Genomic DNA, 112,870 nt, shown 5'->3' with positions numbered 1-112,870 from the left:
TGCAGGGCGACGGCTTTTCGCCCGCGCAGCTGCATGACTACGCCGACCGGCTGCGCACCGTGCTGCTGCGCGTGCCGGGCGTGGCCAAGGTGGACTACTTCGGCGATCAGCCTGAGCACATCTACGTCGAGATCTCCAACACCCAGCTCACGCGGCTGGGCGTGTCGCCGCAGCAGATCGCCCAGGCCATCAACAGCCAGAACGCCGTGACGAGCGCGGGCACGCTGACCACCGCCGACGACCGCATCTTCGTGCGGCCCAGCGGCCAGTACGCCAACAGCCGCGTCCTGGCCGACACGCTGATCCGGGTCAACGGCAAATCGATCCGGCTGGGCGACATCGCCACCATCCGCCGCGGCTACCAGGATCCGGCCATCGAGCAGATGCGGCTGGGCGGCAACGCCGTACTGGGCATAGGCATCACCATGCAGCCGGGGCGCGACGTGGTCCATCTGGGCAAGGCTTTGAGCGCCAAGTTCGAAGAACTCCAGGCCCAGTTGCCCGCCGGGCTGACGCTGAAGGAAGTCTCCAGCATGCCCAAGGCGGTATCGCATTCGGTCGACGACTTCCTGCGCTCCGTGGCCGAAGCCGTGGCCATCGTGCTGGCGGTGAGCCTGGTGTCCCTGGGCCTGCGCACCGGCATGGTGGTGGTCATCTCGATCCCGGTGGTGCTGGCGGTCACGGCGCTGTTCATGGACATGTTCGGCATCGGCCTGCACAAGGTATCGCTGGGCACGCTGGTGCTGGCGCTGGGCCTGCTGGTGGACGACGCCATCATCGCGGTCGAGATGATGGCGGTAAAGCTTGAACAGGGCTGGAGCCGCGCGCGCGCCGCTGCATTCGCCTACACCAGCACTGCCTTTCCCATGCTGACCGGCACGCTGGTCACGGTGGCGGGCTTCCTGCCGATCGCGCTGGCCAAGTCCAGCACGGGCGAATACACCCGTTCCATCTTCCAGGTGTCCGCCATCGCGCTGATCACCTCGTGGTTCGCCGCCGTGGTGCTGATCCCTTTGCTGGGCTACCGCATGCTGCCGGAACGCAAGCGCGAAGCCCATCTGCCCGACGACCACGAACACGACATCTACAACACCCGCTTCTATCAGCGCCTGCGCGGCTGGGTGGGCTGGTGCGTGGACCGCCGCTACCTGGTGCTGGGCGCCACGGCGCTGATCTTCGTCGTGTCCATGGCCTGCTTCCGCTTCGTGCCACAACAGTTCTTCCCCAGTTCCGACCGCAGCGAACTGCTGGTGGACGTGCGCCTGCAGGAAGGCGCCTCGTTCGCGGCCACGCTGCGCCAGGTCGAGCGGCTGGAAAAGGCGCTGGAGGGCCGTCCGGAAATCGATCACTCGGTCAGCTTCGTTGGCACCGGCGCACCGCGCTTCTACCTGCCGCTGGACCAGCAGCTCGCCACCCCGAACTTTGCCCAGCTGGTCATCACCACGCATTCGGTGGAGGACCGCGAGAAGCTCGCGCAATGGTTGCAGCCCGTGCTGCGCGAGCAGTTCCCGGCCATACGCAGCCGCCTGTCGCGCCTGGAGAACGGCCCGCCCGTGGGCTTCCAGGTGCAGTTCCGCGTGAGCGGCGACAGGATCGCCGACGTGCGCGCCGTGGCCGAGCAAGTGGCCGCCGAGGTCCGCGCCGACCCGCGCTCGACCAATGTGCAGTTCGACTGGGACGAACCGTCCGAACGTTCGGTGCGCTTCGAGATCGACCAGCAAAAAGCGCGCGAGCTGGGCGTCAGTTCCAGCGATATCTCGGACTTCCTGGCCATGACCCTGTCGGGCTACGCGGTCACGCAATACCGCGAACGCGACAAGCTGATCACCGTGAGCCTGCGCGCGCCGCAAGAGGAGCGGATCGATCCCGCGCGCCTGGCCACCCTGGCCATGCCCACGCCCAACGGCGCGGTGCCGCTGGGCAGCCTGGGCCACGTGCGCTATGACCTGGAGTATGGCGTCATCTGGGAACGCGACCGCCAGCCCACCATCACGGTGCAGGCGGACGTCGCGGCGGGCGCGCAAGGCATAGACGTCACCCGCGCCATCGATGCCAGGCTCAACACCCTGCGCGCCGGGTTGCCCGTCGGCTACCGCATCGAGGTGGGCGGCCCGGTGGAGGAAAGCGCAAAAGGCCAGTCCTCGATCAATGCCCAGATGCCGCTGATGGCGGTGGCCGTGCTGACCCTGCTGATGCTGCAGCTGCAAAGCTTCGCCCGCGTGCTGATGGTGGTGCTGACCGCGCCGCTGGGGCTGATAGGCGTGGTCGCGGCGTTGCTGCTGTTCGGCAAGCCCTTCGGCTTCGTGGCCATGCTGGGCGTGATCGCCATGTTCGGCATCATCATGCGCAATTCGGTCATCCTGGTGGATCAGATCGAACAGGACATCGGCGCCGGCCACAAGCGCGTGGACGCCATCGTCGGCGCCACGGTGCGGCGTTTCCGCCCGATCACGCTGACGGCCGCGGCCGCCGTGCTGGCGCTGATTCCGCTGTTGCGCAGCAACTTCTTCGGCCCCATGGCCACCGCCCTGATGGGCGGCATCACCATCGCCACCGTGCTGACGCTGTTCTTCCTGCCGGCCCTGTATGCCGCGTGGTTCCGCGTCCGCCATGACGAGCGCGACGAACCCGAAGGCGTGCCGCCGGGCGCCAACGCCGGCGACACGGTGGAACGGGGAGCATGACGATGACCCAGCTATCCTTGCGCATGGCCGCCCTGCCCTTGATGCTGGCGCTGGGCGCCTGCGCCTTCGCGCCCAGCAGCAAGCCGCCCGCGGTCGCACAACCGGCGCAGTACGGCGTCGAAGCCACGCCCCCCGCGAGCGCCGCCGCCCAGGGCGTTGCGCAGCGCTTCGAGCAAGGCGCGCGGCCCGTGCCCGAATGGTGGAAGCGCTATGAATCAGAGGCGCTGAACGCGCTGGTGGCCGAAGGTCTCGCCAACAGCCCGGACCTTGCCGCCGCCGAACGCAACCTGGCCGGCGCGCGCGAACAGCTGCGCGGCCAGGTGAATTCATCGTTACTGCCTTCGGTGGACGCGGGCGCCGATGCCTCCCGCCGGCGCGCGCTGACCATGCCGAACCTGCCCGAACCGACGGCGCAGTACAACGTCTTCACCGGCCAGGTCCACGCCAAGTACGACCTGGACCTGTTCGGCGCGGCGCGTTTTGCCAACGCCTCGCTCGCGGCCCAGGTCGAGCAGCAGGCCTTTCAGCTGGAGTCGGCCCGCCGTTCGCTCGCCAGCAACATCGTCACAGGCGCCATCACTGCTGCGGCGCTGGCCGAACGCGTGGCGTTGACGGAGAAGCAGGTGGTGCTGGCGCGGCAGGTCGCGCGCGACACGCAGCGCCGCTACGAACTGGGCTCAGCCTCGCAGAACGACGCGCTGGACGCGGACCAGGACGCCGCCACGCTGGAAGCGTCGCTACCCGGCCTGCGCGCGCGCTGGCATGCGACGCGCCATGCGCTGGCGGTGCTGCTGGGCCGCAATCCGGACCAGGCTCCGCCCGATCTCGCCTTCAGCATGCTGGCCGTGCCGCAACAAGTGCCGGTGGTGGTGCCGTCCGAACTGCTGGCCGCGCGCCCGGACATCCTGTTCGCCGATGCGGTGGTGCAGGCCGCGGCGGCCGACGTGGGCTTGGCCACCGCGCAGCTGTTCCCCAGCCTGTCCTTGTCCGCGTCCATGGGCAAGAGCGGCTTCAATTGGCCCGCTGCGATGTCGGGCGCCGGCGCCGTCTGGGCCATCGGCGCTTCGCTCACGCAGCCTATCTTCCATGGCGGGGCGCTACTGGCCGAGCGCAGCGCGGCCAAGGAACGTTACGAAGCCGCGTTGCTGCAATACAAGCAGACCGTGCTGACCGCCTTCCGCGACGTGGCCGACACACTGTCGCGGCTGGACGCCGACGGGCAGGCGCTGGCCTCCGCCGAAGCGTCGCGCCGCGCCGCGGAGCAGTCCTACCGCAACACCGCCAGCCGCGTGCGGCTGGGCGCGCTGGCGCCATATACCGAGTACGCCGCCGAGCAGCACTACGTGGCGGCCCGCCTGCGCGAGATCGAATACGCCAATGCGCGCCTGACCGAAACGGCGGCGCTGTTCCAGGCCATGGGGTCGCCGGCCCGCGCCGCGCAGCAATAGGCGCATCCGGCCACATCCGGCCATGGCCGACGCGGACCAGCACGCAAGCCCTCGCGCTCACGGCGCGGGGGCTTGTTCCTTCATGCGCGTGGCCAGCGCCAGCGATTCGATGCGGCGGGCGGCCGACTGCAGCAAGGCCGTGGTCTTGTCCTGCGCGATAGTGTTGAGCCGAGCCGCAAGAAAGGTGACGGTCAGCGCGCCGAACACGCGCCGGTCTTCCTGGAACACCGGCACCGCGATGCCCGCCCGTTCTGGCGAGATCTCGCCCACTCCCAGATAAAAACCCTGCACCCGGATCCGGTCCAGCTTGCCGGTGAATTCGGCCTGAGTCGCCCCCAGGCCCAGGTCGCGGATCTCGTCCGCATGGGCCTCGTACAGGCGGCGCTGATCCTTGCGCGGCAGGAAAGCCACGATGGTCTTGGCCGTGGCGCCGCGGAACAGCGGATGGGCGCGGCCGCGGCCGTGCGGAATACCCAGTTCGTCGGGTCCGCGCTCGTGGTGGATGTTCAGGATGCGCAGGCCGTGGATCACGCTGAGCAATACGTCGCCGCCCACCTGATCCACCACCTCGCGCATGATCGGACGCGCCACGCCCAGCACCGGATCGCCGTCGATGATGAGGTGGTCCAGTTCGATAATGCGCGGCCCCAGCTTGTAGCCTTCGCCGGTCACGCGCAGCAGATAGCCCAGGTCCGTCAGGTCGCGGATGTAGCGGTAGCCCGTGGGCGCCGAATACGACAGGCGCGAAATGATCTCTTCCGCCGACAGCACCGGGGTTTCCAGGCTGAAGAGGTCAAGTATCGCTAGGGCTCGCTTCAGGGTGGACATGGCGGTCGTGGGACGGGGAACAACGCGGGATCGGGCGCAGCGTATCACAGGGATGCCCGCGGCGCGCCTGGGCCATAGGCGCTGACTACCAGACCCTGATTTCCCTCCAGGCGCAAACTATCGTTTTTCTATTTTTTATCATTTATAGATAAAAACTAATTGGATTAGATAATTTTTTATCGAATAATGATATTCAAGCAATGGGCAGATTGACGTCCAACACGCCACTGCACCTGCGGAAAACATCAGGGGAAAATCCATGAAGCAGTCTTGCGGCACCAAGGGCGGCATCAGCCGCCGGCATTTCCTGGGGGCTTCGGCCGCCACCTTGGCCAGCGCGGCGCTGGCGCGGCCCGGCCGCGCCTGGGCGGCCGGCTATCCGGCCGAACGCGCCATCCAGTTCATCGTGCCCTTCCCCGCTGGCGGCGGCACCGACCTGGTGGCGCGTCCGCTGGCCCAGGGCATCGGCGAAGCGCTCAAACAAAGCGTGGTCGTCATCAACAAGGGTGGCGCCGCAGGCAACATCGGTACCCAGCAGGCCGCGCGTTCGGCGCCGGACGGCTACACCATCGCGCTGGGCTCCACCGGTACGCACACGGTGAACCAGAGCCTGTACGAGAACATCGGCTATGACCCGGTCAAGGACTTCGAACCGGTGTCCATGGTCTGCTACTACAACAACGTGCTGGTGGTGCATCCGTCGTTTCCGGCGCGCACGCTGCAGGAGCTGGTCGCCATCATCAAGGCCAATCCGGGCAAGTACTTCTATGGCATCACGCAGAACGGCAGCTCTGCGCACCTGGCCATGGAACTGCTCAAGGCCACGGCCGGCCTGGACCTGCCCGGCGTGCCGTACAAGGGCGCGGCAGCCGCGGTCAACGACTTCCTGGGCGGACAGTTCCCGATCCTGATGGATGTGGTGATCAACCAGCAGCAGTTCATCCGCAGCGGCAAGTCGCGCCCGCTGGCCGTGACCTCGGCGCAGCGCGCGCAGGCGCTGCCCGACGTGCCGACCGTGGCGGAATCGGGCTTTCCCGGCTATCAGGCCATAGGCTGGAACGGCGTGTTCGCGCCCGCGGGCACGTCCGCCGCCATCATCCAGACGCTCAATGGCGCCGTGCAAAGCGCGCTCAAGCAGCCCGCCCTGGAGCAATTGACGCAGAACGGGCTGGAGCTGCACGGCAGCACCCCGCAAGAACTAAGCCGATTCGTCGCCACCGAAAGCGAAAAGTGGCGCACGCTGATCAAGAGCGCCAACATCAAGGCCACCTGATGCAACGCATACCCTATGGCGTCCCCGTGGACGCCCACTCCAATCCCTGGCTGGCGCTGGACCGCGAGCTGCGCGCGCAGGGCCTGCGCGCCGCGAGCGCCGCACCGGTGCGCGCGGTGGTCTGCGTCACCGTCCACGTCGACGGCCCCGCCGTCGAGGTCGGCCGCAAGCAGTTCCCGGCCGGTCCCCACACCGCGGGCCGCTATGCCATCCGCCGCGGCGTGGCGCGGCATCTGGAGATCCTGGCGCGCCACGGCATGCCGGCCACGTTCTTTGCCTGCGGCTATGACGTCGAGCACTATCCGGCGACCTTCCACGACATCCTGGACGCGGGCCACGAGATCGCCGCCCACGGCTATCTGCACGAAGCCTGGGACCTGGGCGATGACGAGCCCGCGCTGCTGGAAAAGACCCACCGCATCATCCAGCGCGAGCTGGGCGTAACGCCCGCGGGCTGGTGCTCGCCCTCGGGCCGCAAGAGCCATCGCACCCTGCCCGCGCTGCGGCGGCTGGGTTACTGCTACGACGCCAGCGAAAAGGACCAGGACCGTCCCTACCTGCCGGCGGACACGACGGACTTCATCATGCTGCCGAACAACACGGTCTCGCTGGACGACTATCCGTTCTACTTCTCGGGCCACAGCCTCGCCGCGGAAGCCTATGACAACTGGGTGCAGGAATTCGAGGCGCTGCGCGCAGCCGAAGGCTATGTGCACCTGACCGTACACCCCAAGGCCGCCGGCGGCTCCGGCACGCCGGCCCGCGCCGCGGCGCTGGACCGCTTCCTGGCCTATCTGGCCGCACAACCCGATGTGCACGTCATGACGCTGGAAGCGCTGGCGCGGCACTGCCTGGCCCGCCCCGACGCCTGGAGAAGCGCATGAGCGCCGACAAAACCGTACTGGTCACCATCAATGTGCAGGGCATCGGCCCCGAAGCCGCGACCCAGCCCGAAACCTCGCTGCACGGGCGCGACGCGCATGGCCGCTACACCTACGGCGGCGGCCTGGCGCGCGTGCTGGACATGCTGCGCCGCCAGGACATCCGCGCCACGCTGTTCTGGCCGGTATTCGAAGCCGAACGCTGCCGCGGCCTGCTGGAGCAGAGCCTGCGCGACGGCCACGAGGCCGCCTCGCACGGCAATGCCTACGAAGACCTGCCCGCGCTGGGCGAGCGCGAAGGCGAAGTGCTGGAACGGGCCCGCGACCGGCTGGCCGAACTGACCGGCTCCGCCCCGCAAGGCTTTCGCTATGCCAGCGCGTTTACCGCCAATACCGTGCCGCTGCTCCACCAGCTCGGCTATCGCTACGACAGCAGCGCCATCGACGACGACGCCCCCTACGCGCTGGACGCGGACGGCGGCCCCGGCATGGTGGAGCTGCCCTGGAGCGAAGGCCTGTGCGACGCCACCCATTTCAGCCGCCGCGTGACGCAGGACCGTGCCTATGCGCACTGGGTGGAGCAAGGCGATGCGCTGCTGGCGACCGATGGTTATGCCTGCCTGACCCTGCATCCGCGCGCCGACAACGGCGTCGGCCGCGCGGCCAGGTTGGTGAAAGTCGAGCAATTGCTGGAGCGCTTCCGCGCCGCAGGCGCCAGCTTCAAGACCTGCTCCGAGCTGGCCGCCTCCCCCCATACGCGCTGAACGCAAGACGCCCATGGCGTGCTTGCACTGGTAAACCCTGAGCAATATTGGCGCCAAAATAAGCTAACATTTTTTCGCCATCCAATTCCCACCCCCAGATTGCGGCGCGGCGCGCCGCCCAAGTCCATGACCCAGATCACCCAATTTCCCTTCGTATCGGTTTCGGGCGCGCCCGAGGCCCGCGGCCGCTCGTATGGCCAGCAAGCCGCCGACCGCGTGCGCAAGAGCGCCAAGATGTACGGCCAGACCCTGGTCGACCTGGGCTATGACGCCATGGCGCGCACCCAGCTGATCAATGGCTTCGCCCGCGAGATCGAGAACTTCGCGCCGCACTACCTGGAAGAAATGCGCGGCATCGCCGCGGGCGCCGACGTGCCTTTCGAAGACATCGTGATGGTGAACGCGCGCACCGAAGTCATCGCCAAGGCCCGCGCCGAGAAGAAGAAGGCCGCCGAATTGGAGCCGGGCGACGGCTGCACCGGCGCGCTGATCCTGCCGACCCGCTCGGCCAACGGCCGCCTGATCCATGGGCAGAACTGGGACTGGCGCGCGGAATGCGCCGAGACCGCCATCGTGCTGCGCGTGCGCAACGACAACGGCCCCGACATGCTGACCTTCGTCGAAGCGGGCGGACTGGCGCGCAGCGGCCTGAACAGCGCCGGCGTCTCGATCACCGCCAACTACCTGGAGTCCGACCGCGACTTCCGCCAGCTGGGCGTGCCGCTGTCGTTGATCCGCCGCAAGGTGCTGGAACAGGAACACTTCGCGCTGGCGATCAAGGCGGTGGCGACCACGCCCAAGTCCTGCTCGAACAACATCATGATCGGCATGGCGGCGGGCTTCGGCGTCGACTACGAATGCACCACCGATGAAGCCTTCCCCATCTACCCGGGCAGCGACGATCTCATCGTCCACGCCAACCACTGGGTCAGCGAAGTGGCCCTGAGCAAGCTGCGCGACACGGGCCGCGCCAGCACGCCGGAAAGCGCTTACCGCGACTGGCGCGTGCGCCGCCTGCTGAACGAGGAATCCAAGCTGACGCGCGAAGACTTGAAGCGCGCGCTGTTCGATGACTTCGGCGCGCCCTATTCCGTGTGCCGTCCGCCGCGCCCCGGCAGCCACGACAATCTGTCGGCCACGGTGGCGATGGTGATCATGGAGCCCGAGGCCGGCCTGATGGAAGTGGCGCCGCTGCCGGCGCTGAACCGCAGTTTCACCCGCTACAGCCTGACCGCCGAACCCGAACTGCTGGCTGCCGCCTGAAGCGGCGCGCCCGCGCAACCCCAGGAAAACGTATCGATGAAAAACCATTTGTTGAGAGCCGCGGTTGCGCTGGCGCTGGGCTCCATGGCCGGCGCGGCCTGGGCGCAATCCGCCCCGCCGCTGCGCATTTCGTTCACGGCCGATATCCGCTCCACCGAACCCGGCGTGAACCGCGACAGCAACAGCGATGCGGTGGTGCTGCACATCGTCGAGGGCCTGGTGGCCTACGGCGAGGACGCCGAGGTGCGGCCGCTGCTGGCCAAGTCGGTGGATATCAGCCCGGACGGCAAGACCTATACCTTCAAGCTGCGCGAAGGCATCAAGTTCCACAACGGCAAGCCGATGACGTCGGCCGACGTGCTGTGGACCTGGCAGCATTACACCGCGGCCAATTCGGGCTGGCGTTGCGCCAGCGAGTTCGACGGGCGCGGCACGGTCAAGGTGACGGGCGTGGAAGCGCCGGACGCGCAGACCGTGGTCTACCACATCGAAAAGCCCAGCAGCCTGTTCCTGGCGACGCTGGCGCGCGCCGACTGCGGCGGCACTGGCATCCTGTCCAAGGATTCGGTGCGGGCGGACGGTTCCTGGGACAAGCCCATCGGCACCGGGCCGTTCGAATTGGCGGAATGGAAGCGCGGCGAGTACGTGCGGCTGACGAAGTTCGCGGGCTATTCGAACCTGGACGGCAAGCGTGACGGTTATACGGGATCGAAACGGCCGCTGGTGGACGAGGTGCGCTTCCTGATCGTGCCGGACGATTCCACCGCCAAGGCGGCCCTGCAGCGCGGCAACATCGACATCATCGAGGACGTGTCCAATAGCGACGTGCCGGTGCTGCAAGGCACGCCGAACGTCAAGGTGGCGCATGCGCCGGTGATGAGCATGACGGCATTGCTGATGCAGACCAAGGATCCGGTGCTGGCCAATCCGAAGATGCGGCAGGCGCTGGCGCACGCGATCGATTACCAGCAACTGGCGGCGGCGGTGACGGAAGGCCTGGCTCAGCCCAACAATTCGATCGTGCCGCTGGTGTCGCCCTACTATGACGCGGCGCAGAAGCAGGGCTGGAACTACGATCCGGCGCTGGCGCAGAAGCTGCTGGGCGAAGCGGGCTACAAGGGGCAGGATCTGACGATCCTGACGACCAAGCGCTATCCGCAGTCGTACAACTCGGCGGTGATCATCCAGGCGATGCTGCAGGCGGTGGGGATCAAGGCGCAGTTGTCGGTGGTGGAATGGGCGACGCAGCTGGACCGCTATAACGCGGGCACTTACCAGATGATGACGTTCCCCTATTCGGCGCGGCTGGATGCGGCGCTGAACTACGAGATGGTGACGGGGGACAAGGCGAAGCAGCCGCGCAAGGTCTGGGACAATCCGCAGGCGCTGAAGCTGATCGAGGCGGCGTCGTCGGATACGGATCATGCGAAGCGGCAGGCTTCGTTTGATCAGCTGCATAGGCTGTTCCTGGCGGATGTGCCTAGTATTCCTTTGTATAACGGGTTGGATATTGGGGCTTATCGGGCGGATATCAGGGGGTATCAGCCTTGGGCGGTCAAGAAGCCGCGGGCTTGGGAGGTGGAGCGGGTTTCGGCGCCTTGATGTTGGTTTTGTTGTCTTTGTTGGTGCCTTCGTTGTCTTCGTAGGTCGCCCGGCGGCGCGGGCCCTGAGGCTGCTCGCGCCCACGATTGCGGTCCGGAGCGTTCGCTCCGGACTGCCCCGTCGTCATCGTCGTCACCGCCTGCGGCGGCTCCTTCCGATTCCCTCGGGCGCATCGAGGTTGCTCGCAGCCTCAGGGCCCGCGCCGCCGGGCTACGAGTTTCTTGGTTCGCTGCGCGGTTAGACCCGTGGGTAGTGGCGAGGTTTGCGGGGCCCGCCGCTTGCGGCCGCGCAGGCGGCCGCAAGCAGCTTACGTGGTGGTGGGGCGTCGGGGCGGTGTGCGCTGGCGCGCTGGCGCGCTGGCGTGGGTCTTGTTTTTTCTCTACTCGCAGTTTCCTCTCCCCGCAGTTTTCCCTCCGCTTTTTTCTTCTTCTCCCCGTCTCACTCCTCTCAGATTGGCTGGCAGCATCAGTCCGGCCTATTAGGGATACTACTGGTATCTCTTTGGGATACCAGTGGGGTACCTTCTCGTCCATTGCGCCGGACGGCAACTCGGAGTCTCTGCCGTCCGCGCCTTTTTCTTACGCTGCAATACACATGAACGCTACGCAACGCACCTATCAAACCCTGCTGGACCAGATCGTTTCGCGCCGGATTCCGGCGGGGGAAGTGTTGGAGGAACGCCGACTGGCGGATGAGCTGGAGGTGTCGCGCACGCCTTTGCGCGCGGCCATGAACCGGTTGTTGGGTGAAGGGATGCTGGAGCGGCTGTCCAACGGGTCCATCGTGGTGCGCTCGTTTGGCGTGACGGACCTGCTGGAGCTGCTGCAGATCCGCAGCCTGCTGGAGAGCGAAGCCGCGGCGATGGCGACCGGGCGGATTCCGGCGGAGCCGTTGGAAGGGCTGCGGGCGCGGCTGCAGGCTTTGCTGGATGCGAAGACGCCGGACGAGAAGTCGGATTGGGAGGTCGACAACGCGCTGCACGATCTGGTGGCGGCGTATTGCGGCAACCGGAATCTGGCGACGATGATCACGGCGACGCGGCGGCAGGTGCGGATGTGCGATGTGGAGCGGCTGCCGCAGCGGCAGGTGCAGGCGCGGGAAGAACATCTGGCGATTGTGGAAGCGCTGCTGTCGGGGGAATCGACCCGGGCGCGTCAGGCGATGGCGGCGCATCTGGAGAACGTGCGGCGCAGCTACGTGAATTCGCTGGGGTATCTGAGCCATGGCGCGTGACATGGATGTCTCCCCGCTCGTGATCCGCCCGCGGCCGCTCACGCCGGAGGCCTTCGCGCCTTATGGCGAAGTGATCGCGCACCAGGGCGCGGAGCGCCGTCACCATCTGACCGAGCCCATGCGGCACAGCCCCGAAGTTGTGCGGCACGCCAGCTGGGTCAGCCGGGTGCAGGCGGCGCCGCCCGGGCCGGTGGAGATCCGGCTGATGGAGCGCCACCGCTATGCGGCGCAGAGTTTCGTGCCGCTGACGGACTCGCCCTATCTGGTGGTGGTGGCGCCTACCGGGGCCGACGACCTGCCCGACATGGCGCGGCTGGAAGCGTTTCTCGCAACCGGCAGCCAGGGCGTGTGCTACCGCGTGGGCGCCTGGCATCACGGCCTGACCGTGCTGCGGGGGCCGGCGGAGTTCCTGGTCCTGATGGGCCAGACCGGCCGCGGCGATGACGACGAGTTCTGGCAGGCGCCGGCTCCGCACGCCCTGGTTTCGATTTCCGATTGACTCTATCCCGATGGCTAGCCCGCTATGACTACCGATCATCCCCACTTGCGCCGCGATTTCGTCGGCTACGGCGCCAACCCGCCCGATCCCCGTTGGCCGGGCGGCGCGCGCCTGGCGTTGAATCTCTGCATCAACTACGAGGAAGGCGGCGAGCCTTCGGTGCCGGACGGCGACGCTGAATCCGAAACCGGACTGACCGAGGGCGGCGCGGGCGGCTTCGCCGGGCGCGACCTGGCGGCCGAGTCGATGTTCGAGTATGGCAGCCGGATCGGCTTCTGGCGCGTGCACCGGCTGCTGCAGGAGCGCGGCATGGCGGCCACGATACTGGGCTGCGGCCTGGCGCTGGAACGCAATCCGGAAGTCTGCGAGGCCATCAAGGCGGCGGGCTATGACGTGTGCGCGCACGGCTGGCGCTGGGAACGGCACCAGAACCTGACGCTGGAAGAGGAACGCGAGCGCATCCGCCGCACCGTGGAATCGATCACCCGCACGGTGGGCTCGCGGCCGCTGGGCTGGTATTGCCGCTACGGCCCCAGCCTGAACACCCGCGCCCTGCTGGCCGAGGAAGGCGGTTTTCTCTACGACTCCGACACCTACAACGACGAGCTGCCCTACTGGACCGAAGTTGCCGGCAAGCCTCATCTGCTGGTGCCCTACGGCCTGGCCAACAACGACGCCAAGTTCATCCGCGGCGGCATGGCCACGGGGCAGGACCTGTTCGAGTACCTGCGCGACGCGTTCGACATGCTGTACGAGGAAGGCGCCACGGCTCCCAAGATGATGTCCGTGGGGCTGCATCTGCGCCTGGTCGGCCAGCCGGGCCGCGCGGCGGGCCTGGCGCGCTTCCTGGACCACGTGGCGGCGCACGGCGACGTCTGGGTCTGCCGGCGCGCCGACATCGCGCGCCACTGGCATGCGCACCATCCGGCCGCCCAGGGCGCCGCGCGCTGATTCATTTTCTGCATCGCCCACGTTTTCTCATCAGGAGAGCAGCATGTCGAAGTACCAGAAAATCAATCGCCGCGGCCTGCTGGCCACGGCCCTGGCCGGGTTGCTGGCGCTGGGCCTGAGCCCGGCGGCGCAAGCCAAGGCCTATCCCAGCAAACCGATCCGCATCGTCGTGCCCTTCCCGCCCGGCGGCGCGGCCGACACCCTGGCGCGTGCTCTGTCGCAGCAGTTGAACGACACGCTGGGCAAGCAGGTCATCGTGGAAAACCGCGCCGGCGCGGGCGGCACCATCGGCACCAATGCGGTGGCGCGAGCGGAGCCCGACGGCTACACGCTGCTGCTGGGCAACGTGTCCACGCTGGCCATCGCGCCCAGCCTGTATCCGAACCTGAACTACGACCCGGTCAAGGACTTCACGCCGATCACGCTGGTGGGCAAGAGCCCGCTGGTATTCGCGGTCAATCCGGGCCTGCAGGCGAAGAACCTGCCCGAGCTGATCGCCCTGGCGAACAAGGATCCGGGCAAGCTGACCTTCGGCTCTTCCGGCGCGGGCAGCATCACCCACCTGACCGGTGAAGTGCTGAACCTGGCCACGGGCGGGAAACTGGTGCACGTGCCCTACAAGGGCAGCGCGCCCGTGCTGCTGGCGGTGGCCTCGGGCGAGTTGAGCATGGGCGTGACGCAGGTGGTGGAAATGCTGCCGCAGTACAAGGGCGGCCGGGTCGGCGCCGCGGCGGTGACGGGTATCGAGAAGTCGCCCGCCCTGCCCGAAGTCACGACCGCCGCATCGCAAGGCGTGAAGGGACTGGAAGCCACCACTTGGTACAGCCTGATGGCGCCCGCAGGCGTGCCGGCGGAAGTGGTGCAGCGCCTGCAGCCGGCGCTGGAGAAGGTGCTGACCAACGCCGAGCTGCGCAAGCGTTTTGCCGACGAGGGCCTGATCCTGGCGCCGTCCACGCAGGCCGAGCTGAGTGCGTTCCTGGGCAATGAAGTGCGCGATTGGGCCGCGGTGATCAAGCAGGCGGGCGTGAAGCTCGACTAGCGATTCAGGCCGGGCCGCACTCGCGGCCCGGCGCCGTCAAGCGTCTTACTTGCCGTCGCGGACCTTGGTTTCCCAGGCCCGCGGCTTGCCTTCCCAGACCGAGAATCCTTCCACGCGCTTGCTGGATGCCCATGCATCCGCGCCGTTGTACAGCATCAGCATGGGGGTCTGTTCCAGCATCAGGGCGTGCAGCTGGTCGAACAGCGCCTGGCGCCTGGCCGGATCGGATTCGAGAAAGCTCTCATCGATCAGCTTCTGCGCCGCCGGATCATCCCAGACCTTGCGCGGCTGCTTGGCCTTGTCGCCCGAAAATTGCTCGAAGCTCAGCGACGGATCCAGGCGCGAAGAGAACGAGAACGAGCTGATCTGGTACTTGCCGGTGTTGTAGCGGTCCAACTGCGTGGCCCATTCCAGCACCTCGATCTTGGCGTTGATGCCCACCGCCTGCATCATGGCCTGGGCGATCACCGCGACTTGATAGCTCGGTACGTGGGCGCGCTTGTTGGCGTAGATGACCACGGGTTCGCCCTTGTAGCCGGCTTCCTTCAGCAATTGCTGCGCCCGGGCCGGATCGTATTTGTAGCCGCGCTTTTCCGCGTCCTTGTAATAAGCCGACCCCGCGTAGACGGCGGAATTGTTCAGCTGGCCCAGGCCTTCGGAGGCGGCGGCCACGACCTGCGGAATATCCAGCGAGGCGGCGATGGCCTGGCGGATCTTCACATTCTTCAGGACCGGATCCTCGGTCTGGAACAGCAGCACGTGCTTGACCGCGTCATGCGGGCTGAACACCGTCAGGTTCTTGGCGTTCTTCAGTTCGCCCACGTCGGTGTTGGTGATCTGCGCGGCGTCGATCGCGCCCGACAGCAGGCCTGCCTTCGAAGTGGAAGGATCCGGCACCACCAGAAACTTGACCTCGTCGGCCAGCGGACGCTTGGACCCCACGTAGCCGTCCGGTTTGTCGCCGGCGGGCGAGACGTAGTCCTTGTAGGCCGTCAGCAAGGTGTATTCGCCGCGCTTCCAGTCCTTGAACATGTAGGGGCCGGTGCCCACCGGCTTGATCCAGGAACCGTCGGCCGCGACCGAATCCTTGGAGATGATGGCGGTCATGCCGCAATCGGTGCGGGCCAGCGAATCCAGGAACACGGCCGACTTGCGGTCCACCTTCATCACCACGGTCTGCGCGTCGGGCGCGGACACGTCCGTCACTTTCAGGCCGTTGCGGCCGTCGAAGTCGCTGCGGCAGCGCCAGTCCGTCTTGGGATCCATGTAGCGCTGCCAGCTCCAGATCACGTCGGCCGAGGTCAGCGCGGCGCCGTTGTGAAACTTGACGCCGTCGCGCAGCTTGAAGGTGTAGGTCAGGCCGTCTTCCGACAGGTCCACCGACTTCGCCAGCAGAGGACCCACAGTGCCGTTCTCGCGGTAGCCGACCAGACCTTCCACGATGTTGAGCACCACGCCGTCGGTGGTGTTGTCGCGGTTGACGCCGGGGTTGGTCGAGCGGATGTCGGCGGGCTGGGCGATGGTCAGCAGCGCGGCCTGGGCCGAACCGGCGGCGGCCAGCGCCAGGCTGAGCGCGAGCGCTCTAGGTACGAAAACGTGGTGCATGCAAAAACTCCCCGGCGTGCGGCGCAAAATTCACGCATATATTGGCGCCAAAATTAGCTGCCCATTATGAGCGGAATGCGCCGCTCCGCTATCGGGGGTATCCCTGAAGACGCCGCCGGAATGAAAAACGGCGGCCTTCTTTCCGAAGGCCGCCGCATGCGTGCAGCGCGGGACACGCTGGCAGCGTCAGGAGATGTCCTGCCCCACGTGCTGGGCAATGATTTTTTGCAGACGCTTGACGTCGCGGGCTTCCAGCGCGTCCACCATGTCGAAATGCTCGCGCGCGGAGATCTCGATGCGCGAACGCGTCACCCATTCCTTGGCTGGCGCCGCCGGGCCGCGGGCGCGCGTTTCGTGGATCAGCGCGACCAGTTCGCGATTGCGGCACATGTCGTACATGCCCGCGTGGAAAGCCAGGTTGACCTCGTACTGTTCCAGCAGCGTGCCGTCCTGCAACAGCTTGGCGAAGCGTTCGGCCAGGGTGCGCAGTGCCTTGACTTTGCCCGCGGTGACGTTGGGCATCAGGTCCGCCGCCGCGCCCGTTTCCAGCAGGATGCGGATGTCGCGGATCTGCAGATGCTGGTCCGGATCCATGGCATAGACGTGATAGCCCCGGTTCGGGATGTGCGCGATCAGCCGCTTGGCGGCCAATTGGTCTAGCGCCCGCCGGACGTCCAGACGCTTGGCGTCGTAGCGTTCCTGCAGGTCGATCTGTTTCAGCCAGGCGCCGGGACCGTAAACGCCCGCCTGTATATCGTGGGCGATGCGATCAACCAGGCCGGGTTGCGCCGTTGCCGCTTTCGGCATGGACCACTCCCGTCTATCAAATCCGAAGCGCGTATTTTATGCGTAAGTATCCCTGGGGGACGGCGCCGACGCCCCCTGGGATACCCGGCCCTCAGGCGCTGGCCCGCAACGGCTCCTGTTGGTCCAGCCGCCAGCGCAGGCGCACGCCGCCGGTATCGGTGGATTCCAGCGCCGGAATCGCCGACAGCAGGCTGCGGGTGTATTCCTCTTGCGGCTGGTCGAACACGGCGTCGCGCGAGCCCTGCTCGACGATGCCGCCGTCACGCATCACCACCACGCGGTCGGCCACCTGCTCCACCACGCCCAGGTCGTGGCTGATGAACAGGCAGGAAAAGCCGTGGCGTTCCTGCAGGTCGGCAAACAGGTCCAGCACCTGCGCGCGCACGGTCACGTCCAGCGCGGACACCGGCTCATCGGCGATGACGAAGGCCGGACGGCGCACGATGGCGCGGGCGATCGCCACGCGCTGACGCTGCCCGCCCGACATCTCGTGCGGATAGCGCTTGGCGTACTCGGAGCCCAGGCCCACTTCGGCCAGCACTTCGTCCACCCGGCGTCGCTTTTCCGCCGCGGGCATGTCGTCCAGCATGCGCAGGCCCTCGCCCACCAGTTGGCCGATGGTCATGCGCGGGTCCAGCGAGGAATACGGATCCTGGAACACCATCTGGCAGTTCAGCCGGTAGTCGCGCCAGGACGCCGACCGGCGGTTCACCGGTTGGCCACGGAACAGGATCTGGCCCGAAGTGGGCGCCAGCAGTCCGGCAATGGCCCGGCCCAGCGTGGTCTTGCCTGAACCCGAGCCGCCCACCACCGCCACCACTTCGCGCGGCTTGACATGCAGGTCGATGCCGTTGAGCGCGCGCTTGGCGCCGGTGCGCGAGAACAGCCGCTGGTGGCCGGCGTAATCGACCACCAGATTCTTGACCTCGACAATGGGCGGCTCCTTGCCCAGTTGGCGCGCCGGCAGCCGGCGCGGCATGGCGTCCAGCAGCTTGCGCGTGTAGGGATGCTGCGGCCGCTCCAGGATGCTGGCGGTGGCGCCGGTCTCCAGCACCTTGCCATGCTGCATCACCACCATGCGCTCGGTGTAGCGCGCGACCATTGGCAGGTCGTGGCTGATCATCAGCACCGCCGTATGGTGTTCGCGGGTCAGGTCCACCATCAGTTCCAGCACGTCGCGCTGCACCACCGCGTCCAGCGCGGTGGTGGGCTCGTCGGCGATCAGCAGCGCTGGCTCCAGCAGCATCACCGATGCCAGCATCATGCGCTGGCGCATGCCGCCGGAGAACTCGTGCGGCCAGGCTTCCATCGCTCCCTTGGGATCGCGGATGCCGACCCGTCGCAGCATTTCCAGGATGCGTTCGCGGCGCGCGGCGGCGGACAGGTCCTTGCGATGCAGGCGCAGGCCCTCATCCAGCTGGCGGCCAATTGGCATGGACGGATTCAGCGAGGTCATCGGCTCCTGGAACACCATGCCGATGCGCGCGCCGCGCAGCTTGCGCAGCGCAGCCGGCGACGCCTGCGTCACGTCCACGCCTTCGAACTTGATGGAGCCGCCAGCCACCACCAACGGCGACGGCGTCAGGCCCATGATGGCGCGCGCGGCCTGCGTCTTGCCGCTGCCGGATTCGCCGACGATGCCGACCATCTCGCCGGGCGCCACCTCGAAGGACACTCCGCTGACGATCTCGCGCCCGCCGGGGCCGACGGTCAGCGACAGATTCGATACCGATACCAATGCGCTCATTACACGCCCCTCATGCGGGGATCGAGGCGGTCACGCACCGCGTCGCCCAGCAGATTGATTCCCAGCAGCGCGAGCGCGATGGCCAGGCCGGGAAGTATGGATAGATAGGAAGCCTGCGCCATGAACGGTCGGGCAGCGGCCAGCATGTTGCCCCAGGTGGGCGCGGGAGGCGGTACGCCCAGGCCCAGGAAGGACAGCGCGCTTTCCGCCAGGATCACCCAGCCGAACATGGAGGTCGCCAGCACCGTCAGCGGCGCCACGCAATTGGGCAGCACATGGCGGAACATGGTGTAGAGCTCGGAGTTGCCCAGCACGCGCGAGGATTCGATGAACTCCTTCTCGCGCAGCGACAGCACCGTGCCGCGCACGATGCGCGTCACCGAGGGCGTGTAGGCCAGGCCCAGCGCCAGGATGATGCCGTATTTGTTGGCGCCCACCACGGCCAGCAGGCCCAGCGCCAGCAGCAGGCCGGGAAAGGCCAGCAAGGCATTGTTGAAGGCCATGATGATGCGGTCGGTCCAGCCCCGCACAAAGCCGGTCAGGGTGCCGATGATCGTGCCCGCGACGATGGCGAAGCTTACCGTCAGCAGGCTGATCCAGACGCTGCTGGAAGCCCCCGCCAGCAGGCGCGACAGCTCGTCGCGGCCGAATTCGTCCGTGCCCAGCAGGAACTCGCCGCCAGGCGGCTTCAGGCGCGCCACGAAGTTGATCTTGAGCGGGTCATGCGGCGTCCAGAAGGCGCCCATGACGGCCGCCACCAGCATCAGCGCCACGATGACGCCGCCCAGTAGCGCGTTGGCTGCAATTCGCTTTTTCATTCGGCGGTCACTCTCGGGTCAAAGAGGGGATAGCAAAGGTCGATGAACAGGTTCACGATCACGTAGACCACGCCCACGAACAGCAGACAGCCCTGGATCACGGGGTAGTCGCGGGCGAAGATGGAGTCCACCAGCAGGCGCCCCAGGCCGGGGATGGTGAATACCGTTTCCACCACCGCGATGCCGCCCAGCAGGTTGCCCAGCACCAGGCCGATCAGCGTCCAGGTGGGTCCGAAGGCATTGCGGAACGCGTGGCGCATCAGCACCGCGGATTCCGACAGCCCCTTGGCGCGCGCATGGGTGATGTAGTCCAGCCGCAGCACTTCCAGCGTGCTGGCCCGCGCCATGCGCATCAGCACGCCGATCTCATGCAGGAACAGCGTCAGGATGGGCATGGCCAGGTACAGCAGGCCGGCCTTCCAGTCCTCGCCGATGGACACGTAGCCCACCACTGGCAGCCACTGCAGCTTGAGGCCGAAGAAGATCAGCAGCAGCAAACCCAGCCAGAAGGTCGGAATCGACACCAGCAACGTCGCCGTGCCGACCAGGAACAGGTCAGGCGCCTTGTTCTGCTTCCAGGCGGCGATCATGCCGGCCGGCACCGCCACCAGCGCGGCAAACAGCACCGCCACCACCACCACGCGGCCGCTGATCAGGAAGCGGTCCCACACCAGCGGCAGCACCGGCTGGCCGGTATTGATGGACGACCCCAGGTCCCCGTGCAGCATGTTGCCGAACCAGATGCCGAACTGGGTAAGCCAGGTCTGGTCCAGCCCCAGCCGCTCCCGCAGGTCGGCCAGCGCGGCTGGCGTCGCCAGGTCGCCCAGCAGCAGTTGGGCGGGGTCGCCCGGGATGAGCCGGATCATCACGAATACCGCCACCGCCACGATCAGCAGCGTCGGTATGGCCATGACGATCCGGGATAGCGCAAAACGCAGCATGCCCCTCTCCTATTCCTGGTCACGGACCCGCGGATGCCCGCAAGCGCCGCGTCCGCCGGTCTCAGTTGTCTTCATGTCGCAGCTTGCGCAGGGCGGAGGCCAGGAAGTCCTGCACCTGGCCCACACACTTCAAGCCGTCGTGCGGCACGTTTTCCACCACGTCCAGCACCGCGTTCACGCCTTGCGCTTCGAACGAACGGCGCAGCGACTCCAGGCGCTCCGGGCGGGTATTGCCGGCCGAGTTGGCGCCGGGCATGAAGAACTTTCCGCCTTCGCGGTGAGTGATTTCCCAGGTTTCCAGGTCGGCCTTGCCCACGATCATGTGGACCGCCACCTGCTTGAGCGCTTCGATGTCGATGCGCTTGCCGAAACGGGTCTCGGCATCGCGCACGCCCACCCACCAATCCTGGCTGGGATCCAGCAGCGTGACCGAGCCCGGCGCGCCGATCGACACTGCCCACAGGCTTTCCGGGTGCAGGTAGGCGAATCGATTCACGAACTGGCCGCCGCCCGAATAGCCGAACAGGCCGAACTTCTTGAAGTCGCAGCCGAACTTCTCGCCCACTTCCGCCACCATGTCCAGCAGGATCTCGTCGTAGCGGATGTTGCCTTCGCGCAATTGCTTGAAGCCGTCGCGATTGCCGTCGCCCAGCGGGCTCACGGGGAACAGCGGGCACAGCACGATGCAGTCGTTCCAGCGGGCGAACTCGGCGAACGCGTCGCGGTATTCCACGAAGGCGCGGCCGGTGCCGTGCATGATCACCACCAGTTGCATCGGATGCCTGGCGCTGTCGATGTGCGGCGGGACATAGGTGCAATAGGAAAAGCGCGGATCGGAGCGGGCGGCGAAGACGGTGCTGTGGCCCAGGTCGTACATGGCCCGCGCGCGGGCGGCGTCGGGCTGGATGGCAAGTGCTGCGTTGGACTGCATGATTTCCTCGTTTCCATGGCCGCAGAGGCCGATGGTCTGTGCCGGTGGTCAAAATAATGATCACATAAATTGGCGCCAATTTTAGGCGCACGTATTCCGGCCCAACAAGGCAGGGGATTCCCTAGGAACGTAAAAAGGGAGCGCCGCGGCGCTCCCCTGGATGGCTCGGGGCGCGTCCCGCCGGGCGGGACGACGCCTGCCCGCTTCAACCTTTCTTGAACAACCGCTTGGCGAGGCTGACCGCCCCCAGCACCACGGCTCCGGCCACGATGCCGAACAAGGCGTTGAGCAAGGTGGCCGTAAGCGCCTGCACCACCCCGCCCCCGCCGACCGCGGCGGCGGCCTGATCGACCGCGGCCTGCACCGGCGGGATGCCGTGAGTCAGGATGGCGCCGCCCACCATGAACATGGCGGCGGTGCCAACCACCGACAGCGTCTTCATCAGATAGGGCGCCGCGCCCACGATGCGCCGGCCCAGCCAGGCCATGGCCTGGGACGACTTCTGGCTGAGGTAGAGGCCCAGGTCGTCGAGCTTGACGATGCCGGCCACCAGGCCGTAGACCCCGACCGTCATCGCGATGGCGATGACCGACAGCACCAGCACCTGACGGGTGAAGTCCGCATCCGCCACCGCCCCCAGGCTGATGACGATGATTTCCGCCGACAGGATGAAGTCCGTGCGTATTGCGCCTTTGATCTTGTCGCGCTCGAACGCCACCATATCGACCGAGTCGTCCTGCAGGGCTTCGGCCCGCGCGGCGTGATTGCCTTCGTCCGAATCGCCGTGCGGCAGGAACTTGTGCGCCAGCTTTTCCACGCCTTCGTAGCAGAGAAAGGCCCCGCCCACCATCAGCAGGGGCGTCACGGCCCAGGGCGCGAAGGCGCTGATCAGCAGCGCCGCCGGCACCAGGATCAGCTTGTTGATGAAGGAGCCCTTGGCCACCGCCCAGACGACCGGCAGTTCCCGGTTGACCGGCACGCCCGTGACCTGCTGGGCGTTCAATGCCAGGTCGTCGCCCAGCACCCCGGCCGTCTTCTTGGCCGCGACCTTGGTCATCACGGACACGTCGTCCAGGATGGTCGCGATATCGTCGAACAGTGCAAAGAAGCTGCTTCCAGCCATCAAGAATCCCCTGTGCCTCGAAAGGATTTTCGAGTGTACAGGCGGCAGCCGCCCGCCAAGCGTAACCAGCCTGGCCGTTTTCACTTCTTTTCTGTCCGTAATGCCAATGGCGCCGCCGGCCATCCCGGCCTACCCTGGCGCCAGAACCCGACACTCGCCCCAGGAGGCCACATGCTTGCCTTGCGACCCAGCTGCGAACACTGCGATGCGGCGCTGCCGCCAGACTCCACCGCCGCCCGGATATGCAGCTTTGAATGCACCTTCTGCGCTGCCTGCGCCGAAGGATTGCTGGGCAATGTCTGCCCCAATTGCGGCGGCGGCTTCGCGTCCCGGCCCGTGCGCCCGGCCAGCGACCGCAAAGGCGGGAATTTCCTGGGCAAGTACCCAGCCAGCGCCGAGCGCAAGCACCGCCCGGTCGATCTGGCCGCGCACGAGGCCCTGCGGCGCAGCCTGGACGGCATTCCGCCGGAACGCCGCTAGCTGTTGCGGCGCCCGGACGCGGACACTAGCTGCGCGCGTGCGCCGCCGGACTGGCCGCGTTCTCGAACAGGATGTTGTTTTCCAGGTGGATGTGCGCCATCAGGTCTTCCTTGAAGGTGCGCAGCCCCAGGTACAGCGCCCGCCAGGTGTTGCAGGCGGCGCGCGGCAGCGTGATGTCGTGGGTCAGCGCCAGCAGCCGTTCCAGCGCCACGCCGTGGTCGTCGTGCTCGGCGCGCATGACCATGATGGGCATGCCGGCCATGGCGCCATGGCCGCGCGCCAGCATCGGGAACAGCACCTGTTCCTCCTTCTGCATATGGCTTTCCAGTTCCTGCTGCATCACGCGCAGGTGATCGGCCAGGCCGGTCGGGCAGTCCGGGCTGTCGGCATGCACCTGCTCCACCTTCAGCGCCAGCCGGATCAGCTCGGGCAGTTGCTGGCGATGCACCTCGTGGTAGCGCGCCAGGATGTGATCGACCAGTTCGGCCGGCGAGGCCAGCCCCCAATCCGTCTCGTGGGACGGGCTGCGCGCCAGCTCCATCAGGCGCGCCTCGATCTGTGCCGCGTCCAGCGAGCGCTGGGCCGCCGCCTCGGCCAGGCTCTTCTTGCCGCCACAGCAGAAGTCCAGCTGGTACTCATGAAACACCTGCGTGGCGCCAGGGATGCTGCGGGCCAACTGCCCCAGGGATTGCTCAACCATGCTCATCGCGTCTCTCCATAGTTCGTGACGGGTACAGAAAGCAATGCGAAATCCGTGCCAGGAAAAACTTGCTATTTATCAATGAACTGCAAATTAAAGGGTGAATATCACCCTGCAAACGTGAGGTTTAAACCACCCCGAACGGTAAAATTCACCCCATGCAAAACCTCCTGCTTGCCGATCTGGTCGCCGACCTGCCCCCCGCCGTCCGCCTGCAGCGGCTGGTGTCCAGCCTGCGCACGCATTTCCGTTGCGGCGCGGTGGCGCTGCTGCAACTGGAGGAAGACCATCTGCGCCCCATCGCGGTGGACGGCCTGACGCAAGATGCCCTGGGCCGCCGCTTCGCCGTGCAGCAGCACCCGCGGCTGGCGGCCATCCTGGCGCGGCGCGGCGTCACCTGTTTCCACCACGACAGCACCCTGCCCGATCCCTATGACGGCCTGATCAACGGCATGGCCGGGGAACCGCTGCCGGTGCACGACTGCATGGGCACCAGCCTGCACATCGAGGGCCGCCCCTGGGGTGTGCTGACGCTGGACGCGCTGGAAGTCGGCACTTTCGACGCCGAGGCCCAGTCGGACTTGCGCGACTACATCGTGCTGCTGGAAGCCGCCTTGCGCACCACGCGCCTGGAAGCGGAAATCCGCGCGCTGCGCGTGGCGCGCGGCGCCGAACCGGCCGACAGCGCCGTCGCCGACAACAACGAGATCCTGGGACAAAGCGAAGCCATCGGCCGACTGCTGCATGAGATCCAGGTGGTGGCGGACTCGGAGCTGCCCATCCTGCTTCTAGGCGAGACTGGCGTCGGCAAGGAACTGTTCGCGCATCGCGTGCACCGGCTCTCCCGCCGTCGCGACAAGCCGCTGGTGCACGTGAATTGCGCGGCCCTGCCCGAATCGCTGGCCGAGAGCGAACTGTTCGGCCACGCCAAGGGCGCCTTCTCGGGCGCCGTGGCCGACCGCCCCGGCCGCTTCGAGGCCGCCAACGGCGGCACGCTGTTCCTGGACGAAGTGGGCGAACTGCCGCTGCTGGTGCAAGCCAAGCTGCTGCGCACCTTGCAGAACGGCGAAATCCAGCGCCTGGGCGACGACCGGCCGCGCCGCGTCGACGTGCGCATCCTGGCTGCCACCAACCGCAGCCTGCGCGACCTGGTGCGCGCCGGTGATTTCCGCGCCGACCTCTATCACCGGCTGTCGGTCTATCCCATCCCCATTCCGCCGCTGCGCGACCGCGGCAATGACGTGCTGCTGCTGGCGGGCCGCTACCTGGAACTGAACCGCGCGCGGCTGGGCCTGCGCAGCCTGCGGCTGTCGCCCGAGGCCGAGGACATGCTGCGCCGCTACCGCTGGCCCGGCAATGTGCGCGAACTTGAGCACGTCATCAGCCGCGCCGCGATCAAGGCCGTCAGCCACGGCGCCACGCGCAATGAAATCGTGACGCTGGGCGCCAAGCTGCTGGACCTGTCCGACGGCGACATGCCGCTGGCCGCGCCGCAGGAGGATGCCGACGCGCCCGCCGGTCCAGACCAGACGCTGCGCGAGGCGGTGGACGCCTGCCAGCGCCAGGCCATCCGCCGGGCGCTGGAAACGCACCAGGGCAACTGGGCCCATGCGGCGCGCGCGCTGGGCGTGGACTCCAGCAATCTGCACAAGCTGGCGCGACGCATCGGGCTGAAGGGCTGAGGCGCGGCGTGGGGCGCCGGCAGCCCCCGCAGCCCTGCCCATGCCAGGCCGCTATTCGATCTTTATGCCGGTGTCCTGTATCAGCTTGCCCCAACGCTGCGATTCGGCCTGCACGCGCTGTTGAAATTCCTCCGGCGAGCTGGACACGATGTTGAAGCCGCCCTGCTCCATGCTGTCTTTGACCTGCGGGGTCGCCAGCGTGTCGCGCAGCGCCTGCTGCACACGCTTGCGCACCTCGGGCGGCAGGCCCGCCGGCGCCAGCATGCCAACCCAGGAATAGGCTTCGAAGCCGGGCACCAGCGTGGCGATGGGCGGCACGTCCGGCAGCGCGGGCGCGGGCTGGGCCGTGCCGATGGCCAGCGCGTTCAGGCGCCCGCCCTGCACGAAGCCAACGATGGTCGGCAGGCTGGCGATGACCACGTCCACCTCGCCGCCCAGCACCGCGTTGAACATCGGGCCGCCCCCGCGATAAGGCACGTGCGTCACCTTGATGCCCGTGCGCGCCGCCAGGGCGGCCAGGTTCAGGTGATTGGAGCCGCCCACGCCTGAAGAACCGTAGTTCACCTGCCCCGGATGCGCGCGCGCATAGTCCAGGAACTGCTGCAGGGTGGTGATGCCGGTCTTCTTGGCCGTCAGCAGCACTGCGGGCATGGTGCCGATCAGGCTGATGTAGTCGAAGGACTTGATCGTGTCGTACGACAGATTCTTGTACAGCGAACCGTTAACCGCGTGCGAGTCGAAAGCCAGCATCAGCGTGTAGCCGTCGGCCGGCGCGCGCGCCAGCTCGGCGGTGCCGATGGTGCCGGACGCGCCGCCCTTGTTGTCCACCACCACGGTCTGGCCCAGCTTCTGCGACAACACGGGCGCGATGTTGCGCGCCACGTAATCCACCGAACCGCCAGGCGGAAACGGCACGATCAGCCGCACCGGCCTGTCCGGATACCCCTGTCCCCATGCCGCGCCAGCGGTGGCGCAAAGCGCCGCCGCAGCGATGACGGAACGCCATCGTTGCTTCATCATGCCCAGTCTCCTTTGGTGGTATGCGGGTCGCTATGCTGCGGCCCTTATCGATTCACGTCGACGACGATGCGGCCGCGTATCCTGCCCTCCAGCAACGGCGCGGCGGCGGCCGCGATTTCCGACAGGCCCAGCTCCTGCGTATTGGCCTCCAGCATGCCGCGCGGCAATTCATCGGCCAGCCTGCGCCAAGCCTCCGCGCGCAGCGCCATGGGCGCATACACGCTGTCCACGCCGATCAGCGTCACCCCGCGCAGGATGAACGGCGCCACGGTGGCCGGCAGATCCATGCCCTGGGCGAGTCCGCAGGCCGCCACGGGCGCGCCGTACCGCATGCCGGCCAGCACGTTGGCCAGCGTGTGACTGCCGACGCAATCGACCGCCGCCGCCCAAGCCTCTTTCTGCAGCGGCTTGCCCGGCGCCGACAACGCGGCGCGGTCCAGGATGCCGCTGGCGCCCAGGCTCCGCAGGTAGTCCGCTTCCTGCGGACGTCCGGTGCTCGCCGTGACCGTGTATCCCTTGCCCGCCAGCAGCGCGATGGCGACGGTGCCGACGCCGCCGTTGGCGCCTGTCACCAGCACCGGCCCGCCTTCGGGCGTGGCGTTGTGGCGTTCCAGCGCCATCACGCACAACATGGCCGTGTAGCCCGCCGTGCCGATGGCCATGGCCTGGCGGGCATCCAGGCCCGCCGGCAAGGGCAGCAGCCAGTCGGCTGGCACGCGCGCGGCTTGCGCCAATCCGCCCCAGCGCGTCTCGCCCAGGCCCCAGCCATTGAGCAGCACCGCGTCGCCCGGCTTGAAGCGCGGATCGGCGCTGCGGCGCACGGTACCGGCGAAATCGATGCCAGGCACCATGGGAAAACTGCGCACCACCGGCGACTTGCCGGTGATCGCCAGGGCGTCCTTGTAGTTCAGCGACGAGTACGCCACCTCCACCAGCACTTCGCCCTCAGGCAGCTCGTCTTGCGCGATCTGTGTCAGGCGCGCCTGCGTGCCGCCGTCCTCGCCTCGCGTCAGCTTCAAGGCCTGATACGACATTCCTTCCTCCCTGTGCATCGTTGCGCCAGCCACCGTGGCAGGCGCCGTCCCTGCGAATCGCAAGGCCAGGCCGGCCGCGATACGCTCGTTCATCATTTCGGTGGTGCCGTCGGCAAAACACAATGCCTTGGCCGCCAACAGCCGCCGTCCCATGCCCTGCGCCGGCAGCAAGCCCGTTGCGCCCAGGGCCTGGATGCAGGCGGAAACGCCGTCCAGGCATTCCTCGCCGGCGTATTTCTTGGCCATGGCCGCGGCCGGGACCGCCTCGTCCGAACCGGCATCGATCAGGCCCGCGGCGCGGTCCGTCAACATGCGCAGGATCTGCAGCCGCATCGACACGTCCGCCAGCGACCAGCGCAAACCCTGCTGTTCGATGATGGGGCGGCCGAAAGCCTGGCGCGCGGACGCGTGGCGCACCGCCAGCCTCAACGCGCTGTCCAGCAGGCCCGCCGCCATCGCCGCGATGTGCGTGCGCGCCTTGTTCACGCCGGCCAGCGCCATTTGGAAACCCTGGCCCGGCGCATACAGCATGTCGCTGTCCTCGGCCCGATAGCCTTCCAGGCGGATGCCGGCGATGCCGGCCGCCCCCAGGCCTTCCAGCGCCGCGCCCGTCAGACGCAGACATTGCGGCGCACGCAGGTCGACGATGAAGCAGGCGATGCCGGCCGGCCCGCGCGCCGGATCGGTCTGCGCGAACACCAGCGCCAGCTCGCCGCCCGCGGCATTGGCCACCCAGGCCTTTTCGCCGTCCAGGATCCACCCGCCGCCATCCTGCCGCCGCGCCCGCGTGGCGATGGCGGCGAAATCGCTGCCCGCGCGCGGCTCCGACATGGCGGTGCCCCCGATCAGGTCGCCCGCCAGCAGCCCCGGCAGGTAACGCTCGCGCGCCGCGGCGCTGCCATGTTCGGCAATGCGCAAGGCCACGTTGTGCTGATTGATGAACGCGAAGGCGAAGGCAAAATCCGTCGCCGCCAGCGTCTCCGCCGCCCGGGCCCGCATGCGGTAGGACAGTCCCAGCCCGCCGTCCCGCGCCGGGATCTCGATGCCGCCATATCCGCGCCGGCAGGCGTCGCGGATATGGACGCCGGCCCAATCCTGCGCGCCGCAGCCGGCCGCGGCCAGCGGCGCCACCGCCTCCTGCGCAAACGACGCCAGGCCGCGCAGCAGCGCGCGCTCGTCCTCGCGCAAGCCTGCGTCGCGCTCGTCCGCGGCGGCGTTCATTGCATTGCTCCCGCTGTCGCGGCGCCAGTCCGGATCACGCCCGCCGCCTGCAAGGCGGCCAGGCTGGCGTCGTCATAACCCGCCATGGCGCGCAGCAACGCCTCGGTGTCCTGCCCCAGGGCCGGCGGATAGTCCAGCCGCGGCTGGCCTGCGAACTTGAAGGGATTGCCGAGCATGCGAACGGGCTCGCCGCCTTGCGGCCTGGCCACCTCTTCCACCATGCCGCGCGACGCCGCCAACGGATGCGCCAGCGCCTCGTCCACGCCCAACACCAGCGCGGCGGGCACGCGCCGCGCCTCGAAGATATCCAGCCATTCCTGCGCGCTGCGCGCGCCGATGGCGCCTGACAAGGCCTCGGTCAGCGCATCCACGTTGGCCACGCGCGCCGCGGGCGTGGCGTAGCGGGCGTCCGTGGCCAGTTCCGGCAGCCCGATCGCGGCGCACAAGGCCTGCCAGAACGCATCGCCGGTGGGCGCCAAGGCGATCCAGCGCCCGTCCGACGTGCGGTAAATGTCGCTGGGCGCGATCATGCCGTGACGCGCCCCGCTGGCGCGCGGCACGGGACCGCCCTGCAGATAGCCCTGGGCCTGCCAGGTCAGCATGGCCATCTGCGCATCGAACAGCGACACCTGCACCTGCTCTCCCACGCCGCTGGCCTGCGCCTGCACCAGCGCAGCGGCGACACCCAGCGCCAGGTACAGCCCGCCCGCCAGATCCGCCACCTGATAACCGACGCGCACCGGCTTGCCGCCGGCCTCCCCCGTGATGCTCATCAAACCCGACATGGCCTGCAGCATCAGGTCGAACGCTGGCGCGCCTGCATAGGGACCTCGGTCGTCCAGCCCGATCAGCTGGCCGACCACGATGCGTGGATTGATTGCGGCCAGAGTGTCGTGATCCAGTCCCAGCCGTGCCGGCACGTCCGAGGCGAAGCCATAGATCACCGCGTCCGCCTCGCGCACCAGATCCTGGAACGCCTGGCGGCCCAAAGGATGCTTCAGGTCCAGCGCCACGCTGCGCTTGCCCCGGTTCACCGACAGGAAGAACGGCGAATCCTGCACGTCGGAAACGGGAGGCACCGAGCGCGCGTAATCGCCGCCCACCGGTTCGACCTTGATGACCTCGGCACCCAGTTGCGCCAGCAATTGGCCGGCAAACGGCCCGCCCAGCACCCACGTCAGATCCAGTATGACCTTGCCCTGCAGCATGCCTGCTCCCTTTCCGGTGAGTTAAATTCACAGCGTGTTCCGGGACGGCATCCGCCGCCCCGATTTCCCGGTATGCAACCTTGCGGCGTATTCCAGCACGGGGCGGACGCCGGGGCCAGGCATCATTTCTAGCGACTGTTGTGAGGTAAATTCACAATGAAACCCAGACTGCCGCCGCTGACGTCCATCCGCGCCTTCGAATCGGCGGGCCGCCAGTTGAGCTTCACCCAGGCCGCGGACGAGCTATCCGTCACGCATGGCGCCATCAGCCATCAGATCAAGGCGCTGGAAGACTGGTTGGGTGTGAAGCTGTTCCGCCGCCTGGGCAAGAAGATCGAACTGACGGATCAGGGCCGGCTCTATCTGGACACCATCAGCCCGGCGCTGGACGCCATCGCCTCGGCCTCGCGCAGCCTGCGTTCGCGCGAGGTGCTGCGGGTCAATGCCCTGCCCACCTTCACCATGCGCTGGCTGTTTCCCCGGCTGGCCCGGTTCCGTGAGCAGTATCCCGAGGTGGAGGTGGAGATATCCACCGGACTGGAGCCCTTCAGCCGCCTGCCCGCGAATCTGGACGTGGTGATCCGGCGCGAGGCCGAGCCCACCCCCGGCCTCTACAAGCGCCGTGTGCTGAACGAGAGCTTCTTTCCCGTATGCGCGCCCGGCCTCCTGCAGCGGCTGCCGCTGGAACGCATCACCGACCTGTCGCGCCACACCTTCCTGCACTGCCGCGCGCGGCGTAGCGCCTGGAACGACTGGCTGGCCAGCGTGCAGCACAGCCGGGTCGTGCCGGCCGAATCGCTGGAGCTCGAACACCTGTACTTCGCCCTCCAGGCCGCACTCGACGGCCTGGGCATGACCATAGGCTATTCATCGCTGGTGGCCAGCGACATCGAGGACGGCCGGCTGCTGGCGCCCTTCGGCCCGCTGACGGTGCAGTCGCCGGGCTATTTCCTCATCATCCGCGAAGAGCGCCGCCACGACCGCTTGCTGAAGACCTTCTGCGACTGGCTGATGGTGGAAGGCGAACGCTTCAACAAGCATATGGAGACGCTGGTGCCTGGCGGGTGAAAGCCTCCAACACGATATCCGCCACCAGCTTGCCGGCCTCCCATTGCGGCATGTGGCCGGCATCCGGCAGCAGGTGCAGCGCGGTCCTGGCCGGTGCGTTCAGCGCGTGGCGCCATGGGATGACGGCGTCGCGCCGGCCGTGGATCAGCGTGCAGCGGCATTGCAGGCTGGCCAGGTCGGCCGCGATGCTCAGTTGCTGCACGCCGTTCCAGCCTACTTCCCGGCATAGCTCGATCAGGGGCTCGCGCCGCGCCTGCGTGCTCTGGCGCAGGGCGTCGATGAAGTTTCCCGACGGCGTCATGCCGGAGACGGTGAGTTTCTGCAGCTCGCGCTGTGCCGCTTCGTTGGTGCCGGCATGCGTCATGCCCGTCAGAAAGCTCTGGTCGATTTCAGTGCCCAGGCCGACCGGCGCGATCAGCACCAGGCTGTCCACGGCCATGCCGGGGCGGGACGCCGCCCGGGCCGCCACCGCCGCGCCAAAAGAATGGCCGATCAGGTTCACGGGGCCGATGCACTGGGATGCGACCGTGTCGGCCACCGCATCGACGATATGCTCGAAGCGCGTGGCCTGCGAACGCGTGGCGCCATGGCAAGGAAGATCCATCGCCAGCACGCGCAGTCCGGCGCGGCTGAGCGCATGCGCCAGGCTGGCCCAGGCGTCGCGGTCGCCGAACATGCCGTGGATCAGCACCGCCGTCTGGCTGTCCGGACGGCTCCCCTCCCACACCGTGAACCGTATGTCGCCATGGCGGGTAGCCGCCCAGGCTTCGCGCTTTGCTCCTGGCGCGCCGCGGGCCAGCATGCCCTCCTGTCCGTTGCCGCTTGCCAGGCCGACATCCGCCACCGTCACGCGACCGTTGGGCCCGGTCCCCGCAACCGCGTCCAACGCGATACCGCGCTCGGCCGCGACGCGGCGGGCGGCAGGGGTGGCGAACTTGCGCTCTCCTGAAGGCTGCGCGAGTGGACGCGCCAACGACGGCGACGCCACCGGCGCCCGCGCGGCGGCCGGGGCGGCAGCGGCCGCCGCAGGCGTTGCCGCTGTGGATTGAGCCGGCACGCCGGCCGCACTCGCCGCCGGCGCAGCCTCGCCTTCCATCTGCACGCGTGCGATCACCGTATCCGCGTTGACGATGCCGTCCACCGCGACCAGATGCTCCACCATGATCCCGTCGTCGTGCGCGGGCACCTCGATGATGGACTTGTCGGTCTCGATTTCGACCAGCACGTCCCCCGTCTTGAAGGCCTGGCCAGGCGCCACGATCCAGGCGACCAGGCGGGCGGCGTCCAGGGACTCGCCCGTCGGCGGGACGACCATATCCAGCGTTCTCGTCATGCTTGTTCCTCAGAAGATCGATGCGCGCCCCGGCCGGCGGAGCGTGACGCAGCTCGGCGTCAGGCCGCCGGATTCATGAACTGGATGAACTCCGTGATGGCGCCTTCAGGCTCCATCAGATAGAACACCTTGGTGCGCCCTTGCCGCATGACGCGCGGCGAAGACACGCTTTCATAGCCGGCGCGCGTGGCCTGCTCGTATACGGCATCCACGTCCTCCACCTCGAACGCCATGTGGCTGTAGCCGAAATCGCATTGGCGGCGCGGCTGCCTGTCGCCGTCCGGCGTGTAGTACTTGAACAGTTCCACCCGGTGTCCGCCGTGGCGCAGCATGGCCCAGCGTATGGTCGCGCCCGGCAGGCCGACCACTTCGCCCAGCGCAGGCTCGCTGCGGTGGTCCATCTCGCCCTCCAGCTCGAAGCCAAGAAAGCCGGTGTAGAAATTGCGCGCGCGTTCGAAATCATTGACGCAGACAGCCGTGTGATGCGTGGCAAGCAGTTTGTCTTTGAGCATTTTTCTCTCCAATGGCGTCCGGTTCAGCGGGCGCCGCCGCGGCGGCTGTCCATGGATTTCAGGGCCGTCTCCACGGCCTGCGCGTCCGCCAGCGCGGCGCGCTCCAGCACCTTGGAGACCACGGGCGAGGAATTGGCGCCCGTGACGTGCACGATCTCGTGGTCCAGCCAGTCGAACAGCCTCGACTGCGCCTCGCTCGCGACCCGCGAGCCGATCGAGGTGCCGCGGGTAGTCTGCTCCACGATCATCAGCGCCTGCGTACGCTTGACGCCGGCCGCGATGGTGTCCCAATCGATGCCCAGCGGATCCAGCGTGCGCAGGTCTATCACCTGGGCATCGATGCCCGTGCGCTCCGCCGCCTGGCAGCAGACCTCGACCATGACGCCATAGGTCAGGATGGTGCAGCGCGTGCCCTCACGCGCCACCCGGGCCCGGCCGATGGGCACTATGTAGTCCCAGTCCTCGGCCGGCACCTTGCCCACCGTCTTGAACAGGTCGTTGTATTCCACCATCAGGACCGGATCGTCGCAGCGCAGCGCGGCATTGAGCAGGCCGATGTAATCGTAGGGACGCGACGGCGCCAGGATGCGCCACCCTGGATACTGGGCAAACAGGCCACTGGCGTCCATGGAATGCTGCGAACCGTAGCCGGTGCCCGCCGTGACCCGGCTGCGCACCAGCACCGGCACCGCGAACTTGCCGCCGAACATGTGGCGTACCTTGGCGATCTGGTTGAACAGCTGATCCGCCGCCACCAGCGCGAAGTCGGGGTACATGATCTCCACCACCGGCCGCATGCCGTTCAACGCCGCGCCCAGCGCCAGGCCGGTGAAGCCGTTCTCGCAGATGGGCGTGCCGATGAGGCGTTCCGGAAAATGGTCGCCGATGTCCTTGGTAGCGCCAGCCGTGCCGCCTTTCAGGCGATGCACATCCTCCCCCAGGATGAAGATGCCGTCGTCGCGCTGCATGTTCAGCAGCATGGCGCGCGAAATCACGTCCTGGAATTTGGCGTCCGCCAGACTCGCTGGCGTCTGCTCCTCCAGCTCGATGGCGCGCTGACCCGCGAGTTCGCCCAGGTTGCCGCGGATGCCGCTGTCCACGCTGGCCGGGTCCGGCCACAGTTCGGGCCGGATGCGTTGCGCCGCCTCGTCGCCGTAGTGCTCCAGCAGCCGCCCTAGCGCGCCGTCTATCAGTTCTTCCGCGCGGCGCTCCAGGCGGGCGATGCCGGCATCGTCGATCAGGCCCAGCGACTTCAGCTGCTCGGGAAACGTCGAAATGGGATCGCGCGCGCCCCAGGCTTCTTCCTCGTCCTTGTCGCGGTAGCGGAAGGCGCTGCCCTTCAGCGCGCCCGACTGGTGCAGGTAGCGGTAGGTCTGCGCCTCCAGCAGCACCGGCCCGCCGTCGCGGCGGATGATGGCCCGGGCTTCCTGCATGGCCAGGCGCGCAGCGACCACGTCCATGCCGTCGAACTCTATCGCCGGCACGCCCAGGGACAGGCCGCGCGCCGACAAGCGGGTTTCGCGGGTCTGTTCCGACACGTGGGTGGACACGGCGTACAGGTTGTTTTCCACGAAGAAAATGGTGGGCGTGTTGTAGAGCGCCGCAAGGTTCATGGCCTCGTAGGCCGCCCCGCTCTGCATGGCGCCGTCGCCGAAGAAGGCCACCGACACATGGTCGCGGCCGCGCAGCTTGTCGGCAAAGGCGTAACCCACCGCATGCGACGGATTGCCGCCCACGATGGCGTTGGAGCCATAGATGCCGGCCTCGGGATAGCGCAGATGCATGGAACCGCCACGGCCGCCGCAATAGCCAGGCGTCAGGCCCAGGATCTCGGCATAGGTCCGGTAGACCACCTCACGGTGCGAATCCAGCGTTTCCGAGTCCAACGGCGAATAGTCCGCCGGTGTGGCGTGGTTCAGCGCCTTGGCAAGAAACTGGTGGTGCATGCGGTGGGTGCCGTTGATCTTGTCGGCCGACTCCAGCGCCGACATGGCGCCCACGGCGGCGCCGTCCTGGCCGATGCTGGAATGCGCCGGACCATGCAGGATGCCGGCCACGCTGAGCTTCAGCAGCTTTTCTTCGAAGCGCCGGATCAGTATCAACTGCTCCAGCATGCGGACCATCTCGCGCGGCGCGATGGCCCCCGCATCCGCGGCGGTGGCGGTAAGCCGCCACCACGGCGTGTCGGTGTGCAGGGCGGCAAGCCGCGAGGGTTTCGCGGCAGGCGCCGCGCCTTCATTGATGTGCTTCATCTACGCTTCCCTTCAGTGAGCCGCGGCCAGGGCGGCATCCAGCGGTTCGGTTTCCTGCGCCCGCAGCAGCTTCCAGATGTGCGTGCGCAGGTGCACGAATGCCTCCATGTCCATCACGTCCTCGATCCGCTCCATGCTGTCCCAGTCCTCGCGCTTGCGCACGTCGGCCACGTTGATGATTTCCTTGATCTGTCCCGGGCGGCCGGTCAGCACCACCACGCGGTCGGACAGATACACCGCTTCTTCCACGCTGTGGGTGATGAACAGCACGGTGCGCGGATTGAGGCGGGACAACTTGACCAGTTCTTCCTGCATGACCACGCGGGTCTGGGCGTCCAGCGCGCCGAAGGGCTCGTCCATCAGCAGCACGTCGGGATCCAGCGCGTAGCTGCGGGCGATGGCCACGCGCTGCTGCATCCCGCCGGACAGCTGGTGCGGATAGGCCTGCTCGTAGCCCGCCAGGCCCATCAGTTCGATGTAGCGCGCCACGGTCCGCGCCCGCGCCTCGCGCGAGGCGCCCTTGCACTTCAAGCCGAAGCCGATGTTCTCGGTCACGGTCTTCCAGGGAAACAGCGCAAACTGCTGGAACACGACGGCGCGGTCCGGTCCCGGTTCCTCGACTTCCTTGCCGCCCACCCGCACGCTGCCGGCCGAGGGAAACTCCAGGCCGGCCGCCATGCGCATCAGCGTGGTCTTGCCGCAGCCAGACGGTCCGACGATGGAAACGAACTCCCTCTCGCCCACCTCGAAACTCACGTCGTCCAGGGCCAGGAAGCTTTCCCCGCCCCGGCTGAAAGTGCGCTGCACCCGCTCGAAAGTAATCTGACTCATGCTTGCGTTCCTTTGTTGAGAGCCGCGGCCGCCGGCTTACCTGGCGACATCGGCGACGAAAGCCCTGAGTTTGGGATCGTCCTGGATCATCTGCAGATACTTGCCCGTGACCATGGTCTTGGGATCAGGGATCTTCTTGACCACGCCCACGGACACCATGAATTCCCCCACGCTGTTCCACCACTCCACGATCTCCGAGGACCCGCCGGGGCCCGGCGCGAACAGCTTGGTCTGCTCCGCCAGGTCGAAAGCCGGACGGTCGCGCAATTCCTGCGCCAGGTACTTGTCGGGGAACTTCACGCCCACGCTGCCGAAAAAGGCTTTCAGATACGCCTTGGCCTCCTCGGGATGCGCGCGCTGCCAGGCCACCGCGCGCAGGTAAACCGCCAGGAAGCGGGCGACCTTGTCGGGATGCTTCTTGGCGAAGGCCGGCGTCGTGAACAGGTAGCTGTGGATAGGCATTTTCAGCTCGGCGCCAGTACAGATCACCCTTGCGCCTATGGCCTCTTCCAGGATGTAGGTGTTGGGCGCCCACACCGAGGAAATGTCGTACTTGCCGCTCATTACCGCGGCATTGATGTCGGGCGGCGACAGGTTCACGAAGCGGTAGTCGTCGGGCTTGAGGCCGAACTTCTGTGACAGGCATTGCGCCGCGCCCCACTGACCCGTGGAGTTGCTGGTGACCGGAATGGTCTTGCCCTTGAGCAGCGCCGGGTTCTTGAGGTACTCATCCGCCCGGTCCTTGGTGGCCATCAGCGTGATGATGGCGGCCTCGCCGTCGGCGATGCCTATGGTCTGCAGGCCGTACTTCGACGCGCCCAGCAGCGACGGAATATTGCCCGCCCCGCCCACGTCCCATGAACCGGACGCGCCCGCCGCGATTTCGACCGCGCCGGAAGCAAAGGTCGAAATCTCAGGCTTCAGGCCCACCTCCTTCCACCATCCCTTCTCGCTGGCGATGTACCACTCCAGCGCCCACCGCTGTGGCTGCTGCCCGATGCGGATGGTGAACAGTTCCTCGCCCGCCGGCGCGGCCTGGGCCGTCGCCTGTCCGGGTCCCCCCAGCCAGCACCCGATCACGAGCGCTGCCAAGGCCTTGAGGCCTTTGTAGTGTTTCATCTGTCTCTCTCCAGTATGAAATGACGCTGCCTGCACTGCCTGCCTGTACTCCCTCCTTTTTTCCCGGGTCAGCGCGACCAGTCGCGCTGCACCCTGCGCTGCAGGGCGCGCATGCCGTAGTCGATGCCCGCGCCTATCAGGCCGATGGTGATCATTCCGCTGATCACGATGGCGGGTTCCAGATTGCTGCCGCCCTGCACGATCATGTAGCCCAGCCCGGTCGAACCCACGATCAGTTCCGCGCCGATCAAGGACTGCCAGCCGAACCCCGCGCCGACCCGGATGCCAGCGACGATGTGCGCCAATGCGGCCGGCAGCAGGATTTCCGTCAACGTCGCCCAGCGCCCAGCCCCCAGCATCTGGCCGGCCTCGATCAAGGCGCGATCGATCTGCCTGGCGCCGCGATAGGCGTTCAGTACACAGGGCGCGAAGGCGCCGGCGAATATCACCAGGGTGGGCGACAGGAAGCCCGTGCCGAACCAGAAGATCGCGAACGGCACCCAGGCGATTGGGGGAATGAAGCGGAAGGCTTCGAACACCGGCGTCACCGCCCAATCCAGCGCCTTGAAACGCCCCATGAACAAGCCCAGCGGGACACCAAGCAGGACCGCGATGGAGAAGCTGATCAGGAATTTCTCCAGGCTGGCCAGCAGATGCATCTGCAGCACCGAGCCCGCATAGGGTTCGCGCGTGTGCTCGGCCATGCTGCGCAGCACCGTCAGCGGTCCAGGCAGGAAGGCCGGCGATACCAGGCCCAGCCCGGACAGCAATGCCCAGCCGCCGAACAAGGTGGCGATGCCCAGCGCCGGCATCAGCCAGCGTTCGAGCACGCGGCGCGACACGAGGGAGTGCGCGCGCGACGGGCCGGCGCGGTTCAGGCTTTCCATGGCATCACCTTGCGTTCGACCTGCGCCAGCAGGGCCGACATCAGCATGCCCATGCCGGCCACGGCGGCCATGGCCACCACGATCATTCCCGAGTTCAGGTCGCGGGTGGCGATGATCAGCACGTGGCCCAGGCCGACGAAGGAGCCGACCAGCTCGGCCGCCACCAGCACCATCCAGCAAGCCTGCAACGAGGTCCTCAGGCCCGTGAAGATGGCGGGCAACGCGCCTGGAACGATGACGTCCAGCAGCATCAGGCGGCCCGCCGCGCCATTGACCCGCGCCGCCTGGAGCAGCGTGTCGTCGATGTTGCGCACGCCGGTGTAGGTATTGATCACGGTCGGCGCGAAAGCTGCCAGCCAGATGACGAAGACCTTGGCGCTGGTGCCCAGCCCGAACCACAGGATGGTCAGCGGAATCCAGGCGATGGGCGCAATGGGACGGACGATCTGGAACACCGGATTGACGTAGGCCTCGACCAGCCGGTTCTGCCCCATCAGGATCCCCAGCGGCACGCCCGTCAGCGCCGCCGCTGCGAACCCGTACAGCACCAGTCCGGTGCTGGCCACGATGTGCTGCCACAGCGTGCCGTCGGCATAGCCGTCCCCTGCGATCTCCAGTAGTGCGTCCCAGGCATCGCTGGGCGACGGCAGCTGCACCGGACTCAACAATTCCAAAGGGCCGGTGGCCAGGTACCAGGCCAGGAGCAGCGCCGCGACCGACGCGCCGCTGACCAGCCAGCGCAGGGACAGGCGTCGACGCACCAGCGCGGGTGGAGGGGCGGGAGGCCTGGCTACGGTCATGGCGGCACTCCGATCGAGCAGGGCCAGGGCGGCCGGTACGCCCCCGACGACGGGCGGGGAAAGAGGATGGCGGGCCATGTCAATGCGTCCTCAGCACGATCTTTGCCGACGCCGCGCGTCCGCCATCGAGGTCAGAGAAAGCCCGCGCGCCCGCGCCCAGTTCGCGCTCCTCGATCCAGGACAGGTCGCCGAAGACGCCGCGATGCAGCGCGTCCACCGTGGCGCGCAGATCCGCGCTGGTGTAGGTATAGGCGCCGATGAGGGTGATCTCCTCCAGCGTCAGCCGCCGCATGTCGATCTCGCTGGCCCAGTCCTGCAGGCCGATGTGCAGCATGACGCCGCCCGGCTGCACCGCGGCCAGCGCCGCGGCGCGCGTGAGCTTGCCGCCTACCGCGTCCACCACCAGTTCATATGCGCCCGGTTCGGGTGCCGCCTCGCGCGGATCGAAGGCCGTGCAGCCCGCGTGCTGCTGCGCCGAAGCGCGCCGCAAGGGATTGGTCTCCGCCAAGCTGACGCGGCAGCCCTGGCTGCGCAGCAGCAGCGCCGTCAGGAGGCCTATGGCGCCGCCGCCCACGATCAGCGCGCGGGCTTCGGCCAACGGCCGGAACAACGCCCGCTGCGCCAGCGCCACGCCGTGCAAGGCCGTGGCCGCGGGTTCGGTCAGCGCGGCCGCGGCGGCCGGCATGTCCTGCGGCACGGATATCAGGCAGCGTTCGGGTATGGCCATGAACTCGGCGAAGGCGCCGGGACGCGTCATGCCCACCATGCCGCGGTTGCGGCAGAGATTGTTGCGGCCCTGCACGCAGAAATCGCACTGGCCGCAGTGGATCAGCGGATTGCCGGTGACCCGCTGGCCGGCGCGGCTGCCGCCCACCAGCGTGCCGACGAACTCGTGGCCCAGGATCAGCGGCGGATTGCGGCGGGGATCATGCCCATGGTAGGCATGCATGTCCGAGCCGCAGATGCCCACGGCCTCGATGCGCAGCAGCGCATCGCCGTCCGCTGGCGCGGGATCGGGTTCATCGCGGAAGGTCAGCTGGCCGGGCGCGGTGTAGACAAGGGCTTTCATGGCGAGGCTCCATGGAGATGCCGGTCAGCGGGCCGAAAAGCCGCCGTCTATGAACAGGGTCTGCCCGGTTATGTAGGCCGACGCCTCGCTCGCCAGGAACACTGCCGCGCCGTGCAGGTCTTCCAGCCGGCCATTGCGGCCGATCATGGTGCTGCCCGCCAGGGCCTGCACGCGGGCCGGGTCGCTCATCACGGGCGCGGTCAGCGGCGTCTCGAAGAAGCCCGGCGCGATCGCGTTGCAGGTGACTCCGTGGCGCGACCAGTACTCGGCGATGGCTCGGGTCAGCTGCATCAGGCCGCCCTTGGACGCGCCATAGGGCGCGCTGTCAGGAAAGGCGCGCACGCACTGCAGCGAGGTAATGTTGATGATGCGGCCCCAGCCGCGTTCGCGCATGGCCGGCGCCAGCGCGCGGGTCAACAGGAACGGTGCGGTCAGGTTGATCGCCAGCGAACGGTCCCAATCATCGTCAGCCGTGTCCTCGAAGGACTTGCGCACATTGATGCCCGAGGCATTGACCAGGATGTCGGGCGCGCCGAAAGGTTGCGCCGCGCGGTCGGCAAAGTCGCGCAACGCATCGCGGTCGGCCAGATCGCAGGGCAACGCGCGCGCACGCAGGCCTTGCGCTTCGAATTCGCTGGCGGCGCAAGCCAGCTCGTGCTCGCGCCGCGCCACCAGCACCACGCTGGCGCCGGCCCGCGCCAGCGCCAGGCCAATGGCCCGGCCTATGCCGGAACTGCCGCCGCTTACCAGCGCGACGCGGCCGTCGAGGTCGAACAGGCGGGACATGTCATTCTGCATGATGGCTTTACTCCCGCACGGGTTCGCCCAGTTCGAAGGACTCTTTGGGGAAGTACTTGGCCAGGCGGTCGTCAGCCGTGCGCGCATGCGCTTCCATGCCTTCCAGGCGCGAGATCCGCGCCGTCACCTGGGCGGTGTCACGGCTGGCCTGGCGCGTCATGCGCTGCCAGGTGACGGTCTTGATGAACTTGTGCACGGATAGGCCGCCCGAATAGCGCGCCGCGCCCTTGGTGGGCAGGATATGGTTGGTGCCGCTGGCCTTGTCGCCGAACGCCACCGTGGTTTCCTCGCCCAGAAACAGCGAGCCATAGCAGGTCAGATGCCGGAACCACCAGTCCAGGTCTTCGCAATGGACCTCCAGGTGTTCGCTGGCGTAGCGGTCCGAGACCTCGACCGCCTCTTCGCGCGTATCGCACAGCACCACCTCGCCGTAGTCGCGCCAGGCGGCGCCGGCCGCGTCCCTTGCGGTGGGCGGCAGGGCCGCGATCAGTTCGGGCACTTGCTTGAGCACCGCTTCGGCCAGCTTGCGGTCGGTGGCGATCAGCCAGGCCGGTGACTCGTGGCCATGCTCGGCCTGCCCGACCAGATCCGAGGCGACGATAGCCGGGTCCGCCGACGCGTCGGCGATGATGCAGACCTCCGAAGGTCCGGCGAACACGTCGATGCCCACGCTGCCGAAGAGCATGCGCTTGGCTTCCGCCACGAACTTGTTGCCCGGCCCGACGATGATATCGGCCGGTTTGCCGGTGAACAGGCCATAGGCCATGGCGGCGATCGCCTGCACGCCCCCCAGCGTCATCACGGCATCCACGCCCGCCACCTGCATGGCATACAGCACTTGCGGATGTATGCCCTCGCCGCGGTACGGCGTGGAGCAGGCGATGACCATGGGCACGCCGGCCGCCTTGGCGGTGGCAATACTCATGTAGGCCGAAGCGATGTGCGCGTAGCGCCCGGTGGGCACATAGCAGCCCGCCACGTTGACCGGTATCAGGCGCTGGCCTGCGACCAGGCCCGGCGCGAGTTCCAGCTCGAACTCGCGCACCGAAGCCATCTGGGCCTGCGCGAACTTGCGCACCTGGCCGGCGGCGAACTCGATGTCGCGCTTGATGCCGTCGGGAATGGACGCGGTGCGCCGTTCCATCTCGGTGGCGCCGACCAGGATGTCCCCCTCCCATTTATCCAGCCGCCGGGCGTAGTCGCGCACCGCGGCCTCGCCGCCCGACTTGATGTTCGCCAGCATTTCGGCGGCGACCTCGCGCGCGGCGGCCTCGTTGGCCTGGGGCTGCCTGGACGCAGACTTGAGCTTGCTTACTGCCATGGTATGGCCTCGCGGAAGAATGGATGAAGCTCAGTTGGTCTTGTTGGCGAAAGTCTTGAGCGCCGGGGTCTGGTCGACGCGCTTCATGTAGTCGTCCGTGATGTAGGCCTTGGGGTCCGGCACCTCGGTGAGCGTGCCCACGCTCTTCAGGTAGCCCGACAGCGCCTCGTAGGCGTTGTCCAGCGTGGACTTGCCGCCAGTGCGCGACATCAGCTTGAGCTGCTCGTCGAGCGTGAAGATCGGCCGTTCCAGCTCCTGTCCCAGGTAACCGTCGTTGAGCTTGATGCCGTTGGCCTGGAACAGCTTGCGCAGGTAGCCCATGGCTTCCGCCTTGTTGTTCTTCTCGAAGCTGACGGCCCGCAAGTACACCGCCAGGAACTTGGCGACCGCGTCCGGATTCTGCTGGGCGAATTCACCGCGGGCCACCAGCGCGCCAGGAATCATCACGCCCGCGTCCTTGCCGCTGCACACGACTTCCGCGCCGATCTGTTCGTTGAGCGTATAGAAATTGGGCGCCCAGGTGCCGGCCAGCATGCCGTTGCCGCCGGTGTAGGCGGACACCAGCTGCGCCGGGGCCAGCGTGACCACGCTGACATCGCTGCGCTGCATGCCCCATTTCTTCAGGCAGGCCATGGTGGCGTATTCGCCCGTCGAGTTCGGACTGAGGAGGATCTGTTTGCCCTTCACTTCCTTGGCCGCGTTGCTGCGCACGGCGGCGGCGTTTTCCTTGCGCGCCATCACGCCGTTGGCGGTCGATTCGTCATTAGTGACGCCGAGGGTCACGATGCCATAGCGCTGCGCGCCCAGCACCGCGGGCGGCGACCCCGTTCCGCCCACGTCCCAGGACTTGGATGCGGCGCCGGCAATCTGCTGCGCTCCCGCCGGATACACCACGAACTCCGGCTTCAGGCCGGCTTCCGCCCACCAGTTCTTTTCCGTGGCGATGTAGATCGGCAGCGCCCAATAGGCAATCTGGTAGCTGACCTTGATGGGAGTCGGCGTCTGGGCCGACACGGACGGGCTCAACAACAAGGCGCCCAGCGGCGCCAGGCACAGACCCAGGATGCGGGGGATTCTCGACATGCTTAGTCTCCGATAGTGGATTCCGGTCTGCATGCGCGAGCTGCCGCGACATTCCCCGGATAGCAGGCCCGGATCTGCGTCCGGGCTCGTTTTTTGAAAGCGCATACAAAGAATAAGCGCGGAAGAATCTCGTTCAACCCCGAGAAAACCCTAGAGATAGACCATAGCGTTTCAATAACTGTATATTCACACCATCAAATTTCTGAAAGCGCTTTCAAAACATGAAGCGAAAGTCGGCTCCCCTATCCGGGGACACCCTGAAGTCCATCGCCGCCGCCGGCGGCATCTCGTCGGCAACGTTGTCGCGGGTGTTGAACCACCCGGAAAAAGTGCGGCCCGACCTGCGCGCGCGCGCCATGGCCCTGCTGGCCGAGGCTGGCTACGTGCCGCACGGCGCAGCCCGTTCGCTCGCTTCCCGCAAGACCCGGACCATGGGCGCCATCATCCCCACGGTGGACAGTGCCCTGTTCGCCAAGCTGGTCGACGGCATGCAGCAAGCGATCCACGAACACGGCTATCAGCTGCTGCTGGCCAGCACCAACTACAGCCCCGCGCGCGAAGCGGGTGAAGTGCGCGCGCTGATCGAGCGCGGCGTGGACGCCATGATGCTGGTCGGGCGTAGCCGCGACCCGGAACTCTACGAACTGCTGCACTCCAAGGGCATCCCCTTCGTCACCACCTGCCATTACGACGCCGCCGATTCCTGGCCCATGGTGGGCTGGGACAACGCCGCGGCTGCGCAGCGCATCGCCGACTACCTGCTGGACATCGGCCACCGCCGACTTGGCGTGATCGCCGGCATCTCCAAGGACAACGACCGCGCCGCCGACCGCGTCGCCGGCTTCACGCGCGCCCTGACGCGCCGCGGCATCGAACTGCCGCCGCAATACATCATCGAAAAGCCCTACACCGTGCCGGAAGCCCGCCGCGCCATGGCCACCCTGCTGCGCCTGCCCGAGCCGCCCACCGCGGTCATGTGCGGCAATGACATCCTGGCCTATGGGGCGCTGCAGGAATGCCTGTGGCAAAACCTGCGCGTGCCCGAGCAGATTTCGATTACGGGCTTCGACAATATCGAAATGGCGGCCCATTGCCGGCCCGGCATCACCACCCTGAACGTGCCGGCCTTCGAGCTGGGCCAGCGCGCCGCCCAGATCCTGCTGGCCGCCGATGCCGACACGCCGCCCGAAAACGTCTGCATCGAACTGGAATTGATCGTCCGCGACACCACCGCGCCGCCGCGCAGCAGCACCAGTGCGCGGCTAGGCCGCTGACCACAACGGAGCAAGCCCCATGGAACACATCGAATCACCCCGCATTGCATTCCTGGGCCTGGGCGTCATGGGGAGCGCGATGCTGCGCAACCTGGCCGCGCAAGGGTATGCAGTATCAGGCTACGACGTCGTTCCTGCAGCCATGGAGCGCCTGGCCGACACCGGCTTCCGGCGGGCCGCCACGCCACTGGACGCCGCCCGCGGCTGCGACGTGGCGATCACCATGCTGCCCACCTCGACCCACGTCCGCGACGCCTTGTTCGGCGCCGATGGCGCGGCGGCGGGCTTGAATCCGGGCGCCCTGGTCATTGAAATGAGCACGGGCGACGCGGTCGAGACGGACCGCATCGCCGCCGATCTCGCAGCCCTGGGCCTGCGTTGCATGGATGCCCCCGTGGGGCGCACGCCGCGCGAGGCGGCGCAGGGCAAGGCCTTGATCATGGCCGGCGGCGCGCAGGCCGACTTCGACCAGGCCGCGCCCATCTTCGCCGCCATGGCCAACGAGATCGTGCACGTGGGCCCTTTCGGTTCGGGCATCCGGCTCAAGCTGGTCAACAACTACATGTCCATGGTCGGCATGGTACTGACGGGCGAAGCGCTGATGTTCGCCGCCAAGCTCGGGCTGGACCGCGCCACTGTCGTCAAGGTGCTGTCCAACACCACTGCGGGGCGTGGGCAGCTCCTGACCAATTTTCCCGGCAAGGTGCTGGCGGGCGACATCAGCCCCGACTTCCCCATGCGCATGGGCTACAAGGACATCAACCTGGCCATGAACCTGGCCGCCTCGGTGGGCGCGCCGCTGGGCCTGGGCGGCTACGCCCGCGAGATGTTCGCGCTGGCCAAATCATGGGGACGGCAGGAGCAGGATTGCACCGCCATGCTGCTGCTGCTCGAGGACGTGGCCCATCTGGACCGCCAGGCGACGGGGTCCGGCCATGAGTGAGCACATTGCAACCCTGCCCGCGCGGCGGCCGCGCGCATCGCGCCGCCGAATCACCGTGGGCGTGGCGGCCGTCGCCATCGCCTTTGCCGCCTGGTGGATCGTGTCGGCGCTGGGCCTGGTCAATGGCGCGCGCTTTCCCACCCCGCTCACCACCTGGCAGGCCGCGGTGCAGCTCTCGCGCGATTCCGGCTATGCCGGCGGCACGCTGTTCCAGCACATCGGCCACAGCCTGCGCCTGGTATTCCTGGGATTCCTGGTCGCGATCGGCACCGGCGTGCCACTGGGGCTGCTGATGGGATTCAGCAAGCGCATCGACGCGCTGGTCGGGCCGGTGTTCTCGCTGCTGCGCCCGATTCCGCCACTGGCCTGGATCCCGCTGGCCATCCTGTGGCTGGGCCTGGGGGATCCGGCGAAGATCTTCCTGATCTGGGTGTCCTCGTTCACACCTGCCGTCATCAACACCTACGCAGGCGTGCGCAACATCGACCCCACGCTGATCGAGGCCGCGCGCGTGCACGGCGCGGGCAATCCCGTCCGCATGCTGCGCGAGGTCCTGATACCCGGCTCCATGCCCATGATCTTCACCGGCCTGCGGCTGTCGCTGCAGACCGCGTGGATGACGCTGGTGGCAGCCGAACTCATCGGCGCCTTCATCGGCCTGGGCAAGGTGCTGGACACCGCGGCGCTGGACATCCGGCCCGGCATGATCCTGTACGCAATGGTCTGGGTGGGCCTGTTGGGCGCGGTGATGACACGCGGACTGGAATGGATCGAAAAGAGGGCCTTGCCATGGCTACGCTGACACGCGCCTCGGGCGACCCGCCCGCCTTCACCTTCGGCTTGTCCTGCCTGGGGCTGGCCGGCTTCTTCCTGGCCTGGCATCTGCTGAGCGTGGCAGGCGTGTTCCCGCCCAACTACCTGCCCGGCCCGCTGACCGTGCTGCAGACCATCGCGCAGTACAGCAGCGAACCCTATTCCGGCGCCACGCTCTGGACGCACCTGGGCGCCAGCCTCTACCGCTTCGCCTGCGGCTTCCTGCTGGCCGCGGCGGTAGGCATACCGCTGGGCCTGCTGATGGGCTGGTACCGCTGGCTGGACGACGTGGTCAGTCCGTTCTTCGATGCGTTGCGCTTCGTGGCGCCCATCGCCTGGGTGCCGTTCGCCGGCCTGTGGTTCGGCACCGGCATCGGCGGACCCACCCTGATCATCTTCGCCGGCGCCTTTCCGCCCTGCCTGATCAGCGCCTACCGCGGCGCCAAGTTCGTCGACACGCGACTGCTGGAAGCCTCGCGCACGCTGGGCGCCAGTGGCCCGCGCATCGTGGCCGAAGTGCTGCTGCCGGCGTCGCTGCCTTCCATCCTGGCCGGCCTGCGCGTCAGCGCCGGCATCGGCTGGCAATCGCTGGTGGGCGCGGAACTGATCGTGGTGGGCAACGGCATCGGCTACATGATGGTCCAGGGGCAGCTCAACGTCGCCACCAATATCGTCATGGCCGGCATGATCGCCATCGGCATCGTCGGCATCTGCATCGACGTTGCGCTGCGCATGTTTGAACAGCGCCTGAAGGCGCGCTGGGGACGTTGATGGACCACGCAACGCCAGACTCAACCTTGTCGGTCATTGTCACGGGCGGCGCAAGCGGCATCGGCGCGGCGGTATGCAGGCGGGTGATCGAAGCGGGCGGCCACGCGGCCATCCTTGACCTCAACCAGGAAGCCGCGCATACGCTGGCGCGGGAACTGGGGCCGCGCGCGGTGGCCGCCCCGGGCGACGTGCTGGACGAGGCCGGACTGCGGGCCACTCAGGAACGGCTTGCCGCCCTCCTACCCGCGGTCAACGGACTGGTGAACTGCGCCGGTATCGCCCAGGTTCCAACCGCCATCGAAGACTATCCGGTGGAGGCCTGGGCCCGTGTGGTGGATTCCCACCTGAAAGGCACCTATATCGCCTGCCGCGTATTCGGCAGCGCGATGGCCGAACGCGGACGCGGGGCGGTCGTCAACGTGGCGTCCGTGCTGTCGTTCCGCCCCGGCCCGGTACTGGCCTATGGCCCGGCCAAGGCCGCGGTGGTAAATCTGACCGAAGCCCTCGCGGTGCAATGGGCGCGCCGCGGCTTGCGCGTCAACGCCATCGCGCCCGGCTGGACCGACACGCCCTTCCTGAAACCCAAGGAACGGCAGGGCGAGCGCGACATGACGCCGATCCTGAACGCCACGCCGCTGGGCCGCCTGATGCAGCCGCGCGAGATCGCGGAAGTGGTGTTCTTCCTGCTGTCGCCGGCGGCCTCGGTCATCACTGGCGCCACCATCCCCTGCGACGGCGGCGTCATCGCAGGATCTGGATGGGCGCCCTACGGGGGCTTTCCGCAAGCTGGCTAAGCGCGGGGCGTGGCCTCCAGCACCGCCGCGCGGAACTCCTGCATCAGCGGCGACCAGGTGGCGCCGTGGCGCGTAACCAGCGCCATGCTGCGCCGCAGAGGCCGGCCCAGCGCCACCGGCAGTTCCGCAATGCCTGGACCCAGCGCACTATGCGGCATCAGCGCCAGCAGGTCCGAGGCCGCCAACAACGCCAGCGCGCCCCCGGAAAAATGCTGCACCTCCAGCGCCGCCGCAGGTTGCGCCAGGCCCGCCTCGGCATAGCGGGCCTCCAGCGCCTGGCGCGCCACCGACCCCTGCATGGGCAGGATCCAGCGTTGGCCTGCCAGGTCGCGCAACGCCAGCTTGCGCCGCGACGCCAGCGGGTGCTTGCGGCTGGCGGCCACGCACAGGCCGTCCTCGCGTATCGATTCCTGATGCAGCGAGCCCGACACGTCGGCATAGATCGGTGTCACCGCAAGGTCCAGCCTGCCGCCCGCGACCTGCTCGTTAAGATCGTCCGACTGGCCTTGCGTCAGCTGCACCCGCAGCGCGGGCCGGCGCGGCAGCAGGCGGCGCAGCGCCGGCATCACCACGCTGTCCACGGTAGCGCCGGTCGCGCCGATACGCAGCAGCCCGGCCTCGCCCAGGCGCAGCTCCATCGCATTGCGCACGGCGTCGCGGTACTCCGCCCAGAGCCGCTGCGCATGCTCGCGGAACGCCAGGCCCGCCGAGGTCAGGCGCAGCCCGCGGCCGCCGCGGTCCAGCAACGCCAGCCCGGTATCGGCTTCCAGCCGTTGCAGGGACTTGGACAGCGCCGGCTGGCTGACGCCGCAGGCGGCCGCGGCGCGGTCCAGGTTGCCGTGTTCCACCACGGCCAGGAAGTACTCGATGTCGCGCAGGGACAGATTCATAATCGTTGGTTATGCATAGACTCAGCTTCAGGAATATTAAGCCGGGCCTGCGCTCCTAGAATCCCTGGATAAACCCGCAGACAGGAGACGCAGCGCGTGGACAAGAAGCCCAATATCGTATTGATCGTGGCCGACAACCTGGGATGGGGCGAACTGGGCTGCTACGGCGGCGGCGCGCTGCGCGGCGCGCCCACCCCCAACATCGACAGGCTGGCCTCGGAAGGACTGCTGCTGCAGAACTTCAACGTGGAAAGCGACTGCGTGCCCACGCGCTCCGCGCTGATGAGCGGGCGCCATCCCATCCGCACCGGTTGCCTGCAATCCGTCCCTCCCGGCCTGCCACAAGGCCTGGCGCGCGATGAAATCACGCTGGCCCAGCAATTGTCCGGCCAGGGCTACGCCACGGCGCATTACGGCAAGTGGCACCTGGGCGACATCCCCGGCCGCTATCCGTCCGATCGCGGCTTCGACGAGTGGTATGGCATCCCGCGCACCACGGACGAAAGCCAGTTCACCTCGTCCATCGGCTTCGATCCCTCGGTCGCCGACATCCCGCACATCATGCAGGGCCAGGCCGGCTCGCCTTCGGAAAACGTCAAGGTCTACGATCTGGAGACCCGCCGCGGCATCGACGCCGAACTGGTCGACCGGTCCATCGGCTTCATGCGCAAGCATGCAGAGGCCAGCCGCCCCTTCTTCCTGTACCTGCCGCTGGTGCACCTGCACTTTCCCACCCTGCCGCACCCGGACTTCGCGGGGCGCACCGGCGCCGGCGACTTCGCCGACTCCATGGTGGAAATGGACCACCGCGTCGGCCAGATCGTGCAGGCGGTGGATGAACTGAAGCTGCGCGACGACACCGTGTTCATCTTCTGCAGCGACAATGGCCCGGAATTCCGCAAGCCCTACCGCGGCACCGCCGGTCCCTGGACCGGCACCTACCACACGGCCATGGAAGGCAGCCTGCGCGTGCCCTTCATGATCCGCTGGCCGGGCAAGGTCCAACCCGGCCAGGTCTCCAACGAGATCGTGCACGTCACCGACCTGTACACCACGCTGTCGCGCATCGGCGGCGCGTCCATGCCGCAGGACCGTCCCATCGACGGCATAGACCAGACCGACTTCTTCACCGGCGCCAGCCCGACCTCGCTGCGCGAGGGCTTCCTGTTCTACATCAAGAACGACCTGCGCGCAGTCAAATGGCGCGACTGGAAGCTGCATTTCTACTGGGAGCCCGAGGTCAACGAAGGCAAGGGAAAACTGGAGTCGCCGTACCTCTTCAACCTGAAGCAGGACCCCAAGGAAGAAAGCGACATCCTCATCTTCAATACCTGGGTGCTGGGGCCCATCCTGAAAATGGTGCAGTCCTTCAATCAGTCCTGCGCCGCGCATCCGAATACGCCACCCGGCAAGCCGGATCCGAGCTGAGACGCGCGGCGGCCTGAGCAAAAAAACACAAAGGGGAAATCATGAAATTCGCTATCCGCTGCTGCGCGCTGCTGCTGGGCGCCGCGCTGACCGCCACCGCCGGCGCGGCAGACGCCAAGCTGGAATGGCCCGGCAAGCAGATCACCTGGGTGATCGGCTTCGTTCCGGGCGGCACCGCCGACGTGCTGACCCGCATCGCCGCGCAGGAACTGGCGCGGCGCAGCGGCTTGAACGTTATCGTGGAAAACCGCCCCGGCGCGGCGGGCGCGATCGCCCTGCAGCTGGTGGCGCGCAGCAAGGCCAGCGACGGCTATCTGCTGACCGTGCCCGGCCCGCTGATCTACCCCACGTCCCAGCCCGAGATCGGCCGCGAACTGGCGCCCGTCATCCTGATGGCCCAAGGCCCCATGGTCATTGTCGGTCCCGCCAAGGACGCCCGGGCATCCCTGCAGGACGTGCTGGCCGATGCCCGCCAGCGGCCCGAAGCATGGAGCTACGGCAGCTCGGGCAACGGCACATCGCAAAACCTGGCGGGCGAACTGCTCAACCAATATGCCGGCACCCGCATCGTGCATGTGCCCTACAAGGGCGGCGGCCAGGCGGTGGCCGACGTGGCCGGCGGCCAGATCCCCCTGGCGATCCTGGGTTCGGCACCGGTCATGCCGCAGATCAAGGCCGGCACGCTGAAGGCCTACGCCGTCACCACGCCCTACCGCCTGGACAGCCTGCCCGACGTCCCCACGGTGGAAGAGTCCGGCTTCAAGGGCTACGCCGCCACCCAGTGGTTCTCGGTCGCGGCCAGCAAGGACATCCCGGCCGCGCAGCTGGACCAGGTCAACGCCGCGCTGCGCGCCGCCGTCGCCACGCCCGAATTCAAGGCCGCCCTGGAAAACGCCGGCATGATCGCCGGCGGCGGCTCGCGAGAGGAATTGCAGTCATTCATCCAGGCCGACAGCGCCAAGTGGCAGAAGCTGATCGACAGCGGGGCGGTGAAGCTGGCGAATTGAGAACCTGCCCTCAACTCATATACACGCCGCCATTGATGGCGTAGTTGGCTCCCGTCACGAACGCCGCCTCATCCGACGCCAGCCAGGCGCACAGCCCCGCCAGATCCTTGGCAGTACCCAGCCGGCCCACCGGCACGCTTTCGACGATACGGTCCAGTAGCGCCGGCGGGAACGCCTTCACGGTGTCGTCGGCAATGAAGCCCGGCGAGGCCAGGTTGACGGTCACGCCGCGGGCCGCGACTTCCTGGGCCAGCGAACGGGTGAAGCCGATCACGGCGCCCTTGGCGGTGGCGTAGTTGATCTGGCCGATCTGGCCCTTCTCCGCGGCCACGGAGCCGATGTTGATGATGCGGCCCCAGCCGCGATCCGCCATGCTGTCGACCACCTGCTTGGTGGTGTTGAACAGCGTGTCCAGATTGCTGCGCAGCACCGCGGACCAGTCCGCCTGGCTCATCTGGCGAAAGCGCATGTCCAGCATGGCGCCAGCATTGTTCACCAGCACGTCGATCTCGCCGACCTCGCGCCGCACCTTGGCGAAGGCCGCCTCGGTCGAGGCCCAATCCGTGGCGTCGCCCTCGGAGGCGACGAAGTCGTAGCCCAGGGATTTCTGTTCCTTCAGCCAGTGGTCCTTGCGCGAGGAGCGCGGCCCGCAGCCTGCCACCACGCGGTGTCCCGCGTTGTGCAGCGCCTGGCAGATCGCGGTGCCCGTGTGGCCCATTCCGCTGGTGACGTAAGCAATGCGCAAAGCCATGTACTTCCCCTTTTGAAAAGACGGTATCGCGCCGCCGCTCAGCCGATCTGGCCGACCAGCGGGAACAGGCCGAACGCCAGCGCCGCGGCCAGCATCACCAGGCAGACCATCGTGGCCCACTTGAGCGAATAGCGCTGGTGGTCGCCGAAGTCCACGCCGGCCAGGCCGACCAGCAGGTAGGTCGAAGGCACCAGCGGGCTCAGCAGGTGCACGGGCTGGCCGATCAGCGAGGCGCGCGCCATCTCGACCGGCGAAATGCCGTAGCCCTGGGCCGCTTCGCTCAGGATGGGCAGCACGCCGAAGTAGAAGGCGTCGTTGGACATGAAGAAGGTGAAGGGCAGGCTCACCAGGGCGGTAATGCCGGCCAGGTACGGGCCCATGGCGTCCGGAATCACCGCCAGCAGGCTGCGCGACATCGCCTCGACCATGCCCGTGCCCGACAGGATGCCGGTGAAGATCCCGGCCGCGAAGATCAGCGACACCACCGACAGCACATTGCCCGCGTGCTGCGCGACGCGGCGGCGCTGCTCGGCCAGGTCCGGATAGTTGATGACCAGCGCGATCGCGAAGGCGATCATGAACAGCACCGGCAGCGGCAGCACGCCCATCACCAGGCTCACCATCAGGGCCAGCGTCAGTCCGGCGTTCACCCACAGCAGCTTGGGGCGGCGCAGGTCCTGGTCGACCTCGATCTCGGGCAGGTTCTTGGGACCGTCCTCGTCATAGCCGGCGTGCAGCGAAGCGCCGTCCGGCAGCGACAGCACGCCCAGGCGGCGGCGTTCACGCAGGCCCAGGCAGAACGCCAGGATCAGGATGGCGACAATGGCCACGCCCATTACCGGCACCAGCGGCACGAAGATGTCGCCCGCGTCCACGTGCAAGGCGCTTGCGGCGCGCGCCGTCGGGCCGCCCCAGGGCGTCAGGTTCATGACGCCGCTGGCCAGCATCGCCAGACAGGTCATGGACAGCGCGTTCATCTTCAGGCGGCGATACAGCGGCAGCATCGACGCCACCACGATCATGTAGGTGGTCGAACCGTCGCCGTCCAGCGAAATCACCAGCGCCAGCACGGTCGTGCCCACCACGATCTTCAGCGGATCGCCCTTCACCGCGCGCAGGATGCGGCCCACGATGGGATCGAACAGGCCGGCGTCGATCATGACCCCGAAATACAGGATGGCGAACATCAGCATCACGCCGGTGGGCGCGATCTTGCGGATGCCGTCCAGCATCATCTTGTCGATGCCCGACCCGAACCCGCCCAGCAGGGCGAAAATAATGGGGACAAGGATCAGCGCCACCAGCGGCGACAGGCGCTTGGTCATGATCAGCGTCATGAACGTGATCACCATGCCGAAGCCAAGCAGGGTCAGAAGCATGAGGGTTATCTCCGACTAGTCGTTGTTATGCGTAAACGCGCCTCCGGCTGGGGATGCGCGACCGCAAGACTAGAAATAAAAGCTGTCGGCAACCTGTCGTTTTTGAACGCGGGTGCGGCGCGGGGGGGCTAGTCCAGCCATGCGACAATCGCCCCTATGCGCATACTGGTGATCGAAGACGACGCGGACCTGGCCGACGCACTCGTGCGCCGGCTGCGCCGTCTCGGCCATGCAGTCGACTGCCAGAACGACGGCCTCAGCGCTGACGGCGTGCTGCAATACGAAACCTTCGACCTCGTCATTCTGGACATCGGCCTGCCCCGCATGTCGGGCTTCGACATCCTGCACCGCCTGCGTGACCGCGGCAGCAAGACGCCCGTGCTGGCGCTGACCGCCCGCATCGACATCGAAGACCGCGTCCACGCCCTGGATACCGGCGCCGACGACTACCTGGCCAAGCCCTTCGATTTCCGCGAGCTGGAAGCCCGCTGCCGCGCCCTGCTGCGCCGCCCCAGCCCCCAGGCGTCCGGCATGCTGCGCTTTGGCGAGCTGGTCATCGACAGCGCCGCGCGCCAGGTCACGCTGGCCGGCCAGCGCATCGAACTGCCCAAGCGCGAATACAGCCTGCTGGAAATCCTGCTGGCCGGCATGAACCGCGCCGTCAGCAAGACCGAAATCGCCAACAAGCTGTTCGCCTTCGACGACGATGCCGCGCCCAACGCCATCGAGGTCTACATCGCCCGGCTGCGCCGCAAGCTCGAAGGCTCGCCGCTGCGCATCGAAACGCAGCGCGGCACCGGCTACCTCCTGACCGCCACCGATGACCACGACCGCCCCGCCGCGCCCGGCCCCGGCCGGGAGTGACCCCGCCACGCCCGCCGCCGCGCAGGGCCGCATCTCGATCAAGCGCCGCCTGCTGGCCATGCTGCTTGCGCTGTTCGTCGCCGCCCTGGCCACGCTGTATCTGCTGGTGCGCGGCTACGCCAATCAGACCGCCGACACCACCTACGACCAGTTGCTGCGTTCCTCGGTGCTGTCCATCGCCGACAGCCTGCAGCTGGTGCAGGGAGAATGGCGCATGGACATGCCTTATGCCTCGCTGGCGCTGCTGGAGCAGGCGCCGCGCGACCGCGTGTTCTATCGTGTCGGCGACGCGGGCGGCGCACTGATTTCCGGCTATGCGGACCTGCCAGCGCCGCCCGCCCGTGGCAGCGAAGGCCCGGCGTACTCGCCCCGCCTGTACGACGCCAGCTACCAGGGCGAGCCGGTGCGCATCGCCTGGATGGAACGCAAGATCGCCGGTCCCCGCAATGCCGAGACCGCCCTCATCCAGGTCGCACAGACCCGCGAAGCCCGCAACGCGCTGGCAGCGGGCATCTTGTGGCAAGGCACGCTGGCGCTGATCGGCTTTACCGCCGCGGCGCTGGCGGTGGCCTACTGGGGCCTGCTGCGCTCGCTGTCGCCGATCCGCCGTATCGAGCGCGAACTGGCCGCCCGCAGCGCGGCGGACCTGCATCCCATCGCCGCTCCCGTGCCGGAGGAACTCGACACGCTGGTGCACTCGCTGGATGGCTTCATGGCGCGCCTGTCGGAAAACCTGGACACCCTGCGCCTCTTCATCGCCGAAGCCGCGCATCAGCTGCGCACGCCGCTGGCCGCGCTGCACGCACAGATGGAAGTGGCGCTGGACGAGGAAGATCCCGCCGAACAGCGCCGCAGCCTGCTGGCCGTGCTGCGCAACGCCGAGAAACTCTCGCGCCTGGTCAACCAGCTGCTGAGCGACGCCAGCGTCATCCACCGCAGCAACGTGCGCCAGTTCCAGCCGGTGGACCTGGCCGAGCTGCTGCGGCAGGCGGTGTATGACACGGTCCCGCAAGCCGATCCCCAGCCCGACTTGCGCCTGCATCTGCCCGCCACTGCGCCCGGCAATCCGCCCACCGTGCTGGGCGACAGCCTGATGCTGCGCGAAGCGTTCAAGAACCTTATCGACAACGCCCTGCGTCACGGCGCCACGGACGACGGCCACATCGACGTGCGGCTGGAGCCGGAGGACGATGGCTGGCGCATATCCGTATCCGACCAGGGTCCGGGCATACCGCCGGCGCTGGCCAACGCCGCCTTCGAGCGCTTCGTGCGCGGTCCCAACCCGCGCGCGTCCGGCGCCGGCCTGGGCCTGTCCATCATCAAGCGCGTGGTCGACATCCATCAGGGCCGGCTGGCCCTGAGCAACCGCGTGGGCGGCGGCCTGGACGCCGTGGTCACGCTGCCGCCCCGCCCCCATGAAGCTTGATCTCCTGAAACCCCTGCGCCTGCTGGCGGCGCTCACCGCGCTGCTGCCCTTTGCTGCCGGCAACGCCGCGGAAACCAGCGCCGACGGCCTGACGCTGGGGCCCGCGGACAGCAGGAACGTACTGGTCGTGCACGCATCCAACAGCGTGCAGGTGTTCCGCGGCGTGCTGGAAGACTTCAGCAGGCTCAACCCCGGCCTGCGCCTGGAATACACCGAGCTGTCCACGCAGGAGCTGTATGCCGGGACGGTTTCCCGCGCCACGCAGGCGCCGGCAACCAGATCCGGCCCCGACATCGTCATCAGCAGCGCGATGGACCTGCAGACCAAACTGGTCAACGACGGCTACGCGCAACCCCACATCTCGCCGGAGACCCGCGCCCTGCCCGCCTGGGCCAACTGGCGCGACGAGGTCTTCAGCATCGGCACCGATCCCATCGTCATGGTCTACAACACCAGCAAGCTCGCGTCCGCAAGGGCGCCGCGCACCCGGCGCGAGCTGCTGTCCCTGCTGCAGGCGCCGGACCAGCCCCTGGCCGGCGCGATCTCCACTTACGACGTCGAGGGCAGCGGCATCGGCTACCTGGCGGCCACGCAGGACACGCGGCTGGACAGCATGGCTGGCGCGCTGCTGGCCGAACTGGGCCGCAACCGCGTGGCCGTGCACGCGTCCACCGAAGACGCGCTGGACAAGCTCGAACGCGGCGAGATCACGCTGGCCTACAACCTGCTGGAGTCCTACACCCGGCACCGCATCGACCTGGGCGCGCCGCTGGCCATCGTCTATCCGCAGGACTACACGTTGATGCTGTCGCGCTCCGCCATCATTCCCCGACAGGCGCCGCGGGCGGATCTGGGCGCGATGTTCCTGGACTATCTGCTGTCGCCGCGGGGCCAGGAAATGGTCGCGCGGCAATCGGGCATGCGGCCCGTGAGCGCATCGGCCAACCCGGAAGCGGGCGTGCGGCCGGTGGCGCTGGGCGTAGGACTGTTGGTGTATCTGGATGCACTCAAGAAGCGGCATTTCCTGGATCTGTGGCGCGCGGCGGTCCGTCCGCCCGGCGGCCCCCACCACTGACGCGATCTCCCCGCCCGCACTGGTATACACAACCCGGTACACCAAGACCACCTCTGAATCCGGACCCTTTTTGTCCGGACAATGCACCCACTTTTTTCATCCGCCCCGGGGTTTTGCGAGGATAATTTCCTTGTGGCAGCGCCGCGGCAATCCAGGCCGGCCAGCCTCTCCCATGCCGGCAAATCACCGCCGCGCAGCGCTCCCCCGATCTGGCCGGAGCCACCTCTACAACGATCTGTGATACGTGACAGCGTTTGCGTCTGAACCAGAGTTGGAGGCACGAAATGGCCGAACACCAGATTGCCGTCCGGCGCGCGATCGAAGCCCTGGACCGTCTGGCGGATCCCGATCCGCCCTGGCATGACATCCTGCTGACCGCCCGCGACATGGTGGGTGCGGACAGCGGCACCTTGATCGTCTTCGATGCCCGCCACAAGCTGCTGGACCTGTCCACCGTCAGCTTTCCCGAAGCCGCCGCCACGGACTACCGCAACCATTACTACAGCTGCGACATCGTCGAACAGGATTCGCGGCTGCTGCCCGTGGGCACTTGGCTGGATACCGCCAACATGTGCGGCCACAAGCAGCTGCAGCGTTCCGAGTTCTACACGGACTTCATGCTCAAGCACCGGATGGCGCAAGTGCTGTGCCTGGTAATCGAATCCAGCGCCATGCTGCGCGCCGCCATCGCCTTCCAACGCTCGACCGTGGACGACAAGGCCAGCGAACGGCTTCAGTCCGGCGACGTAGCCCATTACTTCCGCCTGCTGAAAAGCCGGTTGGCCCAACGCGAAAAGGCGCTCGCCATCGGTTGGACAGCCATTGAAAGCGCACTCTCGGATGTCGGCGAAGCCGTGCTGCTGGTCAGCCACGACGCGATGGTAGACAAGAGATCGGCCCTCGCCATGCACTATCTGAGCGACGGCCATGGCTGGAACGTGCGCGGCGGCAAGCTGCGCCATCCCGACGCGAAGATACAGGCCTTGTTCGACGCGTATTGCCAGGCGGTCGCGCGCGACGGCAAGGCGCGGTCCCTGGCGGCAGCCGCCGGATGGGGCGAATTGACCTGGATCGACATCAGCGCGGCCCCGCAAGCGCTGAGCCTGATCGGCAGCCGCATGCTGCTGGTGCGCATGCGCAGAAAAAGCGCCTTTGCCCAACCTGACGTCGACAGACTGGAATCCGTGTTCTCGATCACGCACGCGGAAGCCGCTGTGCTGGCCGGTCTTGCGATGGGACACAGCGTGGAGGAAGTCGCGACCCTGCGCCACGCCTCGGTGCTGACCGTGCGTAAACAGGTGGCGTCCCTGCTCAACAAGATGGAATGCAATCGCCAGTCCGAACTGGTCAGGCTCGCCTCGCTGCTCTGAGCGCGCGCCATCGGTATGACGTACCCAATATTGAGTATGTGGCGCCCACCCGCGCCGTCCTACGATGAGCACAAAGGCATGAGGCCCGGACGCCCGGTCCGGCCCGAGTCGTAAACCTGGCGGTGGAACCCAGCGCCAGGTACGTGTCCGCGCGCGCCGCGGGCCGGGCCGGCCTGCCCAAGAAAAAAACCAATGCGCCAATCCGGTTGCGCAGCTGTCCCTGCACCGGGCTGCATTGCCGCGAGCCCCCATGGACACCGGTCTCCAATGCTGCGGTCACTCTCGTCATCAGGAGCATTTCATGAAAACTGCCCTAACCGTCCGCGCCATGATTCCCGTCGTCCTGGCGGCCTGCGCCCTGCTCTCCGGCCCCGCGGCCGCGCAAATGTCCGCCGCCCCAACCACCGCAGCTCCGCCCTCCGACGTCCAACTCAGCCGCGATCAAGTCGAACGCGACCTGGCCGCCTGGAAGCAATCCGGCGTTGAAAGAAACTGGGACAGCGACAGCACCCCTGACATCAATAGCCCCGAGTATGTCGCCGCCTACCGGAAGTATGTCGACACGGTCAGGCCTGCCAACGCCCCGCAGATGCAGCAGTCGCAGGGCCAGGGCAAATGGTGATGCGCGCTATTGAGCCCGCAAGGACGCACCGCCGCGCTCGCTGCCTGGCGAGCGGCCATAGTGCGCGCGGTACGCCCGATTGAATGTGGAAACTTCCTCGAATCCCCAGCTGGCGGCGATGTCCGCGATGGAGCGGCCAGGCTGGGCCTCGATGGCCAGGCGGCACCTTTCCAGCCGGCACTGCCGCACGTAAGCGCTGAAGCTCAGGCCATGCTCGGCCATGATCTTGAACAGATAGCTGCGGGAGATGCCGAGCTCCTCGCTGGCCGAAGCCGGCGTCAGGCCGCGATCGGCCAAACGCCGCTGCACCAGCGCCAGAATGCGGTCCAGGACTTCGTGGCGCACCCGTTCGGCGATCTGCGCGCCGGCATCCGCCCCTTCGAGCTGCGTCCGCGACAGCAGTTCGCTGCAATGCCTGACCATCAGCGCCTGCACCTGCTGCAACTCGTTTGCCGGCAGTTCGCTGACCAGGCGCATGTAGCTGGCCAGCACCCGCCCTGCCCCTGAACTTCCGTCCAGCACCGGCAGGGCCAGCCGCCCGCGCCGGCCCAGTTGCGGCCGCAAGAGGCCTTCCGGGATTTCTATGCAGAACATGCGGAAATCGGTGCGGAAATCGACTTCCCAGGGCGAAGCGCAATCCACCACGTAGACGTCGCCAGCCCGCGCCCGCATGGCGCTTCCGTCCTGCGAAACCAGGGCCTCTCCCGCGCACAGCAAATTGGCGAAGAATGGGGATTGCTTGCGGGCCGAGAGACCGGCCGCGGACAGCCTGACCACATGGGATTGGGCGGTGATGGTCGAGCCGTGCAGGTCCGGCAGCAGCAGGCCGTCGATCTGGCCGCGAAAGCTGCGCGCGGCGTCACGCTCGGGTTCGAGCGGCACGTAGGCATCGCAGATTGCATCGCGCCAATACGCGAACTGCTCCTGCGGCGCTATGACATCGGTGGTGTGGTGGTAGGCCTGCGCGCTCATGTTGAGTACCGGATCATGCCGACTGGGGCCGCCATCTTCTAGGGGATGGACGCTTTGCGCCACTGCCGTGGACGCTACGCGCTGGCAGGGCGAAGACTACCGGCCGATTATACGCACAGACCTATATCGCCGGACTCAGATCCAGGCCCAATCAGGAGACAAAAGATGTCCACGCCCGAACCGCTCGACGAGCGGATCGCAGCCTTTGAACGCGACGGATTCGTGGTGCTGCCGGGAATCATCCCGCCCGAGCAGGTCAGCCAGTTGCAGGAAGCCCTGATCCGGATCGAGGCCGAGCACAACCTCGGTTACGCCCAGACCTCGTTCGAAGGCCGCAAGACGGTGCGCATCAACAACCTGCTGGTCTACGATCCACGCTTCTGGGACGTGCCGCTGCAGCCCGACGTGCTGAGCCTGGCCGAACGCCTGCTGGACCGCGAGCTGCTGCTGTCGTCGCTGTGCTCACTGACGCTGGCGCCGGGCCAAGGCGCCCAGCCCCTGCACGAAGATACCCAGCAACTGGCGCTGCCGCGCCCGCGCCCGCCGCTGGCGGTCAATGCCATCTGGGCCTTGAGCGATTTCACGGCCGAGAACGGCGCCACCCACATCGTGCCCGGCAGTCATCGCTACGATTCGTCTCCGCCCTACGGCGCGCAGGACATAGACACCGTGCAGGCCACCATGAAGGCGGGCAGTGTCATGCTGTTCGACAGCGCGCTGTGGCACAAGGGCGGCGCCAACAACAGCAACGCCCGCCGTTACGCGTTGTCGTGCTACTACTGCGCCGGATGGATGCGGCAACAGGAAAACCTGCAGCTCGGCATTCCGGCCGAGGTGGCGAGAAGCTTCCCGCGCCGCCTGCAGGAATTGTGCGGCTACAGCATCTACAAGGGGCAGTACGGCCACATCGACAATGCCGACCCCATCACCCTGCTGGGCGGCGCTGGCCGGCCCACGGTCTGGCAGGCCAGCGACGCCAAGGCCGCCCGCAAGGCTGCCGAGCGCAAGGCATGATGAACGCCCCCGCCCTGCCCAGGGTCCCGGATTCGGTGATCCATCTGCTGCGCGACGCCGCTCTCGAAGCGCCCGATCTTCCCGCGCTGTCCTTCGAAGGCGTGCGCCTGAACTATGCGCAATACGCCGGCTTGGCTGGAGCTTTGGCACGCCGCCTGGGCGAACGCGTGCGGCCCGGCGACCGGGTGGCCCTGTTGATGCAGAACTCGCTGGACCTGGCCGTTGCCACCTTTGCAGTGCATGCGCTGCGCGCGCAGGCCGTGCCGCTGAACCCAGGCTATCGCGAGCGCGAGCTGGCCTATATGCTGGAAGACGCCGAGCCTTGCATGCTGCTGCATGACGACAGCGTGAAGCTGGATCTGAGCGCCGTGTGCCCGGGCCTGGATGCCGGCGCCATTCTCCGCACAGGCAACGGCGCCGGCCTGCTGGAGATGCTGCCGCAGGCCTGCGCCCTGCCCGAAGACCTGCCGCGGCATGAAGATCTGGCCACGCTGCAATACACCGGCGGCACCACCGGACGCCCCAAGGGCGTCAACATCCTGCACCGGCAGATCGCCTACAACATCGCGCAGCGCGAAGCCTGGCTGCCGACGCGGCGCGATTCGGAGGTGGTGCTCTGCGTGATGCCGCTATTCCATGTGTCGGCCGTCTCCATGTCGCTCTACTTGAGCCTGCATGCCCGCGGCGAGCTGGTGGTGATGCGGCGCTTCGATGCCGCCCGCACCATCGAGGCCATCGCCGCCCACGGCGTGACCCTGCTGCCGGGCGCGCCCGCAATCTTCCATGACCTGTTGCTGAGCACGGCCTTCCAGCCTGAAAAACTCGGCAGCCTGCGCGCCTGCTTCTCCGGCGCGGCGCCGCTGCCGCGCGAAACCCTGACGCGTTTCGAGTTGCGCGCCGGTTGCCCCATCCATGAGGGCTACGGCATGAGCGAGGCGGGTCCCTGCCTGGCCTTCAATCCCATGCACCGTCCACGCAAACCCGGTTCGGTGGGCTTGCCCGTGCCAGGCGGCGAACTGCAGGTGGTGGACCTGGATGGCGCCAGCCGCGTCATGCCGCCGGGCCAGCCCGGCGAAATACGCGTGCGCGGGCCGCACGTGATGGCAGGTTACCGCCAAGCGGCGCCGGAGTCCGCGCAAGCGCTGCGCGAAGGCTGGTTCTACACCGGCGACGTCGCCATCCTGGACGACGAGGGCTATCTCCATCTGCGGGGCCGCCGGCACGACTGCATCAACGTGGGCGGCTTCAAGGTCTATCCGCTGGAAGTGGAACAGGTGCTGTTGTCGCGCCCCGAAGTCGGCGAAGCGGCCGCCTTCGGCGTGGCCGACGAGCGGCTGGGCCAGGTGGTCCACGCCTGGGTCACGCCCGCCCCCGGCCAACGCCTGGACATGGCCGCCCTGCAGGCGCATTGCGCCGCGCACCTGGCCGGCTACAAAGTGCCGCGCCGCATCGGCGCGACGGCAGCCTTGCCGCGCACCAGCATAGGCAAGCTCGCACGCAGCGCGCTCGCGCCCGTGGCCGTGCCCGGCCCGAATTCGCAGTGACATTCCACATAAAAGGGGAGGAACATGAAGCAACTCGATCTGCAGGCTTTGCAACACCAGCTCGCCGAAGAAGGCTACGCCGTCATTGAAAACGTGCTGGACGCCGCACAGCTGGAACAGGCGCGCGAATGCGTGGCCGGACTGATGGCCGCGGAACGCGCCGATCCGTTCCCGCTGGACGACGAACGGCACGAGGACGATGACGACATCCTGGCCTACTATAAGCGCCACTACACGGTGAGCGACATGGAAGCGCAGCGCATGGTGGCGCGCGTGCACCAGTATCGCCGCGACAACGAAAACACGCGCTGGCCGGTGCCCATCAACAAAGTGTCGAAGAACTTCCTGCACTTGCCCACCCTGTTCGACGACGACAAGTCGCAACGCGTCTGGAACCTCCTGAACAAGGCGCCCGACATGATCCCGCTGATCGAGCACCCGGCGGTGTTGCCCATGGTGCGCAGCGTGATGGGCCAGGACTGCAACCTGCACGACTTCCAGGCCACCAGCATCGGCCCCGGCACAGGCGGCGGCGCCTGGCACGTGGATGCGCCGCTGGGCCAGATCGCCGAGCCGCTGCCGGAGTTTCCGCTGACGCTGCAGAACGTCTGGATGCTGGACGATTTCACCGCCGACAACGGCGCCACGCGGGTCATGCCGCGCAGCCACAAGCTGCGCAAGTCGCCACCGTGGGGCAGCGGCCCGCTGGACGGCGAGGTCACGCTGACCGCACCCGCCGGCTCGGTCGCCATCTGGCTGTCCAACACCTGGCACCGCTCCGGCCCGAACCATACCGACCGCGAGCGCCGCGCCATACTCTGCAACTACAACGTGTCCTGGTTGCGCGGCTTCGCCGACTTCACCAGCACGCTGCCCGAAGGCGTCGCGGCCGCGCTGTCCAACGACGCGCGCTACCTGCTGGGCTACGGCGCGCGCGCGCCATTGACGCGCTGACCATGGCCGCCGCAACCTCGTCTCCGGCGCTTGCACCCGCGGCGCCGGCCATACACGGCTACTGCGATCCCGCCTTCGAACCAGTACGCGCAGCATTCGCGCGCAACTTCCAGGACGGTGGCGAGCTCGGCGCGTCCGTCGCCATCGAAGTCGACGGCTATCCGGTGGTCGACCTGTGGGCAGGATGGGCCGACACGGACCGCAGCCAGCCCTGGCAGCGCGACACGGTCTGTATCGTGTTCTCCAATACCAAGCCGGCCACGGCGCTCTGCGCCCACATGCTGGCCGAAGCGGGAGAGCTGGACCTGGACGCCCCTGTCGCCCGCTACTGGCCCGAATACGCCGCAGCAGGCAAGGCCGCCACCACCCCGCGCATGCTGCTCAACCATACCGCTGGCCTGCCCGCGCTGCGCGAGCCGCTACCCGCTGACGCCGCTTTCGACTGGGAGGGCATGATCCGCCGGCTGGCCGGGGCCGCGCCTTTCTGGGCTCCGGGCGAACGCGTGGCCTACCACGGCCTGACCTACGGCTGGCTGGTCGGCGAGCTGGTGCGCAGGCTGGGCGGCTGCATGCCCGGCGAATTCTTCCGCCGCCATATCGCGCAGCCGCTGGACCTGGACTTCTGGATCGGCTTGCCGGAAACGGAGGAAGCCCGGGTCGCACCCATCGTGCCGCCGCCCGCGCCGCAAGCGCCGTTCAGTCCCTTCGAGCAGTCCCTGAAGGACGAACCCGAAAGCCCTACCGCGCTGTACGCCAAGAACACCGGCGGCTGGCGCCCTTCCGGCTTCAACAGCCGCGCCGGCCACGCAGCCGGGCTATGCGCGGCTGGCGGCATCGGCAATGCGCGCAGCCTGGCGCGTCTGTACGGCACACTGGCGCTGGGCGGCCAGCGCGACGGCGTGCGCCTGCTGCGCGAGGACACGCTGGCCGCGGCCACGGCCCTGTCGGCGCGCACGGACGACGACGCCTGCCTGCGCGTACCCACGCGCTACGCCAGCGGCTTCATGCGCCAGATGGATAACCGCGCGCAAGGCCTGGACAGCGCCTGCTTCGGCGACGAGGCCTACGGCCACACGGGCGCTGGCGGGTCGCTGGCTTTCGCCTGGCCGCAGCGCCGGCTTTCCTTTGCCTACACCATGAACCGCATGGGACGCACGGTGCTGCTCGATGAACGCGCCCATCGCCTGGTGTGCGCGACGCACGCGGCACTCGGCGCAGGGCCGCCAGGCTGAAGCCCGCGCCGCACTCTCGAATCACAAAAAAACCTGGAGACAAATCCTCATGAACACGAGCAACCCCTATCGCCCCGCCGCCCTGCGGCGTCTGTTCGCCGCGGCCGGCGCCACGTTGCTGGTCCAGGGCGCCGCCCTGGCTGCCGAGCCCGTCAAGATCGGCTATCTGATTCCTCTGTCGGGCAGCGCCACCGCTTCCATTGGCAAAGACATGTCGCGCGCCACGCATCTGGCCGTCAAGCACATCAACGACGCCGGCGGAATCAAGTCGCTGGGCGGCGCGCAACTGCAGCTGGTCGAGGTGGACACCCGGGGCGATGCCAAGGTCGCCATGACCGAGGTCGAACGCCTGATCACCCGCGAGAAGACCCCGGTGCTGCTGGGCGCTTTCCAGAGCGGCGTGACCTTCCCCGCCACCGCCGTCGCGGAAAAGAACCGCGTGCCATGGGTGGTGGACCTGGCCGCCAAGGCCGACATCACCGAACGCGGCTTCAAGTACGTGTTCCGTCCCACGCAGATCCCGGCCTCGGGCAACGCCGAAAGCATGGCGGACTTCATCGACTACGCGGGCAAGACCACCGGCAAGCCGGCCAAGACGGTCGCCATGGTCTACGAGAACACCGATTGGGGCCAGGACATGGCCAACACGTTGCGCGCCAAGTTCAAGGCAGCCGGCATCGATCTGGTGCTGGACGAGGGATACCCGCCCAACTCGCCTGACCTGCGTCCGCTGGTGCTGAAGATCAAGGGCAAGAAGCCCGACGTCGTCACCGTGACCTCCTATGGCGCCGACGCCGTGCAGCTGCACAAACTGCTGGCGCAGATGCGGGTGGGCTCGACCTACGTCGGCAGCGCGGCCGGCCAGATCGACAGTACCTTCATCCCGCTGGTCGGCAAGGACATCGCGGGCAATGTCTACACCACCAATGGCTGGGCCGGCTACGAGTCGTCCATCACCACGCCGTTCGCCAAGAAGTTCTGGGACGACTTCGTCGCCGCCTACAAGGTCGATCCCAACGAACTGTCGGTCAGCGCCTACGCCGCGGTCTGGGTCATCAAGGACGCGCTGGAGCGCGCCGGGAAGGCGGATCCCGAAGCCATCCGCGACGCCCTGGCCCAGACCAAGCTGCAAGGCACCGACCTGAACAAGCTGGTGGGCTATGACATCGTGATCGACGCCAAGGGCCAGAACCCCGAAAAGCGCTACGTCATGCAGCAGATCACGCCCGACGGCCAGTACCGCACCGTGTGGCCGGAGAACCTGGCCTCCAAATCCTACAAGATGGTCTGGCCTGCCGCTCAGCCCTGACCGACCTGGCGTCGCCGCGCCACGCCCTGCGCGTGGCGCCGGCGCCCCGTTACCGCTAGGAGCCTCCACTTGACCACTACCCTACTCCAGGCCTTGCTGGGCGGTATCGCCAGCGGCGCCGTCTACGGCCTGATCGCGCTGGGCCTGAGCCTGCAGTTCGGCGTCATGAAGATCATCAATTTCGCCCATGGCGCCTTCCTGATGATGTCCATGTACGTCTGCTTCGCGCTCACCAGCCACTTCGGCCTGCACCCGCTGGCCGCCATGCCACTCACGGCGGCCGCGCTGTTCGTCGTCGGCTATGCCTGCCAGCGCTGGCTGATCGACGGCATCTACCGCAAGGAAAGTTCGCGCGAGCCGATCGGCGTTCTGATCTTCACCACCGGCCTGTGGATCTTCCTGGACAACGCCTTCCTGGCGCTGGCCGGCCCCGACAGCCGGACCATCGACGCGCCTTGGGCCAACGAAGTCTGGATGCCCGGCGACCTGATCTTCACCTATCCGCAGATCGCCGGCCTGTTCTTCGCCTGCCTGATCACGGCGGCCCTGGTGCTGTTCCTGCGCCACACGCGCACAGGCCGCGCCATCCGCGCCACCGGACAGGACCGCGAAGCTGCCAGCGTGCTGGGCATAGACAGCGCCCGCGTCTACCGGCTGTCGTTCGCCATCGGCCTGCTGGTGCTGGGCGCGGCCGGCGCGCTGCTGCTGCCGCTCTATCCCGTCAACCCCTTCGTCGGCGACATCTTCGGCCTGCGCGCCTTCGTCATCGTCGTGCTGGGCGGCATCGGCTCGGTGGCAGGCGCGTTCTGGGGCGGCATCCTGGTCGGCGTGCTGGAATCGGTCGGCAGCCAGCTGATCCCCATCACCTATGCCGAGGCGCTCATCTTCCTGCTGTTTCTCGCCACCATGTATTTCCGGCCCAGCGGGCTGTTCGGCGTGGAGAACGAATGATGGCCAAGACCACAAAGACTTCGGCCGCCGGCATCGCCGCGCTGGGCCTGTTGGCGCTGCTGCCGCTGGCCAGCGGCAACCAGTACCTGCTGTCGGTTGGCGCCATGACGCTGCTGTACGCCTATCTGGCGCTGTCATGGAACATCCTGGGCGGCATCGCCGGCCAGCTCTCGCTGGGCCATGCCGCCTATTTCGGGCTGGGCGCCTATACCTCGACCTGGCTGTTCGTGAACCTGGGCATCAGTCCCTGGCTGGGCATGTGGGCCGGCGCCGTCGTGGCCATGGGCGCGGCGTTGATCGTGGGGCTGTCCTGCCTGCAATTGCGCGGCGCGTACTTCGCGCTGGCCACGATCGCCTCCTGCATGGTGCTCAAGACGCTGGTGGAAAACGCCGACACCCTGCTGGGCGGGCCGCGCGGCATGGAGGTCACGCTGCTGCGCGACGCTCCGCTGTACTTCCAGCATACCGGCAAGGCCTACTACTACATCGTGGCGCTGGCCTTCACCATCGCCGCGTTGCTGATCAACCGCCATGTATTGCGCAGCCGCTTCGGCTACTGCCTGACGGCCGTGCGCAACGACCAGGACGCGGCGATGGCGCTGGGCGTGCCGGTGCGGCGCTACAAGCTGACCGCAGCCATGCTGAGCGCGGCCATGACCGCGCTGGGCGGCACCTTCTATGCGCAGTTCGTCCTCTACATCAGCCCCGATAAGGTATTCGGCGCCAATCTCAGCGTCGTCATCGCCGTGGTCTGCATCATCGGCGGCCGCGGCACGCTTTGGGGCCCGGTGCTGGGCGCGCTGCTGCTGCTGCCTGGCGAAGAGCTGGCGCGCTCCCTGACCGGGGGCATGGTGGGGGCCGACATGATGCTGTATGGCCTTTTGCTGATGATCATCATCCGCTGGGAGCCGCGAGGACTGATGGCGATACTGTCCCGACGCGCCAAGGCGCCTGCGCGCGTGGCCGGCACGCCAGCCAAGACCGCCGGTCCCGCGATGGGGGGCACACAATGAACCTGCTCGAGTTCCATAATGTCAGCCGCAATTTCGGCGGCGTGCGAGCCTCCGACGAGGTCAGCTTCGCCGTCGGCGCCGACGAGATCGTCGGCCTGATCGGCCCCAACGGCGCCGGCAAGACCACGCTGTTCGCCATGGCATCCGGCTTCGTGCCGCCCAGCAGCGGCGACATCCGCTTCAATGGCAGCCGCATCAACGGCCAGGATCCGGCGCGCATCTGCGCCGCTGGACTCGCACGTACGTTCCAGATCGTGAAGCCATTCGGCGACATGACGGTACTGGAGAACGCCATGATCGGCGCCTTCCTGCGCCACCGCGCTCCAGCCCAGGCCGAGGAAGTCGCCCAGGCCGTGCTGGCGCGCGTCGGCCTGGCCGGACGCGAGCATCAGATCGCGCGCACTCTCACGCTGTCGGGCCGCAAGCGCCTGGAAGTCGCCAAGGCCTTGGCGACCCAACCCCGCCTGCTGCTGCTGGACGAAGTGATGGCGGGCCTGACGCCGGTGGAGACCGAGGAAATGGTGGCGCTGATCCTTTCCCTGCGCTGCGACGGCATCAGCGTCCTGGTGATCGAACACAACATGAAGGCCATCATGCAACTATCCGACCGCATCGTCGTCATCCAGCAGGGGCGCAAGATCGCCGATGGCCTGCCGCAGCAGGTCGCCCGCGATCCGCAGGTGGTGCGCGCCTATCTCGGGGAGGCCGCGTGATGCTGGAGATCCGTCAACTGGACGCCGGCTACGGCGACGTGCAGGTGCTGCGCGGCGTGGACATGCACGTGGGCGAAGGCGAGATCGTCAGTCTGGTCGGCGCCAACGGCGCCGGCAAAAGCACGCTGATCCGCACCGTCATGGGCTCCCTGCCCGCGCTGGCCGGCGAGGTCCGCTTCCTGGGCGAGCGCATCAGCGGCCTGCCCGCGCACCTGGTGGCGCGCCTGGGCATGGCCCAGGTCATGGAAGGCCGCCGCCTGTTCGGCCACATGGACGTCGAGGACAACCTGCTGGTCGGCGCCGACGTACTGCGCGACAAGCGCCGCAGCCGCGACAACCTGGACTGGGTCTATCAGCTGTTCCCGCGTCTGCGGGAACGGCGCCGCCAGCTGGCTCGCTCGTTCAGCGGCGGCGAGCAGCAGATGCTGGCCATCGGCCGCGCGCTGATGACCTCGCCCAAGCTCCTGCTGCTGGACGAACCGTCCATCGGCCTGGCGCCCATCATGGTCAAGGACATCTTCGACAAGCTGCCGCTCATCAACGCGCGCGGCATCACCATCCTGCTGGTGGAGCAGGACGTGCACCGCTCGCTCAGCATGGCCGCGCGCGGCTATGTGCTGGAGCACGGTGAAATCGTCATGTCCGGGCCGGGCGCTGAACTCCTGGCCGATGAGGGGCTGCGCCGCGCCTACCTGGGAGTGTGATTACGGGGCGGCACGCGTCTGAGCCAAACGCGCGCCGCTCAGAACGTCACTTTCACCGAAGGCGCGCTGCGCTGCGCCTCGCCATGGAACACGGCCTCGATGTTGTTGCCGTCCGGATCCAGCACGAAAGCGCCGTAATACCCTGGATGGTAGTCCCGAAAGCCCGGCGCGCCATTGTCCGTGCCGCCATGGGCCAGCGCCGCCTTGTAGAAGGCAGCGACCATGGCCTGGTCCTGCGCCTGGAACGCAAGATGATGGCGTCCGGTCAACTGCCCCGCCGCAGCCTTGTTGTCGGGCGTGGAAACGAATAGCTCGTCCGCCCAGAAATAGCCGTCGCCCGTGCCGCCCATCGGCACTTTCAGCGCATCGAAGACTGCCTGATAGAACCGCTGGCTGGCTGCCAGGTCCCGCACCACCAGCTGGATGTGGTCAATCAGCCGGCCCCGATGGATTTCATTGGTCTGCATGTGGCGCTCCTGTTGAGAGGGGAGCTTTCGAATATACCGCCCGCCATGCGGCCCCGTCCGCGCCGGATCAAGCCAGATACGAAGCCACCTCGTCACGCGTGAGATAGCGCGTGAATGTCATGGACGGTTGCTGCGCTTCATGCATGGCGCCGTTGAACCCCGACCAATTGCGCTTCATGCCCTCGGCCGTTTCCAACGCGATGAGCACTCGCTTGCCGTGGCGGGACAGGTTGTGCCGCAACGCCGCCTCGCCCCAGGCGTAACGCATGGCGTTGACCAGCTCGCCGCCGGCGTAGGCATCAGCCTGCAACCACTGGAAGTCCGCGGTATCACTGTCCTGGTCCGGTTCGCGCGCTGCGATCTCGCGCTTCACGCCCAAGGCCTGCGCGTGTTCGCCGATGATGATCTGCAACAGCGTGAAGGCGTGGAAGTTGTTGTTTACGGCATGCGCCCGCGCAATGAAGCCCGTCATGGAAGTCGGCAGCACCACTACCAACTCCTCCTCGTAGCCCAACTGCGAGGCCAGCCAAAGATAGTGCAGATGCTCGAAGGGCAGGCTGTCGTTGCTGGTGGCCATGGGATGCAGCAGCGCCATCAGCTCCGCGTCGGACACCAGGGCGGCGTGATTGCGGCGGTCGCGCAAGACCATGGTCATCATCGGCAGCACCAGCAGGTCTGCCGCCTGATGCAAGGCTTCCACTTCCCAGCGCCTGCCCTCGGGTACGTCGGCCATCCGCGACCTGGCATCCTGCCAAGCCCGGCGGTCGGCCTCCTCCACCTCATCGTCGTCGTCCTCGACCTCCTGCGCGCAATACGGACTCAGGGTGCTCAGCCACTGCCGCAGCAAGTCCTGCAGGACGGGAAAGAGTATTGCCGGATCGGCGCCGTCTTCCACCAGCGAACCGCACATCAAGGCCACGGCAGCGGCGCGGCCCGGGTGCAGCGTAGGCAGCAGATCGGCGCAGGTCCGCAAGCAGACTTCCGCCTGCCCAGGTTTGCGGGCCTGGGCTAAAAAGGCGCGTACCTCGGGGCGCTGGAAGAACTGATCCAGCGGATCAAGATCGTCGGCGGTGGAGACGGGAGTACGAAGCGCGGCGGCGAATGTCGTGTCGGAAGCAGTCATGGAGATCAGCGAGCATGAAAGCGGCGGTGAGCGCCGCGCGGCAGCCCCGGAGTTTACTGAAGCGGCGCAGGACGCGTCAGCAGCGAGCATTCGAGCCAGAGCGAATACGGTGCGAAACATCCCGTCGCCAGAATCCGGAAGATAGTGATCGCATGCGCCGGACGCCAGGTATTGATTTTTCCCCGCGACCTGCGACAATGAAACCACGCATTTCATATTGGCCGACAGTCCGTTCCAGGTCCCTGACCATCACCGCGTCCTCCAGGGCGCGATCAAAGGAGCCCACGATGCCGCCCATAGTCCTTCCGGTGTTCGCGTAGCGAGCCGACTCTCTCCTTACAAAAAAGCGGTCCAGCCGCGGACTTTCCGCCACGGCGGCCTATCGCCGTGCGGACTGACGCGCCTGCGTTGCAGTTGCAAGCCAGGCACCGCTCGCACGCGCGAACGCGGCCCGAAGGCGGATTGCGATTAACTTTCGCTGCCGGATGCCGTTAAAGAAGTGAAGACAGACATAGCCCCCCCTCCGTTTCCAGTCGCAAGGAGTCGCTGTCATGTCCAAGCTCCAATATCGCCTTTCCCTGCTTCTGCTGTGCGCGTCCAGCGTCCTGCCCGCAGCCCGCGCCGCGGATGGAACCATCTATTTCCACGGCGCCATCGTCGAGGCTGCATCATGCACACCGCAGGTTCAATCCCGAAAAGCCACCGTCCGCGTGGAATGCGATGCTGAACGCGCCCGCGCCGCTGGCAAGCCCGCCGACCGCTACCGCGTAAGCGCCAATCGAGTGAAGGTCGACGTGCAGACCGTGCCGCTCAGGGCGCGCCACGCCGGGCAACAGGACGCCCAGGGCTACATCATCACGCTCGCCTACCTGTAGTCATCAATACGACAGTCCGGCGGCCAGGCGGGCCGCTGGATTGCCTGCGCCTGTCAGTCGAGAAAGCAAAAGGTATCAGGCGACACGGAAATTTTTCGTGAATGCCGGCTGCCAGTACTTCAGGCAACCAACCGTGCCCCTTGCATCAAGCCGCGCTCAACGCCTTGGACAGCACCGTGAATATCCGCTCGTCCGTGGACTGCGCAACGTTGAACCGCAGGAAATCTCCCGCAGCCAGCGACTGGCTGAACGCATTTCCGGGAGCCACCAACACCCCTTCCTTCAGACACAGACGGGCCACAGTAGCCGCGTCCTTGCCCTCGGGCAGGCGGCACCACAGAAACATGCCCGCCCGGGGCGTCAGCCAGGGCTTGATGCCCAGCTTCAGCAACTTTGCGGCGGTCTTGTCCATCTGCTGCGCCAGGCGCAGCCGGGTCGATTCCATGTGCCTGCGGTAGCCGCTGCCCGTCAGCGTCCTGAAGATGATGTCGGCCGCCAGCCGGCTGCTGCCGAAGGTCGTGGCGACCTTCAGGTCGGTCAGGCTTTCCACCCAATCGGACCGCACCGCGATGTAGCCGCAACGCACCGACGCCGACACCGTCTTCGAGAAGCTGCCGATATGTATGACCCGCGACAGCCCGTCGAACGCAGCCAGCCGCGGCGCGGGCGTGTTCTCGAAATCCGCGAAGATGTCGTCCTCGACGATCACCAGCTCGGAATCGTCCACCAGCTTCAGCAGACGGTGCGCGACCAAAGGCGACAAAGTCGCCCCCGTCGGATTGTGTATGCCGGAGTTCGTGATGTAGAGCCGCGGGGAATGCTCGCGCAGCGCCGCTTCGAACGCCGCGACATCCGGACCGTTCGGCGTGTACGGCACCCCCACCGCCTTGACGCGATGCGCCTTCAACAGCGCATGGAAGTTGAAATAGCAGGGATCGTCCACCAGCACCGTATCCCCCGGTTCCAGCAGAAAGCGCAGGATCAGGTCGATGGACTGCGTTCCCGAGTCGGTCAGCATGATCTGCTCGGGCCCTGCCTCTATCCCCATGCCCGCCATGCGCCGCGCCAACAGCTGCCTCAGGGGCGCATGGCCCAAGGGCGTTCCATACTCGGTCAGTTCCGCGGCTTCGGCGCGCGCCATGCCGCGCATGGCGCGCCGCAACCCGTCTTCATACATCCAGCTGACCGGCAGCCAGCCGCAGCCCGGCCGCAAGCTATCCGCGTCCGCCGCCAGCGACTGACGCGATACCCACAGCGGGTCGACTTCCCGGTCCAGCTTCGGCCCCATCTCGGTCAGCGCCAGCGGCGCCACCTGCCCGGCCACATAGAACCCGGAGCCGGGGCGCGACACCAGCACGCCTTCCGCCGCCAGCCGCTCGTAGGCTTCCACCACTGTGGACACCGATACGTCCAGCGTCTTGGCTTGCACTCTTACCGAAGGCAGCCGGGAGCCAGGCAAGGCAGTGCGGGCCGCAATCCGCCCCTGGATCTCGCCCATGACCTGCTTGATGAGAGTGCCGCCGCGCGCCATGGGATTCTCCGCCGTACTGGCTTTCAATACATAACAGTTTCTTGAAATTGTACTGGATTGTGCTTGGACTGCGCGCTCAGGCCGTGCTGTACTGGAGCCCGGTATCAAGGAGCTTCAGATGCAAAAGGCCACCAGCGGCTGGGTGAACGGTTTTATCGGCGTAGTGATCTTCGCGGGCTCCTTGCCCGCGACCCGGGTCGCCGTGGCGGACCTGGATCCCATTTTCCTGACCTGCGCGCGTGCCGCCATCGCGGGCCTGCTTGGCCTGGCCCTGCTGATGCTGCTGCGCCAACGCCGGCCTACCCTGTCCGACCTCCCCTCGCTAACGCTGACCGCACTGGGCGTGGTGGTCGGCTTCCCCCTGCTGACGGCGCTGGCCCTGCAGCACGTCACCTCGGCCCATTCCATCGTCTTCCTCGGCCTGCTGCCGCTCAGCACCGCGATCTTCGCCGTGATACGCGGCGGCGAACGGCCGCGTCCGCCGTTCTGGATGTTCTCCATCGTCGGCGCGGCTTGCGTCGCGGGCTATGCCGCCTGGGGCGGCCTGGAGGCCTCGCCCACCGGCGACCTGCTCATGCTCGCCTCCATCATCGTCTGCGGCCTGGGCTATGCCGAAGGCGCCAAGCTGTCCCGCAAGCTGGGCGGCTGGCAGGTCATCAGCTGGGCGCTGGTGCTGTCTCTGCCCCTCATGCTACCCATCGCGCTGCTGACCATGCCGGCCTCGTTCGAGCACGTCGGCACGCCGGCGTGGATAGGCCTCGCCTACGTGTCGCTGTTCAGCATGCTTATCGGGTTCGTGTTCTGGTACCGCGGGCTGGCGCAGGGCGGAATTGCGGCGGTGGGGCAGTTGCAGTTGTTCCAGCCCTTCATGGGGCTGGGATTGGCTGCCGCGCTGCTGCATGAGCAGGTCAGCTGGACGATGCTGGTCGTGACGCTGGCGGCGGTGGTTTGCGTGGCGGGCGCCAAGCGCTATGCGTAGCAGGCGGCGCGCAAGCGCCGCCTGGCCTCTTTCAATGAAGCTGATCTGAACCCTGGGGCTGCAAGCCCGACAAGGCATTCCAATCAGGATCCTTGTACATGCGCAGTTGTATGGGATAGACCGGGTGCCCCGCCAGGCATGCGTTGAATGCATCCAGGAAGGCCTCGACGTCACGCGTGTAGTAACGCCATTCCTTGTTGTGATTTCCAGTCAGGCAAGCCACCTGCACCCCGATATCGGAATTCTCAAAGCCTTTCTCGATGGCCTCTTCAAAGCTATTGTGGCTCTGCTTGTCTTCGTCATTGGGCATGCCGGACTCGATGCCCTGGTACGGCCAAGAGATGATGACCAGGTTCTCATTGATCTCACGATCAGTCGCCGACGGCAAGCCGGTGCGAAAGCGAACGATGACCGTCAAACCTTCGACCTGTGCTTCACCCACTGCCCACAGATCGCCTGGGAAAATACTGCTCATTGAATCAATTCCTGTATAGACGCCGGACCAGAAGGTTCAGCGCTTGTTACTGAGAAAACCTTGTATTCACGGTCGGCTCTACAACTGCACATGCTCGATGCGGTCCCGCCCGTTTTTCTTGGCTGCATATAGCTGCTGGTCGACGGCTTTGATGAAGCCAGCACGGTCGCTCTGTCCGTCTGGCACCGCCGTTCCGGCTCCAATGCTGACCGTGACGCGCCTGTCGTGCGGTGACAGCGCGTGCACGATAGCCTTTTTCTTGAGCAAGCGCTGGCAGCGTTCAGCGACTTTTCGCGCCACTCCGGCATCGGCTTCCGGCAGCAGCACGACAAACTCTTCGCCACCGTAGCGCGCAACGAGATCGCGAGGTCCATCCAGCGCCAAACTCAGGGTCTGGGCGATATCCACCAGACATTGGTCGCCTTGGGTGTGGCCATACAGATCGTTGTATTGCTTGAAAAAATCGACGTCGAACAACAGGATGGACAGCGGCTTTCGTTCGCTGCGCGCGCGCTCCCACTCCAATTCAAAACCGCTATCGAAGCGACGCCGGTTGGCAATATTCGTCAAACCGTCCTTGAAGGACAGCGCCTCCAGCTCCTTCTGCAAGGCCAGCAGCTTTTCCTCGGTCTTCTTGCGTTCGGTGATGTCGAACATGAAGCCGATCAGCGCTTCGACCTCGCCGCTGTCATTGCGCACTACGTGCACCACGTCCCGGATCCATACGTAGCCGTTTTCCTTGGTCAGCGCGCGGTAGTCCGCCTCGTGATCGACGCCGGCCTGGGATTGGGTGACGCAGAAATTCACCACATAGTCCCGATCCTCCGGGTGCATGCGCATGGCCCAGTCCTCCACGCTCACCCAGCTGTCGGCCTTCCAGCCCAGCAACGCCTCGATCTGCGGACCGATATAGGCGAATTGCTTCGTGGCCCAATCGATCTTCCAGGGAATTGCCTTGGTGGACTCGAGCAAGGTTCGGTACACCGCGTTGTCATCAAGAAGCGGGCTTTCGTTTGACATACCCTATCCATCCTCGATTCAAATGAACGGGCACTTTAGCGTGAATCCGTCGGCCGTGGCGTGTGCGTGATGAACGCCGAAAGGTAGCCGTATTGAAAAGGCCGCATTCGCGGCCTCTTTCAGAATCCCTCAAGGCGCCAACACCTCGATAATCCGGCGCCCGATATATGCCGCATGCGTCTCGAGCGCAAAGTGCCCGGTATCCAGCAACTCGACCTGCGCTTCCGGATTGTCCCGCTTGAACGCCTCGGCGCCGGGCGGTATGAAGAACGGATCGTGGCGCCCCCAGATGGCGAGCGTCGGGATTTTCGCCGCGCGGAAGAACGCCTGGAAATCCGGATACCGCTTCAGATTGTTGGCGTAGTCCAGGAACAGATCGAGCTGGATTTCCTTGTTGCCAGGCCGCTCAAGCAAGGCGGCATCGAGCGTGTAGCTTTCCGGAGCCACGTCGTCCGGATTGGCGACGCCATGCACGTACTGCCACTTCGTTCCTTCCAGGTTCAGCACGGCATCCGCGATGACCTGCCGGTTGGCCGCGGTCGGCTCCGCCCAATAGGCGCGGACTGGCGCCCAGGCATCGCCCAGCCCTTCGAGATAAGCGTTGCCGTTCTGAGAGACCAGGCCGGTCACCCGCTCGGGGTGGGCAAGCGCCAGGCGCAGCCCGACAGGCGCGCCGTAGTCGAAAACGTACATCGCATAGCGTTTCAGGCCCAAGGCATCGACGAACGCGCCGAGCGACACGGCCAAGTCGTCAAACGTGTACCGGTAGCCGCGCTCCCCAGGTACTTCCGTGAAGCCGAAGCCGGGCAGATCCGGCGCAATCACGTGAAAACGCGTGGCCAGAATCGGGATCAGATTGCGGAACTGGTGCGAAGAACTGGGGAAACCATGCAGAAGCAGCAACACGGGCGCATCGGGGTTGCCCGCCGCGCGATAGAAGAAGTTCAGGCCGTCGGCTTGCAAACGGCGCGTTTGGATCTGGTTTTCTGGGGGGCTGGACATGACGATCTCCGTGGTCTGGGACTGGATCAATAGCCGAATTCCTGCAGGCTGTGCGGGCCATTCTTACGCCTTTTTAGTAACCCGTCAAATTAAGTTTTAATGGTTACCTAAATAGTTCAAAGCTATGACATGGAGAGACTCATTCAAAAAAAATCCGGCCAGACGGCCGGATGGGTGGGCTAGCAAGCGCTCAGGAAGCAGCGTCCTGGGCTTCTCTCTGTCGAAATGCCGCCACCTTGTGGCGGTTACCGCAAAGCGACATGCTGCACCACCTGCGGCGATGGGAGCGAGTACGGTCGTAGAACCAGAGGGAACAGAGCGGGCTTTCGCATTTGCGCACCAGCTCGAAGTCCCCATGCACGAGCAAGTCTGCGGCGGCCTCTGCGGCCGGAAGCAGCCATTGATCGGGCGTAGCCGCTTCATAGCGACGGGCAAGGCTGGGCGCGCCCGCCACCACGGAAACCTCAAGATGGCTGCCTCCGGCGGCGAGCGCCCGGTTGAGCGGGCTGAGCTTGAGCGGCAACCCGGCCTTTCTCTGGGCGACCAATGCGCGCACCGTCTCGCGCAATGTCCTCGCGGATTCGAGCAGACCCTTCGGGGTCTTGCGCTGGGCGGGCGAAAAACCCAAGGCCTCCAGCCAGGCTCGCACATCGTCGTCTGATTGCAGGCGATCGCGAGGGCCATCGTCGGATTGCTCGACGGTGTTGATCAGATCTAACGCCGCGTGGTCGCCAAGCAGGCGGAATTCTGGCGTGGGGGTAGTGGTGGTCATGATGTTCTCCATCTTGAATGTAACCACTTAGTTTGCGACTATCAAGTTACGGAGGAAGAGCATCCCATCGGTCATCGCACAGTTTTCCGCCCGGACGATGAGCACCGTAAACTAGCCTTTCACGGATTCGGAAAGCCACATGTCCTTCATCCCGTTTTCGATCCCTCTCCCGGACCGCGTCCAGACCTGGCGCTTCATGCACAGCCGCCAGCGCTCGCAATTCGCCGGCGCGGATGAACGCGTCGTGCTCTACGATGCTCCGCCGCAAGAGGCCGTCCTGGCCTCGATCGAAGACGTGCATCTATGGGCGCCGCCGGGTGACCCGCTGCGCGAGCTGCCCGGACTCCTCGCCCGGCTGCCGGCGCTGGCGCACCTTTCCATCGGCCCCGGCGCGGTCGCGGGCAGCGTTCTGACGGGATTGCGCGCAGACATGCTCCCTGCCAGCCTGCGCCATCTTTCCATCCATCCCGAGCCTGGCACGTACACCTGGCAGGCCGGCCCGCTGCCCAGGCTGGAGGCGCTGACAGTGGGCGCCACGTTGCGGTTCGAGCCGGAAGACTTTCCGGCGTTGATTTCCTTGTCCATGGTCCCAGACCGGCGCGGCATGCTGCTGGACCGCGCCTTGAGCCTGCCGCTCAAGGAACTGAACCTTTGGAACGTGCCGTTCGATTCGTCGATATTCGACCGCATTGCGGGACTGCCGCTGTCGGCGCTGGGCTTGCTGGCGGGCCGTGGTTTGAAGACGCTGTCCGGCATCGAGCAACTGACAGGATTGCGTTCTTTGCGCCTGAAGAACCTTGGTGCGCTGGAGAAGATCGGTCCGATCAGCGCCCTTGAAAACCTGGAACGGTTGGACATTCAGTACTGCAAACGGATTGCGGATATCGGCGTGCTGGACATGCTGACCCGATTGCGGGAGCTGACGCTGGTCGGCTGCGGCGATGTGGGATTGGGCGAGTTGGCACAGACCTTGAAGGCGCGCTTGCCGCGCGCGAACATCGCGGCGACGCGATAGCCATGGCGGACCCGATGAGCATCTTGCACGAACGTTTCCTGGGCTTGCTTGCCGCGCGCGGCTGGACAGTGCTACGCGCGACGCCCATGGCTGCACCGGCTGACGCCTCGGAACACGCAGCGTTCCTGTCCTTGTACACGCAACTGAGCAGCGCGGACGATACGCGCTGGTTCCTGAGCGCGGCCGACTATGCCGGAACCGCCGACAGCGCCTTCGGGTGGGACGCCTTTCGCGACATCAGCCTGGAAGCCGCCATCAGCGATGCCGACCGGCACGCCGTCGAGACCTTCTGGGCGCGCCATGTGCCGATCTTCATGAGCGTGGACGGTGATTACGAGTTTCTCGCGATCGACCGGATTTCGGGAAGGATCGTGCATGGCGTCGAGCCCGAGTTCGAGGCGGTCAGCGAGGTGGCCAGCGGTCTTGGCGACCTGTTCGAGCAGATGCTGGCGGATGGCGAGGCGGCTGCGTTGCTGGGCTGATGGTTCCGGTATAGTCAGCCGACGCTATCCCTTTGGATCCCAGGACTCTTGATGTTTCGCTCACCGTCCCGTATGCACCGCAACGTCCGCACCGCGCTTGCGCTGGCCATCCTGTCTCTTTTAACCGCCCAGGCCCATGCCGCACCCCGCACCGTCTACACCGGAACACTGCAAGGCGCCGGCGACATCGTGCTGGAGCTGGACACAGAAGCGGCTGCCGACGGCACCTTGACCGGCCGTTATTTCTACGCCAGGCACGGCGTGGATATTCCGCTGCAAGGCACGGCCAAGGAGCTCTTCGAACCGAAGCCCCGCCAGGAAGGCAAGCCGGCGGATCAGGCCGCAAGCTGGCAAGGCACGCGCGACGCAAACGGCTTCCGCGGTATCTGGACTGACGCCGGCAACGGCAAGCAGCTACGCTTCGACCTGAAGCGGGTCGCGCAGTACGACACCGGGCAGCTGGAAAAGGACCGCAAGCTGGCCCGCGCCAGTCAAGTCAATCTCGGCGACATCGATGTCCAGGCAGGCATCAACGCCACGCGCGCGCCCTACGAGACGCTGAAACTGACCGGATACGCCCAGCCGGTCGGCAAGGAGATCGGCGACGGCGCCGTGGCCTATCGCATGTGGCGCGACCCGCGCACCAAGTTCAGCTATCCCCGGCTGAGCCGGCATCCCGATGCGCAGGTCCTGCAGCGCACGAACACTCTGCTGGAACAGCGTCATTGGCAGAAGAGCCTGGGCGCGCTGGGTTGCATGGCATCGGCCTACACCAGCGACAATCCCGGCGCGGGCACGCTGGGCGGGTTCGATGAAGAAGCCGTGCACGTCACCTGGCTGTCGCGCGCGCTGATGACGGTGACCGAATCGGGCAGCCTGGACTGCGGCGGGGCCCATCCGTACAACCATTTCGAACCCTATACCTACGATCTGCTGCGCGGCGAGTACCTGGACTGGAATCGCGTGTTCGACGCCTATGTGCCGGGCAAGCGCAGCTTCGGCGGCGAAAAAAGCCCTGCCCTGCTCGCGCTGGTGCAACAAGCGGTCAAGGCGGGAACAACGGTCCAACAATCCGAGGATCGTCCCAATCTGGAAGACTGCGCGGACCTCTGGCCCGACTATCTGGCGCTGGGCGTCCAGGCGCCCGGCGCGCTGAGCCTGTCCGTGTCCGGGGTCGGGCACTCGGCGGGCGCCTGCCTGGGCACGCATGCCAGCGTGCCGTTCACAGCGCTGGCGCCTTATCTGAAGCCGGGCGGAAAGGAGTATCTGGCCACCGACTGAGTGGGACGGCAAAATCGTGCGCCAGTGCAACAGGCGGGCATTGCGATACCATCTTCGCCTTTCCGCAACCGATAGGATTCCGCGCCATGGCACTGCACTGCTCATCATTCATCGCAACCAGCCTGGACGGCTACATCTCCCGCGAGGACGGCGGCCTGGACTGGCTGGACAGCGCCAACCAGACCGTGCCTGCCGGCGAGGACTGTGACTATGGCGCGTACATGAAGACCGTGGATGCGTTGGTGATGGGCCGCGCGACGTTCGAGAAGGTCGCCTCGTTTCCGGAATGGCCTTACGGCGACATGCCGGTCTACGTGTTGAGCCGCAGCATGACAAGCCTGCCGGCAAGCGCGCCCGCTTCGGTCGGGCTGCACGGGGGCTCGCTGGAGGAACTGCTGGAACGCGCCGGCGCGGACGGCTGCAAGAGCCTGTACATAGACGGCGGCAAGACGGTGCAGTCCTTTATCCAGGCGGGCTTGCTGAACGACATCACCATCACGGTGATCCCGGTGTTGATCGGCGGCGGGCGCCGCCTGTTCGGTGAATTGGCGGCGGACGTCGCCCTGCGGCATGCAGCGACCGTGGCCTATCCCTTCGGCTTCGTGCAAAGCCGCTACGCGTTGGAATACGGCGCGTAGTCGGCGATGTCCGCCAGCGGCCAGTATTCGCCTGCGAGCCGTTCCCGTGGGAACGAGGTGATGTCGGCAGTGCTCAAGCCCACGCTATCGACAGAGATGATCTGCGCCGCAAGGCGGCGGTAGCCCGCGCGGAAATGGTTGGCGCCCTTGATGGCGATCAGCTTGTATGCGGTCACGTCGATGCCATGCAGGAAGAATGGCTCCTCGTCGTAGATCTGTTCGGCGCGCGAGGCGACAATCACGTCCACGCCCTGGATGACCAGGCGGCACATGGCGCCGAGGTCGAAGCGCACGCCTTCGAACATCGAGCCCGCGCGATTGACGAAGCGGCCGTCGGTGATGGCTTTCACATAGGCATGCACCCGCAGCGGCTGCCCCTGGAAGCGGCCCTGCTTGGCGCCCAGCGACACGCTGATGGTCGCGCCGACGCCGGCCTGGCGGGCCTGCTCGACGACGGACGCATCGTTGATGGAAGCGAAACAGCAGGTTCCGGCCACGGGTTTGGCGTCCAGGATGGCGCGCAACAGGTAGGTGCCGTCGCCGGGCGTGCCGCCGCCGGGGTTGTCCGCGTACTCGTTGACGACGACGGGACCGTGCGAGGCGGCCAGCGCCATGGCGACGCCCTGCTCCGGGCTTGGCAGTGACGGCCGGAACGCTTCGCGGTGCGACCAGATCCATTGCGCGACTTCATTCGCGCAGCGCTCTGCCAGCGCCTGATCGCCCGCCGTGGTGCAGACCACGGCCGGGCAAGGCGCGGCGATATCCGCAAGGGGAAAGCCGTGGAACCACGAACAGTCGATGACACCCGGCAGCGCGGCCAGCTTGGCGCATACGGCATTGACCTCGGCGGGAATGAAGCCTTCCTGCGTCGTGACGATGTAGGGCAGCATGGGCAAGAGGCGCATGGCGGTTGCCGGCTTGAGGCGGCCGCCGATGATCTCGAGCAACAGCGCCACCGCCTCGACCGCTCGGTCGTGAAAGTCAGTATGCGGATACAGCTTGCAAGGCAAGGTCAGATCGCAAGCCTGCCGCATGGCCTCGGTCATGTTGCCATGGAGGTCATAGACAGCGGCAATCGGGACATCGGCGCCAACCAGCTGGCGGACCGCCAGGCACAGATCGCCTTCGATGTCCTCGATGCCATCGGCGACGCCGGCGCCATGCAGCGCCAGCAACACTCCGTCGACAGGCAGAGCGGCGCGGATGCCGTCCAGGATTCTGCGCTTCATGTCGGCGTAGGCCTGGGCCTCGATCGTGCCCGAGGGCGTGGCCTGGCCGACGAAGGTGCAGATCAGTTCGGCGCCCGTCTGCCTGGCGCCTTCGATGAAGCCGCCGACCTGGTGATTCGATTTGTCGAAGGCTTGCAGTATCTCGTCCCCGCCGTACTGCTCGAACGCGCGTAACGGCGTCTGGCCGGCGACCTCGGCGGCATAAGTATTGGTTTCATGGATCAGGCCGGCGACGGCGAGTCGCGGCGCGGCATCTTTAACGTTTTCCATGGCGTATTCCTTGCCTTCAGCGATTGACTTTCTTGGGGTCGAAGCTCAGCGCAATCAAGGCGCTGACCAGAAGCGAACCCGCGATGATGTAGATGGCTGGCGCGGTGCTGTGATAGATGTCGCGGATCCAGCCGATCAGGTAGGGGCTGACGAAGCCGCCCAGATTGGCCAGGCTGTTGATGATGCCGATCGACGCAGCCGCGGTGGCCCCGCCCAGGAAGGCGGTGGGCAGCGTCCACATGATGGGAGAAAAGCTGATGATGCCGGCGGCGGCCACCGACAACGAGATGACGGCCAGCGTCAGGTTGGTGCCGGCGGACACGCTGGCGACCAGCCCCGCCGCGCCGAGCACCAGGATGAAGACCAGGTGCCAGCGGCGTTCGCGGCGCAGGTCCGAACTGCGCCCGACCAGGACCATCGCCACCATGGCGACCAGATACGGAATGGCGCTCAGCAGGCCGATGCGCAAGCCGCCCTCGGCGCCGGCATCCTTGATCAGCGTGGGCAGATAAAAGCCCAGCGTGTACAGCGCCATCATCGCCGGAAAGGTCATGGCGACGATCTTCCAGATGCGCGCGTCGCGCAGCGCCTGCAGCAGCGGCATGTGCTCGCGGCCCGCGTTGTCGGCAGCGATGTCCCGCTCGATCAGCTGGCGTTGTTCCGGCGTGAGCCACGCGGCATCCTGTACGCGGTTGGTCAGGATCAGCAGCACGCCGATGGCCAGCGGAATGGTGGGCAGCGCTTCCAACACGAACAGCCATTGCCAGCCGGGGTGTCCGCCGACCAGATGGAATCGTTCCATGATCCAGCCCGACAGCGGGTTGCCGATAAGACCGGCCACCGGTATGCCGGCCTGGAAGATCGCCGTCATCTTGGCGCGGCGGCGGTTGGGAAACCAATAGGTCAGGTAAAGGATCACGCCAGGGTAGAACCCGGCCTCGGCCACGCCCAGCAGAAAGCGCACCGTGTAGAACTGCCAGGGCGCGGTGACGAAGGCCATGATGCCGGACAGGATGCCCCAGGAGATCATGATCCGCGCGATCCACAGGCGCGCGCCCACGCGGTGCATGATCAGGTTGCTGGGCACCTCGAACAACATGTAGCCGATGAAGAACAATCCCGCGCCCAGGCCATAGGCAGCCTCACTGAACTGCAGGTCGGCCAGCATGTTCAGCTTGGCGATGCCGATGTTGATGCGGTCCAGGTACGCGACCACGTAGCAGAGCATCAGAAAGGGAATGAACCGCAGCGCGACCTTTCTGTAGGTCGCGTCTTCAAAGGCTTGCTGGTCCGGGCGCGGTGCGCGGCCGGCGGGGAGGGTTGCACTTCCGCTCACGGGTTTTCTCCTTGGTATGTCGTTTTTTGGGTGCTGCGGCTTATGCCGCGCGGCGCTGGCTGAGTTTCCTGGCGTGCTCCTGGAAGCCGTGCAGCGCTTCAGGGGGCACCAGCGAACCGCCGGTGGCCCAGATGACATGAGTGGCTGCGGACATATCGGTGCCCGACGCATAGACCTGCCCTGCGGCAGAGTCCAGCCAGCCAGGCCCCGAGACCGCGGCCGCGGCCGACGGCTCGACCTCGACGCCCAGGGTGTCTTTCAGCGCCAGCAGGTTCAGGTAGAGCTCGTCATCCGACACGGTGAAGACGCCGCCTAGCTGGGGCCTCATCAGCGACGCCACCAGTTCGGAAGCCTGGCCCACGGCCAGGCCATCGGCCTCGGTGCGGTTGTCCAGGCCGATGTCGTAGACCGACACGGGGGAATCCGCGCCCGATGCCAGTTGCACCAGAAAACACGGCGACGCGACGGGTTCGGCGAAGAAGCAATGCACGTTGGGGCCGAACAGCGCCTTCAGGCCATGGCTGATGCCGCCCGGCGCGCCGCCGACGCCGCAGGGGATGTACACGAACAGAGGGTGTGCCGCATCGACCACGCGCCCTGCTTCAGCCAGTTGCCGCGCCAGTCCGCGGGCCGCTGCGGCATAGCCGAAGAACAGCAGCTCGGATTGCTCATCGTCGACGAAATGGCTGCGGGGCGCGGCCAGCGCCTGCGCCCGCCCGGCCGCGACGGCCTCGGCATAGTCGCCGGCATGCTCCACCACGCGCACGCCACGTTTGCGCAAGCGGTCCTTCTTCCATTCCTTGGCATCGGCGGACATATGCACCACGGCATCGAATCCCAGCGCGGCGGCCATGACGCCGATGCTCATGCCCAGGTTGCCGGTGCTGCCCACGGTCACGGCATACTGGCTGAACAAGGCGCGAGCCTGCGGCGTCGCCATGATGCGCCTGTCCGTCGCCTCATCCTTGAGCAGGCCGTGCTCCAACGCGATCGACTCGGCAATGGCCAGCACTTCGTGAAAGCCGCCGCGCGCCTTGATGGACCCGGCGACTGGCAGTTCATCATCGCGCTTGAGATACCAGCTGCCCGACACATCCCCGGCGCCCAGCGCCTGCTGCAAGGCTTTGGCGGGCATCAGCCGGGACTCGATATGCCCGCCCGCAGCGGCAAGCTCGGGAAACAGCGCGGCCAGCAGCGGCGCGCAACGCGCCAGGCGGTTTTCGGCCTCATCGATCAGGGCCAGGGACGGCGCGGAGCCGGGCAAGAGCCCTCCCCTAGCCGGGTTGAGCCATAGCAAAGGCGTTCTTGATTGAAGATTTTCTAATAGCTGAGGATCGAAATTGGCGGTCATCATGGACTTGCGGGTTGATGGTTCGGCGCAAATCGTAGATTCCGAAGGCATGCAAGAATAGCGATCATTTCTAATTCAGCCATTAGTTTGACTTATGTCTGCCCATTTCGACTCGACACTCCTGGGAACCCTGCGGTGTTTTGACATGGCCGGCCGCCATCTCAGCTTCACCAGGGCGGCGTCGGCCATGAACCTCACGCAAAGCGCGGTGAGCCAGCAGATCCGGCAGTTGGAAGACCGCCTGGGCTACCTGTTGTTTGTCCGCCAGCAACGCGGCCTGAAGTTCACGCCCAAGGGCGAATCGCTGTACACGACGGTCAGCCGTGCGCTTGGCGACATTCAGCAGGAAATCGAGCGGCTGGGCTTGCCGGCGTCCGCGCTGCAGGTCAATTGCCTGCCGTCGTTCGCGCTGCAATGGCTGATGCCGCGCCTGACGGAATTCCATCGCCTACAGCCGGAGGTATCAGTCCGGTTGAAGGCGGAGTTCCAACTGCTGGACCGCAAGCTGATGGAGGAAGAAGACATAGACCTCGCCATCCGCTATGACCCGGCGCACTACAGCCATTTACAGGCGGACGCCTTGCTGGACGAGTATCTGCTCGTGGTCGCAACGCCCGAATACCTGGCCGCGCACCCCGCGTTTCGCACCGGCAAATCGCTCGACGGCGTCGAGTTCCTGCACGACGCCTCTCCTTGGGTCGGCGCCGCGGAGTTCATCGAGTGGCGCACCTGGATGCAAGCGCATCGGCCGGGGTGGATCCGCCACCTGGACGGGCCGCAGTTCAATCTGGCCAGCCTGGCCATTGGCGCCGCGCTGAATCACCAGGGCGTGGCTATCGGGCGCAGCGCGATGGTCTACGACGAACTGCGCAGCGGACGGTTGGTAGACGTGTTCGGCAAGCACGTGCCCGCGCCGGCGCGCTATGTGCTGCTGTCGCGCCGGCCTGAAGAGCGGCGCACCCGGATCTTTTCCGAGTGGTTGAAATCCGAGTGCCGCAACTTCGACAGCGCGCGTTCGGCCTTGATCGGGGGTACTCGCGGATAAGCATCATCCGCGGAGCCGACGAGCGCCGCCTTCCCATGCGGCGTCAAGCCGCTGCTGCGCTCAGATGCTCATAAAGTATTGCCGCGCCTATACCGATCAGCGCGACTCCACCCAGGATCTCGGCCCGCTTCCCGGCGACGCTGCCCAGCACGCGTCCGAGCATCACGCCTATCGTCACCATCAGCGTCGTGGCCAAGCCGATGGCGATGGCCGCCACCACGATGTTCACATCCACGAACGCCAGGCCCACGCCGACCGCCATGGCGTCGATGCTGGTGGCCAGGCCCGTAGCCGCCAGCAGCCAGAAGGAATGCCGGGTGACGGGCGCGGCGTCCTCGTCCTCTTCCTTGAGGCCGTTGCGTATCATCAGCAAACCCAGAATACAGAGCATCGCGAACGCGATCCAATGGTCCCAGGCGATCACATACTTTGCCGCGACCGAGCCCAGTCCCCAACCTATCACCGGCGTGATGGCTTCGATCACGCCGAAGATCAGCCCTGTGCGCAGGGCCTCCGGAAATCGGGGCTTGTAGAGCGCGGCGCCTTTGCTGATGGCCGCGGCGAACGCGTCCGTGGACATGGCGAACGCGAGAACGATGATGGCGATGGGATTCATTGGAGTGGGGATCCTGCTGGGCGGAAACGGCACGGATCCTCCGCGCCGCCCGGCATCGCGCGAAAAATCCGTGGTCTCGCCAAGCATGGATGCCGCTTGCGCCATGGCCGAGGAAGCCAAGAATGTTGACGCAAGCCCCTGCGGTACTGGCCGCAGGGAGGCTACTCCCCAAAGAGTGAAACCAGTCTAGCAGAGCCTGCTGACCGGCGTGTTACAGCGCTATTCCCCGCGTATTCCCGCCTTCGCGATCACCTCTTTCCAGCCCTTGGCCTCCCTGTCCACCCATGCCTGTGCCCGCGCCTTGCCTGCGAACGGCCCGCGCATGCCCAGCACGGCCATGCTCTGCTGGAACTCCGGCATGGCGTAGACCTTGGCCAGCGCGTCTTCCCAGACCTGCGCGACCTCCTTGGGCGTGCCCTTGGGCGCCATGACCAGGAAGGCGAACGACACGTCGTAGTCTTTCAAGCCAGCCACGCCCGACTGCGCCGCCGTGGGGACTTCAGGCAGGTCGGCGTCGCGTTCCTTGCCCGACACCGCCAAGGCCTTCAGCTTGCCTGCCCGTACATGCGGCAGGACGCCGGGCGTGGCAAGAAAGGCGGCCTGTATCTGATCGCCCAGCAGCGCGTTCACGGCAGGCGCGTTGCCGCGATATGGCACATGCGCGACTTCCATGCCAGCCGCGAGACGGAGCTTTTCGAAGGCCAGGTTGCCGGGACTGCCGTAGCCGGCTGAGGCATAGGTGATGCGATTGGCCTTGGCGTAGCGCAGGAATTCGTCCAGCGTATTGATGCCGAGTTCGGGGCGCACCGCCAGCGCCAGGCCGAAGGAGCCGGCCAGGCTCAGCGGTTCCAGCCGCTGGGTGACGTCCTTGTCCAAGCCTTTGAAAATGTATGGGTTGACGGTCATGAGCGTGTCCAGCGTCATCAGCAGCGTGTAGCCGTCGGGCGCGGCCTGGGCCACGGACTGGGCGCCGATGTTGCCGGACGCGCCAGAGCGGTTTTCGACGACGATGGTCTGGCCCAGGATCTTGCCGGCATGCTGCGCGATGGCGCGGGCTTCCAGGTCCAGCGGGCCCGCGGGCGGGAAGTTGACGATGAGGCGCACGGGACGCGACGGATAGTCGGACGCCACCGCGACCGAGGTTGCGGCCACGAGCAGCGCCGTACAGAGCAACAAGGACTTGATCATGCTTTTCTCCTGGATGGCGCCAACCCGCAGGCAGGCGCCGTGGCGGCGGAATCAGGCGATGGCGGTGGGGTGCGGGCTGGTCTCGGCGTGCCGGATCATGCTGCGCGACAGTTCCAGCAGCAGTTCTGCGCGCAACGCGCCGGCGGCGGGGTCGTCCCACAGGTTGCGCAGTTCGTGGGGGTCTTCTTGTAGATCGTAGAGTTCGCCCCAGGCGGCATCGGCATAGACGCTGAGCCTGTGGCGCGGCGTCTGCAAGGTACGCATGCGGGTGCGGCCGGGAAAGCCGAACATGGTGCGCTGGCCCTCTTCCTCGATCAGCACCGCGTCGCGCACGCGCTCGGTCTCGCCCGACATGAGCGGCAGCAACGATGCGCCCTGCATGCCGTTGTAGGCAGGCAGGCCCGCGCGCGCCAGCACGGTAGCGGGGATGTCGGCGGTGGAACACAGCGCCTGGCTGCGCGCAGCGACGGGCGCCGCCTGCGGATCGCGCCAGATGAAGGGCGTGCGGATCAGGCTCTGATAATGGATCGGCCCCTTGAGCAGCAGTTGGTGGTCGCCGAAGTAGTCGCCATGATCGCTGGTGAAGATGACGATGGTGTTGTGGTCCAGCCCGGTCGCGCGCAGCGCCCGCATGACGCGGCCGATGGTGGCGTCGATATGGCTGATGGAGCCGTAGTTCAGCGCGATGGCCTCGCGCGCCTCGCGCTCGGTGCAGGCAAAGATGGCGGGCGTGTGCTTGACGGCCTTGCCCTGATTGCGCTGCTGGTGCATCCAGGCTACGTGAGGCGGCGGCTGGTGGCCCGGCGCGGCGCTGGCGTGGAACGACTCGGGCAGGGTCACGTCTTCCGGGCGGTACATGTCCCAGTACTTGCCGTGAGGCGTGAAAGGATGATGCGGATCGGGAAACGAGCACTGGATGAAGAAGGGCTTGCCGTTGGCCGCGTTGTCGCGCAACTGCGCGATGGTCTGGTCGCCGATGTAGGCGGTGGTGGAGCATTCTTCCGGCACGCGGGTGCGCCAGGCCTGATGATGCTCTGGCAGCACATAGCCGGGCGCGGGCAGGGCATGCTCGGGCCCCCACAGGCGCCGCGCCTCGGGATGTTCGCGGGCCAGCCAGCGCTCGTAATGGCCCCAGACCTGGTCGCCGTGATCCACCGCCAGCGCCACGCGCTCGAAGCCGTAGAACGGCGTCTGCAGATCATGCCCAGGATCCGTGCGCCACAGCGGGCCCCATTCCTGATCGTAGTTGCCGGGCTCGACGGTCCAGGCCTCGCCGTGCGCGCCGTCGCTCGCCGGCGGCCAGACGGCGGGCTTGCCGGTCATGTTCTGCAAGTGCGACTTGCCGATCAATGCGGTGGAATAGCCCGCGCCGCGCAAGCGGTCGACGAACGTGGTGGCGCGCTGCGACAGCGGAATTCCGTTGTGGCGCACGCCATGCACCGAGGGCATGCGGCCCGTCATCAGGGTGGCGCGGTTGGGCATGCAGATGGGCGACGCCACATAGAAGCGGTCCGCCGACCACCCCTGCCCCGCCAACGCGTCCAGCTCCGGCGTGCGCAGCATGGGGTTGCCATAGCTGCCCAGATGGTCCGCGCGCTGCTGATCCGTGATGAATAGCAGGAAATTCGGCTGCATCGTGTCTCCTCGCCGCCAGCTTTGCGCCGGCTTGGCTCTGTTGTCAGGCCATTATGTGTAGAGGAGACATAAATTGATAATGAATTAATATTACCGAGCCATAACTCTGCATTTATGTCTCAAGGATGCCCGCATGGACTGGACCCACCGCATCCGCCTGCGCCACCTGGCCATCCTGGTGCGCCTGTGCGAAACCCGCAACCTGAGCCAGGTCGCGTCGGAACTCAACATCACACAGCCGGCGCTGTCGAAGTGGCTGAAGGACCTGGAAGCAGACATCGGCCTGACGCTGTTCGAGCGCCACGCGCGCGGCATCGAACCCACGCTGTATGGACTGGAACTGCGCACGCATGCGCGCGAGATCCTGGGCAAGCTGGGCCGCGCCCAGGACTCCATGGCGCAGCTGGCCCGCGGCGCCACCGGCACGCTGGCAGTGGGCGTTACGCCCAATATCGCGCCGGTGCTGCTGCCGCCCAGCATCCGGCGCTTTCGCGAACGCTATCCGCGCGTGCTGCTGCGCCTGGCCGAGAACACGCTGGACTACCTGCTGCCGCTGATGCAGGAAGGCACGTTCGACGTGCTGGTGGGACGCCTGGAACAGCACTCGCTGCCGCGCAACCTGCACTACGAAGAGTTGTACGGCGAGCCCATCTGCCTGGCCGTGGGCACGGCGCATCCGCTGGCGAACAAGCGCAAGGTGACATGGGAGGACGTGCAGGAATACCCCTGGATCGCGCCCGGCGCTTCAACACCGATGCGGATACGCATCGATTACGAACTGGCGCTGGCCGGCCAGCCCGCGCCCTGGCATCAGGTGGAATCGTCGTCGGTGCTGGTCAACCTGGCGCTATTGGACGGATCGGATCTGGTACTGCCGATCTCCGAGCGGCTGGCAAAGCATTTCGCCAAGCAGCACATGATCAAGGTATTGCCGCTGGCGATGCGCAGCCGCGGGATTACAGGCATGGTGTGGCGAGACGCCGCGCTGGCCTCGGAACATGCGGCGTACTTCATGGAGTGCCTGCGGCTGGCGCGGTGACGGCGACAGGAAATGGCAGATAATCCACGGCACTCCCTGCCGCCTCTCCAGAGGTCGGCGACAAAATGCGCCAACCAGTCCTGAACGGAATGCCATGAACCGATCCGAATACGAAACCGAACTGCTGCGCATCCTGCGCGCCCACGACGCCGCGGCGCGCGCCACACTGACAGCGCTGATCGCCGCCCTGCCGCCCAAGGCGCGCGAGATCCACTTCGTGGTGTTCCCCGACCAGGACGGCGAAGGCACATTCTCCGTGGTGGCCAGCCTGGAAGGCCCGGACCTGTTCGTGCTCAACAAGGCCATCGAAGGCCACCGCTACCTGTTCGACGTGCGCCACACGGAAGACGGCATCGAGCCCGAGGTTCCTCTGTTCGCGTCGGACGAAGGTGGTTTCAACGTCCAGGACGTCATCGTCGATACGGCGATGCAATGGGTGGCGGAACTTTGGGAAACGAACGGCCAGGGCCGTTCGCCGCTGCCGGCGCTGGTATATGGGGAGGAAGGCTACGGAACGCTTGAGCCGCTCGCATTGCCGGCATAGCACTGCGGCAGGGGCTCCTACGGCGCCGCGGCCTCCGCGCTCACCAGGCCACGTGGAACATCGCCTTGGCCAACACCACGATCAGCACCATGTGGCAGAACACGCTGATATGCATGCGCCGGCTCAATGCGCCAGTCAGGCGCTTGCGGCGAGCGAGCGTCAAGGCGGTCGCGACATGGACCAGCACGCTCAAGGCAAGCGCGATCTTCAGCGACAGCAGGACGCCGAAGGACGATGCAAACGGGTTGGCGAGCGCGCTGCGGTATTGCCAGGCCAGGCCCAGGCCGGCCAGGTACAGCACGACGACCGACCACGGCAGCACGGCCCGCACGCGTGGCGCCAGCTGGCTGCCCAGCGCGCGGCGCACGTCGGGCGGCAGGCGCTTGTGCACGGGTTCCAGGAACAGCACCTCGAACGTAACGGTGCCGACGAACAGGAAGGCGGCAAGCAGGTGCAGGATGAGCAGCAAGGGGTAGGTGTTCATGGCTGCGATCGGGAATGGCCATCAACGAGGATTGTCCCATCAACCCGGAAGCCGCGGACATGACAAACATCAAACCCGCCTCGCGCGAAAGCCTCCGCGCGCCCCCGCCGCCTGGCTTGCCCGGTCCTCAGAACTTGTAGCTCACCTTCATCCAGACGTTCCTGGGCGTGCCGTAGTTGTAGCCGTTGTAGCCCCCCAGACCGCTGTAGTAATACTTGTCGGTCAGGTTTTCCACGTTGACGGACGCGGACACATGCCTGTTGAAGTCATAGCGCGCCATCAGGCCAAACAGCGTGACGCCGCCCTGGCTGGCGCGCCCTAGCCCGCCGGCTTCGTCGTAGTAGATGCTGCTCTGGTAGCTGACGTTGCCGCCGATCGTAAGCTTGCTCCATTCGCCCGGCAGCCTGTAGCTGGCGGCCAGGCGGAACAGCCGCTGCGGCGTGCTCGGCAACAGCAATGCGCCTTCGGCGTCGCGCTTGGCAAAGTAGGTGTAGCCGCCCATCAGCTGCAGGCCCGGCGCCACTTCGCCGGATGCGGTCAGCTCGAAACCCTTGCTGCGCGCGCCTTTGACGGCGCGGTAGGGAGTGCTCCCGTCCGGCAGCGGCGGGCTGGACGGATCCTCCACCGCAACGTTTTCCTCTTGGGTGCGGAATATCGCGAAGCTTGTGTTCAGCTTGCCGTCCAGGTGTTCGCCCTTCAGGCCGATTTCATAGTTCTGGCCGGTTTGAGGAGGCAGCACCACGTTGCTGGCGTCGCGCGAGGTGGTGGGAATGAAGATCCGGGTGTAGCTGGCGTAGGCCGAATAATCCTTGCTCAGGTCCACGACCACGCCGGCATAAGGCGTGAAGACGCCGTTTTCCTTTGCGGTGGGGTTGTGGGTCCAGGTGTTGGCGGGACCGTTGTAGGCCGATGAGTTTTCTTCGTACCAGGTGGTCCGCGCGCCCAGGATCAGCGACACAGGCTCGGCCACCTTCAGGCGCGCGGAACCGTAGATGGCGGTCTCCTTCGCATCCAGGAAGGTGTTGTAGAACGTGTAGGGCATGGCGGGCCGCGGCACGTCGCGCAGCTCGTAGAGATTCACGCGCCGACGGTCCCAGCCGGCGGGATTCGCCGAGTTCAGGTTGAGTTCGCTGGTGTAGCGGTTGTAGCTCAGCCCCAGGACGGCCCGGTGCTCCCTGCCGAATGCCTGGAACGGCCCTTCGGCGTAGACGTCGAAGGACTTGTTGGTGGAGCTTGCGGGGTTGTCGCGCAATTCGATGGTGGACGCGCCGGACGGATCGACAGGCTGATACGCGAGGACATAGCCCCAGGCGGCTTTTCTTTCGTTTTTCAGGCGGCTGGCGTCCATCTTGACGTGCCAGCCGCTGCCGAAGCGGTGGTCCAAGGTCGCGAATATCCGGTCCGTATACATGTCCCATTGGCTCCACGGCGTCACGGGATTGAAGGACCTGGGAAAGTTCGTGCGCGTGCCGTCGCTGTAGAACAGCGGCGCCTGGCCGAAGTTCGCGCCGTCGATGGCGGTCTTCTGGTGCTCGTAGCCGAGGCTGACCGTGGTGCTGGGCAGGATGTCGGCCTCGAGGATGCCGTAGAAGACATCGTCGGACCGCTTCTTGTAGTCGATGAAGCTGTCGCCCGCGGTGCGGGCGGCAACCACGCGGCCGCGCAGCGTGCCGGCGCTGTTCAGCGGGCCGCCCAGATCGGCTTCGGCGTTGTAGCTGTTCCAGCGGCCGACGCCGCCGGTGACGTGTCCGGCAAACTCCGATGTGGGGCGCTTGCGCACCAGGTTCACCGAACCGCCGGGTTCGCCCACGCCGTTGAGCAGGCCTGCGGCGCCGCGCACGACTTCCACCCGGTCGTAGATGGCGGTGTTGATCATGCCCGCCTCGGCCGACGGCGTCTTGAACGACAGCGTGGGCACGCCGTCAAGCATGGTGTTCAACGCAAAACCGCGCGAGGTGAATTGCACGCGCTCATCCAGCCGGTCGACGGCGATGCCGGGAGTCTGGCGCATCACCTCGTCCAGCGTGTTCAGGTTCTGGTCGTCCATCTGCTGCCGCGTGACGACGCTGATGGATTGCGGGGTTTCGCGCAGCGACAGCGGCATGCGGGTGGCGGCGCTGGTTGCCGGCACGGTATAGGAGCCTGTCCCTTCGGAGGGACCTTCGTCGCCAGCGCCGGTGACGGTCACGGCGGGCAAGGCCGTGACTTCGCCCTGCGGCAATCTGCGCAGCGTGTAGCCGCCGTCCGCGCGCCGCGCCGATTCCAGCCCGCTGCCGGCCAGCAGCTGGCGCAGCCCTTCCTCGAAGCCATAGCTGCCGCGCAATCCCGGCGACTGGAGGTCGCGCGTCAGAGCAGGATCGAACGACAGCAGGACGCCGGCCTGGGCCGCGTAGGCCGACAGCGCCGCGCTGAGCGGCCCGGGCTCGATGGCTACGCTCACCTGCCCCGCCTGCGTCTGCGCCTGGGCAGGCGTTATCAACCCGGCCAGAGGCAGCGCGAATACGCCTGCCGCGAGCAAGGCGGGGAAGGAGACGCTTGCGCGCAACGGGGGAAGCTGACGGGGCATGACATGCACTCCAGATGTTGGTCTTACCCTCGTAGCCAGATAAGACGCAGAAAGTGCTAGTCGCCGTTACAAAATAGTCCCGCCGCGCGGCACCAGCGACACCCAGTAGCGGGTGCGATGGCGCAGGCCGAGTTGCAGGGTGTCCGCCACCGTGGCCAGCACCCGGTCGGGTTCGGCCAGCGGGAAGGCGCCGGAAATCGGCAGATGCGCCACTTCGGGCGCGCAATCGATCCAGCCCGTGCGGTAACGCTGAAGCTCGCGCAGGAATTCATTCAAAGGCATGCCGTCGACCTGCAGCATGCCGCGCTGCCAGGCGGCGGGGTCGCCGGTCAGCGCTTGGGCGTCATCGATATGGCCGCCGCCAAAGCGCAGGCCCATGCCGGCGGGCACGATGCGCGCCGCATCCGCCGAAGCGCCCGGTAGCGCCACGCGCACGGCGCCTTCCAGAACCTGTACCGCCGATACGCCATCGTCGCGCCTGACCACGAAGCGCGTACCCAATGCGGTGATGCTGCCTTCGCGGGTGCGCACGATGAACGGCCGGGAAACCTGTTGCGGGTCCGGCGCGGTTTCGATCAGGATTTCGCCGCCGTGCAGCGCGATCAGCCGCTGCTGGGCATCGAACAGGACGTCCATGGCGGTGGCGGCATTGAGCACCACGCGGCTATGGTCCGCCAGCATCACCTCGCGCCGGGCGCCGACAGCAGTGCGGTATTGCGCCACCCAGCCGCGCCAGGCTTCATCGACCTGCGCGTAGCCGATGGCGCCTCCGGCGCCGATCAGCACCAGCAGCTTGCCCAGCGCGGCGCGGCGGGCGGACGAGCGCGGTCGCCCCAACACGGGCAGCATGCCCTTGGGCAACGCCTCAAAACGGCGCGTAAGCGCTTCGGTGCGCTGCCAGGCGCGCTCGTGTTCAGGATCGGCCTGGCGCCAGGCTTGCCACGCCTCTCGGTCCGCCTGACTGGCGCTGCCCGAGGTCAGCCGCAGAAACCAGTCCACCGCGCCGTCCAACGCACGCGGATCGATGCGCCCTGCCTCGCCGGCGCTCATGGCGCGAACTCCAGGCACTGGCGCAGGGCGCGCGCGATGTACAGCCGCACCGAGCCGACCGACACGCCCAGCGTCTTGGCAATATCCGCGTGCGTCTGCCCTTCAAGCTGGCAAAGCAGGAAAGCGCGCCGCACCGGGACGGGCAAGCCATCCAGCATGGCGTCGATTTCACACAGGGCTTCCAGCGCCAGGGCGCGCTCCTCGGGTGACGGCGACTGCGCCTGGGGCAGCTGCGCCAGCGTTTCCAGATAGGCGCGTTCGAGATCCCTGCGGCGCAGGTGATTCACCATGAGACCGTGCGCGATGGTCGCCAGATAGGAACGCGGCTCGCGGATGTCGCCCGGATCACGGCGGGCCAGCACACGCAGATAGGTGTCATGCACCAGGTCGGCGGCGTCGAAAGCGCATCCCAGTTTTTTACGCAGCCAGCCCTGCAGCCAGCCTTGGTGTTCCTGGTACAGCGTATGCAGGGGGTGCCGCGGAGAGGGATCGGAGGCGGCCATGAAGACGCACGGTTATAAATGAGAATGACTACAATTTACAACATAGTACCCTGCACCGGGTGAAATGACTGCGCCCGGCCGCTGAATCCAGGGGCCGGGCGCAATGGGGAAATCCAGAGGGAAGCTGGCGTCTTACTTCTTCGACGCGTCCTGCTCCACCACCATGTCCAGCACATACACCTGCTTGGGCGCATCCGCGGGCGGGTTCTTCCAGTCGTAGCGCTTCACGCGCAGCACGGTGCGCACGCCATCCTGGTGCTGGAAGCCTTCGATGGACTGATACAACGGATGCCACTTGTCCTGGGTAGGCTGCTGCACGCCGGCTTCGTTGTAGCGGCGCTCGCGCACCATCAGGCACTGATAATTGGGAATCAGCGGATGACTGCACTCCGTCTTCTTCGCGGCAACTTCCAGGAACATGATTTCGCCAGCGCTGCCGTACAGGGTCTCGGGCGTCGGTTCGCCGACGAACTTCAGGACGCTGCCGTCCTGCGCAACCAGCTCCAGTCCGGGTTCGGAAGCGTGTCCGCTGAGCGTGGCGCGCAGGTCGCCCTTCATGCGCTGGCCGATCTCGGCGTCCAGGCGCATCAGGCTCTGGTCGCAGGCCTTCATGGTCGACGCGAGGTTCGCCACCTGCAGCACGCCGTTCTTGTAGGTGTAGCCCCCGAACTGCGCATTGCAGCCGCCGCGGATGTTCAAGGCGTCCTGCGTGAACGACAGGCGCAGTTGGTGTTCGACGCCAGCCTGCAGCGCGGCTATCGGCTTGCCCGCTGCATCGGTGGCGGAAGCCAGGCGCCAGTAATAGGCGGGCAGGCTAACTTCAGGGCTGGCGGGCGTGGTGGCGGTAGTGGGCATGGAGGACGATCCTTCACGGGGAGAGGAAGTCGGAGCGCAAGCTTGCAGCAGCGCGGCGCATACGGACGCAAGGAGGATGGTTTTCTTCATGGTTCGTGTCCTGTCAGCCGGATGGCACTGATGAAAAACGGGATTCTACGTTCGCGGGATGGACGTTTTAAACACGCAGCCATCCAGTCGGTTTCAAAATCTTGCCGCAGATCCGGCCTGAAAAACACCCTCAGAGCAACGCAATCTACGGGTTTTCCCTAGGTAAACGTATAGCGCTCTTGCCTGCCAGCGGATCACCGTGAGGTTCCGCTTGACTTACAACTAAATACATAACCCTCAAAATACTGCAAGTATTGCCAATCCACCGGGAACTGCACGCAATACGCGCAAACCACCGCAATACAAGGCCGATCGCGCGCTCGCGATCGGCTCGCCAGCGTCAATTGGCAGGGTAGGCCGCGCCCGTCAGGCAGGCTCGAGCCCACTCATAGTCGTCATCGCCCACGATCTCTCCATCGATCTTGGGCAGCGGCTGGGCTGGATAGGAAAAGTCTGGCTTTTTCGGCTTCATGTTCCATTTTGTCTCGCCCGCCTTATCGGAGCATGCCTCGTCCGAGCTGCTGAACGAGCAGGATGCCGCCAACTGCGGCTTGCCGTCCACGACGTTGGCGACATAACGCTTGGTGTAGACGCCGCCCGACGCCCAGTACTCGTCGACCGAGCAGATGCGGTCATTATTCTGGTAATGCCGCGTCGCGAAGCAGCCGTAGTAGGCATTTTCGCCTGGGAAGACGTCGCAAGAAGTCGAGTAGCCGGCGTAAGCGCCGCCGGTGAATTGCGCCTGGAACTGCTGCTGGCGGACTGCGCTGCCGATCATGTCGGGGAGCGTTGCGCCCTTGTGCGTCTCCTTGAGCTGCGCCGTGCGGCTTTGGATCAAATCGCGAGCGACGCCTGCGGCCGTCTTGCCGTCGGGAACCGAACTCGGGTCCTCGATCAGGTTCGTGAGCGCGCGGTCGCGCGCCACAATCCAGCGCTTCTGGTTGTGCGCCAGCATGGCGCGGATATCTCCGTCGGGAGCCTGTTTCAGAATCGCGGCGTAAGCCCGGTTCAACTCGGCGTCCGCCGCCACGGTCTTGCGGTCCGAGCAGATCAGCTTTTCCACGGCGCTGGCGGCTTTGGCGCAATCGATCGCATAGGCGGGCGCGGCAAGCGCGAACAGGCCGGCGACGCACAGCAGGCGGCCCACGGGGATTCCAGATTTCATGTGACGTTTCTCTTTGAGAATGCGCTGCGCAGCGTTTCGATGCTTGCAGACCGTTAAGCCATTCATCGCAAGGCGGCAGCAAGGCTGCAATTTTGCACGCGACTTTTTAACAGACTGGAAACAGAGTTCAACGCTCTGCAACGCAGCGCGGATTGCACAGTCCATTGGAATATTCCCCTTCCCCTGCTCGTCTACTCAGTGGCAAGCCGCGCAAGAGACCACGCAGCACGCCACGGATCAACCAGCCGAACGCGCCGGACGCCCGGCGTCGGTCAGCGCAGAAATGGAAGTCTTGATATGAAGTCGATCAGATCGTTTGCCTGCGGCATTGCCCTGGCTTGCACCGCCGCCGGCAGCGCCTGGGCCGCTCCGGGCCTGAACGTGTACGGCCCCGGCGGTCCCGCGCCGGCGATGAAGGAAGCGGCCACTGCGTTCGGCAAGCTGCACGGCATTGACGTCAGCGTCACCGCGGGCCCCACGCCGGCCTGGGCCGACAAGGCCAAACAGGACGCCGACGTGATCTACAGCGGCGCCGAAAACATGATGAGTGGTTTCGCCTCGGCGCTGCCCGGCGTGTTCGAGCTGCGCGAGGCCCGCACGCTGTACCTGAGGCCCTCGGCCATCCTGGTGCGTCCGGGCAATCCCAAGGCAATCAAGGGCTTCAAGGATCTGCTCAAGCCCGGCATCAAGGTCATGGCCGTGTCCGGCGCGGGCCAGACGGGACTGTGGGAAGACGTGGCCGGCCGTCTTGGCGACATCGAAACCGTGCGCGCCTTCCGCGCCAACCTCGTGCTGCCGGAGGCCGGCAACAGCGCACAGGCGCGCACCCAATGGACCGAGGACAAGACCATAGACGCCTGGCTGATCTGGAACATCTGGCAGGTGTCCAACCCCGAGCTCGCCAGCATGGTCGAGGTGGAAGAGCCCTACCGCATCTATCGCGACGCGGGCGCCGTCGTGACCAGGAAAGGCAAGGGCAATGCCCAGGCGCAGGCCTTTGTCGACTTCCTGACCGCGCCCGAAGGCCGGGCGATCTTCAAGAAATGGGGCTGGAAGACGGATTGAAGTCCGCCAGGAGCCGGACGTAAAAAAGCCCGCGATTCCCTGGGAATTGCGGGCTTTCCGATGCGCTCGGACCGGGACGCGCAAGGCGTCCCGAAAACTCAGCCGGCCACGCGGAAGCGCTCGGCGTCGTCCATGAACGCCTTTTCGCCGAAGCCGTTTTCGTTGGAGCCGAACGGCATCTGCGCGCGCAGCTTCCAATACGCCGGAACGTTCCATTCGCGGGCGACGGCGGCGTCGATCAGCGGGTTGTAGTGCTGCAGGCTGGCGCCCACGCCCGCGCTGGCCAGGGTGCTCCAGACCGACAACTGGGCCATGCCGCCCGCCTGCTCGGACCAGACCGGGAAGTTGTCCGCGTACAGCGCGAATTTTTCCTGCAAGCCCTGCACCACGCCCTGGTCTTCAAAGAACAGCACGGTGCCCACGCCCGCGGCGAAGCTCTTGAGCTTGGCTTCGGTCTGGGCAAAGCTCTCGGCCGGCGCGACCTTGCGCACTTCTTCGATCGCGATGTTCCAGAGCTTTTCGCTCTCGGCGCCGAACAGGATCACGGCGCGCGAACTTTGCGAATTGAACGACGAGGGGCTGTGCTTGATCGCTTCCTGGATCAGGGAGGTCAGTTCCTCCTTGGAGATCGACAGGTTGCGGCCCAGCGAGTACTGCGTGCGACGCTGCTTGAGGGCGTCCAGATAAGCGTTGCTCATGACGTTGTGGCCTTCCGACGAGTAGATAGAGGAAAATGCATGGCGAATTCTACCGACCGGCAATTGTCCCGAATACGTCCAGGAAGCCAAAAAACACCCCATTGCGCGGAACAAACTGTTCCGCCTATCGACCAAATCGGCTCTGCGCAAGGTGACGGACAGCCCAATCCAAGGACCCAACGTGCATTACACCCAAGACCCGAACACCCCCGCCGCCGCCGATATCGGCTTTGACGACTTTCTCAAGGTCGACATCCGCATCGGTACCATCCAGTCGGCGCAAGCCTTTCCCGAGGCGCGCAAACCCGCCTACAAGCTGACGATAGATTTCGGCGCCGGCGTGGGCATCCGCAAGAGTTCGGCGCAGATCACCGATCGCTACACGCTGGAACAGCTGACGGGCAAGCGCGTCATGGCGGTGGTGAACTTTCCGCCGCGCCAGATCGGGCCGATGAAATCCGAAGTGCTGGTGCTGGGTTTCGCGGACGAGTCCGGCGGCATCGTGCTGGCAGTGCCGGACGATCAGGTTCCCAATGGCACCCGCCTGACCTGACCTCCCGAGCCCCGGAGTTTCCTCCATCGGGGCTTTCCCCTATTACTTGTCTGCCGTCAAAAAACTATCGTATTCGAGAATTATCAAATAAGAGAATTCTCGCTTCCGACAAAATGACAGCAGAACCCCTATTCGATTACGCCGTGATCGGCGCCGGCATCGCCGGCGCTTCCGTGGCCTACCGCCTGAGCGCCACGGCCTCGGTGGCCGTGTTGGAACGCGAGGCCCAGCCGGGCTACCACTCCACCGGCCGTTCCGCGGCCATGTTCATGGAAACCTACGGCACGGACCAGATCAAGGCGCTCACGCGCGCCAGCCGCGCCTTCTACGAAAATCCGCCGCAGGGCTTCAGCGAGCATCCGCTGCTCAGCCCGCGCGGCGTGCTGTACATCGCCACGCCCGAACAGCGGGACCTGCTGCGCCAGGTCTATGACGACTTCCGCAGCCAATCGCCCAATGTGGCGCTGATCGACGCCGAAGCGGCCGTCGAGCGCGTGCCCTGTCTGCGCGCCGACCAGATCTGCGGCGCCATCGAAGAACCGGACGCGCGCGACATCGACGTGCACGCGCTGCATCAGGGCTTTCTGCGCGGCATGTCGCGCCAGGGCGCAGTGCTGCACAACAATGCCGAAGTCGTGTCGGCCGCCCATGCGGGCGACGTCTGGACGCTGACGCTGGCCGATGGCCGCAGCCTGCGTGCGCGAGCGCTGGTCAACGCCGCGGGCGCCTGGGCGGACCATACCGCGGCCCTCTGCGGGGCCTCGCCCGTCGGCCTTCAGCCGTGCCGCCGCACCGCCTTCACGTTCTCCGGCCCGCAGGACGTGGACTTTGCCCATTGGCCGGCCGTGGTCGGCGTCGACGAAAGCTATTACTTCAAGCCCGATGCCGGCCAATTGCTGGGATCGCCGGCCAACGCCGATCCGGTCGCCGCGCATGACGTGGTGCCGGAAGAACTGGACGTGGCCACCGGCATCTACCGCATCGAAAGCGCGACCTCGCTCACCATCCGCCGCCCCAAGCACACCTGGGCCGGCCTGCGTTCCTTCGTGCGCGACGGCGATTTCGTGGTCGGCTGGGATGCCGATGCGCCCGCCTTCTTCTGGCTGGCGGCCCAAGGCGGCTATGGTATCCAGACGGCCGCGGCGACTTCTGAGCTGGCTGCCGCGCTGCTCACGCGCCAGCCGCTGCCCGCCCATCTGCATGCGCACGGCGTGAATGCCGAAGCCGTGCGTCCTGCGCGATTGCGCTGAACCCACCCCCTTGCCTGCGAGAGTCCACCATGACCACCATTGCCCGCTACCCCAGCCCCCTGCCCCTGCCGTTCTCCCGCGCCACCCAGGCCGGCGGCTTCCTGTTCCTGTCGGGCCAGATCCCGATGGACGCCAACGGCCAGGTCGTGCGCGGCGACATCACCGCCCAGACCCATGCCGCCATCGAGCGCATCAAGGAAACGCTGGCCCTGGCGGGCGCCACCCTCAAGGACGTGGTGCGCGTGACGGTATGGCTGTCGGACCTGGAGCTCTTTGCGCAGTTCAACGACGCCTACCGCAGCCATTTCTCGTCCGACTTCCCTTCGCGTTCGACGGTCGAGGCCAAGCTGGCCATGGGCGTGGACGTGGAAATCGAGGTGCAGGCCTGGCTGGGCGCGGCAGTCGCGCACGGCGGCTACACGCCGGGCCCCGTGTCCGAAGCCTGATCCCGCCCCGCGGGCCTGTCCGATGGTTTGACACTGCCCGGCCCTCGCGCCAGGCGGTGCGGTCTTTTCCTTGCGCTCGCGGCAACGCCTGCGCCCCCATGTGCACATCCTTACGCGGAGCGGCAGCATGAAAATCTTTTCCGGGTCCCTGGCGACCGAGACGAACACCTTCTCTCCCATCCCGACCGGGCTGTCGGCCTATCGGGCGCGCGGCTACTACCCCGCAGGCCAGCATCCGGACCGCATGCAGATGTTCTCGGGGCCGCTGTGGGCGGCGCGCCAGCGCGCGCAAGGCAAGAACTGGACCTTGATCGAAGGCCTGACCGCCGGCGCAACGCCGGCCGGCATCACCACCCGCCACGCCTACGAAACCCTGCGCGACGAACTGCTGGGCGACCTGAAGCGCGCGGGCCGCGTCGACATCGCCCTGTTCGGCCTGCACGGCGCCATGGTGGCCGACGGCTACGACGACTGCGAAGGCGACCTGCTGCGCCGCGCGCGCGAGATCGTGGGCCCCGACACCGTGATCGGCGCCGAACTGGACCCGCATTGCCACATGACGGCGGACATGGTGGAAAGCGCCGACTTCCTGGTGTGCTTCAAGGAATATCCGCACACCGACATCCTGGAACGCGCCTACGACCTGGTGGACCTGTGCGTGGCGCGCGCCGAAGGCCGCATCAAGCCGGCGCGCGCCGTGTACGACTGCGAGATGATCTCCATCATGCACACCAGCCGCGAACCCATGCGCAGCTTCGTCGACCGCCTGCTCGCGATGGAAGGCAAGGAAGGCGTGCTGTCGGTGTCGATCGCGCATGGCTTCCCGTGGGGCGACACCCCCGACATGGGTTCCAAGGTGCTGGTCTATACCGACGGCGACCAGGCCCAGGCCAACGCCCTGGCGCGCGCGCTGGGCGAAGAGATCATCGGCTTTCGCAACCAGTTGGCGCCGCCCTACCCCGGCGCCGACGAAGCGCTGGACCAGGCCCTGGCGTTGAACGACTTCCCGGTGGTGCTGGCCGATTCCGCCGACAACGCGGGCGGCGGCGCCCCCAGCGACGCCACCTTCATCCTGGAACGCGTGCTGGCGCGCGGCATCACCGACGTCGCGACCGGCCCCTTCTGGGATCCGGTGGCGGTGCAGCTCTGTTTCGAAGCTGGCGAAGGCGCGCGCATCCAGCTGCGCATCGGCGGCAAGGTCGCGCCGGTATCGGGACAGCCGCTGGACCTGGACTGCGAAATCGTGGCGCTCAAGCGCGACGCCATCATGACCGGGCTGGCCGGCACGCCCGCCCTGCTGGGCGACGTGGCCATCGTGCGCAGCCAGGGCGTGACCATCGCCCTGACCACCAACCGCACCCAGGCCATGGGCACCGACCTGTTCACGCAGTTCGGCGTGGACCTGCAGGCCATGAGGCTCATCATCGTGAAATCGTCGCAGCATTTCTACGCCTCGTATTCGCAGGTCGGCCGCCACGTCATCTACGTGGAAACGCCGGGCGCCATCACCACCGACTACAACGCGCTGCCTTACACCAAGCGCAAATTGCCGAAGTGGCCGTTCAAGGCCTGAGGCTCAACGATCGCCGCCCGACCAGGGCATGGGAATAACGAAGGGGATAACAATGATCAGACGTTTCAGTTTGCTGGGCGCAGCCGCCCTGCTGGCCATGGGGGCCGCCACCGGCGCGCTGGCGCAGACCAAGACCCTGCGCCTGGTGCCGCACGCGGACCTCAAGACGCTGGACCCGCTGTTCAACACGGCCTACATCACGCGCAACCACGGCTACATGGTGTTCGACACCCTGTTCTCGCAGGACAGCAAGGGCCAGGTCAAGCCGCAGATGGTGGACAGCTGGACCGTGTCCGAGGACGGCAAGAGCTGGAGCTTCACCTTGCGCCCAGGCCTGAAGTTCAATGACGGCACACCCGTCAAGGCCGAGGACTGCGTGGCGTCGATCCAGCGTTGGGCCAAGAAGGACACGCTGGGCCAGGCCATGATGGCCGCGGGCGCGGAACTCGCGGTGACCGGCGACAACAGCTTCACGCTGACGCTGAAGGAGCCTTTCGGCCTGGTGCTGGACGCCCTGTCCAAGCCTTCCGGCATGCCGCCCTTCATCATGCCCAAGCGCCTGGCCATGACGGACCCGAACACCCAGGTCACGGAAATGGTCGGCTCGGGCCCCTTCCTCTTCAAGCGCGATGAATGGGTGCCGGGCAACAAGGTCGTGTACGTGAAAAACCCGGCCTACGTGCCGCGCACGGAACCTGCCGACGGCCTGGCGGGCGGCAAGAACGTCAAGGTGGACCGCGTCGAGTGGGTCTACATTCCCGACGGCAACACGGCCACCGCCGCCCTGATGAACGGCGAAGTCGACATGATCGAACAGACCACGCCCGACTTCCTGCCCGTGCTGGAGACCAACAAGGACATCACCCTGAACACGTCCGTCGCGACGCAGGGCATGGTCATCCTCAATTCGCTGCATCCGCCCTTCGACAACCAGCTTGCCCGCCAGGCGCTCTACCACCTGGTGAACCAGAAGGAAATGCTGTCGGCCATGGGCTACCCGGAGAAATACCGCGTGGACTATTGCCCCAGCCTCTTTGTCTGCGGCTCGCCGCTGGCCAGCGACGCGGGCGCGGCGCCGTATGCCAAGACCGACCCGGCGCGCGCCAAGCAACTGCTGCAGGAAGCCGGCTACAAGGGCGAGAAAGTCGTGGTGCTGTACCCCACGGACCACCTCAGCGCGCCCGCCGTCATGGTGCTGACGCAGAACATGAAGAAGGCCGGCATCAACGTCGACCTGCAATCCATGGACTGGGCCTCCCTGGCCGGACGCCGCCTGAAGAAGGATCCGCCCGCGCAAGGCGGCTGGAACGTCTTCCTGACCTGGGGCGGCTATTACGACGCCAGCACGCCGGTGACCAATCCCTGGATGTCCGCCGCTTGCGGCAACAGCCTGCCGGGCTGGCCCTGCGACAAGGAACTGGACGCGCTGCGCACCAGCTGGATCCGCGAAACGGACCCGGCCAAGCGCAAGGACATCGCCGCGCAGATGCAGGCGCGCGCCTACCAGAGCGTGCCGTATGTCATGTGGGGGGAATTCAAGCCCGTGTCCGCGTTCCGCGGCTTGCAGCACACCGAACTGCTGAAGACCGGCATCCCGGTGATGTGGAACATCGAGAAGCCGTAAGGCGGGCGCCGGGCGCCATGTGCGCCCGGCCACAAGCCGGGGGAAAACCAGCGTGAAATACATACTGCGCCGCATCGCGGCCGTCATTCCTGTCATGGCCGTGGTCGCGGTCGTGGTGTTCCTGCTGATCCACCTGTCGCCGGGCGATCCCGCGGCGGTGATCGCGGGCGACAACGCCACCGCCGACGACGTGGAGAAGATCCGCCAGAACCTGGGGCTGGACAAACCATTGCTGCAGCAGTTCGGCATCTGGGTCAGCCACATCGCCACTGGTGATCTGGGCACGTCGATGTCGACACAGATTCCGGTCTCGCAGCTGATCGGCCAGCGCATGGGGCCGACGCTGTCCATCGCCATTTTCACCATGCTGTTCGCGGTGATCGCGGCGATTCCGCTGGGCGTGCTGGCGGCCTGGCACGCGGGACGCTGGCTCGACCGGCTGGTCATGATAGGCGCGGTCTGCGCATTCTCGGTGCCGGTGTTCCTGATCGGCTACAGCCTGGTCTACGGCTTTTCGATCAAGCTGGGCTGGCTGCCGGTGCAGGGCTACAAGCCCCTGGCCGACGGCGTGGTGCCCTACCTGCGCCATCTGGTGCTGCCCTGCCTGTCGCTGGGCCTGGTCTACATGGCGCTGCTCACGCGCATGACGCGCGCCACCATGCTGGAAGCCCTGTCCGAAGACTACATCCGCACCGCCCGCGCCAAGGGCCTGGCGGCTGGCCCCATCGTCTGGCATGCGCTGAAGAATGCCGCCAATCCCATCGTCACCACCATCGGCGTGGGCGTGGCCCTGCTGATCGGCGGCGTCGTGGTCACGGAAACCGTATTCGCGATTCCCGGCCTGGGCCGCCTGACCATCGACGCCGTGCTGCGCCACGACTATCCCGTGATCCAGGGCGTGCTGCTGGTGGCCTCCGGCATCTATGTCCTGATCAACCTGCTGGTCGACCTGAGCTACCGGCTCTTCGATCCGCGCATCCGCTATTGAACGGGGACTACGCATGACGACCACTACCCTGTCCCTGCCCGCGCGCCGGCCGCGCCATCGCCGCGTGCTGCGCTCGCTGCGCCGCCATCCCATGCTTTACATCGGCGGCGCCATCCTGCTGGCGCTGGCCGCGATTGCGCTGGCCGCGCCCTGGCTGGCCACCGTCGATCCGCAGGACATCAATCCGCTGGCGCGCATGAAGCCGCCATCGTCCGAACACTTCTTCGGCACCGACGCGCTGGGCCGCGACGTCTATTCGCGCACCGTCTGGGGCGCCCGCGTCTCGCTGGTGGTCGGCATCGTGGTGGCGATGGTCTCCACCGTCGCCGGCGTGGCCCTGGGCATGGCCGCGGGCTACTTCCGGCGCATCGACGCCTTCATCATGCGCATCATGGACGGCCTGATGGCCATTCCGGGCGTGCTGCTGGCCATCGCCCTGATGGCCACGCTGAAGGGCGGCCTGGGCACCGTGATCATCGCCATCGTCATCCCCGAGGTGCCGCGCGTGGTGCGGCTGGTGCGGGCGCTGGTGCTGACGATACGCGAGCAGCCCTATATCGAGGCCGCCATTTCGTCCGGCACGCGCGTGCCCGCGATTCTGCTGCGCCACATCCTGCCCAACCTGTTCGCCCCGCTGATGGTGCAGGCCACCTTCATCGCGGCGTCCGCCATCCTGACCGAGGCCGTACTGAGCTTCCTGGGCGTGGGCATACCGCCGCAGATCCCCAGCTGGGGCAACATCATGGCCGAAGGCCGCAACTTCGTGGCCGTGGCTTTCCACATCATCCTGTATCCGGGCTTGTTCCTGGGCGTGGCCGTCCTGGCCGTCAATCTGGTGGGCGACGGGCTGCGCGACATGCTCGATCCCCGCCTGGCGAAAAAGCTGTAGGAGCGCCCATGCAAACCCAACCCGTCTTGCGCGTGCACGACCTCACCACCTGTTTCGATGGCGATGAAACCACAGTGCTTGCCGTGGACCGCCTGTCCTTCGACCTGATGCCCGGTGAAACCCTGGGCCTGGTCGGCGAATCCGGCTGCGGCAAGAGCGTCACGTCCCTGTCCATCATGCGCCTGTTGCGCGCCCCCGGGCGAGTGGCCGGCGGCAGCATCGAGTTCGACGGCCAGGATCTGCTGGCGCTGCCAGAAAAGGCCATGCGCGCGATCCGCGGCAACCAGATCTCGATGATCTTCCAGGAACCCATGACCTCGCTGAACCCGGTGTTCACGGTGGGCCGGCAGATCAGCGAATCGCTCATGCTGCACCAGGGCCTGTCGCGGCGCGAGGCCATGGCGCAGGCCGAATCGCTGCTGGAGCTGGTGCAGATCTCCGACCCGGCGCGCCGGGTGCGCGAGTATCCCTACCAGCTGTCGGGCGGCATGCGCCAACGCGCCATGATCGCCATGGCGCTGGCCTGCCAGCCCAAGGTCCTGATCGCCGACGAGCCCACCACCGCGCTGGACGTCACCATCCAGGCGCAGATCCTGCACCTGCTGCGGGAAATCCAGCAGCGGCTGGGCACCTCCATCGTGCTGATCACCCATGACCTGGGCGTGGTCGCGCAGATGTGCCAGCGCGTCATCGTGATGTACGCCGGGCGCAAGGTCGAGGAAGGCAGCGTCGACGACATCCTGGACCGTGCGCAGCATCCCTATACCCAGGCGCTGATCCGCTCGTTGCCTGACTTCGCCGACGGCCAGGACCATACGGCGCGGCTGGCCGAGCTGCCTGGCATCGTGCCAGTGATGACGCCCGAGTCGCGCGGCTGCGCCTTCGCGGCGCGCTGCCCGGAGGCGCAACCGCGCTGTTCCGAGCAGGCGCCTCCGGCCGCCGATGCCGGCAGCCGCCACCGCGTCTGGTGCTGGGCCCGCGCGGCCGAACCCGCCCCCGCCGCCCTGACCGCCTGAGGCCCGCCATGAATCTGCACGACATCCCCCTTGCGAGCGCCGTGTCCGCGCCCGCCGCCGACGCCCCGCCCATGCTGGAAGTCGTCGGCCTGAAGAAACACTACCCCGTGGACAGCGGCAGCGGCGCCAAGGTGCTGCGCGCGGTCGACGGCGTTTCCCTGTCGGTGCCGCGCGGCCAGACGCTGAGCCTCGTGGGCGAATCCGGCTGCGGCAAATCGACCACCGGCAAATGCCTGATCCGCCTGACCGATCCCACCGAAGGTCGCATCCTGCTGGAAGGCCGCGACCTGGCCGCCATGAACAGCCGCGAGCTGCGCGCCATGCGCCAGCGCATGCAGTTCATCTTCCAGGATCCGTTCTCGTCGATGAACCCGCGCATGCGGGTGCGCGACATCATCGGCGAGCCGCTGCGCGCCTTCGGCCACAGCCGCGCGGCCATCCGCGACCGAGTCGCGCAGTTGCTGGCCCGCGTCAGCCTGCGCCCGGACGCCGCCGACCGCTATCCCCACGAGTTCTCCGGCGGCCAGCGCCAGCGCATCGTGATCGCCCGCGCGCTGGCGCTGGACCCGGGCCTGATCGTTTGCGATGAACCGGTGTCGGCGCTGGACGTGTCGGTGCAGGCGCAGGTCATCAATCTGTTGATGGACCTGCAGCGCGACCTGGGGCTGACCTATGTCTTCATTTCGCACGACCTGAGCGTGGTGCGCCACATCAGCCATCGCGTCGCCGTGATGTACCTGGGCAAGATCGTCGAGACCGGCACCCGCGAGGCCATCTTCGAACGGCCCGCCCATCCCTATACCCGCGCCCTGCTGGCCGCCGTCCCTTCGGCCCGACAGGGCGAGCGCAAGCCCGTGGAAGTGCTCAAGGGCGAGATTCCCAGCCCGCTGTCGCCGCCCTCGGGCTGCGCCTTCCGCACCCGTTGCCCGATGGCGCAGCCGCGTTGCGCCGAGGAAGCGCCGCAGCCGCGCCAGATCGCCCCCGAACAGCAGGTCGCCTGCCACTTCGCCACCCCCGTTTAGCCGGAGATACGCATGTCCCAGACCGACGCCACCCCGTTCGACTACATCCTTGCCGGCGGCACCGTCATCGACGGCACCAACTCGCCGGGCCGGCTGGCCGATGTCGGCGTGCGCGGCGACCGCATCGCCGCCGTCGGCGACCTGAGCGCCAGCAGTGCCCGGCGGCGCATCGACGTGGCCGGCAAAGTGGTGTCGCCGGGTTTCATCGATTCGCACACGCACGACGACAACTATCTGCTCAAGCACCGCGACATGACGCCCAAGATCTCGCAAGGCGTCACCACCGTGGTCACCGGCAACTGCGGCATCAGCCTGGCGCCGCTGGCGCATGCCAACCCGCCCGCGCCGCTGGACCTGCTGGACGAAGGCGGCTCGTTCCGCTTCGAGCGCTTCTCCGACTACCTGGAGGCCCTGCGCGCCGCGCCGCCCGCGGTCAACGCCGCCTGCATGGTAGGCCATTCCACCCTGCGCGCCGCCGTCATGCCCGATCTGAAGCGCGAAGCCACGGCGGCGGAAATCCAGGCCATGCAGGCGCTGGCCGACGACGCGCTCGCCAGCGGCGCCATCGGCATTTCCACCGGCGCGTTCTATCCGCCCGCGGCCCATGCCAGCACCGAGGAAATCATCGAGGTGTGCCGCCCGCTGGGCACGCATGGCGGCGTCTACGCCACCCACATGCGCGACGAAGGCGAACATATCGTGGCGGCGCTGGAAGAGACCTTCCGCATCGGCCGCGAACTGCACGTGCCGGTGGTGATCTCGCACCACAAGGTCATGGGCAAGCCCAACTTCGGCCGCTCCAAGGAAACGCTGGCGCTGATCGAGGCCGCCATGGCCAGCCAGGACGTGTCGCTGGACGCCTATCCCTACGTGGCCGGCTCCACCATGCTCAAGCAGGACCGCGTGCTGCTGGCTGGCCGCACGCTCATCACCTGGTGCAAGCCCTTTCCCGAACTGAGCGGGCGCGACCTGGAGGAAATCGCCGCCGAGCGCGGCAAATCCAAGTACGACGTGGTGCCGGAGCTGCAGCCCGCCGGCGCCATCTACTTCATGATGGACGAGCCCGACGTGCAGCGCATCCTGGCGTTCGGCCCCACCATGATCGGCTCCGACGGCCTGCCCCACGACGAGCGTCCGCACCCGCGACTGTGGGGCACCTTCCCGCGCGTGCTGGGCCATTACTCACGCGACCTGGGCCTGTTCCCGCTGGAAACCGCGGTCTGGAAGATGACCGGCCTGACCGCCGCCAAGTTCGGCCTGGCCGAACGCGGCCAGGTGCAGCCCGGCTACTACGCCGACCTGGTGGTCTTCGACCCCGCCACCGTGGCCGACTCGGCCACCTTCGATCGTCCCACCGAGCGCGCCGCGGGCATCCACTCGGTGTACGTCAACGGCGCGCCCGTCTGGGAAGGCCAGGCCTTCACCGGCCAGCACGCGGGCCGCGTCCTCAACCGGGCGGGTGCCTGATCCCGGCCAGCCCTTACAATCCGGCATACGCAGCGGGGCTTGCGGGCCCTGCCCCAACCACCTCCTACCTGCCAGATCGCTACATGGCCCTACCCGGCACTACATCCCCGCCCGAGATCGTCGGCAAGGAAGAAATGGGCGCTCGCCTGCGGGCCGAGCGCAAGGCGCGCAAGATGACCCTGCAGGCGCTGTCCCGCGCCAGCGGCATCGCGGTCTCGACGCTGTCCAAGGCGGAGCTGGGGCAGATCGCCCTCAGCTACGAGAAGTTCGCCGCCCTGGCGGGCGCGCTCGGCATAGACATGACCCGCATGTTCATGCTGCCGGACGCCTCGCAGGCCGCCGTCGCCCCCACCTTCGTCAAGAACAAGCTCAGCGACGCCCGCGACTACGTCACCGAGAACTACCACTACCGCCTGCTCATGGGCGAATACCCCGGCAAGAAGATGACGCCCATGCTGGCGCTCATCGACTCGCGCAAGGTGGTGGAGTTCGAGGACTACATCCGGCACCCGGGCCAGGAATTCGCGCTGGTGCTGTCGGGCAAGGTCCGCATCCAGTTCGAAAATGGCGACAGCGTCGTGCTGGGCAAGCTGGAGACCGCCTACTTCGACAGCAGCATCGGCCACGTGTACCTGTCCATGAGCAAGAAGCCCGCCGAAGTGCTGGCGGTGTGCAGCGACGTGGGCGAGGTGCCGTCGCGGTTGAAGCCGCCCGAATGATCCGTGCTTTAGCGCTGTGCGGCCCCTAGCCCAGCAGTTCGGCGCTGTGCTCGCCCAGCCCGGGCGCCACGCCCGCGGACGCTCTGGGGCTTGCGGAGAACCGCAGCGGTGTGGTCGCGCAAAGCAGTTCGCCTTCGGTCGGGTGCTCCACGGTCTCGAAGAAGCCCACGTCGGCCAGATGCGGGTCGCGCAGCAGGTCATCCAGGCTGTTGGCCGGTCCCGCGGGGATGTCGTGCTCCAGGAACAGCGCCAGCCATTCCGCCGCGTCGCGTTCCAGCAGGCTGCGGCTGACTTCCTCATATAAGGGTTCGGCGTGGCGGATGCGGTCTCCCATGGTCAGGAACCGCGGGTCGGCGGCCAAATCAGGCCGATCCAGCAAGGCGAACAGGCGCTGCCACTGCGCGTCCGTGTTGGCCACCAGGCAGACATGGCCCTCGCGGGTCTTCAAGGGCCGGTGGTAGCGGCTGAAGACCCGCTCATAGCCGCGCGGTACGGCCGCCGTCTCCGAACCGCTGAATATGCTGTCAGCCAGATGTTCGACCAGATTGAAAGAGGCCATGGTTTCGAACATGGGAACCTCCACTTGCTGCCCCTTCCCGCTGGCGGCTCGCGCCACCAGCGCCGACGCGATAGCGCCCGCCAGATAGACGCCGCACAGCTTGTCGGTGAACAGCATCGGAATGAAGCCCGGCTCGCCATACATCCTGGCATGCAGGCCGGCGACGCCGCTCATGCCCTGGATCACGTCGTCATACGCGGGGCGCTCGGCGTAGCGGCCGTCCTGATGAAAACCGAGAGCCACGGCATAGACCAGCCGCGGATGGCGCTGCGCCAGGCTGTCGTAGTCTATGGCCAGGCGCCTGGCGGCTGCGGGCCGCATGTTGTGCACGAAGACGTCGGCGGTGGCCAGCAGTGTGTCCAGCCGCGCCACATCGGCGGCATTTTTCAAGTCCAGGACCACGCTGCGCTTGCCGCGGTTCAGGTTCAGGAAGAACGATCCCATCCTGGCGTTACGCGACTTGCCGACCATGCGCATCGGGTCGCCCTGCGGCGGCTCGACCTTGATCACATCGGCGCCCATGTCGGCAAGCAACTGGGTCGCCATCGGTCCAAACACGAAGTTACTGGCGTCTATGACGCGCATACCGGACAAAGGGCCTGTCATGCTCGTTCCTGGTTAGGGGTTGCCCTGCTCGGGCCTTGAGTGGACGGGAGCGCCGGCGTGAGCTGCTCACGCGCCTCGCGCAACAGATCGCGTCCAATGATCAGATGCTGGACCTCGGTCGCGCCCTCGTAGATGCGCAGCGCCCGCACGTCGCGGTACAACTGCTCCATGATGTGCCCGGTCCGCACGCCCAGCCCGCCATGCATCTGCAAGGCGGCATCCACCACCTGCTGCGCATGCTCGGTGGCGGCCAGCTTTGCCATGGCCGCATCGCGCGACGCACCCTGCCCCGCATCGCGGGCCCAGGCGGCGCGATAGACCAGCAGCGCCGAAGCCTCGGTCTGGGTTGCCATCTGGCTCAACCGGGCTTGGGTCAGCTGGAAATCGGCCAGCGTCTTGCCGAACATCTCGCGTTGCAGCGCATGCTGCGTGGCCTCTTGCAGCGCCCGGCGCGAAAAGCCCAGCGCCGCCGCGCCCACCGAGGTCCGGAAGATATCCAGCGTGCGCATCGCGAGCTTGAAGCCCTGCCCCGGCTCGCCCAGCAATTGCCCGCCCGCGACACGGCAGGCGGTGAACTTCAGGGTGGCCAGCGGATGCGGGGACAGGACGTCGATGCGCTCCGCGATCTCCAGTCCCGGCGTATCCGCGTCCACGAGGAAAGCCGATACCCCCTTGGCCCCGGCGCTGCGCGGATCGCGCGCAAAGACGACATAGTGGTCGGCAATGCCGCCGTTGGAAATCCAGGTTTTCTCGCCGTCCAGGACATAGGCGTCGCCATCCTGCCTGGCCGCGCACGACAAGGCGCCCACGTCGGAACCCGCCTGCGCCTCCGACAGCGCGAACGCCGCAATGCGGCGACCTGCCCGGGCGGGAGCCAGATACCGTTGCCGTTGCGCGGGCGTACCGTCCAGCGCAATGGCGGCCGAACCCAGGCCCTGCATGGCGAACGCGAAATCCAACAGCGCGCCATGTTGCGCCAGCCGGTCGCGCAGCAGGCAGACCGCGCGCGTGTCGATGCGGGCGCTGGCGTCGAACGGGTCGGGCACGGCGTGAGCCAGCAGGCCCGCCTGGCCCATGCCGGCCACCAGGCGCCGGCATTGC

General features: G+C 66.7%; 105 protein-coding genes, 1 pseudogene and 1 riboswitch (2 of these 107 running past the window's edge). Of the genes and pseudogenes, 56 read left to right on the top strand and 50 right to left on the bottom strand.

Translation table 11 applies throughout. The features are described 5' to 3' along the window. On the top strand, nt 1-2,684 hold the 3' portion of the coding sequence (locus tag HV793_RS21650; RefSeq protein ID WP_175213925.1) for an efflux RND transporter permease subunit. 490 nt of this gene lie to the left of the window's left edge; 2,684 of the gene's 3,174 nt are visible here — the last part of the coding sequence; its start codon lies beyond the left edge, outside the window; its stop codon occupies nt 2,682-2,684. 2 nt (nt 2,685-2,686) lie between these two features. After that, on the top strand, nt 2,687-4,132 hold the full coding sequence (locus HV793_RS21645; protein WP_175213924.1) for an efflux transporter outer membrane subunit: 1,446 nt from the start codon (nt 2,687-2,689) through the stop codon (nt 4,130-4,132). Nucleotides 4,133-4,189: 57 nt separating this feature from the next. Here HV793_RS21645 and HV793_RS21640 read toward each other — a convergent pair whose 3' ends face one another. After that, nucleotides 4,190-4,960, bottom strand: a complete 771-nt coding sequence (locus HV793_RS21640; RefSeq protein WP_082400661.1) for an IclR family transcriptional regulator — start codon at nt 4,958-4,960, stop codon at nt 4,190-4,192. 259 nt (nt 4,961-5,219) lie between these two features. On the opposite strand from HV793_RS21640, the gene HV793_RS21635 reads away from it, so the two are divergent. The 9 genes from HV793_RS21635 to HV793_RS21595 all read left to right on the top strand — a co-directional run bounded on the left by HV793_RS21635 (nt 5,220) and on the right by HV793_RS21595 (nt 14,465). Next, on the top strand, nt 5,220-6,233 hold the full coding sequence (locus tag HV793_RS21635; RefSeq protein ID WP_175213923.1) for a Bug family tripartite tricarboxylate transporter substrate binding protein: 1,014 nt from the start codon (nt 5,220-5,222) through the stop codon (nt 6,231-6,233). Then, entirely contained in the window at nt 6,233-7,117 is an 885-nt protein-coding gene (locus tag HV793_RS21630) for a polysaccharide deacetylase family protein (protein WP_175213922.1), read from the top strand. The genes HV793_RS21635 and HV793_RS21630 overlap by 1 nt, the downstream gene beginning before the upstream one ends. Next, nucleotides 7,114-7,878, top strand: a complete 765-nt coding sequence (locus HV793_RS21625; protein ID WP_125473042.1) for a polysaccharide deacetylase family protein — start codon at nt 7,114-7,116, stop codon at nt 7,876-7,878. Before HV793_RS21630 ends, HV793_RS21625 begins: the two co-directional genes overlap by 4 nt. 126 nt (nt 7,879-8,004) lie before the next feature. After that, nucleotides 8,005-9,141, top strand: coding sequence for a C45 family autoproteolytic acyltransferase/hydrolase (locus tag HV793_RS21620; protein WP_054451307.1), 1,137 nt, complete (start codon nt 8,005-8,007; stop codon nt 9,139-9,141). Between the two features lie 36 nt (nt 9,142-9,177). Continuing rightward, nucleotides 9,178-10,743 carry an ABC transporter substrate-binding protein gene (locus HV793_RS21615; RefSeq protein ID WP_175213921.1) on the top strand — a complete coding sequence of 522 codons (1,566 nt, stop codon included), beginning with the start codon at nt 9,178-9,180 and terminating at the stop codon, nt 10,741-10,743. 594 nt (nt 10,744-11,337) lie between these two features. Next, on the top strand, nt 11,338-11,976 hold the full coding sequence (locus tag HV793_RS21610; RefSeq protein ID WP_054450430.1) for a GntR family transcriptional regulator: 639 nt from the start codon (nt 11,338-11,340) through the stop codon (nt 11,974-11,976). A 1-nt stretch (nt 11,977) separates the two neighbouring features. Next, nucleotides 11,978-12,475, top strand: coding sequence for an ureidoglycolate lyase (locus HV793_RS21605; RefSeq protein ID WP_225588993.1), 498 nt, complete (start codon nt 11,978-11,980; stop codon nt 12,473-12,475). Nucleotides 12,476-12,499: 24 nt separating this feature from the next. After that, nucleotides 12,500-13,426, top strand: coding sequence for an allantoinase PuuE (locus HV793_RS21600; RefSeq protein ID WP_125473040.1), 927 nt, complete (start codon nt 12,500-12,502; stop codon nt 13,424-13,426). A 43-nt stretch (nt 13,427-13,469) separates the two neighbouring features. Further along, entirely contained in the window at nt 13,470-14,465 is a 996-nt protein-coding gene (locus HV793_RS21595; protein WP_175213920.1) for a Bug family tripartite tricarboxylate transporter substrate binding protein, read from the top strand. 45 nt (nt 14,466-14,510) lie between these two features. On the opposite strand, the gene HV793_RS21590 is transcribed toward HV793_RS21595, so the two are convergent. The 7 genes from HV793_RS21590 to HV793_RS21560 all read right to left on the bottom strand — a co-directional run bounded on the left by HV793_RS21590 (nt 14,511) and on the right by HV793_RS21560 (nt 22,437). Then, a complete protein-coding gene (locus HV793_RS21590) occupies nt 14,511-16,070 on the bottom strand; it encodes an ABC transporter substrate-binding protein (RefSeq protein WP_082400659.1) in 1,560 nt (519 codons plus the stop codon). A 186-nt stretch (nt 16,071-16,256) separates the two neighbouring features. Further along, nucleotides 16,257-16,877, bottom strand: a complete 621-nt coding sequence (locus tag HV793_RS21585; protein ID WP_054450425.1) for a GntR family transcriptional regulator — start codon at nt 16,875-16,877, stop codon at nt 16,257-16,259. Nucleotides 16,878-16,968: 91 nt separating this feature from the next. After that, nucleotides 16,969-18,624 carry an ABC transporter ATP-binding protein gene (locus HV793_RS21580; protein ID WP_175181212.1) on the bottom strand — a complete coding sequence of 552 codons (1,656 nt, stop codon included), beginning with the start codon at nt 18,622-18,624 and terminating at the stop codon, nt 16,969-16,971. Further along, nucleotides 18,624-19,442: an ABC transporter permease gene (locus tag HV793_RS21575; RefSeq protein ID WP_054450421.1), complete on the bottom strand. Its 819-nt coding sequence runs from the start codon at nt 19,440-19,442 to the stop codon at nt 18,624-18,626. Before HV793_RS21575 ends, HV793_RS21580 begins: the two co-directional genes overlap by 1 nt. After that, nucleotides 19,439-20,383 carry an ABC transporter permease gene (locus HV793_RS21570; protein ID WP_054450419.1) on the bottom strand — a complete coding sequence of 315 codons (945 nt, stop codon included), beginning with the start codon at nt 20,381-20,383 and terminating at the stop codon, nt 19,439-19,441. The genes HV793_RS21575 and HV793_RS21570 overlap by 4 nt, the downstream gene beginning before the upstream one ends. Nucleotides 20,384-20,444: 61 nt before the next feature. Further along, complete coding sequence (locus HV793_RS21565) at nt 20,445-21,314, bottom strand: alpha/beta hydrolase family protein (protein ID WP_054450417.1); 870 nt, start codon at nt 21,312-21,314, stop codon at nt 20,445-20,447. 205 nt (nt 21,315-21,519) lie between these two features. Further along, complete coding sequence (locus tag HV793_RS21560) at nt 21,520-22,437, bottom strand: DUF808 domain-containing protein (RefSeq protein ID WP_175159617.1); 918 nt, start codon at nt 22,435-22,437, stop codon at nt 21,520-21,522. Between the two features lie 171 nt (nt 22,438-22,608). Here HV793_RS21560 and HV793_RS21555 point away from each other — a divergent pair, with 171 nt between their 5' ends. Next, the gene (locus tag HV793_RS21555) at nt 22,609-22,917 is read left to right on the top strand and encodes a DUF1272 domain-containing protein (RefSeq protein WP_119449037.1); all 309 of its coding nucleotides are present in this window, start codon (nt 22,609-22,611) and stop codon (nt 22,915-22,917) included. Nucleotides 22,918-22,942: 25 nt separating this feature from the next. On the opposite strand, the gene ytfE is transcribed toward HV793_RS21555, so the two are convergent. Continuing rightward, a complete protein-coding gene (gene ytfE / locus HV793_RS21550) occupies nt 22,943-23,623 on the bottom strand; it encodes an iron-sulfur cluster repair protein YtfE (RefSeq protein ID WP_054450410.1) in 681 nt (226 codons plus the stop codon). Nucleotides 23,624-23,775: 152 nt separating this feature from the next. Here ytfE and norR point away from each other — a divergent pair, with 152 nt between their 5' ends. Beyond that, a complete protein-coding gene (gene norR, locus HV793_RS21545) occupies nt 23,776-25,299 on the top strand; it encodes a nitric oxide reductase transcriptional regulator NorR (protein WP_175159615.1) in 1,524 nt (507 codons plus the stop codon). Between the two features lie 51 nt (nt 25,300-25,350). Here the strand turns inward: norR and HV793_RS21540 are convergent, their stop codons facing one another. The 4 genes and pseudogenes from HV793_RS21540 to HV793_RS21530 all read right to left on the bottom strand — a co-directional run bounded on the left by HV793_RS21540 (nt 25,351) and on the right by HV793_RS21530 (nt 29,782). Then, nucleotides 25,351-26,319 (bottom strand): tripartite tricarboxylate transporter substrate binding protein, encoded by a 969-nt coding sequence (locus HV793_RS21540; RefSeq protein WP_054450406.1) that lies wholly within the window; start codon nt 26,317-26,319, stop codon nt 25,351-25,353. A 44-nt stretch (nt 26,320-26,363) separates the two neighbouring features. Beyond that, nucleotides 26,364-27,371 carry an acrylyl-CoA reductase (NADPH) gene (acuI, locus tag HV793_RS31165; RefSeq protein ID WP_370528709.1) on the bottom strand — a complete coding sequence of 336 codons (1,008 nt, stop codon included), beginning with the start codon at nt 27,369-27,371 and terminating at the stop codon, nt 26,364-26,366. 60 nt (nt 27,372-27,431) lie between these two features. Then, nucleotides 27,432-28,574, bottom strand: a pseudogene (locus HV793_RS31160) (acyl-CoA dehydrogenase family protein); the annotation flags it as partial. Then, nucleotides 28,571-29,782 carry a CaiB/BaiF CoA transferase family protein gene (locus tag HV793_RS21530; protein ID WP_175213918.1) on the bottom strand — a complete coding sequence of 404 codons (1,212 nt, stop codon included), beginning with the start codon at nt 29,780-29,782 and terminating at the stop codon, nt 28,571-28,573. The gene HV793_RS21530 and the pseudogene HV793_RS31160, both read right to left, overlap by 4 nt. A 156-nt stretch (nt 29,783-29,938) precedes the next feature. Between HV793_RS21530 and gcvA the strand changes: the two genes are divergently transcribed. Further along, nucleotides 29,939-30,850: a transcriptional regulator GcvA gene (gene gcvA, locus HV793_RS21525; protein WP_054450403.1), complete on the top strand. Its 912-nt coding sequence runs from the start codon at nt 29,939-29,941 to the stop codon at nt 30,848-30,850. On the opposite strand, the gene HV793_RS21520 is transcribed toward gcvA, so the two are convergent. The 11 genes from HV793_RS21520 to HV793_RS21470 all read right to left on the bottom strand — a co-directional run bounded on the left by HV793_RS21520 (nt 30,813) and on the right by HV793_RS21470 (nt 42,855). Beyond that, nucleotides 30,813-32,183 (bottom strand): alpha/beta fold hydrolase, encoded by a 1,371-nt coding sequence (locus HV793_RS21520; RefSeq protein ID WP_175213917.1) that lies wholly within the window; start codon nt 32,181-32,183, stop codon nt 30,813-30,815. The two genes, gcvA and HV793_RS21520, sit on opposite strands and share 38 nt — an antisense overlap. A 59-nt stretch (nt 32,184-32,242) precedes the next feature. Next, nucleotides 32,243-32,695, bottom strand: coding sequence for a VOC family protein (locus HV793_RS21515; RefSeq protein WP_088138916.1), 453 nt, complete (start codon nt 32,693-32,695; stop codon nt 32,243-32,245). Between the two features lie 23 nt (nt 32,696-32,718). Beyond that, nucleotides 32,719-34,947, bottom strand: a complete 2,229-nt coding sequence (locus tag HV793_RS21510) for an alpha-ketoacid dehydrogenase subunit alpha/beta (RefSeq protein ID WP_175213916.1) — start codon at nt 34,945-34,947, stop codon at nt 32,719-32,721. 12 nt (nt 34,948-34,959) lie between these two features. Next, nucleotides 34,960-35,778, bottom strand: a complete 819-nt coding sequence (locus HV793_RS21505; RefSeq protein ID WP_054450398.1) for an ABC transporter ATP-binding protein — start codon at nt 35,776-35,778, stop codon at nt 34,960-34,962. Between the two features lie 36 nt (nt 35,779-35,814). After that, nucleotides 35,815-36,897, bottom strand: coding sequence for an ABC transporter substrate-binding protein (locus HV793_RS21500; protein ID WP_175213915.1), 1,083 nt, complete (start codon nt 36,895-36,897; stop codon nt 35,815-35,817). Nucleotides 36,898-36,965: 68 nt separating this feature from the next. Next, complete coding sequence (locus HV793_RS21495) at nt 36,966-37,784, bottom strand: ABC transporter permease (protein WP_175213914.1); 819 nt, start codon at nt 37,782-37,784, stop codon at nt 36,966-36,968. Beyond that, a complete protein-coding gene (locus tag HV793_RS21490) occupies nt 37,772-38,584 on the bottom strand; it encodes an ABC transporter permease (RefSeq protein ID WP_175213913.1) in 813 nt (270 codons plus the stop codon). The genes HV793_RS21495 and HV793_RS21490 overlap by 13 nt, the downstream gene beginning before the upstream one ends. A 79-nt stretch (nt 38,585-38,663) precedes the next feature. Continuing rightward, a complete protein-coding gene (locus tag HV793_RS21485; RefSeq protein ID WP_175213912.1) occupies nt 38,664-39,653 on the bottom strand; it encodes an alcohol dehydrogenase catalytic domain-containing protein in 990 nt (329 codons plus the stop codon). A 24-nt stretch (nt 39,654-39,677) separates the two neighbouring features. Next, nucleotides 39,678-40,451, bottom strand: coding sequence for an SDR family NAD(P)-dependent oxidoreductase (locus tag HV793_RS21480; protein ID WP_054450391.1), 774 nt, complete (start codon nt 40,449-40,451; stop codon nt 39,678-39,680). A gap of 7 nt (nt 40,452-40,458) precedes the next feature. Beyond that, complete coding sequence (gene hpsN / locus HV793_RS21475; RefSeq protein ID WP_054450388.1) at nt 40,459-41,772, bottom strand: sulfopropanediol 3-dehydrogenase; 1,314 nt, start codon at nt 41,770-41,772, stop codon at nt 40,459-40,461. A gap of 30 nt (nt 41,773-41,802) precedes the next feature. Continuing rightward, nucleotides 41,803-42,855, bottom strand: a complete 1,053-nt coding sequence (locus tag HV793_RS21470; RefSeq protein WP_054450387.1) for an ABC transporter substrate-binding protein — start codon at nt 42,853-42,855, stop codon at nt 41,803-41,805. 221 nt (nt 42,856-43,076) lie between these two features. Between HV793_RS21470 and HV793_RS21465 the strand changes: the two genes are divergently transcribed. The 5 genes from HV793_RS21465 to HV793_RS21445 are packed head-to-tail and all read left to right on the top strand — an operon-like array spanning nt 43,077 to nt 47,450. Next, nucleotides 43,077-44,129: a LacI family DNA-binding transcriptional regulator gene (locus tag HV793_RS21465; protein ID WP_175181203.1), complete on the top strand. Its 1,053-nt coding sequence runs from the start codon at nt 43,077-43,079 to the stop codon at nt 44,127-44,129. A 19-nt stretch (nt 44,130-44,148) separates the two neighbouring features. After that, a complete protein-coding gene (locus tag HV793_RS21460) occupies nt 44,149-45,072 on the top strand; it encodes an NAD(P)-dependent oxidoreductase (protein WP_054450385.1) in 924 nt (307 codons plus the stop codon). Then, nucleotides 45,065-45,874: an ABC transporter permease gene (locus tag HV793_RS21455; protein WP_054450384.1), complete on the top strand. Its 810-nt coding sequence runs from the start codon at nt 45,065-45,067 to the stop codon at nt 45,872-45,874. Before HV793_RS21460 ends, HV793_RS21455 begins: the two co-directional genes overlap by 8 nt. Next, complete coding sequence (locus HV793_RS21450; RefSeq protein ID WP_054450381.1) at nt 45,862-46,656, top strand: ABC transporter permease; 795 nt, start codon at nt 45,862-45,864, stop codon at nt 46,654-46,656. Before HV793_RS21455 ends, HV793_RS21450 begins: the two co-directional genes overlap by 13 nt. Further along, on the top strand, nt 46,656-47,450 hold the full coding sequence (locus HV793_RS21445; protein ID WP_175181202.1) for an SDR family NAD(P)-dependent oxidoreductase: 795 nt from the start codon (nt 46,656-46,658) through the stop codon (nt 47,448-47,450). The genes HV793_RS21450 and HV793_RS21445 overlap by 1 nt, the downstream gene beginning before the upstream one ends. Here HV793_RS21445 and HV793_RS21440 read toward each other — a convergent pair. Then, nucleotides 47,447-48,340 carry a LysR family transcriptional regulator gene (locus tag HV793_RS21440; protein WP_175213911.1) on the bottom strand — a complete coding sequence of 298 codons (894 nt, stop codon included), beginning with the start codon at nt 48,338-48,340 and terminating at the stop codon, nt 47,447-47,449. The two genes, HV793_RS21445 and HV793_RS21440, sit on opposite strands and share 4 nt — an antisense overlap. A 96-nt stretch (nt 48,341-48,436) precedes the next feature. Between HV793_RS21440 and HV793_RS21435 the strand changes: the two genes are divergently transcribed. Both HV793_RS21435 and HV793_RS21430 read left to right on the top strand, forming a co-directional pair. Next, nucleotides 48,437-49,768, top strand: coding sequence for an arylsulfatase (locus tag HV793_RS21435; RefSeq protein WP_054450376.1), 1,332 nt, complete (start codon nt 48,437-48,439; stop codon nt 49,766-49,768). A 41-nt stretch (nt 49,769-49,809) separates the two neighbouring features. Continuing rightward, nucleotides 49,810-50,775, top strand: coding sequence for a tripartite tricarboxylate transporter substrate binding protein (locus tag HV793_RS21430; RefSeq protein ID WP_054450375.1), 966 nt, complete (start codon nt 49,810-49,812; stop codon nt 50,773-50,775). 10 nt (nt 50,776-50,785) lie between these two features. Here the strand turns inward: HV793_RS21430 and HV793_RS21425 are convergent, their stop codons facing one another. Beyond that, nucleotides 50,786-51,526, bottom strand: a complete 741-nt coding sequence (locus tag HV793_RS21425; protein ID WP_054450373.1) for an SDR family oxidoreductase — start codon at nt 51,524-51,526, stop codon at nt 50,786-50,788. A gap of 38 nt (nt 51,527-51,564) precedes the next feature. Continuing rightward, nucleotides 51,565-52,905: a CitMHS family transporter gene (locus tag HV793_RS21420; RefSeq protein ID WP_054450371.1), complete on the bottom strand. Its 1,341-nt coding sequence runs from the start codon at nt 52,903-52,905 to the stop codon at nt 51,565-51,567. A gap of 156 nt (nt 52,906-53,061) precedes the next feature. Between HV793_RS21420 and HV793_RS21415 the strand changes: the two genes are divergently transcribed. The 5 genes from HV793_RS21415 to HV793_RS21395 all read left to right on the top strand — a co-directional run bounded on the left by HV793_RS21415 (nt 53,062) and on the right by HV793_RS21395 (nt 58,262). Beyond that, nucleotides 53,062-53,769: a response regulator transcription factor gene (locus HV793_RS21415; protein WP_054450369.1), complete on the top strand. Its 708-nt coding sequence runs from the start codon at nt 53,062-53,064 to the stop codon at nt 53,767-53,769. Then, on the top strand, nt 53,726-55,195 hold the full coding sequence (locus tag HV793_RS21410) for a sensor histidine kinase (RefSeq protein ID WP_244958687.1): 1,470 nt from the start codon (nt 53,726-53,728) through the stop codon (nt 55,193-55,195). Before HV793_RS21415 ends, HV793_RS21410 begins: the two co-directional genes overlap by 44 nt. Beyond that, the gene (locus HV793_RS21405) at nt 55,185-56,270 is read left to right on the top strand and encodes an ABC transporter substrate-binding protein (protein WP_054450368.1); all 1,086 of its coding nucleotides are present in this window, start codon (nt 55,185-55,187) and stop codon (nt 56,268-56,270) included. The genes HV793_RS21410 and HV793_RS21405 overlap by 11 nt, the downstream gene beginning before the upstream one ends. A gap of 284 nt (nt 56,271-56,554) precedes the next feature. Continuing rightward, on the top strand, nt 56,555-57,640 hold the full coding sequence (locus tag HV793_RS21400) for a helix-turn-helix transcriptional regulator (RefSeq protein WP_054450367.1): 1,086 nt from the start codon (nt 56,555-56,557) through the stop codon (nt 57,638-57,640). Nucleotides 57,641-57,941: 301 nt separating this feature from the next. Next, nucleotides 57,942-58,262 carry a DUF4148 domain-containing protein gene (locus HV793_RS21395; protein ID WP_175213910.1) on the top strand — a complete coding sequence of 107 codons (321 nt, stop codon included), beginning with the start codon at nt 57,942-57,944 and terminating at the stop codon, nt 58,260-58,262. A gap of 6 nt (nt 58,263-58,268) precedes the next feature. On the opposite strand, the gene HV793_RS21390 is transcribed toward HV793_RS21395, so the two are convergent. Beyond that, the gene (locus tag HV793_RS21390; RefSeq protein ID WP_175213909.1) at nt 58,269-59,234 is read right to left on the bottom strand and encodes an AraC-like ligand-binding domain-containing protein; all 966 of its coding nucleotides are present in this window, start codon (nt 59,232-59,234) and stop codon (nt 58,269-58,271) included. A 165-nt stretch (nt 59,235-59,399) separates the two neighbouring features. Between HV793_RS21390 and HV793_RS21385 the strand changes: the two genes are divergently transcribed. The 9 genes from HV793_RS21385 (at nt 59,400) to HV793_RS21345 (ending at nt 68,668) form a co-directional block, all read left to right on the top strand. Next, complete coding sequence (locus tag HV793_RS21385; protein WP_054450362.1) at nt 59,400-60,248, top strand: phytanoyl-CoA dioxygenase family protein; 849 nt, start codon at nt 59,400-59,402, stop codon at nt 60,246-60,248. Next, entirely contained in the window at nt 60,245-61,792 is a 1,548-nt protein-coding gene (locus tag HV793_RS21380) for a class I adenylate-forming enzyme family protein (protein WP_082400654.1), read from the top strand. The genes HV793_RS21385 and HV793_RS21380 overlap by 4 nt, the downstream gene beginning before the upstream one ends. A 24-nt stretch (nt 61,793-61,816) precedes the next feature. After that, on the top strand, nt 61,817-62,746 hold the full coding sequence (locus tag HV793_RS21375; protein ID WP_054450358.1) for a phytanoyl-CoA dioxygenase family protein: 930 nt from the start codon (nt 61,817-61,819) through the stop codon (nt 62,744-62,746). 2 nt (nt 62,747-62,748) lie between these two features. Further along, the gene (locus HV793_RS21370; RefSeq protein WP_175213908.1) at nt 62,749-63,978 is read left to right on the top strand and encodes a serine hydrolase domain-containing protein; all 1,230 of its coding nucleotides are present in this window, start codon (nt 62,749-62,751) and stop codon (nt 63,976-63,978) included. Between the two features lie 49 nt (nt 63,979-64,027). Further along, nucleotides 64,028-65,287 carry an ABC transporter substrate-binding protein gene (locus HV793_RS21365; protein ID WP_119449019.1) on the top strand — a complete coding sequence of 420 codons (1,260 nt, stop codon included), beginning with the start codon at nt 64,028-64,030 and terminating at the stop codon, nt 65,285-65,287. A 69-nt stretch (nt 65,288-65,356) separates the two neighbouring features. Next, entirely contained in the window at nt 65,357-66,238 is an 882-nt protein-coding gene (locus tag HV793_RS21360) for a branched-chain amino acid ABC transporter permease (RefSeq protein WP_054450355.1), read from the top strand. Beyond that, a complete protein-coding gene (locus tag HV793_RS21355) occupies nt 66,238-67,251 on the top strand; it encodes a branched-chain amino acid ABC transporter permease (RefSeq protein ID WP_175181192.1) in 1,014 nt (337 codons plus the stop codon). Before HV793_RS21360 ends, HV793_RS21355 begins: the two co-directional genes overlap by 1 nt. Further along, entirely contained in the window at nt 67,248-67,964 is a 717-nt protein-coding gene (locus HV793_RS21350) for an ABC transporter ATP-binding protein (protein ID WP_175181191.1), read from the top strand. Before HV793_RS21355 ends, HV793_RS21350 begins: the two co-directional genes overlap by 4 nt. Continuing rightward, nucleotides 67,964-68,668 carry an ABC transporter ATP-binding protein gene (locus HV793_RS21345; protein WP_088138874.1) on the top strand — a complete coding sequence of 235 codons (705 nt, stop codon included), beginning with the start codon at nt 67,964-67,966 and terminating at the stop codon, nt 68,666-68,668. The genes HV793_RS21350 and HV793_RS21345 overlap by 1 nt, the downstream gene beginning before the upstream one ends. 38 nt (nt 68,669-68,706) lie before the next feature. Here HV793_RS21345 and HV793_RS21340 read toward each other — a convergent pair whose 3' ends face one another. Further along, nucleotides 68,707-69,135: a VOC family protein gene (locus tag HV793_RS21340; RefSeq protein ID WP_054450349.1), complete on the bottom strand. Its 429-nt coding sequence runs from the start codon at nt 69,133-69,135 to the stop codon at nt 68,707-68,709. A 67-nt stretch (nt 69,136-69,202) separates the two neighbouring features. Continuing rightward, a complete protein-coding gene (locus tag HV793_RS21335) occupies nt 69,203-70,258 on the bottom strand; it encodes a hypothetical protein (RefSeq protein WP_175181190.1) in 1,056 nt (351 codons plus the stop codon). A 551-nt stretch (nt 70,259-70,809) separates the two neighbouring features. Between HV793_RS21335 and HV793_RS21330 the strand changes: the two genes are divergently transcribed. Then, nucleotides 70,810-71,133, top strand: coding sequence for a hypothetical protein (locus HV793_RS21330; protein WP_054450347.1), 324 nt, complete (start codon nt 70,810-70,812; stop codon nt 71,131-71,133). 145 nt (nt 71,134-71,278) lie between these two features. Here HV793_RS21330 and HV793_RS21325 read toward each other — a convergent pair whose 3' ends face one another. Next, complete coding sequence (locus HV793_RS21325; RefSeq protein WP_175214067.1) at nt 71,279-72,664, bottom strand: aminotransferase-like domain-containing protein; 1,386 nt, start codon at nt 72,662-72,664, stop codon at nt 71,279-71,281. Nucleotides 72,665-72,782: 118 nt separating this feature from the next. Here HV793_RS21325 and HV793_RS21320 point away from each other — a divergent pair, with 118 nt between their 5' ends. After that, complete coding sequence (locus tag HV793_RS21320) at nt 72,783-73,643, top strand: DMT family transporter (RefSeq protein ID WP_119449015.1); 861 nt, start codon at nt 72,783-72,785, stop codon at nt 73,641-73,643. 31 nt (nt 73,644-73,674) lie between these two features. Here HV793_RS21320 and HV793_RS21315 read toward each other — a convergent pair whose 3' ends face one another. The 4 genes from HV793_RS21315 to HV793_RS21300 all read right to left on the bottom strand — a co-directional run bounded on the left by HV793_RS21315 (nt 73,675) and on the right by HV793_RS21300 (nt 76,912). Continuing rightward, on the bottom strand, nt 73,675-74,118 hold the full coding sequence (locus HV793_RS21315; RefSeq protein ID WP_054450340.1) for a DUF695 domain-containing protein: 444 nt from the start codon (nt 74,116-74,118) through the stop codon (nt 73,675-73,677). Nucleotides 74,119-74,196: 78 nt separating this feature from the next. After that, a complete protein-coding gene (locus HV793_RS21310) occupies nt 74,197-75,138 on the bottom strand; it encodes a sensor domain-containing diguanylate cyclase (RefSeq protein ID WP_125472439.1) in 942 nt (313 codons plus the stop codon). Between the two features lie 129 nt (nt 75,139-75,267). Then, nucleotides 75,268-76,140, bottom strand: a complete 873-nt coding sequence (locus HV793_RS21305) for an alpha/beta fold hydrolase (RefSeq protein ID WP_054451303.1) — start codon at nt 76,138-76,140, stop codon at nt 75,268-75,270. A 190-nt stretch (nt 76,141-76,330) separates the two neighbouring features. Further along, entirely contained in the window at nt 76,331-76,912 is a 582-nt protein-coding gene (locus tag HV793_RS21300; protein ID WP_054451302.1) for a CGNR zinc finger domain-containing protein, read from the bottom strand. 139 nt (nt 76,913-77,051) lie between these two features. On the opposite strand from HV793_RS21300, the gene HV793_RS21295 reads away from it, so the two are divergent. The 4 genes from HV793_RS21295 (at nt 77,052) to HV793_RS21280 (ending at nt 80,328) form a co-directional block, all read left to right on the top strand. Next, entirely contained in the window at nt 77,052-77,927 is an 876-nt protein-coding gene (locus HV793_RS21295) for a leucine-rich repeat domain-containing protein (protein ID WP_175213907.1), read from the top strand. A 14-nt stretch (nt 77,928-77,941) separates the two neighbouring features. After that, nucleotides 77,942-78,409 carry a hypothetical protein gene (locus HV793_RS21290; RefSeq protein ID WP_244958686.1) on the top strand — a complete coding sequence of 156 codons (468 nt, stop codon included), beginning with the start codon at nt 77,942-77,944 and terminating at the stop codon, nt 78,407-78,409. Between the two features lie 72 nt (nt 78,410-78,481). Further along, nucleotides 78,482-79,690, top strand: a complete 1,209-nt coding sequence (locus HV793_RS21285) for a hypothetical protein (protein WP_175214066.1) — start codon at nt 78,482-78,484, stop codon at nt 79,688-79,690. Between the two features lie 86 nt (nt 79,691-79,776). Next, on the top strand, nt 79,777-80,328 hold the full coding sequence (locus tag HV793_RS21280; protein ID WP_175213905.1) for a dihydrofolate reductase family protein: 552 nt from the start codon (nt 79,777-79,779) through the stop codon (nt 80,326-80,328). Here HV793_RS21280 and HV793_RS21275 read toward each other — a convergent pair. From HV793_RS21275 to HV793_RS21265, 3 genes are read right to left on the bottom strand one after another with little or no spacing between them, the layout of a single operon-like run. After that, nucleotides 80,304-81,827 (bottom strand): M81 family metallopeptidase, encoded by a 1,524-nt coding sequence (locus HV793_RS21275; protein ID WP_175213904.1) that lies wholly within the window; start codon nt 81,825-81,827, stop codon nt 80,304-80,306. The genes HV793_RS21280 and HV793_RS21275 overlap by 25 nt on opposite strands. 16 nt (nt 81,828-81,843) lie before the next feature. Further along, nucleotides 81,844-83,163 (bottom strand): MFS transporter, encoded by a 1,320-nt coding sequence (locus HV793_RS21270; protein ID WP_175213903.1) that lies wholly within the window; start codon nt 83,161-83,163, stop codon nt 81,844-81,846. A gap of 40 nt (nt 83,164-83,203) precedes the next feature. Next, nucleotides 83,204-84,517: a D-serine ammonia-lyase gene (locus HV793_RS21265; protein WP_175213902.1), complete on the bottom strand. Its 1,314-nt coding sequence runs from the start codon at nt 84,515-84,517 to the stop codon at nt 83,204-83,206. 91 nt (nt 84,518-84,608) lie between these two features. On the opposite strand from HV793_RS21265, the gene HV793_RS21260 reads away from it, so the two are divergent. Then, a complete protein-coding gene (locus tag HV793_RS21260) occupies nt 84,609-85,559 on the top strand; it encodes a LysR substrate-binding domain-containing protein (RefSeq protein WP_175159547.1) in 951 nt (316 codons plus the stop codon). Nucleotides 85,560-85,602: 43 nt separating this feature from the next. Here the strand turns inward: HV793_RS21260 and mntP are convergent, their stop codons facing one another. The 3 genes from mntP to HV793_RS21245 form a co-directional block, all read right to left on the bottom strand. Further along, nucleotides 85,603-86,175, bottom strand: a complete 573-nt coding sequence (gene mntP / locus HV793_RS21255; protein ID WP_175213901.1) for a manganese efflux pump MntP — start codon at nt 86,173-86,175, stop codon at nt 85,603-85,605. Nucleotides 86,176-86,181: 6 nt separating this feature from the next. After that, nucleotides 86,182-86,361, bottom strand: a riboswitch (yybP-ykoY riboswitch). Nucleotides 86,362-86,394: 33 nt separating this feature from the next. Further along, the gene (locus tag HV793_RS21250; protein WP_054450312.1) at nt 86,395-87,363 is read right to left on the bottom strand and encodes a Bug family tripartite tricarboxylate transporter substrate binding protein; all 969 of its coding nucleotides are present in this window, start codon (nt 87,361-87,363) and stop codon (nt 86,395-86,397) included. 51 nt (nt 87,364-87,414) lie between these two features. Further along, the gene (locus tag HV793_RS21245; protein ID WP_175213900.1) at nt 87,415-88,998 is read right to left on the bottom strand and encodes a sulfatase family protein; all 1,584 of its coding nucleotides are present in this window, start codon (nt 88,996-88,998) and stop codon (nt 87,415-87,417) included. Between the two features lie 133 nt (nt 88,999-89,131). On the opposite strand from HV793_RS21245, the gene HV793_RS21240 reads away from it, so the two are divergent. Continuing rightward, complete coding sequence (locus HV793_RS21240) at nt 89,132-90,037, top strand: LysR family transcriptional regulator (protein WP_175213899.1); 906 nt, start codon at nt 89,132-89,134, stop codon at nt 90,035-90,037. Between the two features lie 94 nt (nt 90,038-90,131). Next, the gene (locus HV793_RS21235) at nt 90,132-90,581 is read left to right on the top strand and encodes a DUF6389 family protein (RefSeq protein ID WP_054450307.1); all 450 of its coding nucleotides are present in this window, start codon (nt 90,132-90,134) and stop codon (nt 90,579-90,581) included. A 40-nt stretch (nt 90,582-90,621) separates the two neighbouring features. On the opposite strand, the gene HV793_RS21230 is transcribed toward HV793_RS21235, so the two are convergent. The 6 genes from HV793_RS21230 to HV793_RS21205 all read right to left on the bottom strand — a co-directional run bounded on the left by HV793_RS21230 (nt 90,622) and on the right by HV793_RS21205 (nt 97,459). Beyond that, complete coding sequence (locus HV793_RS21230; protein WP_054450306.1) at nt 90,622-91,065, bottom strand: CopD family copper resistance protein; 444 nt, start codon at nt 91,063-91,065, stop codon at nt 90,622-90,624. A gap of 127 nt (nt 91,066-91,192) precedes the next feature. After that, the gene (locus HV793_RS21225; protein ID WP_175213898.1) at nt 91,193-93,631 is read right to left on the bottom strand and encodes a TonB-dependent siderophore receptor; all 2,439 of its coding nucleotides are present in this window, start codon (nt 93,629-93,631) and stop codon (nt 91,193-91,195) included. A gap of 66 nt (nt 93,632-93,697) precedes the next feature. Next, entirely contained in the window at nt 93,698-94,681 is a 984-nt protein-coding gene (locus HV793_RS21220; protein WP_054450303.1) for a FecR domain-containing protein, read from the bottom strand. Further along, nucleotides 94,678-95,184 (bottom strand): sigma-70 family RNA polymerase sigma factor, encoded by a 507-nt coding sequence (locus HV793_RS21215; protein ID WP_054450300.1) that lies wholly within the window; start codon nt 95,182-95,184, stop codon nt 94,678-94,680. Before HV793_RS21215 ends, HV793_RS21220 begins: the two co-directional genes overlap by 4 nt. A gap of 132 nt (nt 95,185-95,316) precedes the next feature. Continuing rightward, nucleotides 95,317-96,039, bottom strand: coding sequence for an META and DUF4377 domain-containing protein (locus HV793_RS21210; RefSeq protein ID WP_054450298.1), 723 nt, complete (start codon nt 96,037-96,039; stop codon nt 95,317-95,319). 430 nt (nt 96,040-96,469) lie between these two features. Further along, the gene (locus HV793_RS21205) at nt 96,470-97,459 is read right to left on the bottom strand and encodes a lysozyme inhibitor LprI family protein (RefSeq protein ID WP_310530668.1); all 990 of its coding nucleotides are present in this window, start codon (nt 97,457-97,459) and stop codon (nt 96,470-96,472) included. A 132-nt stretch (nt 97,460-97,591) separates the two neighbouring features. On the opposite strand from HV793_RS21205, the gene HV793_RS21200 reads away from it, so the two are divergent. After that, on the top strand, nt 97,592-98,359 hold the full coding sequence (locus tag HV793_RS21200) for an extracellular solute-binding protein (protein ID WP_119448998.1): 768 nt from the start codon (nt 97,592-97,594) through the stop codon (nt 98,357-98,359). Between the two features lie 98 nt (nt 98,360-98,457). Here the strand turns inward: HV793_RS21200 and HV793_RS21195 are convergent, their stop codons facing one another. Continuing rightward, the gene (locus HV793_RS21195) at nt 98,458-99,057 is read right to left on the bottom strand and encodes a nitroreductase family protein (RefSeq protein WP_054450292.1); all 600 of its coding nucleotides are present in this window, start codon (nt 99,055-99,057) and stop codon (nt 98,458-98,460) included. A gap of 181 nt (nt 99,058-99,238) precedes the next feature. On the opposite strand from HV793_RS21195, the gene HV793_RS21190 reads away from it, so the two are divergent. The 11 genes from HV793_RS21190 to HV793_RS21140 all read left to right on the top strand — a co-directional run bounded on the left by HV793_RS21190 (nt 99,239) and on the right by HV793_RS21140 (nt 110,604). Then, entirely contained in the window at nt 99,239-99,610 is a 372-nt protein-coding gene (locus HV793_RS21190) for a tRNA-binding protein (protein WP_119448997.1), read from the top strand. Between the two features lie 113 nt (nt 99,611-99,723). Beyond that, a complete protein-coding gene (locus HV793_RS21185) occupies nt 99,724-100,860 on the top strand; it encodes an NAD(P)/FAD-dependent oxidoreductase (protein WP_175213897.1) in 1,137 nt (378 codons plus the stop codon). A 29-nt stretch (nt 100,861-100,889) separates the two neighbouring features. Next, nucleotides 100,890-101,306 carry a RidA family protein gene (locus HV793_RS21180; protein WP_054450287.1) on the top strand — a complete coding sequence of 139 codons (417 nt, stop codon included), beginning with the start codon at nt 100,890-100,892 and terminating at the stop codon, nt 101,304-101,306. Between the two features lie 127 nt (nt 101,307-101,433). After that, entirely contained in the window at nt 101,434-102,879 is a 1,446-nt protein-coding gene (locus tag HV793_RS21175) for a M81 family metallopeptidase (protein WP_175213896.1), read from the top strand. A 52-nt stretch (nt 102,880-102,931) separates the two neighbouring features. Further along, nucleotides 102,932-104,503: an ABC transporter substrate-binding protein gene (locus HV793_RS21170; RefSeq protein ID WP_119448993.1), complete on the top strand. Its 1,572-nt coding sequence runs from the start codon at nt 102,932-102,934 to the stop codon at nt 104,501-104,503. A 52-nt stretch (nt 104,504-104,555) separates the two neighbouring features. After that, nucleotides 104,556-105,491 carry an ABC transporter permease gene (locus HV793_RS21165; protein ID WP_175213895.1) on the top strand — a complete coding sequence of 312 codons (936 nt, stop codon included), beginning with the start codon at nt 104,556-104,558 and terminating at the stop codon, nt 105,489-105,491. A gap of 13 nt (nt 105,492-105,504) precedes the next feature. Further along, nucleotides 105,505-106,380: an ABC transporter permease gene (locus tag HV793_RS21160; protein ID WP_175213894.1), complete on the top strand. Its 876-nt coding sequence runs from the start codon at nt 105,505-105,507 to the stop codon at nt 106,378-106,380. Between the two features lie 8 nt (nt 106,381-106,388). Beyond that, nucleotides 106,389-107,396, top strand: coding sequence for an ABC transporter ATP-binding protein (locus HV793_RS21155; RefSeq protein ID WP_054450277.1), 1,008 nt, complete (start codon nt 106,389-106,391; stop codon nt 107,394-107,396). Between the two features lie 8 nt (nt 107,397-107,404). Beyond that, complete coding sequence (locus tag HV793_RS21150; protein ID WP_054450273.1) at nt 107,405-108,418, top strand: ABC transporter ATP-binding protein; 1,014 nt, start codon at nt 107,405-107,407, stop codon at nt 108,416-108,418. 12 nt (nt 108,419-108,430) lie between these two features. After that, a complete protein-coding gene (locus tag HV793_RS21145; protein ID WP_175213893.1) occupies nt 108,431-109,885 on the top strand; it encodes an N-acyl-D-amino-acid deacylase family protein in 1,455 nt (484 codons plus the stop codon). Nucleotides 109,886-109,968: 83 nt separating this feature from the next. Further along, on the top strand, nt 109,969-110,604 hold the full coding sequence (locus tag HV793_RS21140; RefSeq protein WP_175213892.1) for a helix-turn-helix domain-containing protein: 636 nt from the start codon (nt 109,969-109,971) through the stop codon (nt 110,602-110,604). 25 nt (nt 110,605-110,629) lie between these two features. On the opposite strand, the gene HV793_RS21135 is transcribed toward HV793_RS21140, so the two are convergent. Together HV793_RS21135 and HV793_RS21130 are read right to left on the bottom strand one after the other, a co-directional pair. Beyond that, nucleotides 110,630-111,769, bottom strand: coding sequence for a CaiB/BaiF CoA transferase family protein (locus HV793_RS21135; protein ID WP_175213891.1), 1,140 nt, complete (start codon nt 111,767-111,769; stop codon nt 110,630-110,632). After that, nucleotides 111,766-112,870 carry the 3' portion of an acyl-CoA dehydrogenase family protein gene (locus HV793_RS21130; protein ID WP_175213890.1) on the bottom strand. It continues 131 nt past the right edge of the window, so the window shows 1,105 of its 1,236 coding nt (coding positions 132-1,236); its start codon lies off the right edge, out of view; the stop codon is at nt 111,766-111,768. Before HV793_RS21130 ends, HV793_RS21135 begins: the two co-directional genes overlap by 4 nt.

This window comes from Achromobacter aegrifaciens (assembly GCF_902859965.1).
Lineage (GTDB): Bacteria > Pseudomonadota > Gammaproteobacteria > Burkholderiales > Burkholderiaceae_B > Achromobacter > Achromobacter aegrifaciens.
The sequence above is the reverse complement of the archived record's forward strand: the minus strand, read 5'-3'. Positions and strand labels throughout refer to the sequence as shown.

Coding starts and splice junctions, on each gene's coding strand:
- HV793_RS21645 (WP_175213924.1), top strand. CDS start 2,687: ATGACCCAGCTATCCTTGCGCATGGCCGCCCTGCCCTTGATGCTGGCG.
- HV793_RS21640 (WP_082400661.1), bottom strand. CDS start 4,960: ATGTCCACCCTGAAGCGAGCCCTAGCGATACTTGACCTCTTCAGCCTG.
- HV793_RS21635 (WP_175213923.1), top strand. CDS start 5,220: ATGAAGCAGTCTTGCGGCACCAAGGGCGGCATCAGCCGCCGGCATTTC.
- HV793_RS21630 (WP_175213922.1), top strand. CDS start 6,233: ATGCAACGCATACCCTATGGCGTCCCCGTGGACGCCCACTCCAATCCC.
- HV793_RS21625 (WP_125473042.1), top strand. CDS start 7,114: ATGAGCGCCGACAAAACCGTACTGGTCACCATCAATGTGCAGGGCATC.
- HV793_RS21620 (WP_054451307.1), top strand. CDS start 8,005: ATGACCCAGATCACCCAATTTCCCTTCGTATCGGTTTCGGGCGCGCCC.
- HV793_RS21615 (WP_175213921.1), top strand. CDS start 9,178: ATGAAAAACCATTTGTTGAGAGCCGCGGTTGCGCTGGCGCTGGGCTCC.
- HV793_RS21610 (WP_054450430.1), top strand. CDS start 11,338: ATGAACGCTACGCAACGCACCTATCAAACCCTGCTGGACCAGATCGTT.
- HV793_RS21605 (WP_225588993.1), top strand. CDS start 11,978: ATGGATGTCTCCCCGCTCGTGATCCGCCCGCGGCCGCTCACGCCGGAG.
- HV793_RS21600 (WP_125473040.1), top strand. CDS start 12,500: ATGACTACCGATCATCCCCACTTGCGCCGCGATTTCGTCGGCTACGGC.
- HV793_RS21595 (WP_175213920.1), top strand. CDS start 13,470: ATGTCGAAGTACCAGAAAATCAATCGCCGCGGCCTGCTGGCCACGGCC.
- HV793_RS21590 (WP_082400659.1), bottom strand. CDS start 16,070: ATGCACCACGTTTTCGTACCTAGAGCGCTCGCGCTCAGCCTGGCGCTG.
- HV793_RS21585 (WP_054450425.1), bottom strand. CDS start 16,877: ATGCCGAAAGCGGCAACGGCGCAACCCGGCCTGGTTGATCGCATCGCC.
- HV793_RS21580 (WP_175181212.1), bottom strand. CDS start 18,624: ATGAGCGCATTGGTATCGGTATCGAATCTGTCGCTGACCGTCGGCCCC.
- HV793_RS21575 (WP_054450421.1), bottom strand. CDS start 19,442: ATGAAAAAGCGAATTGCAGCCAACGCGCTACTGGGCGGCGTCATCGTG.
- HV793_RS21570 (WP_054450419.1), bottom strand. CDS start 20,383: ATGCTGCGTTTTGCGCTATCCCGGATCGTCATGGCCATACCGACGCTG.
- HV793_RS21565 (WP_054450417.1), bottom strand. CDS start 21,314: ATGCAGTCCAACGCAGCACTTGCCATCCAGCCCGACGCCGCCCGCGCG.
- HV793_RS21560 (WP_175159617.1), bottom strand. CDS start 22,437: ATGGCTGGAAGCAGCTTCTTTGCACTGTTCGACGATATCGCGACCATC.
- HV793_RS21555 (WP_119449037.1), top strand. CDS start 22,609: ATGCTTGCCTTGCGACCCAGCTGCGAACACTGCGATGCGGCGCTGCCG.
- ytfE (WP_054450410.1), bottom strand. CDS start 23,623: ATGAGCATGGTTGAGCAATCCCTGGGGCAGTTGGCCCGCAGCATCCCT.
- norR (WP_175159615.1), top strand. CDS start 23,776: ATGCAAAACCTCCTGCTTGCCGATCTGGTCGCCGACCTGCCCCCCGCC.
- HV793_RS21540 (WP_054450406.1), bottom strand. CDS start 26,319: ATGATGAAGCAACGATGGCGTTCCGTCATCGCTGCGGCGGCGCTTTGC.
- acuI (WP_370528709.1), bottom strand. CDS start 27,371: ATGCACAGGGAGGAAGGAATGTCGTATCAGGCCTTGAAGCTGACGCGA.
- HV793_RS21530 (WP_175213918.1), bottom strand. CDS start 29,782: ATGCTGCAGGGCAAGGTCATACTGGATCTGACGTGGGTGCTGGGCGGG.
- gcvA (WP_054450403.1), top strand. CDS start 29,939: ATGAAACCCAGACTGCCGCCGCTGACGTCCATCCGCGCCTTCGAATCG.
- HV793_RS21520 (WP_175213917.1), bottom strand. CDS start 32,183: ATGACGAGAACGCTGGATATGGTCGTCCCGCCGACGGGCGAGTCCCTG.
- HV793_RS21515 (WP_088138916.1), bottom strand. CDS start 32,695: ATGCTCAAAGACAAACTGCTTGCCACGCATCACACGGCTGTCTGCGTC.
- HV793_RS21510 (WP_175213916.1), bottom strand. CDS start 34,947: ATGAAGCACATCAATGAAGGCGCGGCGCCTGCCGCGAAACCCTCGCGG.
- HV793_RS21505 (WP_054450398.1), bottom strand. CDS start 35,778: ATGAGTCAGATTACTTTCGAGCGGGTGCAGCGCACTTTCAGCCGGGGC.
- HV793_RS21500 (WP_175213915.1), bottom strand. CDS start 36,897: ATGAAACACTACAAAGGCCTCAAGGCCTTGGCAGCGCTCGTGATCGGG.
- HV793_RS21495 (WP_175213914.1), bottom strand. CDS start 37,784: ATGGAAAGCCTGAACCGCGCCGGCCCGTCGCGCGCGCACTCCCTCGTG.
- HV793_RS21490 (WP_175213913.1), bottom strand. CDS start 38,584: ATGACCGTAGCCAGGCCTCCCGCCCCTCCACCCGCGCTGGTGCGTCGA.
- HV793_RS21485 (WP_175213912.1), bottom strand. CDS start 39,653: ATGAAAGCCCTTGTCTACACCGCGCCCGGCCAGCTGACCTTCCGCGAT.
- HV793_RS21480 (WP_054450391.1), bottom strand. CDS start 40,451: ATGCAGAATGACATGTCCCGCCTGTTCGACCTCGACGGCCGCGTCGCG.
- hpsN (WP_054450388.1), bottom strand. CDS start 41,772: ATGGCAGTAAGCAAGCTCAAGTCTGCGTCCAGGCAGCCCCAGGCCAAC.
- HV793_RS21470 (WP_054450387.1), bottom strand. CDS start 42,855: ATGTCGAGAATCCCCCGCATCCTGGGTCTGTGCCTGGCGCCGCTGGGC.
- HV793_RS21465 (WP_175181203.1), top strand. CDS start 43,077: ATGAAGCGAAAGTCGGCTCCCCTATCCGGGGACACCCTGAAGTCCATC.
- HV793_RS21460 (WP_054450385.1), top strand. CDS start 44,149: ATGGAACACATCGAATCACCCCGCATTGCATTCCTGGGCCTGGGCGTC.
- HV793_RS21455 (WP_054450384.1), top strand. CDS start 45,065: ATGAGTGAGCACATTGCAACCCTGCCCGCGCGGCGGCCGCGCGCATCG.
- HV793_RS21450 (WP_054450381.1), top strand. CDS start 45,862: ATGGCTACGCTGACACGCGCCTCGGGCGACCCGCCCGCCTTCACCTTC.
- HV793_RS21445 (WP_175181202.1), top strand. CDS start 46,656: ATGGACCACGCAACGCCAGACTCAACCTTGTCGGTCATTGTCACGGGC.
- HV793_RS21440 (WP_175213911.1), bottom strand. CDS start 48,340: ATGAATCTGTCCCTGCGCGACATCGAGTACTTCCTGGCCGTGGTGGAA.
- HV793_RS21430 (WP_054450375.1), top strand. CDS start 49,810: ATGAAATTCGCTATCCGCTGCTGCGCGCTGCTGCTGGGCGCCGCGCTG.
- HV793_RS21425 (WP_054450373.1), bottom strand. CDS start 51,526: ATGGCTTTGCGCATTGCTTACGTCACCAGCGGAATGGGCCACACGGGC.
- HV793_RS21420 (WP_054450371.1), bottom strand. CDS start 52,905: ATGCTTCTGACCCTGCTTGGCTTCGGCATGGTGATCACGTTCATGACG.
- HV793_RS21415 (WP_054450369.1), top strand. CDS start 53,062: ATGCGCATACTGGTGATCGAAGACGACGCGGACCTGGCCGACGCACTC.
- HV793_RS21410 (WP_244958687.1), top strand. CDS start 53,726: ATGACCACGACCGCCCCGCCGCGCCCGGCCCCGGCCGGGAGTGACCCC.
- HV793_RS21405 (WP_054450368.1), top strand. CDS start 55,185: ATGAAGCTTGATCTCCTGAAACCCCTGCGCCTGCTGGCGGCGCTCACC.
- HV793_RS21400 (WP_054450367.1), top strand. CDS start 56,555: ATGGCCGAACACCAGATTGCCGTCCGGCGCGCGATCGAAGCCCTGGAC.
- HV793_RS21395 (WP_175213910.1), top strand. CDS start 57,942: ATGAAAACTGCCCTAACCGTCCGCGCCATGATTCCCGTCGTCCTGGCG.
- HV793_RS21390 (WP_175213909.1), bottom strand. CDS start 59,234: ATGAGCGCGCAGGCCTACCACCACACCACCGATGTCATAGCGCCGCAG.
- HV793_RS21385 (WP_054450362.1), top strand. CDS start 59,400: ATGTCCACGCCCGAACCGCTCGACGAGCGGATCGCAGCCTTTGAACGC.
- HV793_RS21380 (WP_082400654.1), top strand. CDS start 60,245: ATGATGAACGCCCCCGCCCTGCCCAGGGTCCCGGATTCGGTGATCCAT.
- HV793_RS21375 (WP_054450358.1), top strand. CDS start 61,817: ATGAAGCAACTCGATCTGCAGGCTTTGCAACACCAGCTCGCCGAAGAA.
- HV793_RS21370 (WP_175213908.1), top strand. CDS start 62,749: ATGGCCGCCGCAACCTCGTCTCCGGCGCTTGCACCCGCGGCGCCGGCC.
- HV793_RS21365 (WP_119449019.1), top strand. CDS start 64,028: ATGAACACGAGCAACCCCTATCGCCCCGCCGCCCTGCGGCGTCTGTTC.
- HV793_RS21355 (WP_175181192.1), top strand. CDS start 66,238: ATGGCCAAGACCACAAAGACTTCGGCCGCCGGCATCGCCGCGCTGGGC.
- HV793_RS21350 (WP_175181191.1), top strand. CDS start 67,248: ATGAACCTGCTCGAGTTCCATAATGTCAGCCGCAATTTCGGCGGCGTG.
- HV793_RS21345 (WP_088138874.1), top strand. CDS start 67,964: ATGCTGGAGATCCGTCAACTGGACGCCGGCTACGGCGACGTGCAGGTG.
- HV793_RS21340 (WP_054450349.1), bottom strand. CDS start 69,135: ATGCAGACCAATGAAATCCATCGGGGCCGGCTGATTGACCACATCCAG.
- HV793_RS21335 (WP_175181190.1), bottom strand. CDS start 70,258: ATGACTGCTTCCGACACGACATTCGCCGCCGCGCTTCGTACTCCCGTC.
- HV793_RS21330 (WP_054450347.1), top strand. CDS start 70,810: ATGTCCAAGCTCCAATATCGCCTTTCCCTGCTTCTGCTGTGCGCGTCC.
- HV793_RS21325 (WP_175214067.1), bottom strand. CDS start 72,664: ATGGCGCGCGGCGGCACTCTCATCAAGCAGGTCATGGGCGAGATCCAG.
- HV793_RS21320 (WP_119449015.1), top strand. CDS start 72,783: ATGCAAAAGGCCACCAGCGGCTGGGTGAACGGTTTTATCGGCGTAGTG.
- HV793_RS21315 (WP_054450340.1), bottom strand. CDS start 74,118: ATGAGCAGTATTTTCCCAGGCGATCTGTGGGCAGTGGGTGAAGCACAG.
- HV793_RS21310 (WP_125472439.1), bottom strand. CDS start 75,138: ATGTCAAACGAAAGCCCGCTTCTTGATGACAACGCGGTGTACCGAACC.
- HV793_RS21305 (WP_054451303.1), bottom strand. CDS start 76,140: ATGTCCAGCCCCCCAGAAAACCAGATCCAAACGCGCCGTTTGCAAGCC.
- HV793_RS21300 (WP_054451302.1), bottom strand. CDS start 76,912: ATGACCACCACTACCCCCACGCCAGAATTCCGCCTGCTTGGCGACCAC.
- HV793_RS21295 (WP_175213907.1), top strand. CDS start 77,052: ATGTCCTTCATCCCGTTTTCGATCCCTCTCCCGGACCGCGTCCAGACC.
- HV793_RS21290 (WP_244958686.1), top strand. CDS start 77,942: ATGAGCATCTTGCACGAACGTTTCCTGGGCTTGCTTGCCGCGCGCGGC.
- HV793_RS21285 (WP_175214066.1), top strand. CDS start 78,482: ATGCACCGCAACGTCCGCACCGCGCTTGCGCTGGCCATCCTGTCTCTT.
- HV793_RS21280 (WP_175213905.1), top strand. CDS start 79,777: ATGGCACTGCACTGCTCATCATTCATCGCAACCAGCCTGGACGGCTAC.
- HV793_RS21275 (WP_175213904.1), bottom strand. CDS start 81,827: ATGGAAAACGTTAAAGATGCCGCGCCGCGACTCGCCGTCGCCGGCCTG.
- HV793_RS21265 (WP_175213902.1), bottom strand. CDS start 84,517: ATGATGACCGCCAATTTCGATCCTCAGCTATTAGAAAATCTTCAATCA.
- HV793_RS21260 (WP_175159547.1), top strand. CDS start 84,609: ATGTCTGCCCATTTCGACTCGACACTCCTGGGAACCCTGCGGTGTTTT.
- mntP (WP_175213901.1), bottom strand. CDS start 86,175: ATGAATCCCATCGCCATCATCGTTCTCGCGTTCGCCATGTCCACGGAC.
- HV793_RS21250 (WP_054450312.1), bottom strand. CDS start 87,363: ATGATCAAGTCCTTGTTGCTCTGTACGGCGCTGCTCGTGGCCGCAACC.
- HV793_RS21245 (WP_175213900.1), bottom strand. CDS start 88,998: ATGCAGCCGAATTTCCTGCTATTCATCACGGATCAGCAGCGCGCGGAC.
- HV793_RS21240 (WP_175213899.1), top strand. CDS start 89,132: ATGGACTGGACCCACCGCATCCGCCTGCGCCACCTGGCCATCCTGGTG.
- HV793_RS21235 (WP_054450307.1), top strand. CDS start 90,132: ATGAACCGATCCGAATACGAAACCGAACTGCTGCGCATCCTGCGCGCC.
- HV793_RS21230 (WP_054450306.1), bottom strand. CDS start 91,065: ATGAACACCTACCCCTTGCTGCTCATCCTGCACCTGCTTGCCGCCTTC.
- HV793_RS21225 (WP_175213898.1), bottom strand. CDS start 93,631: ATGCCCCGTCAGCTTCCCCCGTTGCGCGCAAGCGTCTCCTTCCCCGCC.
- HV793_RS21220 (WP_054450303.1), bottom strand. CDS start 94,681: ATGAGCGCCGGCGAGGCAGGGCGCATCGATCCGCGTGCGTTGGACGGC.
- HV793_RS21215 (WP_054450300.1), bottom strand. CDS start 95,184: ATGGCCGCCTCCGATCCCTCTCCGCGGCACCCCCTGCATACGCTGTAC.
- HV793_RS21210 (WP_054450298.1), bottom strand. CDS start 96,039: ATGCCCACTACCGCCACCACGCCCGCCAGCCCTGAAGTTAGCCTGCCC.
- HV793_RS21205 (WP_310530668.1), bottom strand. CDS start 97,459: ATGGACTGTGCAATCCGCGCTGCGTTGCAGAGCGTTGAACTCTGTTTC.
- HV793_RS21200 (WP_119448998.1), top strand. CDS start 97,592: ATGAAGTCGATCAGATCGTTTGCCTGCGGCATTGCCCTGGCTTGCACC.
- HV793_RS21195 (WP_054450292.1), bottom strand. CDS start 99,057: ATGAGCAACGCTTATCTGGACGCCCTCAAGCAGCGTCGCACGCAGTAC.
- HV793_RS21185 (WP_175213897.1), top strand. CDS start 99,724: ATGACAGCAGAACCCCTATTCGATTACGCCGTGATCGGCGCCGGCATC.
- HV793_RS21180 (WP_054450287.1), top strand. CDS start 100,890: ATGACCACCATTGCCCGCTACCCCAGCCCCCTGCCCCTGCCGTTCTCC.
- HV793_RS21175 (WP_175213896.1), top strand. CDS start 101,434: ATGAAAATCTTTTCCGGGTCCCTGGCGACCGAGACGAACACCTTCTCT.
- HV793_RS21170 (WP_119448993.1), top strand. CDS start 102,932: ATGATCAGACGTTTCAGTTTGCTGGGCGCAGCCGCCCTGCTGGCCATG.
- HV793_RS21160 (WP_175213894.1), top strand. CDS start 105,505: ATGACGACCACTACCCTGTCCCTGCCCGCGCGCCGGCCGCGCCATCGC.
- HV793_RS21155 (WP_054450277.1), top strand. CDS start 106,389: ATGCAAACCCAACCCGTCTTGCGCGTGCACGACCTCACCACCTGTTTC.
- HV793_RS21150 (WP_054450273.1), top strand. CDS start 107,405: ATGAATCTGCACGACATCCCCCTTGCGAGCGCCGTGTCCGCGCCCGCC.
- HV793_RS21145 (WP_175213893.1), top strand. CDS start 108,431: ATGTCCCAGACCGACGCCACCCCGTTCGACTACATCCTTGCCGGCGGC.
- HV793_RS21140 (WP_175213892.1), top strand. CDS start 109,969: ATGGCCCTACCCGGCACTACATCCCCGCCCGAGATCGTCGGCAAGGAA.
- HV793_RS21135 (WP_175213891.1), bottom strand. CDS start 111,769: ATGACAGGCCCTTTGTCCGGTATGCGCGTCATAGACGCCAGTAACTTC.